Origin of the sequence: Faecalibacterium sp. i21-0019-B1, from assembly GCF_042852915.1 — a bacterium.
Classification (GTDB): domain Bacteria; phylum Bacillota; class Clostridia; order Oscillospirales; family Ruminococcaceae; genus Faecalibacterium; species Faecalibacterium taiwanense.
Genome location: NZ_AP031425.1, coordinates 2,214,366 through 2,328,728, shown reverse-complemented (window position 1 = coordinate 2,328,728; position 114,363 = coordinate 2,214,366). Strand labels below are relative to the sequence as shown.

108 protein-coding genes, 1 tRNA gene and 7 pseudogenes (2 of these 116 running past the window's edge) are annotated in these 114,363 nt (G+C 53.0%); 31 read left to right on the top strand and 85 right to left on the bottom strand.

What is annotated here, in order from left to right:
* The 23 genes and pseudogenes from ACGHP1_RS11590 to ACGHP1_RS11480 all read right to left on the bottom strand — a co-directional run.
* On the bottom strand, nt 1-3,736 hold the 5' portion of the coding sequence (locus tag ACGHP1_RS11590) for a DUF2185 domain-containing protein (RefSeq protein ID WP_390509485.1). It extends 2,954 nt beyond the left edge of the window; only the first 3,736 of its 6,690 coding nucleotides appear in the window; its start codon is at nt 3,734-3,736; its stop codon lies off the left edge, out of view.
* A gap of 42 nt (nt 3,737-3,778) precedes the next feature.
* A complete protein-coding gene (locus ACGHP1_RS11585; RefSeq protein WP_118553533.1) occupies nt 3,779-4,756 on the bottom strand; it encodes a hypothetical protein in 978 nt (325 codons plus the stop codon).
* Between the two features lie 11 nt (nt 4,757-4,767).
* Nucleotides 4,768-5,178 carry a DUF6966 domain-containing protein gene (locus tag ACGHP1_RS11580; protein ID WP_097775145.1) on the bottom strand — a complete coding sequence of 137 codons (411 nt, stop codon included), beginning with the start codon at nt 5,176-5,178 and terminating at the stop codon, nt 4,768-4,770.
* Nucleotides 5,175-6,125, bottom strand: coding sequence for a hypothetical protein (locus ACGHP1_RS11575; protein WP_006773008.1), 951 nt, complete (start codon nt 6,123-6,125; stop codon nt 5,175-5,177). The genes ACGHP1_RS11580 and ACGHP1_RS11575 overlap by 4 nt, the downstream gene beginning before the upstream one ends.
* Nucleotides 6,126-6,140: 15 nt before the next feature.
* The gene (locus ACGHP1_RS11570; protein ID WP_006773009.1) at nt 6,141-6,440 is read right to left on the bottom strand and encodes a DUF6881 domain-containing protein; all 300 of its coding nucleotides are present in this window, start codon (nt 6,438-6,440) and stop codon (nt 6,141-6,143) included.
* A gap of 10 nt (nt 6,441-6,450) precedes the next feature.
* Nucleotides 6,451-6,714, bottom strand: coding sequence for a hypothetical protein (locus tag ACGHP1_RS11565; protein ID WP_006773010.1), 264 nt, complete (start codon nt 6,712-6,714; stop codon nt 6,451-6,453).
* Entirely contained in the window at nt 6,711-7,151 is a 441-nt protein-coding gene (locus ACGHP1_RS11560) for an Imm51 family immunity protein (RefSeq protein WP_006773011.1), read from the bottom strand. The genes ACGHP1_RS11565 and ACGHP1_RS11560 overlap by 4 nt, the downstream gene beginning before the upstream one ends.
* 27 nt (nt 7,152-7,178) lie before the next feature.
* Nucleotides 7,179-8,125: pseudogene (locus tag ACGHP1_RS11555) on the bottom strand (DUF4241 domain-containing protein).
* 5 nt (nt 8,126-8,130) lie between these two features.
* Nucleotides 8,131-8,457, bottom strand: coding sequence for a DUF5713 family protein (locus ACGHP1_RS11550; RefSeq protein WP_002588986.1), 327 nt, complete (start codon nt 8,455-8,457; stop codon nt 8,131-8,133).
* A 36-nt stretch (nt 8,458-8,493) separates the two neighbouring features.
* Nucleotides 8,494-8,997, bottom strand: a complete 504-nt coding sequence (locus tag ACGHP1_RS11545) for a DUF2004 domain-containing protein (protein WP_097838499.1) — start codon at nt 8,995-8,997, stop codon at nt 8,494-8,496.
* Between the two features lie 13 nt (nt 8,998-9,010).
* Entirely contained in the window at nt 9,011-9,850 is an 840-nt protein-coding gene (locus ACGHP1_RS11540; protein WP_097838498.1) for a DUF2262 domain-containing protein, read from the bottom strand.
* A gap of 12 nt (nt 9,851-9,862) precedes the next feature.
* The gene (locus tag ACGHP1_RS11535) at nt 9,863-10,483 is read right to left on the bottom strand and encodes a hypothetical protein (protein ID WP_097838497.1); all 621 of its coding nucleotides are present in this window, start codon (nt 10,481-10,483) and stop codon (nt 9,863-9,865) included.
* Nucleotides 10,484-10,494: 11 nt separating this feature from the next.
* Complete coding sequence (locus tag ACGHP1_RS11530) at nt 10,495-11,574, bottom strand: ankyrin repeat domain-containing protein (protein WP_097791864.1); 1,080 nt, start codon at nt 11,572-11,574, stop codon at nt 10,495-10,497.
* Nucleotides 11,510-11,923 (bottom strand): hypothetical protein, encoded by a 414-nt coding sequence (locus ACGHP1_RS11525; protein ID WP_390509484.1) that lies wholly within the window; start codon nt 11,921-11,923, stop codon nt 11,510-11,512. Before ACGHP1_RS11525 ends, ACGHP1_RS11530 begins: the two co-directional genes overlap by 65 nt.
* 14 nt (nt 11,924-11,937) lie before the next feature.
* The gene (locus ACGHP1_RS11520) at nt 11,938-12,525 is read right to left on the bottom strand and encodes a hypothetical protein (RefSeq protein ID WP_002569149.1); all 588 of its coding nucleotides are present in this window, start codon (nt 12,523-12,525) and stop codon (nt 11,938-11,940) included.
* Nucleotides 12,501-12,911, bottom strand: coding sequence for a hypothetical protein (locus ACGHP1_RS11515; protein ID WP_024739412.1), 411 nt, complete (start codon nt 12,909-12,911; stop codon nt 12,501-12,503). Before ACGHP1_RS11515 ends, ACGHP1_RS11520 begins: the two co-directional genes overlap by 25 nt.
* On the bottom strand, nt 12,908-13,450 hold the full coding sequence (locus ACGHP1_RS11510) for a hypothetical protein (protein WP_120081519.1): 543 nt from the start codon (nt 13,448-13,450) through the stop codon (nt 12,908-12,910). Before ACGHP1_RS11510 ends, ACGHP1_RS11515 begins: the two co-directional genes overlap by 4 nt.
* Before the next feature lie 13 nt (nt 13,451-13,463).
* Complete coding sequence (locus ACGHP1_RS11505) at nt 13,464-13,697, bottom strand: immunity 17 family protein (protein ID WP_006773021.1); 234 nt, start codon at nt 13,695-13,697, stop codon at nt 13,464-13,466.
* Nucleotides 13,698-14,213 (bottom strand): hypothetical protein, encoded by a 516-nt coding sequence (locus tag ACGHP1_RS11500; protein ID WP_390509483.1) that lies wholly within the window; start codon nt 14,211-14,213, stop codon nt 13,698-13,700. It lies immediately after the preceding gene.
* 18 nt (nt 14,214-14,231) lie between these two features.
* Nucleotides 14,232-14,510, bottom strand: a complete 279-nt coding sequence (locus ACGHP1_RS11495; RefSeq protein ID WP_156072587.1) for a hypothetical protein — start codon at nt 14,508-14,510, stop codon at nt 14,232-14,234.
* Between the two features lie 61 nt (nt 14,511-14,571).
* Nucleotides 14,572-15,687, bottom strand: a complete 1,116-nt coding sequence (locus tag ACGHP1_RS11490; RefSeq protein WP_390509482.1) for a hypothetical protein — start codon at nt 15,685-15,687, stop codon at nt 14,572-14,574.
* A gap of 15 nt (nt 15,688-15,702) precedes the next feature.
* A complete protein-coding gene (locus ACGHP1_RS11485; protein ID WP_008723379.1) occupies nt 15,703-15,873 on the bottom strand; it encodes a hypothetical protein in 171 nt (56 codons plus the stop codon).
* Nucleotides 15,874-15,980: 107 nt separating this feature from the next.
* Nucleotides 15,981-16,291: pseudogene (locus ACGHP1_RS11480) on the bottom strand (SLOG family protein); the annotation flags it as partial.
* A 254-nt stretch (nt 16,292-16,545) separates the two neighbouring features.
* Here ACGHP1_RS11480 and ACGHP1_RS11475 point away from each other — a divergent pair.
* The 5 genes and pseudogenes from ACGHP1_RS11475 to ACGHP1_RS11455 all read left to right on the top strand — a co-directional run bounded on the left by ACGHP1_RS11475 (nt 16,546) and on the right by ACGHP1_RS11455 (nt 21,167).
* On the top strand, nt 16,546-17,691 hold the full coding sequence (locus ACGHP1_RS11475) for a DUF6017 domain-containing protein (RefSeq protein WP_390509481.1): 1,146 nt from the start codon (nt 16,546-16,548) through the stop codon (nt 17,689-17,691).
* Between the two features lie 101 nt (nt 17,692-17,792).
* A complete protein-coding gene (locus ACGHP1_RS11470) occupies nt 17,793-18,005 on the top strand; it encodes a DUF5348 domain-containing protein (RefSeq protein ID WP_003819042.1) in 213 nt (70 codons plus the stop codon).
* A gap of 42 nt (nt 18,006-18,047) precedes the next feature.
* Nucleotides 18,048-18,524 (top strand): PcfB family protein, encoded by a 477-nt coding sequence (locus ACGHP1_RS11465; RefSeq protein WP_055200123.1) that lies wholly within the window; start codon nt 18,048-18,050, stop codon nt 18,522-18,524.
* Nucleotides 18,521-20,068, top strand: a pseudogene (locus ACGHP1_RS11460) (VirD4-like conjugal transfer protein, CD1115 family); the annotation flags it as partial. The gene ACGHP1_RS11465 and the pseudogene ACGHP1_RS11460, both read left to right, overlap by 4 nt.
* A gap of 781 nt (nt 20,069-20,849) precedes the next feature.
* Nucleotides 20,850-21,167, top strand: coding sequence for a helix-turn-helix domain-containing protein (locus tag ACGHP1_RS11455; protein ID WP_021633225.1), 318 nt, complete (start codon nt 20,850-20,852; stop codon nt 21,165-21,167).
* A gap of 117 nt (nt 21,168-21,284) precedes the next feature.
* Here ACGHP1_RS11455 and ACGHP1_RS11450 read toward each other — a convergent pair whose 3' ends face one another.
* The 13 genes from ACGHP1_RS11450 to ACGHP1_RS11390 all read right to left on the bottom strand — a co-directional run bounded on the left by ACGHP1_RS11450 (nt 21,285) and on the right by ACGHP1_RS11390 (nt 34,046).
* Nucleotides 21,285-21,653 carry a metal-dependent transcriptional regulator gene (locus ACGHP1_RS11450; RefSeq protein WP_055270715.1) on the bottom strand — a complete coding sequence of 123 codons (369 nt, stop codon included), beginning with the start codon at nt 21,651-21,653 and terminating at the stop codon, nt 21,285-21,287.
* Nucleotides 21,654-21,664: 11 nt separating this feature from the next.
* Nucleotides 21,665-23,410 carry an ABC transporter ATP-binding protein gene (locus ACGHP1_RS11445; protein ID WP_390509479.1) on the bottom strand — a complete coding sequence of 582 codons (1,746 nt, stop codon included), beginning with the start codon at nt 23,408-23,410 and terminating at the stop codon, nt 21,665-21,667.
* Complete coding sequence (locus ACGHP1_RS11440; protein ID WP_390509477.1) at nt 23,411-25,195, bottom strand: ABC transporter ATP-binding protein; 1,785 nt, start codon at nt 25,193-25,195, stop codon at nt 23,411-23,413. It abuts the gene before it with no gap.
* Nucleotides 25,196-25,209: 14 nt separating this feature from the next.
* Entirely contained in the window at nt 25,210-26,673 is a 1,464-nt protein-coding gene (locus ACGHP1_RS11435) for an ABC transporter ATP-binding protein (RefSeq protein ID WP_390509476.1), read from the bottom strand.
* A 2-nt stretch (nt 26,674-26,675) separates the two neighbouring features.
* Complete coding sequence (locus tag ACGHP1_RS11430) at nt 26,676-27,446, bottom strand: energy-coupling factor transporter transmembrane component T family protein (RefSeq protein ID WP_390509474.1); 771 nt, start codon at nt 27,444-27,446, stop codon at nt 26,676-26,678.
* A 96-nt stretch (nt 27,447-27,542) separates the two neighbouring features.
* Nucleotides 27,543-28,148, bottom strand: coding sequence for an MptD family putative ECF transporter S component (locus ACGHP1_RS11425; protein ID WP_390509473.1), 606 nt, complete (start codon nt 28,146-28,148; stop codon nt 27,543-27,545).
* 146 nt (nt 28,149-28,294) lie between these two features.
* Entirely contained in the window at nt 28,295-29,260 is a 966-nt protein-coding gene (locus ACGHP1_RS11420) for a helix-turn-helix domain-containing protein (protein WP_390509472.1), read from the bottom strand.
* Between the two features lie 456 nt (nt 29,261-29,716).
* The gene (locus ACGHP1_RS11415) at nt 29,717-31,141 is read right to left on the bottom strand and encodes a relaxase/mobilization nuclease domain-containing protein (RefSeq protein ID WP_390509471.1); all 1,425 of its coding nucleotides are present in this window, start codon (nt 31,139-31,141) and stop codon (nt 29,717-29,719) included.
* Between the two features lie 117 nt (nt 31,142-31,258).
* Nucleotides 31,259-31,696 carry a zinc ribbon domain-containing protein gene (locus ACGHP1_RS11410; protein ID WP_390509470.1) on the bottom strand — a complete coding sequence of 146 codons (438 nt, stop codon included), beginning with the start codon at nt 31,694-31,696 and terminating at the stop codon, nt 31,259-31,261.
* A 225-nt stretch (nt 31,697-31,921) separates the two neighbouring features.
* On the bottom strand, nt 31,922-32,764 hold the full coding sequence (locus tag ACGHP1_RS11405) for a nucleotidyl transferase AbiEii/AbiGii toxin family protein (RefSeq protein ID WP_390509469.1): 843 nt from the start codon (nt 32,762-32,764) through the stop codon (nt 31,922-31,924).
* The gene (locus ACGHP1_RS11400) at nt 32,761-33,354 is read right to left on the bottom strand and encodes an abortive phage infection protein (protein ID WP_390509467.1); all 594 of its coding nucleotides are present in this window, start codon (nt 33,352-33,354) and stop codon (nt 32,761-32,763) included. Before ACGHP1_RS11400 ends, ACGHP1_RS11405 begins: the two co-directional genes overlap by 4 nt.
* Before the next feature lie 99 nt (nt 33,355-33,453).
* The gene (locus tag ACGHP1_RS11395; RefSeq protein ID WP_390509466.1) at nt 33,454-33,741 is read right to left on the bottom strand and encodes a CD1845 family protein; all 288 of its coding nucleotides are present in this window, start codon (nt 33,739-33,741) and stop codon (nt 33,454-33,456) included.
* Nucleotides 33,729-34,046 carry a hypothetical protein gene (locus tag ACGHP1_RS11390; RefSeq protein ID WP_390509465.1) on the bottom strand — a complete coding sequence of 106 codons (318 nt, stop codon included), beginning with the start codon at nt 34,044-34,046 and terminating at the stop codon, nt 33,729-33,731. The genes ACGHP1_RS11395 and ACGHP1_RS11390 overlap by 13 nt, the downstream gene beginning before the upstream one ends.
* Before the next feature lie 225 nt (nt 34,047-34,271).
* Between ACGHP1_RS11390 and ACGHP1_RS11385 the strand changes: the two genes are divergently transcribed.
* Entirely contained in the window at nt 34,272-34,511 is a 240-nt protein-coding gene (locus ACGHP1_RS11385) for a helix-turn-helix transcriptional regulator (RefSeq protein ID WP_316521948.1), read from the top strand.
* Nucleotides 34,512-34,589: 78 nt separating this feature from the next.
* Here the strand turns inward: ACGHP1_RS11385 and ACGHP1_RS11380 are convergent, their stop codons facing one another.
* The 17 genes from ACGHP1_RS11380 to lanM all read right to left on the bottom strand — a co-directional run bounded on the left by ACGHP1_RS11380 (nt 34,590) and on the right by lanM (nt 61,733).
* Nucleotides 34,590-34,928 (bottom strand): plasmid mobilization protein, encoded by a 339-nt coding sequence (locus ACGHP1_RS11380; RefSeq protein ID WP_316521944.1) that lies wholly within the window; start codon nt 34,926-34,928, stop codon nt 34,590-34,592.
* Between the two features lie 3 nt (nt 34,929-34,931).
* A complete protein-coding gene (locus ACGHP1_RS11375) occupies nt 34,932-35,432 on the bottom strand; it encodes a DUF3849 domain-containing protein (protein ID WP_390509464.1) in 501 nt (166 codons plus the stop codon).
* Nucleotides 35,429-42,922 (bottom strand): SNF2-related protein, encoded by a 7,494-nt coding sequence (locus ACGHP1_RS11370; protein WP_390556634.1) that lies wholly within the window; start codon nt 42,920-42,922, stop codon nt 35,429-35,431. The genes ACGHP1_RS11375 and ACGHP1_RS11370 overlap by 4 nt, the downstream gene beginning before the upstream one ends.
* 1,070 nt (nt 42,923-43,992) lie before the next feature.
* Entirely contained in the window at nt 43,993-44,343 is a 351-nt protein-coding gene (locus ACGHP1_RS11365) for a TnpV protein (protein WP_390509463.1), read from the bottom strand.
* 764 nt (nt 44,344-45,107) lie between these two features.
* Entirely contained in the window at nt 45,108-45,338 is a 231-nt protein-coding gene (locus ACGHP1_RS11360; RefSeq protein WP_055270739.1) for a transposon-transfer assisting family protein, read from the bottom strand.
* Nucleotide 45,339: 1 nt separating this feature from the next.
* On the bottom strand, nt 45,340-47,802 hold the full coding sequence (locus ACGHP1_RS11355; protein ID WP_390509462.1) for a YodL domain-containing protein: 2,463 nt from the start codon (nt 47,800-47,802) through the stop codon (nt 45,340-45,342).
* A gap of 165 nt (nt 47,803-47,967) precedes the next feature.
* Nucleotides 47,968-48,333, bottom strand: a complete 366-nt coding sequence (locus tag ACGHP1_RS11350; RefSeq protein WP_390509461.1) for a cysteine-rich VLP domain-containing protein — start codon at nt 48,331-48,333, stop codon at nt 47,968-47,970.
* Complete coding sequence (locus ACGHP1_RS11345) at nt 48,326-50,113, bottom strand: DNA topoisomerase (RefSeq protein ID WP_390509460.1); 1,788 nt, start codon at nt 50,111-50,113, stop codon at nt 48,326-48,328. The genes ACGHP1_RS11350 and ACGHP1_RS11345 overlap by 8 nt, the downstream gene beginning before the upstream one ends.
* Nucleotides 50,100-51,725: a recombinase family protein gene (locus ACGHP1_RS11340; RefSeq protein WP_390556581.1), complete on the bottom strand. Its 1,626-nt coding sequence runs from the start codon at nt 51,723-51,725 to the stop codon at nt 50,100-50,102. Before ACGHP1_RS11340 ends, ACGHP1_RS11345 begins: the two co-directional genes overlap by 14 nt.
* A 93-nt stretch (nt 51,726-51,818) precedes the next feature.
* Nucleotides 51,819-52,001 (bottom strand): hypothetical protein, encoded by a 183-nt coding sequence (locus tag ACGHP1_RS11335; RefSeq protein ID WP_005924684.1) that lies wholly within the window; start codon nt 51,999-52,001, stop codon nt 51,819-51,821.
* Nucleotides 52,002-52,224: 223 nt separating this feature from the next.
* Nucleotides 52,225-52,566, bottom strand: coding sequence for a replication initiator protein A (locus tag ACGHP1_RS11330; RefSeq protein ID WP_097786354.1), 342 nt, complete (start codon nt 52,564-52,566; stop codon nt 52,225-52,227).
* Nucleotides 52,567-53,243: 677 nt separating this feature from the next.
* Nucleotides 53,244-54,818, bottom strand: a complete 1,575-nt coding sequence (gene mobQ, locus ACGHP1_RS11325) for a MobQ family relaxase (protein ID WP_346344610.1) — start codon at nt 54,816-54,818, stop codon at nt 53,244-53,246.
* Between the two features lie 272 nt (nt 54,819-55,090).
* Nucleotides 55,091-55,405 carry a DUF3847 domain-containing protein gene (locus ACGHP1_RS11320; RefSeq protein ID WP_390509458.1) on the bottom strand — a complete coding sequence of 105 codons (315 nt, stop codon included), beginning with the start codon at nt 55,403-55,405 and terminating at the stop codon, nt 55,091-55,093.
* Between the two features lie 113 nt (nt 55,406-55,518).
* Nucleotides 55,519-55,722 (bottom strand): DUF3847 domain-containing protein, encoded by a 204-nt coding sequence (locus ACGHP1_RS11315; RefSeq protein WP_242983671.1) that lies wholly within the window; start codon nt 55,720-55,722, stop codon nt 55,519-55,521.
* Nucleotides 55,723-55,801: 79 nt separating this feature from the next.
* Entirely contained in the window at nt 55,802-56,518 is a 717-nt protein-coding gene (locus tag ACGHP1_RS11310; RefSeq protein ID WP_112122195.1) for a flavodoxin family protein, read from the bottom strand.
* Nucleotides 56,519-56,621: 103 nt separating this feature from the next.
* Nucleotides 56,622-58,760, bottom strand: a complete 2,139-nt coding sequence (locus tag ACGHP1_RS11305) for a peptidase domain-containing ABC transporter (protein WP_181573341.1) — start codon at nt 58,758-58,760, stop codon at nt 56,622-56,624.
* 177 nt (nt 58,761-58,937) lie between these two features.
* On the bottom strand, nt 58,938-61,733 hold the full coding sequence (lanM, locus tag ACGHP1_RS11300; protein WP_390509457.1) for a type 2 lanthipeptide synthetase LanM: 2,796 nt from the start codon (nt 61,731-61,733) through the stop codon (nt 58,938-58,940).
* 228 nt (nt 61,734-61,961) lie between these two features.
* On the opposite strand from lanM, the gene ACGHP1_RS11295 reads away from it, so the two are divergent.
* Entirely contained in the window at nt 61,962-62,171 is a 210-nt protein-coding gene (locus ACGHP1_RS11295; RefSeq protein ID WP_146746956.1) for a hypothetical protein, read from the top strand.
* A 138-nt stretch (nt 62,172-62,309) separates the two neighbouring features.
* On the opposite strand, the gene ACGHP1_RS11290 is transcribed toward ACGHP1_RS11295, so the two are convergent.
* Complete coding sequence (locus tag ACGHP1_RS11290; RefSeq protein ID WP_242983670.1) at nt 62,310-62,576, bottom strand: DUF6061 family protein; 267 nt, start codon at nt 62,574-62,576, stop codon at nt 62,310-62,312.
* Nucleotides 62,577-62,697: 121 nt separating this feature from the next.
* On the opposite strand from ACGHP1_RS11290, the gene ACGHP1_RS11285 reads away from it, so the two are divergent.
* The 8 genes from ACGHP1_RS11285 to ACGHP1_RS11250 all read left to right on the top strand — a co-directional run bounded on the left by ACGHP1_RS11285 (nt 62,698) and on the right by ACGHP1_RS11250 (nt 66,792).
* On the top strand, nt 62,698-63,231 hold the full coding sequence (locus tag ACGHP1_RS11285) for an RNA polymerase sigma factor (protein WP_390509456.1): 534 nt from the start codon (nt 62,698-62,700) through the stop codon (nt 63,229-63,231).
* On the top strand, nt 63,224-63,517 hold the full coding sequence (locus tag ACGHP1_RS11280) for a hypothetical protein (protein ID WP_390509455.1): 294 nt from the start codon (nt 63,224-63,226) through the stop codon (nt 63,515-63,517). The genes ACGHP1_RS11285 and ACGHP1_RS11280 overlap by 8 nt, the downstream gene beginning before the upstream one ends.
* A gap of 34 nt (nt 63,518-63,551) precedes the next feature.
* Nucleotides 63,552-63,917 carry a DUF4367 domain-containing protein gene (locus ACGHP1_RS11275; protein ID WP_390509454.1) on the top strand — a complete coding sequence of 122 codons (366 nt, stop codon included), beginning with the start codon at nt 63,552-63,554 and terminating at the stop codon, nt 63,915-63,917.
* Nucleotides 63,918-64,098: 181 nt separating this feature from the next.
* Nucleotides 64,099-64,485: a hypothetical protein gene (locus tag ACGHP1_RS11270; protein WP_146746954.1), complete on the top strand. Its 387-nt coding sequence runs from the start codon at nt 64,099-64,101 to the stop codon at nt 64,483-64,485.
* 112 nt (nt 64,486-64,597) lie between these two features.
* Nucleotides 64,598-65,170: a hypothetical protein gene (locus ACGHP1_RS11265; RefSeq protein WP_390509453.1), complete on the top strand. Its 573-nt coding sequence runs from the start codon at nt 64,598-64,600 to the stop codon at nt 65,168-65,170.
* Nucleotides 65,171-65,187: 17 nt separating this feature from the next.
* Nucleotides 65,188-65,394, top strand: coding sequence for a hypothetical protein (locus tag ACGHP1_RS11260; protein WP_390509452.1), 207 nt, complete (start codon nt 65,188-65,190; stop codon nt 65,392-65,394).
* A gap of 137 nt (nt 65,395-65,531) precedes the next feature.
* Nucleotides 65,532-66,197 carry a hypothetical protein gene (locus tag ACGHP1_RS11255; protein ID WP_390509451.1) on the top strand — a complete coding sequence of 222 codons (666 nt, stop codon included), beginning with the start codon at nt 65,532-65,534 and terminating at the stop codon, nt 66,195-66,197.
* Nucleotides 66,184-66,792 (top strand): hypothetical protein, encoded by a 609-nt coding sequence (locus tag ACGHP1_RS11250; RefSeq protein ID WP_390509450.1) that lies wholly within the window; start codon nt 66,184-66,186, stop codon nt 66,790-66,792. Before ACGHP1_RS11255 ends, ACGHP1_RS11250 begins: the two co-directional genes overlap by 14 nt.
* A gap of 246 nt (nt 66,793-67,038) precedes the next feature.
* Here ACGHP1_RS11250 and ACGHP1_RS11245 read toward each other — a convergent pair.
* From ACGHP1_RS11245 to ACGHP1_RS11150, 20 genes and pseudogenes are all read right to left on the bottom strand, one after another.
* Nucleotides 67,039-67,353, bottom strand: a pseudogene (locus ACGHP1_RS11245) (toprim domain-containing protein); the annotation flags it as partial.
* Nucleotides 67,341-67,529 (bottom strand): hypothetical protein, encoded by a 189-nt coding sequence (locus ACGHP1_RS11240; RefSeq protein ID WP_007883191.1) that lies wholly within the window; start codon nt 67,527-67,529, stop codon nt 67,341-67,343. The pseudogene ACGHP1_RS11245 and the gene ACGHP1_RS11240, both read right to left, overlap by 13 nt.
* Nucleotides 67,526-68,500: a CD1107 family mobile element protein gene (locus tag ACGHP1_RS11235; RefSeq protein ID WP_390509448.1), complete on the bottom strand. Its 975-nt coding sequence runs from the start codon at nt 68,498-68,500 to the stop codon at nt 67,526-67,528. Before ACGHP1_RS11235 ends, ACGHP1_RS11240 begins: the two co-directional genes overlap by 4 nt.
* A complete protein-coding gene (locus ACGHP1_RS11230; protein ID WP_390509447.1) occupies nt 68,493-68,732 on the bottom strand; it encodes a DUF4315 family protein in 240 nt (79 codons plus the stop codon). Before ACGHP1_RS11230 ends, ACGHP1_RS11235 begins: the two co-directional genes overlap by 8 nt.
* Nucleotides 68,733-68,747: 15 nt before the next feature.
* Nucleotides 68,748-70,457 (bottom strand): C40 family peptidase, encoded by a 1,710-nt coding sequence (locus ACGHP1_RS11225; protein WP_390509446.1) that lies wholly within the window; start codon nt 70,455-70,457, stop codon nt 68,748-68,750.
* A complete protein-coding gene (locus ACGHP1_RS11220) occupies nt 70,454-72,859 on the bottom strand; it encodes a VirB4-like conjugal transfer ATPase, CD1110 family (protein WP_390509445.1) in 2,406 nt (801 codons plus the stop codon). Before ACGHP1_RS11220 ends, ACGHP1_RS11225 begins: the two co-directional genes overlap by 4 nt.
* Nucleotides 72,780-73,211: a PrgI family protein gene (locus ACGHP1_RS11215; RefSeq protein ID WP_390509444.1), complete on the bottom strand. Its 432-nt coding sequence runs from the start codon at nt 73,209-73,211 to the stop codon at nt 72,780-72,782. Before ACGHP1_RS11215 ends, ACGHP1_RS11220 begins: the two co-directional genes overlap by 80 nt.
* Before the next feature lie 12 nt (nt 73,212-73,223).
* On the bottom strand, nt 73,224-73,664 hold the full coding sequence (locus ACGHP1_RS11210; protein ID WP_044927047.1) for an XF1762 family protein: 441 nt from the start codon (nt 73,662-73,664) through the stop codon (nt 73,224-73,226).
* A 13-nt stretch (nt 73,665-73,677) separates the two neighbouring features.
* Nucleotides 73,678-74,547 (bottom strand): VirB6/TrbL-like conjugal transfer protein, CD1112 family, encoded by an 870-nt coding sequence (locus tag ACGHP1_RS11205; RefSeq protein WP_138374226.1) that lies wholly within the window; start codon nt 74,545-74,547, stop codon nt 73,678-73,680.
* Between the two features lie 80 nt (nt 74,548-74,627).
* Nucleotides 74,628-74,726 (bottom strand): annotated as a pseudogene (locus ACGHP1_RS11200) (Maff2 family mobile element protein); the annotation flags it as partial.
* A gap of 784 nt (nt 74,727-75,510) precedes the next feature.
* Nucleotides 75,511-75,639 (bottom strand): annotated as a pseudogene (locus ACGHP1_RS11195) (Maff2 family mobile element protein); the annotation flags it as partial.
* A gap of 93 nt (nt 75,640-75,732) precedes the next feature.
* Nucleotides 75,733-77,520, bottom strand: coding sequence for a VirD4-like conjugal transfer protein, CD1115 family (locus ACGHP1_RS11190; RefSeq protein WP_390509443.1), 1,788 nt, complete (start codon nt 77,518-77,520; stop codon nt 75,733-75,735).
* Nucleotides 77,517-77,993, bottom strand: a complete 477-nt coding sequence (locus ACGHP1_RS11185; protein WP_120151306.1) for a PcfB family protein — start codon at nt 77,991-77,993, stop codon at nt 77,517-77,519. Before ACGHP1_RS11185 ends, ACGHP1_RS11190 begins: the two co-directional genes overlap by 4 nt.
* A gap of 82 nt (nt 77,994-78,075) precedes the next feature.
* Nucleotides 78,076-78,423 carry a hypothetical protein gene (locus ACGHP1_RS11180; protein ID WP_370864155.1) on the bottom strand — a complete coding sequence of 116 codons (348 nt, stop codon included), beginning with the start codon at nt 78,421-78,423 and terminating at the stop codon, nt 78,076-78,078.
* Nucleotides 78,424-78,471: 48 nt separating this feature from the next.
* A complete protein-coding gene (locus tag ACGHP1_RS11175) occupies nt 78,472-79,308 on the bottom strand; it encodes a DUF6017 domain-containing protein (protein WP_390509442.1) in 837 nt (278 codons plus the stop codon).
* 27 nt (nt 79,309-79,335) lie between these two features.
* Nucleotides 79,336-80,118, bottom strand: a complete 783-nt coding sequence (locus ACGHP1_RS11170) for a phosphoadenosine phosphosulfate reductase family protein (protein WP_390509441.1) — start codon at nt 80,116-80,118, stop codon at nt 79,336-79,338.
* A 34-nt stretch (nt 80,119-80,152) separates the two neighbouring features.
* Nucleotides 80,153-80,674: a hypothetical protein gene (locus ACGHP1_RS11165; RefSeq protein ID WP_390509440.1), complete on the bottom strand. Its 522-nt coding sequence runs from the start codon at nt 80,672-80,674 to the stop codon at nt 80,153-80,155.
* 1 nt (nt 80,675) lies between these two features.
* Nucleotides 80,676-80,939, bottom strand: a complete 264-nt coding sequence (locus tag ACGHP1_RS11160) for a DUF5720 family protein (RefSeq protein ID WP_021633188.1) — start codon at nt 80,937-80,939, stop codon at nt 80,676-80,678.
* Entirely contained in the window at nt 80,929-81,543 is a 615-nt protein-coding gene (locus ACGHP1_RS11155; protein WP_390509438.1) for a hypothetical protein, read from the bottom strand. Before ACGHP1_RS11155 ends, ACGHP1_RS11160 begins: the two co-directional genes overlap by 11 nt.
* Nucleotides 81,544-81,590: 47 nt before the next feature.
* Nucleotides 81,591-82,505 (bottom strand): ParB/RepB/Spo0J family partition protein, encoded by a 915-nt coding sequence (locus ACGHP1_RS11150; protein ID WP_215688594.1) that lies wholly within the window; start codon nt 82,503-82,505, stop codon nt 81,591-81,593.
* Nucleotides 82,506-82,764: 259 nt separating this feature from the next.
* Here ACGHP1_RS11150 and ACGHP1_RS11145 point away from each other — a divergent pair.
* Nucleotides 82,765-82,941: pseudogene (locus tag ACGHP1_RS11145) on the top strand (tyrosine-type recombinase/integrase); the annotation flags it as partial.
* 62 nt (nt 82,942-83,003) lie between these two features.
* Here the strand turns inward: ACGHP1_RS11145 and ACGHP1_RS11140 are convergent.
* A tRNA-Leu gene (locus tag ACGHP1_RS11140) sits at nt 83,004-83,082 on the bottom strand.
* Between the two features lie 537 nt (nt 83,083-83,619).
* Between ACGHP1_RS11140 and ACGHP1_RS11135 the strand changes: the two genes are divergently transcribed.
* From ACGHP1_RS11135 to rfbB, 7 genes are all read left to right on the top strand, one after another.
* Nucleotides 83,620-85,542, top strand: coding sequence for an HD domain-containing phosphohydrolase (locus tag ACGHP1_RS11135; RefSeq protein WP_223388964.1), 1,923 nt, complete (start codon nt 83,620-83,622; stop codon nt 85,540-85,542).
* A gap of 155 nt (nt 85,543-85,697) precedes the next feature.
* The gene (locus ACGHP1_RS11130) at nt 85,698-86,747 is read left to right on the top strand and encodes a SpoIID/LytB domain-containing protein (protein ID WP_390509435.1); all 1,050 of its coding nucleotides are present in this window, start codon (nt 85,698-85,700) and stop codon (nt 86,745-86,747) included.
* Between the two features lie 130 nt (nt 86,748-86,877).
* Nucleotides 86,878-89,301 (top strand): glycosyltransferase family 2 protein, encoded by a 2,424-nt coding sequence (locus tag ACGHP1_RS11125; protein ID WP_097775165.1) that lies wholly within the window; start codon nt 86,878-86,880, stop codon nt 89,299-89,301.
* Between the two features lie 5 nt (nt 89,302-89,306).
* Nucleotides 89,307-90,098: a glycosyltransferase gene (locus ACGHP1_RS11120; protein WP_390509433.1), complete on the top strand. Its 792-nt coding sequence runs from the start codon at nt 89,307-89,309 to the stop codon at nt 90,096-90,098.
* A 330-nt stretch (nt 90,099-90,428) separates the two neighbouring features.
* Complete coding sequence (rfbA, locus tag ACGHP1_RS11115; protein WP_005944568.1) at nt 90,429-91,316, top strand: glucose-1-phosphate thymidylyltransferase RfbA; 888 nt, start codon at nt 90,429-90,431, stop codon at nt 91,314-91,316.
* A 21-nt stretch (nt 91,317-91,337) separates the two neighbouring features.
* Nucleotides 91,338-92,255: a dTDP-4-dehydrorhamnose reductase gene (gene rfbD, locus ACGHP1_RS11110; protein ID WP_097775168.1), complete on the top strand. Its 918-nt coding sequence runs from the start codon at nt 91,338-91,340 to the stop codon at nt 92,253-92,255.
* Between the two features lie 18 nt (nt 92,256-92,273).
* Nucleotides 92,274-93,338: a dTDP-glucose 4,6-dehydratase gene (gene rfbB / locus ACGHP1_RS11105; RefSeq protein WP_097776439.1), complete on the top strand. Its 1,065-nt coding sequence runs from the start codon at nt 92,274-92,276 to the stop codon at nt 93,336-93,338.
* 127 nt (nt 93,339-93,465) lie between these two features.
* Here rfbB and ACGHP1_RS11100 read toward each other — a convergent pair whose 3' ends face one another.
* A complete protein-coding gene (locus tag ACGHP1_RS11100; RefSeq protein WP_390509430.1) occupies nt 93,466-94,065 on the bottom strand; it encodes a uridine kinase in 600 nt (199 codons plus the stop codon).
* 447 nt (nt 94,066-94,512) lie between these two features.
* Between ACGHP1_RS11100 and ACGHP1_RS11095 the strand changes: the two genes are divergently transcribed.
* The 8 genes from ACGHP1_RS11095 to ACGHP1_RS11060 all read left to right on the top strand — a co-directional run bounded on the left by ACGHP1_RS11095 (nt 94,513) and on the right by ACGHP1_RS11060 (nt 102,416).
* Nucleotides 94,513-95,097 carry a DUF3793 family protein gene (locus tag ACGHP1_RS11095; RefSeq protein ID WP_371290508.1) on the top strand — a complete coding sequence of 195 codons (585 nt, stop codon included), beginning with the start codon at nt 94,513-94,515 and terminating at the stop codon, nt 95,095-95,097.
* Between the two features lie 445 nt (nt 95,098-95,542).
* Nucleotides 95,543-95,758, top strand: coding sequence for a FeoA family protein (locus ACGHP1_RS11090; protein ID WP_005944556.1), 216 nt, complete (start codon nt 95,543-95,545; stop codon nt 95,756-95,758).
* 82 nt (nt 95,759-95,840) lie between these two features.
* Entirely contained in the window at nt 95,841-96,062 is a 222-nt protein-coding gene (locus ACGHP1_RS11085) for a FeoA family protein (protein WP_005944554.1), read from the top strand.
* 25 nt (nt 96,063-96,087) lie between these two features.
* Nucleotides 96,088-98,274, top strand: coding sequence for a ferrous iron transport protein B (gene feoB / locus ACGHP1_RS11080; protein WP_390509427.1), 2,187 nt, complete (start codon nt 96,088-96,090; stop codon nt 98,272-98,274).
* A gap of 36 nt (nt 98,275-98,310) precedes the next feature.
* Nucleotides 98,311-98,493 (top strand): FeoB-associated Cys-rich membrane protein, encoded by a 183-nt coding sequence (locus ACGHP1_RS11075; RefSeq protein ID WP_044954063.1) that lies wholly within the window; start codon nt 98,311-98,313, stop codon nt 98,491-98,493.
* A 118-nt stretch (nt 98,494-98,611) separates the two neighbouring features.
* On the top strand, nt 98,612-99,016 hold the full coding sequence (locus ACGHP1_RS11070) for a metal-dependent transcriptional regulator (RefSeq protein ID WP_005944549.1): 405 nt from the start codon (nt 98,612-98,614) through the stop codon (nt 99,014-99,016).
* Nucleotides 99,013-100,743, top strand: coding sequence for an ABC transporter ATP-binding protein/permease (locus tag ACGHP1_RS11065; protein WP_390509425.1), 1,731 nt, complete (start codon nt 99,013-99,015; stop codon nt 100,741-100,743). Before ACGHP1_RS11070 ends, ACGHP1_RS11065 begins: the two co-directional genes overlap by 4 nt.
* Before the next feature lie 2 nt (nt 100,744-100,745).
* Nucleotides 100,746-102,416 carry an amino acid ABC transporter ATP-binding/permease protein gene (locus tag ACGHP1_RS11060; RefSeq protein ID WP_390509423.1) on the top strand — a complete coding sequence of 557 codons (1,671 nt, stop codon included), beginning with the start codon at nt 100,746-100,748 and terminating at the stop codon, nt 102,414-102,416.
* A 62-nt stretch (nt 102,417-102,478) separates the two neighbouring features.
* On the opposite strand, the gene ACGHP1_RS11055 is transcribed toward ACGHP1_RS11060, so the two are convergent.
* The 9 genes from ACGHP1_RS11055 to tig form a co-directional block, all read right to left on the bottom strand.
* Nucleotides 102,479-103,516 carry a GDSL-type esterase/lipase family protein gene (locus ACGHP1_RS11055; protein ID WP_338428137.1) on the bottom strand — a complete coding sequence of 346 codons (1,038 nt, stop codon included), beginning with the start codon at nt 103,514-103,516 and terminating at the stop codon, nt 102,479-102,481.
* Nucleotides 103,517-103,721: 205 nt separating this feature from the next.
* Entirely contained in the window at nt 103,722-105,458 is a 1,737-nt protein-coding gene (locus tag ACGHP1_RS11050; RefSeq protein ID WP_120081238.1) for a class I adenylate-forming enzyme family protein, read from the bottom strand.
* 221 nt (nt 105,459-105,679) lie between these two features.
* Nucleotides 105,680-106,609: an ATP-binding cassette domain-containing protein gene (locus ACGHP1_RS11045; protein ID WP_390509421.1), complete on the bottom strand. Its 930-nt coding sequence runs from the start codon at nt 106,607-106,609 to the stop codon at nt 105,680-105,682.
* A 1-nt stretch (nt 106,610) separates the two neighbouring features.
* Nucleotides 106,611-107,663 carry an ABC transporter ATP-binding protein gene (locus tag ACGHP1_RS11040; RefSeq protein ID WP_390509420.1) on the bottom strand — a complete coding sequence of 351 codons (1,053 nt, stop codon included), beginning with the start codon at nt 107,661-107,663 and terminating at the stop codon, nt 106,611-106,613.
* 12 nt (nt 107,664-107,675) lie between these two features.
* On the bottom strand, nt 107,676-108,707 hold the full coding sequence (locus ACGHP1_RS11035; protein WP_154255614.1) for an ABC transporter permease: 1,032 nt from the start codon (nt 108,705-108,707) through the stop codon (nt 107,676-107,678).
* The gene (locus ACGHP1_RS11030) at nt 108,707-109,648 is read right to left on the bottom strand and encodes an ABC transporter permease (protein WP_005944540.1); all 942 of its coding nucleotides are present in this window, start codon (nt 109,646-109,648) and stop codon (nt 108,707-108,709) included. The genes ACGHP1_RS11035 and ACGHP1_RS11030 overlap by 1 nt, the downstream gene beginning before the upstream one ends.
* Before the next feature lie 256 nt (nt 109,649-109,904).
* Complete coding sequence (locus ACGHP1_RS11025) at nt 109,905-111,938, bottom strand: ABC transporter substrate-binding protein (protein ID WP_243138971.1); 2,034 nt, start codon at nt 111,936-111,938, stop codon at nt 109,905-109,907.
* A 154-nt stretch (nt 111,939-112,092) separates the two neighbouring features.
* Nucleotides 112,093-113,463 (bottom strand): 4Fe-4S dicluster domain-containing protein, encoded by a 1,371-nt coding sequence (locus ACGHP1_RS11020; protein ID WP_390509419.1) that lies wholly within the window; start codon nt 113,461-113,463, stop codon nt 112,093-112,095.
* A gap of 3 nt (nt 113,464-113,466) precedes the next feature.
* On the bottom strand, nt 113,467-114,363 hold the 3' portion of the coding sequence (gene tig, locus ACGHP1_RS11015) for a trigger factor (protein WP_298638631.1). The gene runs 78 nt beyond the window's last position; 897 of the gene's 975 nt are visible here — the last part of the coding sequence; its start codon lies beyond the right edge, outside the window — the gene reads right to left on this strand; it ends in the stop codon at nt 113,467-113,469.

Genomic DNA, 114,363 nt, shown 5'->3' with positions numbered 1-114,363 from the left:
TCATATCGTGTCCGGCGCTTGGACAGTCGCAGATGGCCACTCCGATGGCAGGATACTCCCACTCATCGATCATAAACTGGCTTCCCAGCTCTCCGCAGAGGGAGCAGCTCTTTTCCCGCCCGATGCCGAAAATGCCGGTGATGGCCACATGGTCTTCTGCCCAACAGGTCGGCTCATCGCAGGGATAGCAGGTATTCACCGGAATGCCGCCGTTGTGCTGCTTCATCAGCCAGATATAGGCGGCGGGCAGCTTATAGCCCAGTTCCTCCTCCACGCTGGCGATCAGCTCATCGGAAGGCGGATCGCTGACATACTCTTTCAGCGCATACATACTGTCGTCCCAGAAGTTGGTGAGGTCGAAGCCCTCGAAGGGGGTATCACCGGGCACGAATTTGGCCTTCTTCCGGCTGCGCTGGCGTTTCCGGATCTCCGCCTTACACTCCTGAATCACCGCCGAGGCATTTTCGTCCTCTGGGTCCAGTTCTGCCCACCGCTGGGCGTAGGGAATGGCCTTTTCCTCCTGACCATAGAGATACTGATAGCCGTAGGCCATCCGCATATTCCACTCCGCCTTGTCCTGGCCTTCCTCCCGGACGGACTCCAGCACCTCGATGGCGCGGCACAGGGCCTTGTCTCCCTTATAGCGAGGGGTGCCCTCGTCATGGTCCCCGATAATGGCGTAGTTTTCCAGCGCCCGTGCCAAGGCGTAGGCGGTGCGATAGTTCCTCCAGTCCTCTGGGATGGCATTCAGTGCCTGGATACAGCGGGTGTACTCATCCTCGTCGTTCCACTGCTCCAACTGAGCGAAGAATGCTTCGGCGTTCTGTTGGGTATAAGGAATATAGTCCATGCCCGTCAGCGCCTCGTCCACCTCGTCATCCTGATTCTCAGTTTCTGACCCAGCATCTTGTTGCTTTAGGGGCACAGAACCTGCTTCACGGCGGAAGGTGTGGAAGATGGCCCATGGGATGTCCGTGCCTTCAAAGAACTCTTTCGCCATGTTCAGTGCCTCTCGGATGTCCCAGGCGATGAAGTCCACATAGCCGCAGTAGAGGCCGGTGGCCCCGCCGGTGAGAGTGAGCACTTCCGAACCGTCCCCGATGGTGAATAATTCTTCCAGCTTGTCCCGGAAGTCGAAGATCTTCTGACTGCCTTCCTCCTCCCGCAGGGTATCCAGGGGATAGCAGAAGAAGCCCGCTACCGCGCCGTCGGCATGGAGATCGTCCATAAAATCATTGTCGGCATTCAGATAGCCGTTGATGAGCGGCACACAGCAGGTGGAACCGGCCATTACATCCAGCCGCCAATCGGCGTCCGGGTCCTGTTTGGGTTCCATTTTGTAACCAAGGTAGCTCTCCAGATAGGCTTCCGGGTCGGTGGAGAGCTCCAGGCCCTGCTCCCGCAGTTTGTCGGGCAGCTGGGACAGGAGGAAGGACGGCTCTGCCTTGGGTTCCTCCAGCACATCAAAGCTGTCTATGTATCTCATGTGGGGGATCTCGCCCAGCACTTGGTCGGTGAGGGTGGTGAGCATCCACCAGGCCCGGCCTTCCTCATCCCGGAGCATAGGCAGCAGCTTTTCACAGTAGGCGGAGATGGCGAAGCTGTTTTCACCCTGCTCCTCCAGCCAGATCTGCACATCCTCCCCGGAGATGTCCCAGCCATCCTCAGTACGCAGGCCGATGTTCTGGAGAGGCTGACGGCCCACAAGGATATTCCAGTGCTCCAGCACCTCCTTGGGGGCGTGCTTCTGGAAGTAGACCAGCTCAAACAGTTTGACCTTATCCCCCTCCGGGGTGAGGATCAGCTCATGCTTTTCGCCGTTGAAGCCCATCTCGAAAGAGATCTCGTCAAAAACCAGATTCAGGGTTTCCTCCATTTGGGCCACGAGTTCGGCACCGCGGGTGTGATCTTTGTCCTCGTCCATCATCTGGCGCAGCTCTGCTTCCATCTCGGCAAAGGTTTCCCACCAGTTCTCTGTCCGTTCCCGGAAGCACTCCCAGAACTGCGGCAGAGAAATACCCTTTTTGCACGAGTCAATTAGTACCTCCATGTCCTGTCGGGTGTTGAGCTTAGGATCATCACCGGGATGCAGTTCCAGAGCTTTTTCAAAATGCCGCAGAGCGCGGCCCTCCTGATCCAGATAATAATAGGCATACCCCATACGGAAATTCCAGGAATAAGTATCTCCCAGTTCCTCCTCATGGGACTGCATCAGTTCCAGTGCCTGGTGAAGCAGCTTCCTTCCCTCCGGCTCGCTGGAGTCCGCCAGATTGTTGTAGGCGCGGGCCAGCTCCATATCCATTTCCGGGGTACGCTCCTCGGCAGAGATTGCCTCCAGTGCGTCAACGATTTTCTGGTGTTTGTCCTCCTCATGCCACTTCTGGCACTGCTTCAAAATATCCATATCAGGGTCCTCCTCGTCCTCATCTGGTTTCCAGTCTTTGATCTGCTGGAACACGCCATTTTCATCCCGCTCAAAGGCGCAGGGAGCGGGGGTGTTCAGCAAAGGGATGATGTCGGGATCGTCATTGCAGATCGTGTTCAGCTTGTAGATCCCGGCGTTGTTAGGGTCGTCCATGTACTCGTCGCTCTCATCACCGGCGGTAAAGCGCCAGCCGCTGTCCCAGCCGCCGTCCGGCTCCTCCCTGTAGCAGTAGCCCACCTTGCGGCCCTCTACTGTGATGCGGTTGGTGGCGATGCAGCCATCGGCACCCTTCCAGTCAGGGAGCAGAGATTTCACATCCTCCGCTTTCACATGGTAGTCCCGGTTGCGGCCAGCGGCCTCGTACAGTTCCTTCCGCAGCGCCTCCACATCCCGAGCCATCTCCTGGATCTCCTCGTTGTCCATCATCTCACTGAGGTCATATTCCAGCGGATTCTGGGCAAAATCCGCCAGGGACTTGTTCATGGCGTCGTGTTCCTCTGGCGTGGCGGTGATGCGAATGCGGCGGGCAGGGGTGTTGTACTCGTCCAGATCCTGAAGGTTTACACTGCCGCTGACGCTGCACTCCAGCAGGATGGCGGCCAGATCAGTGACCACATCAATGGCGAAGTGGAAGTCCATCTCCACGCCATCGGAGTGTGTAAACTCCAGATACTCCACGGTCTGGCGGAAGTCCCAGTTTTGTTTGTCCAGCCCAATCTTGGCAAATATCTCGCTGAGGGGGATCTCCTCTTTCTTCTGGTCTTCCAAAAATGCCACAAGGTTCAGACTGTCATCGGAACCGCCAATAAAGTTGCCCCAGTATTTTTTGATATACATTTGTCGTGCCTCCTGTTCTGAATCCAGTCGATCAATGAGCTGATTCAAGTGTTCCAACCACGCAGGAGCGATCTCACCGCTGTCCTCGTTCTTCCAAAGATCCACAATCTCACGGATGCCGTCCTCGTCCGGCACCTCGTTTTTGATGTCGGTGAGCTGCCGCAGCAGGAAAGCAAGGGCTTCTTTGGATGCTGTGAAACCGGTGACTTTATCCCATATAGCTTCTTCATGATCGTAGTCCAGTTTGCTGTTATCCTTCCATTGGAAATACAGCTCCGCCAGAGCCATCGCAGTATTGTCAAAGAGGAAGTCGATTTGTGAGAAGTCAGATCCCAGCATGACTTCCTCTTTCATCAGTTCGATCATCTCGCCCAGATCCATTACCGGATGCTCCGGTACATATTCATTTTTGAGGATGTCCAGTACATCCAGCCCTTCGTCACGCTCTAATGCTTTTATGCCCCATGCTCCCATGTCGGCACCTCTCTTTCTTTATTTCGTATCAAGCTTCTATTGTCAATCATGGTTCTCCACCCGGATAATGGGCCGGTAGAAGTCATAATCTCCGTTTAGTTCCTTGTCCTCCTGCACTTCCGGCTTACAGTGGGGCGAACAGGGTAGGAAACCGAGAAATGGGCCCAGCCCGCCGCAGATATTGCACCCGCCGTCACCGCCGCAGGTGGTAAGTCTATCAGCCTGCACCACTTCCCGCATATAGGGATCGTAGGCGATGGACAGGCCGAAGAAGTTGGGTTCCTCCATATCATAGGGTCGGTTCTCATCCTCATCCATGTCCTCAAACCAGCGCAGACGCATGGAGTAGTCTAACCCATCTCCCCATGGGAACAGGGTCCGACATCCGCCGCCGCACAGGTAGGCCCACTCGTCCGCTGTGGGCAGCGAAAGTCCCTGCTTTTCCAGCCCGGCAAGAAGCGCATCGTAGTCTGTGCAGTGATAAATCCAGGTCTGAAATCCATCTTCTGTCCGTTCTATGCGGGCCGACTGATGCAAGGTAAGACTGCTGCTGTCACTCCAAGCAAAATCACGGAATTCCTTCAGCCAGTCAGGGTGGGCAGTCAGCCTGGGATCGTCCATCTTGACCGGCTCCCAGCACAGTTCCTCCAGCTCCCGGCCCACCAGCATGGGGCCAATGACCGCCTGCCGAACGGGAGCCATGCTTTCCCGGATCATCTCCTCCGGGTTCTGCGGTTCCATTTCCCATTCCCGGAACAGATACTCCAATTCCTCCCGGCTCTCCTGATTCAGTCCCACGGCAAACTGCTCCCAGCCCAGGGTGACGGTATCGCCGGGAACAAAGACAAACTTCCGGCCATCTTTTTCGAATATGCCGGTGGTGCTGCTCTGGCCCCAGCGGTCAAAAGTATGTAGATCAAGAAAGGTCATATTATAACGAGCAGCCAGGCTTTCCATCAGTGTCTGCTTCTCGGTGGTGTCCATTTGATTGAATTGGGGACGGGACAGTTTTTCGTTCATAGTAAGTTCTCCTACAGCCTATCCAGGTTTTCCTGTAAATCGCCCTGCATCAAGTGCTGGGCAATGGCTTGGTTCAGTGGCTTATGGGGGTGATAGGCTGCCTGCTCTACATCGTGCAGGCACTCCTCCATCAATGCCTCCGGAGAAATGCCTTCCCGTTTGCCATAAAGATGGCCGAAGGCATAGCACACGGACTTGAGAAAGTCGAAAATATAGTCGTGATTTCCACGCATACTGGGCAGGTCGTTGAACGAGCCCATACCTCCGTATGCCCGAAGATGGTGGGCAACCTCCCGCCGCTGGTTCCAGTCCTGAATGTCCCGCTCCAACCAGTCGATCCAGTTTTGGAACTCTGGATGGTCTGCCAGAAGGATGGAGCGCAGACAGGTCAGAGCCTCGGTATAAATATCAGACTGTTTCATTGGCCATCGCTCCCCCAAATACCTCCATAGAGCACACCATCTTTTCCAAGGAACAACATCCGGCTGCGAAGCAGGCTGCACTGCTCCACAGCGACCTTGTTTCCGTCACAGGTGGGAATAGCCTCCTGTTTTTTCCCAAGGTGATCACCATGAGCGGTAAGGAAGTAGAATTTATCCCGTTGCTGGTATCCGCCTTGAAACAGGAAGGTATTGCCGGACGGGGCAACAGAAAAAGCTCCGCTTCCTTCGATTGGCAGTTCAAATACAAAGTCCTCTTTGAAGTTCGTCCGCACCAGCCGGAATTCATCGTAATAATAAAACCACAGGTTTTCTTCTTCGTCCAGGCTGATGGCGTAGCAGTCATAGATGGAATAGTTCTCATTCTTCCAGAGAGGAGTTCCCTCCGATGTCCATGCAATCAGGCCGCAAGCACCCAGAGGTTCATCCCAACCGTAATTACCAAATACACCTTCGTCAAAGTAGCTGGTAATGATGGTGCCATCTTTTTTTACCACACAGTCTTGAATGCCATCCCCCAGGCAGAAACGGGACAGCACAGCTCCGTCCCGGCTGACGATCCAGGCGTTCTGGTCGGGGCCGTTTTCCCGATAGGCGCATCTTGCCCCCAGCAGGAGGAAGTGATCACCTGCGGGCCGCAAATAATGAAACTGGAACTTCAAGAGGCCAAGAGGAAACAGCGTCGTTTCCAGCACCCGCTGTTCCGCCCAATCCAGCTGGATTTCCACTGCGGTATAGGTGGAAGGAGTGCTGAGCCAGTCCTTACCCTGTGTTTCGGACGGCTGTTCCATGAGAAGATAGACTTTTCCATCCCTTGCCGTGAAAAAGTCTGTCACTTCTGTGCCCTCCAGATGTTTTTCCCGGCGCAGCTGGTCCAGGTCAATGATGGAGAACAACGGCAGATTTTTGGCTTTTATAGGTTTGTTCATAGTGTCTCCTCCTGGCTACTTTAACGCTCCATCATAGGTGTGGCTTTCCCAGGCGGCCTCAAATTCCGCCTGCTCTATGACGCAGGCGTGGAACTCCTCACCCCAGACATGGGCGTTCAATTCCTCCACGGTGGGGATCGGCGTGATCTCGATGGCGCCGTCGTAAAGGTCAGGGATATTGCGGGTGCGGCCATCTGCAAAGATGTCAATGGAGTGGAGGGCCAGCCGCTCATTTTCTGTATCCACTTCATAGAGGATCACCGACGGTTCTCCCTCCGGTGCGTCCTCCCAAAAAAGCTTGATGTACTCCATCATTCCATTTCCCTCATTTGAACCAATGCCACCCTGTCATGGTGCCGGTTACCTCATCTATCTGTATTGCAATATCATAATTGCCGCGACAGCCCAGCAAGGCCGCGAGATGATCGTTTTCCATAATCAAATCATAAAACTCAACCGCTATGTCTTGGAATTCCTTCGGAATTTCCAGTGCAGAGAAGAAATCCACTGATTGAGCATTTTGGAAAAATTCAATGGCCGTTTTACTGCATTTTACTATAATCCCTGTTTGAGTGGTCAAATCTTTCATGCTTTCGCAACCTCGCTCATGTTCAGATACATCCCCATCGTTTTTTCATTGTCACAGGCCGCCCGGATCATTTTGGACAGCAGCATCAAATCGTCGATGTATTGGGAGTACACGCAGAACACATCCTCGTCAGAGTCGAAGTGAAACAGATCCACGCCGCTGTTATTTTCCTCGAACTCCTGGATCACGCCCCGGACCAGCCGCTCCCAGTCTCCGCTGCTTCCAGTCAGTCCCAGCCGACGGAATACTTCCGTCCGGAATCCATTGTTGATTTTCAGCAGAAGGGAGAGCGCATAGGGGTGGTGGGGAATGAGAAAGAATGGCGCAATCTGCTCCGGCTTCACCCAGATTTTGAAGGGCGGACGCGGGTCAGGTATCCAGGGCAAGATTTCCCATTCGTCCTCCGGCCGGTTTCCGTATTGGCAAAGGTCTTTCATAGTGTTCTCCTTTGTTCTGTCACATTTTTAATCCTGCTCTCGATAACTGGCTTCAATGTCGATGAAGCGCACATACACGGCGCAGACTTTGCCCTTTGCGTCATACCCGAAGTAGACAGGATAGTAACCATCCCCCCAGCCGGAGGCAAAGATGGGCAGGTTGCAGTCCGTGCCCGGCACTGTCCAGTTGAGCCAGTCGCCGCAGTCCCCCTGATATTTGGGGTAGGCTTTGGCGTTTTCTTCCAGAAGATCGCAGAACAGGTCGTTGTAGGGGTCGATGTCCGGGTCTTCTTCTAAACGCTTGGCCCAGTATGCCTTGAAGGCCGCCTGGGTCTGGATGTCCGCGACACAACCCATCCCGGCGTCTACGCCAAAGCCAAAATACTCGTCCTCTCCCAGTTCCTCGTCCAGATCCTCATTGCCCACCATGCCCAGCTCATAGCGGACAAGCTTTTCCTGAGAAACCTCCACCTTGACGCAGGCATAGCGGTCGCCGTATTGTTCGCTGGGCACCACGCAGATTTTTACGGGATAAGTTCCGGCGGGGATCGTTTGAAGGAACGGCAGAGTGTCCTCCAGTTCCACCAGCGGATCACAGGCGAAAATCTGCCCGGTGGGGAAATGGACGGTGCCGATGTCCAGCACATCCACCGCCATGTTCCCAATCACTTTCTCTGTGAAATGGGCCTCCAAGTCATCTTTACAGGTCAATTTATCCTTGATTGCTTCGTATTTGTTCAGCCATTCAGTTGTAGGCATATCAGTTTCCTCCTGTTGATTCTGTTTCTTGATGTACACACTCTTTGAGCCGTCCCAATAGCAGTTCACACACCGGCCATCCTGAAAATGATGGTCACAATTCGGGTAGCCATAGAGAACATGGGCACATTCTGGCACAGCCCCATCATCTGTGAGGAGCCTTTGAAAAACAGGCTTCCGCACTCATCACAAAGGGCCAGTTCTTTTTCTGCCATAGGGTTCACCAGTCCCGTTCCCGGATGGCCTCCTCGGTGTCAATGGGGATGCCAAACCACTCCAGAATGTAGGCCACGGTTGCCGCAATACATTCCCGCGCCACCGTTTCGATCTCGCTGTCGTTCTCGTCAAACTCCTCCTGGAGATCATTGATGCCGCAGACCGCCTCGTCCAGCGTTTCCTGCACCACTTCGGTGTCGGTTTCGCCACTCTCCAGCAGGGCGATGACCTTCTGAAGCTCGTCCTTTACCTTGTCCACCAGAAAAGCAGGATAGTAATCGTCCTGATACATCTCGTCCAGCAGCTTGTAATTGGGGTCAAATGCTTTCATAGGGATTGCTCCTTTCCTCGTGTATGTCAGTCACGCTCAGCTCTCATGTGTGATACAGAAAATCTCCTTGTTCAAATCAAAGTAGATTACCATCAGTTCGTCGGTAATCTCCGGGTTAAAGGACAGATCCAGAATGAAAACTTGCTGGTTCATCTCGCTATCCACCAGACTGCCGAACCGCTTGAGCTTCAAAAAGTCAACCATCTCAGCAAAGGACAGTTTGGCTGGGTCGGTTCCCGGAAAAAGTTCCGCCACAATATCCGGGCCTACATCGTCCCGATGGAACTCCATGAAAAATGTCACAACGCTATGGTAGCGGCTGTCCTCGTCTGCCAGCGCCGCTTTGATGGCGGCTTTGGCCTTCTCCGCCAATTTCTCCGCCTCATCCAGCATTTCTCCCACCGCATCCATGACAGCAGGATCGCCGGTCAGTTCTTCCTCTACATCGAAGATAAAGGGTAGTCCCGATTCCTCGGGAAAGTTGAAGATTTCCTCACCGGGTGTATATGTAAAATCAATGCGTTTACAGCTCAGTTTCATAATGTTATCCTCCTTACCCCTCAATGTTGGCAGTTTTGAGGCCCTTTTTCAAGGAGCCGTAGACCGTCACCGCATGGTCGGTGAACATCTCGTCGCAGTCAAACCAGGCAGTGAAGCTGCCGCCGGAGGTGACGGATAGACTCGTCAGGCTGATTCGCCGGGCAAGTTCGTCCTCTGTGATGGGGTCGGTTTCCGGATTGCGGGGGTTTTCCTCATCTTGGGAGAGCCAGTTGTTGGCCAGCTCGGTCAGGTTCTTGGCTGCAAGCTCCCGCATGGCCTTATCCCAGGTGTCACAGTCGGCCAGCAGCTTTTTGGCGGCGCTACGGGCGCGGGTCCAGGAGGGCTTGCTTTCGGCATTGACCTCCAGAGAAAGGCTCACATCCTTTCCGCACCACTGGATTTCGCCCTCGAAGGTATCATAGTCCTTGTCCAGTGTCAGTTCTCCCAGCACCTGGTCCTGGATCACCACTGGCTTGTGGTACTCGTCCAGAACGGCCTGGAGTTCCGGGCAGTCCTCGTGGGCCTTGACCACCTGGGAGATACACCAGGGCTGCACCACCAGATCCTTTGCCCATTCTTCTTTCATCCGGCGAATCTTCAGGCGGCAGATCTGCTCGTTTTGAAAGCGTCCCCAGCCCTTGTCACTGTGACGCTCCTCGTCGGTGACCGGCCAATCCAGTCGCTCCTCTTTGGTGCTGACCTTGCCGGTGTCACAGGACACTATGCCCAGCGTCACAACGGTCATTTCCCAAAAGTTACCTTTCCAGTTAAATCCGCCCCCAATGCAGCGATTGATCAAAGCGACCACTTCCTGCTCCTCGGACTCGTACATCTCATAAAATTCTTCAAACATAGATCATTCTCCTCATCCCTCTATATGATTGCGGTATTCCTTTTCAAGCTGGGTGTACCACCGTTTCAGCATGGTTTCCAGACTGGTCTTTCCGTTGCGATCTGTAAAAACAAGAAACTTCTGCATCAGTCTGGGGAACAGATATTTGCCCGCTTTTGTCAGATCCTGATTGAGATAGACCATCCGCAGGATACGGCCCTGCCGGTCCAGAGGGTCCTTTTTCAGCAGTTCCTTTTCAAAGCAGAAGCGCAGGAATACCACATTCTCGTCGTAGAAGTCCTCCACCACAGCCGCGCCGATGCTGGTGTAGGTGATGTCGTACACCAAACGGCTCCAATCAAATTTCTCGGCATAGAGAAGTTTCAGCGCCTTCGCCCAATGTTCCTCCGGGATCACCAGCATCCTGTGCTGGGCGGTGCTGGAGTAGCCGTGGTAGACGGGTTCCGGCTGCCCCAGCAGTTCACTCACACTGTCGGCGTAGACGAAGCACAACTCCTCGTCGAACAGACCACCGATAAAGTTACCATTGCAGTACAGCATATAATTCTTGGACTTGGCCGGAGAATAAGAGAGGTTATATTCCTGGGAGTCCAGGCTTTTATGTACCTTGTTCAGAAAGTCTATGGATGTCATGGTCTTGCTCCTTATTCCTCAAACTCACCCTCGATCATCCCGTTCAGATATCGTCCGGGATCTGCGATGAAGTCATCCCATTTGGCCAGAGGGTGGAATTCCTCATGCTCGATGTCCAGATACCACAGTTTTTTGTCCCTGGGGCTCCACAGCAGCAGATAGTCGCTGTAGTTGTCCATCTGCACCATCAGGGAGAGCAGCTTCTTCCGTTTCCAGGTCATCTCCTGCACATCCATGAAGGAGTAGAGCTCCGCCCACTTCACCCATTCCTGATCCGGGAACTCCAGCCGCAGGGGGCCGGTCTTCAAGTATTCCACCAGCTTGGCAGGCAGCTTGTAGGGCATAAGCTGCCGGATCTTTTCCTGCTTGTTGTGCCATTCCTCCGGCTCCAGGGCTTTCAGGTAGTCGGCCATCTCCTGATTCTTGTTCTGCACCGCCACGGTGTAAGGCCGGTCGCCGTATTTGTCAGCAATGGTGATGTCGGCTCCTTGCTCAATGAGCCAGCGCACCATGGGGAGATTCTTATGCCGAGCCGCTTCGGTGACAGCGGTGGGGGCGTTCGGAAACACCATGTCCGGCTTGTGGTAATTGATGTCTGCCCCTTTTTCCAGAAGCAGCCGGGCAAGTTTGGTGTTGCCCTCGGACACAGCGGCCCGGAATGCCTCGCCGCCAAACTTGTCCACTGTGATCCCAGCTTGCTCCAGCACCTGGATATTCTCCGCTCGCTGTCCCCAGCGTACTTCCTGGAAGGCCCGCTCTTTCTGCTTCGAGCTGAGTTTTGCGGCCTGTCCAGCAAAGAGCGCCACCACCTCCGGCCCACAACAGCGGGCGGCGGTGAGCAGCAGGGGCTGTTCCTCTGCCAGACCGGGATCAGCTCCATGCTCCAGCAGGAAGTGGATCATGGGCACATCATTCCGAAAAACCGCGATCTCCAATGGCATCAGCTTGATGTATTCGCTGAGCTGGATGGGAACATCTAAATCCAGACCGCCTTGTAGCAACGCCTCCAACTTGGGAGTGTCATGGTCACAGATGGCAGCAGCCGTTTCCGGAAGGGTCTCCCAGCGGCCAATATATGCAATTTGGTACATAAGGCACCTGCTTTCGTTGTTGTTTCACTTTATAGGGAACGGTTCGGCCCAGCACCCGGCCCTTGCCAACGGCATTGGCTCCCTCATAGATCAAAAATTCCGCATTGTTTTCCAGCGGGGCATAGTCAATGGTATCTGGATATAGGGGTTGGGCATTTCCCAAAGCTGGTGTATCAAATGTACACTCGGTTCCGTCCAGAAAGCATACACCCAAATATTCTGTAGTTCCTGTGACCACAAAATGGGGACAATACTTTCCACTGACCAGGCTGGGTGGTATTTTTCGTTTGCCGCTCCAGAAGATGACCTCCACATGAAGCGCCGCCCGGTTTTCATCTGTTCCAATCATGCCGCATTCTCCTTTTATCCCACAATGGTGGTTTCCTGGATAGCCAGATTATCGTAATCCATGGCGATCAGCTTTTCAGCGGCCTGTGGGGTACACATGAACCAGGTGCTCACGCCCCAGGCATCCATCCTTGTGACGGTGAAGAAGTCGGTTTCGGCGGGAGAGGGATTTCTGGCGTCAAGATAGCGGTCAGAATAGAGGTAGACCAGATCCACCTCCCGGTCCGGTAGCCACTTGGCCCGGCGCGCACGGGGCTTTCCGTTTTTCAGAGTCTTTTCTCTGGGGTTCTCAAACCACGCCAGTTCCTTGAGCTTCAGACCGGTAAAGGTATCCATGAGCCGCTGGGCGATCTCCCGGTGGGTAAATACTCCGCAGTCCCAGGAGCCTATCAGCCATGTCTGTATAAAGTCGCCCACCTTGCTGCCAGGAGCAGGCGGCCCGTAGACGCTCTCATCCGCCCACATGACCTCTATCTTTTCACATTGATCTGGCCGAGGACAGGACTGCTTGTTGCCATAGCGGTACATGATATTTACATAGCCATAATCTTCGCCGGTTCGGTCATGGCCGACGACTTCTATTTTATAAGCAGTGATTGACATTGCAGTTCCACCTCCTTAGCCAGGACAAATCCGCACAGCCCAAGGGATGAGTCAATGACAAATACCCGGATGTGCTCCCGTTCCATGCGCTTCCGCAGTTCCTCGATGCTGCAGCAGGCGGGAAAGCCGTAAGAGATGGTCCTGCCCAGCAGGTCTTTGTACTGTTCAAAAAAACCGTCCACGGTGATCTCGTCCATGCCGAAGAGGATGTTGTCCTGGACCACATTTTCAAACCAGTGGGCCAGCAGGCCGGTGAAGCGAACGGATACTTTCTCTCCGGCCTCGGTCCGGGTATCCATGTGCAGGGTATGGGCTTCAAAATCAGCGCAGCAGCGCAGGACTCTGTTGTCGTGCAGATTGTCAAAAGATTGAATTACCATACTCATGCCAACTCTGCGTCCAGTATCTGGACTTGTTTTCCTTCCTCGTTCACATAGTAAAGGGCGATATAGTCGATGCCGTCCCGCTTGACCTGTTCCCAAGGCATACGCTCGCCGTTAATCAGTTCCACAGTATCCGCCTCATCCGGTTCGAAGTCTTCTTTTTCGTCCTCGTAGTCCACGCTGTACCCCAGCTCCAGCACCAACTTGGAGGCGGGGATCTCATACCGCTTGAGGGGGCGGTGCTCCAGCTCGGATGGATCATGTTCATCGCAGAACATATTGTCGTAGCCATGCCGTCCACCGTCAAAGATGACGAACTCCTCGCCGCTCTCCGGGTCACGGGCTGTCACCAGTCCGGGGGCCTCGTCGCTATCTATGATATAGGATTGGGGTTCTCCTTTCACCGTGAGCAGATCTCCGTAATACCAAACCTCCAGCAGTTCATTGCCGGTGGTGGAACAAAGTATCACGGTGGGCAAACGCTTCTCCGCCCATTCTTTCACATGGCCGATGAGCCAGGTGGGATATTTCTCAGTCATCATAGTCTTTCTCCTCCTATTTCAATTTCAGCACAAATCCCCAGATACTCACCACAATCAAGAGGACACCCAGCAGAAAGAAAACCACACGCCGGTATCCTCTGCTGTGTCGATGGGCATCCCGCGTACCAGTGGGGTCGCAGAGCCAGTTCCAGTTGCGGATCGCTCCAAACAAAATCACGGCCCCGATGAGCACCGAGGCAATGTACCAATGCTCTTGTAAAAATGCTGTGATCTGTTCGCTGTTCATTTACAGATACCCCCCCCCTTTTTTTACATCATCGGGAGTTTCCTTTCGGATGATTTCCTCCCGCTCTTTTAAATCTAGCTCCAGAGCTTTTTCCTCCTCCAGATATTCCTCGCAGTCCCGAACCAGTTTTTGGGCGGCTGGGTCATCCGGGACCAGGGCCAGCCAGTGCTTGGCGTATTCATAGGCGGAGGCGGCGGAACGGTATGCCATCAGGCAGGAATAGCCCATCCGGGCGTTCCAGTAGGGATCGTTCTCACCCTGGGCGCGGACGGACTCCAGCAGCTCAATGGCGTGTCGGATGAGATCCCCGTCCACTTCACCGTCGGTCCCATGCTCTCCATGATCTCCCAGCACCGCCAGATTGCTGTAAGCCCGACTCAGCTTGACGGTCAGCAGATAGCCCCGCTCCTGTTCCGGGATGGCTTCGATGGCCCGGATACACCGGGAATACTCGTCCTTCTTATTCCATTGCTCAAGCTGCTCCAGCAGCTCTGCTTTTTCTGCCTGATTCATCATTTCACCGCCTTTTCCGTGTCATCCTTTGCCTTTTTTGAAGTGTTCGCTGCCTCGCCAGGTGTTGACCACACAGGTGAAGATCTGGCCGCAGTGCTTGCACCTAATCATGTGAGCCATAATTTTGTCTGCCCAGCCATCCTCTGTCTTTACCTTCTCCAGTGGGCAGGTGGATTCCTCTTGCATCAGTTCAAATTCCCCCTCCGACACCAACTGCTGAATGTAAGCAATACAGGCCAGATAGTCCTTTGGGGCGTCAAATTTTCTCCATGTTTGAATGTTTCGGCAGTGCTCGCACATAGTGGACGCCTCCTTACGCAAATACCTGCTGGTATTTCTCTTTTCATACCGTGCGACTTTTTTAGGTCTGCTGGTGCTGCATGGACACGATATGGCAGTCCGGGCAGAATTCCACATAGAGCGTGCCCTCCGCACAGTCAAACACCGTATCCCACTGGATCTGGGCCAGATATTTCATAGGTTTCCCGCAGTGGGGGCAGGTCGTATATTCCGCGTCCTGTACCCAGTTGGCAAAGCCACCCACCGTGTTCACATCCTGGCAGGCCGCACCGTAAAACAGGGGCACGGGCGCTTCGCCCAGCACAAAGGGATTTTCCGTGAGGGCCTTGTAGTCCTCGGGACTGACATAGCAATCCGTTTTCTCCGCCCCGTCAAAGAGCTCGGAGGGAAAGACTTCCACGCCGCCATCCAGGGTAAAACTGTTAAAGGCTGGACCTTTCAAGAATCCCACACAGTTGGGGCAGCAGGTGGCAGTCAGAATACCATCCAACCCCAGAAATTTCAGCCGCTCATCCCGGCCATCCAGCACCAGCATGTCCACCATGCGTCCGCCACAGTGGGGGCATGTGTCCTCCCGTGCCCGGCCAATGCGGACGGGAGATTTCTCGCTGGTGGTTCCTTTGACCATAGGATAGCAGGTATCGAAGTTGAGCTGGATTTTCTGGCCCTCCTTGTCGAAGGTCCAGCCTCCGATCTGCGCATAGCTGGATGGGTCTACATAGAGGCCCTTGCGCCGGGGCCGGGGATTTCGCTCCAGCTCCAGCAGAGTCTCCATTGCCTTGTCATCTCCTTGCATAGCAAGGCAACTCATCAGGTTGGAGGCCGCGCTGGAATATTCTGCGGACAACAGCGCATGGATCAGACCATCCCGCACATCGGCGGGAGCATGATAATAGATCTCACAGGGCCAGAACACCTCTGCGGCCAGTGCCACTCGCTGAATCTCCGGGGTGATGGCATCATGGTAGCCAAGCAGCTGCCAAAAGTCGGCGAACTCTGGGTCCTCCATATCAGCCAGCCTCTGGATGTTCTGTATCAAGTTTCTTTGTTTTTCGACAATTTGTTCCGGCATCCAGGCCAGAGCAGCTTGCCGTTCTTGCTCGCACTTACATTTCCAACACAATCCCTCATAACCCAATGGGGTTCCACAGCTGGGGCAGGTATATTTCAGACTCATGTTCTCATACTCCTTTCAGGCAATAAAAAAGCCCCACGCCGCACTGTCATAAAGACAGGCTGACGCAGGACATGAAGAAGCCGCGTTGAAGGAGCCGCATCCACCAGCAGATGTAGTTTCTTCAACAACCAAAATATTTTTTTCGTATCTTAAAGCAGCAAATTGCTGTCCAATATATTTGTTCATAGCGGCACCATTTATTCTGAGCGTAGTTTTATATCTTATTATATCACAGCACCCCTTCAATGAAAATATTTTGTTGGAAATGCTAATGAAAAATTTTTGTGAATTTGTTAAGGCGCAGGGGCTGTTATCTCCATAGTGTCTGGATGGATCAGAGTGATTACTTTTCCCTGATGCAAGGCATAGTTGACTGTCTGTGCTGTGCCTGAACGCAGCTTTTTCTGATTATCAAACACACCGATGAGGTACTCTGCATGATCGACCATATAGTAATTCCTTTTTTTATAACTGGAAACATCCGCAGAATGTGAAATAACAATAGAATCGTTTGCGTTTTGGATCAGCTTTTTCAATCTATGTTTACTCTGATCCGGCCATTTAGAGTCATAGCCGAGAAGGGAACTACAACGATAATTTTAATATAACAACTCTGATTATCTCCAAAAAGCCCGGAAACACGGGCATTTCACGGGATATAAGAACTGAATTTACTACCGATTTACTACTTTCGGATTGAGCTTTGACACGCTTCTTCCTCCCGTGAAGCCCACCGCCCAAATAGTGACACATCGAAAATTGAATACGACACCGCAGACAGCGGCGTTCTCTTTTCCCCTTTGGGGAGATCAGGACGCCGCTTTTTTGCGCCCAAAACCAGAAAGGAGGCGACCGCCTATGTACTTTACTTCCGGCAGCGACCGGGCCTTTGAACAGCTCATGCAGACGAGGCCGGGCGCAGATCATTTTGACAGTGGCGAGGCCGGAGCGCCGGAGGGCTGCGGCACCTGCCGTTTCTACCGCCCGCACTGGAAGTACCAGTTTTGTGTGTATGAGGAATGTCCCTACCAGCCGGGCAAGCTCACCGCCCTTGACGGCGCGGTGAAATTTCAAGTGAAAGGAGTGGACGACGAGATGGCAGTTTTTCGAGTGGAGAAAAACCGGGGCTACACGGTGATGTCCAACCACCACCTGCGGAACAAGGACTTGTCCCTGAAAGCCAAGGGCCTGCTGTCGCAAATGCTGTCCTTGCCGGAGGATTGGGATTTTACGCTGAAAGGCTTGTCCCTTATCAACCGGGAGCAGATCGACGCGATCCGGGCGGCTGTCCGGGAGCTGGAACAGGCGGGCTATATCGTGCGTTCCCGTGAGCGTGACAGCCAAGGCCGCCTGCGCGGGGCGGATTACATCATTTACGAACAGCCCCAGCCTGTGCCGGATTCACCTACATTGGAAAATCCAACATTGGATAATCCAACGCAGGAAAAGCCTACGCAGGAAAAACCAACGCAATTAAATAAAGATAGATCAAGTAAAGAGAAATCAATTACAGATGGATCAAATACCGATTCCATTCCTATCCTTTCCCCTCCCTCTCCTTTGGGGGAAGAAGCGGCTGCGCCGCCGGAACGGAAAGTAACGGGAGCGAAATCACAGAGCGCCGTAGAGATTTATCGGGAGATCATCAAGGACAACATCGAGTATGAACACCTTTGCCAGTACGCCAAGGGGATTGACCGGGATATGCTGGACGAGATTGTGGACTTGCTGGTGGAAACCGTATGCAGCGCCCGAAAGACTATCCGCATTGCCGGGGACGATTACCCCGCCGAGCTGGTGAAATCCAAGCTGATGAAGCTGAACAGCTCTCACATTGAGTTTGTCTTTGACTGTATCAGCAAAAACACCACGGAAATACGGAACATCAAAAAATACCTGCTGGCGGTTCTGTTCAACGCCCCAAGCACCATCAACGGCTATTACACGGCGCTGGTGGCCCATGACATGAACACAGGCAGTTGGGGAACCCCGCAAAATCGGTGATTTTGTGGGGAGAGGAGGAACAGCGAAATGAGCGAGCTTTTCACGCTTGCGTGGAAACAAGCGATATGGAGCTTGTGACGACGAGAAAGGAGGACGGCCCTATGAAACAGGGTGCTTTGATTTTTGACGAGCAGACAGACCGCTACGACATCCGCTTTGACCTTGCGGACTATTACGGCGGCCTGCACTGCGGAGAAACTTTTGATGTGATGGTGGGCGGCAGATGGAGGCCGACCCGCATTGAGATGGCCGAGAACTGGTATCTGGTAGGAATCCATGCCGACGACCTCTCCGGCCTGCGGGTGCGGATTTAAGCCATCCGCCTGCCTGCTGACTTTCCAAAGGAGGGATAGCAGTTGCAGGAAGAAGTAGACCAGAAAACCATAGCGTTAGCGGTTAAGACGGGCAAGCTCACCGCCCAAGTGCTGCAAGCGGCCATCCGAAAATATCTGTCCGCCCGGCAGAAAGGGACGGGTAAGGCCCATCACGGCCAGCAGAGCTTACGGCAGCTCAAAAAGGACGGTTCCGCCCTGTCCAACATTGAGATCACCGACGCCAACATTGGCCTGTTTAAGCCCTGCGCCAAGAAATACGACATTGATTTTACCCTGCGGAAAGACCGCACTACCCATCCGCCCCGGTATATCGTGATCTTCAAATCCAAGCAGGCGGACAATCTGGAACAGGCGTTTAAGGAGTTTACAGCCAAGAAGCTCCAACAGCAGGAACGCCCCTCCATCCGAAAAACCCTTGCCGTCCTGAAAGAAAAGGCAGCGGCCAGAAGCAGCCAGCAGGCCAAGGAGAAAATCAAGGAAAGGGGGCTGTCACGATGAAGCCGGAAATGAAAAAGCTGATAATCGCCAACCTGCCCTACCTGCTGTTTGTGTACCTGTTCGGCAAGCTGGGACAGACCTACCGGCTGGCGGCTGGGGCGGACTTGTCGGAAAAGCTGCTGCACCTTGCGGACGGCTTTTCCCTTGCCTTTGAAAGCGCCGCCCCCAGCTTCCACCTGTTCGATCTGGCGGTGGGCGTGGCCGGTGCGGTGGCATTGCGGCTGATAGTGTACTGCAAGAGCAAGAACGCCAAGAAATACCGCCGGGGCGTCGAGTACGGCAGCGCCCGTTGGGGAGGCCCCAAAGATATAGCCCCGTACATCGACCCGGTGTTTGACAACAACATCCTCCTGACCCAGACGGAACGCCTCACCATGAACAACCGGCCCAAAGACCCCAAGACCGCCCGGAACAAAAATGTGCTGGTGATCGGCGGTTCCGGCAGCGGCAAGACCCGGTTCTTTGTGAAGCCCAACCTCATGCAGTGCGTGTCCAAGGACTACCCGACCTCATTCGTGATTACTGACCCGAAAGGAAGTCTGATCGGCGAGGTGGGCCAGCTCCTTGTGCGGTGCGGCTACCGGGTAAAAGTGCTGAATACCATTAACTTTTCCAAGAGTATGCGCTACAACCCGTTTCGCTACATCCATTCGGAAAAGGACATTTTGAAGCTGGTAAACACGCTGATCTGCAACACCAAGGGCGAGGGCGAAAAGAGCGCCGAGGATTTTTGGATCAAATCGGAACGCCTGCTGTATTCGGCCCTCATTGGCTATATCTGGTACGAAGCGCCAGACGATGAAATGAATTTCACTACGCTGCTTGAAATGATAAATGCCAGCGAAGCCCGCGAGGACGACCCGGAATTTCAATCCCCGGTAGACCAGATGTTTGAACGGCTGGAAGAAAAAGACCCGGAACATTTTGCGGTGCGCCAGTACCGTAAATTCCTGCTGTCGGCGGGCAAGACCCGCAGCTCCATTTTGATAAGCTGCGGAGCCAGATTAGCGCCCTTTGACATCCGGGAGGTGCGGGAGCTGATGGAGGACGACGAACTGGAACTTGACACCATCGGGGATAAAAAAACAGCCCTGTTCCTGATTATGTCGGACACGGACACGACCTTTAATTTCATTCTGGCAATGGTGCAAAGCCAGCTCATAAACCTTTTGTGTGACCGGGCCGATGACAAATACGGCGGGCGGCTGCCTGTCCATGTCCGTCTGATCCTGGACGAGTTTGCCAACATCGGCCAGATACCGAACTTTGACAAGCTGATCGCCACCATCCGAAGCCGTGAGATATCGGCTTCTATTATTTTGCAGAGCCAGTCGCAGCTAAAGGCCATTTACAAGGACGCGGCGGAAATCATTTCCGACAACTGCGACTGTACGCTGTTCCTTAGTGGCCGTGGCAAGAACGCCAAGGAGATCGCGGAGGTGCTGGGCAAGGAAACCATTGACAGCTACAACCAGAGCGAGAACCGGGGCGCGCAGACCTCCCACGGACTGAACTACCAAAAACTCGGAAAGGAGTGTCCGTCAGGTGCTTCCTGATTTGCGTAACCTTTTGGGTGCTACGGCGGATTTCCGCCATCCGGTCATGCGCCTGCTCCATGCAGACATCCGCAGCGGGAATAGATGCTGCTTCCTCGGAAAGCTCGTCCAGTGCAAGGGTATGATTAGCGTAGACATGATCCTCTTTCTCGGAAGCATGATAGTCTGCATCCGACAGGGACTTCCATTTCAGAAATTCTTCCTCGCTGGCAAAGTCCTCGCGGGTTAGGCGGATGATGGCTTCGTTGGCATCCATGTAAACGATAGCGTTGGGGTCTTTCTTGTTCAGCGCATAGCTGCTCTTTCTGTTAAACATAATATGTCCTCCGTTTCGGTGTTGGGTGGGTGGTGAACCAGACCAACACCGGCGGAGAACGACAGCCGACAGGAAAACGTAAAAAGGCGCTCGAACAGGCATGATGACCTGAACGAGCGCCTTGCGTGCGAGTGAAAACATGAGTAACGAATACTGTACCGGGAGGGGCTAAATCACGGATGAACCAAACCGCATAAAAAGAGAGCTGCAACTCGCTTTCGTGAGTGCAGCTCGTCTGGGGGATAGCCGCGTGCTTTTTGAAGTGGACGGCTAATCGGTGCTTATGCTTTTTTACATGACCGCGAGCGGCCTTAGCAGTATCTCCTGTTCATCCGTGACATCATAAAAATACCTCCAACTCGCTGAATATGATTTGCGGCTCATTTAATGTGAGCTTCATGTGTATTTAAGTGAATTGAGGCTCACTCTACAATGTAGTAGAGGTGATTTACAATGAACTTTCTTGACCTGTTCGCCCAAAAGCTTCGTGAAAAGCGGGAGCAGAAAAAGATCACGCAGCGCGAATTAGCGGAACGGCTTAATATGTGTACCCGAACTGTCATTGAGATTGAAAAGTGCAAGAGCAATCCGAAATTTGAAACGGTTGCGCTGATCTCAGAAGAAATGGACATCAGTCTGGATGGAATCGTGTTCCACGATAGAGCGCCGCAGACCGTTGCCAAGTGCGTTCTTGATTACTTTGCAGGAAAGGGTGAAGAAGAGTCGCAACGGTACATAGACCTGTGCATGAGCGCAGATAAGCTGAAGTGATGTACAGGGGAAAACAAAAGGGCCGATGATTGTCTTTCATGTAGAGCAGCCAGTGGGCTTATATTTTCCCCACTGGCTGCTCTTGTCCGCACAGTTGGAACGACGGGCATTAGTATCCTATTTTTCCTGTTTGTGTGCATCCCGGATCTTTTCAAAGGTGTCCTGACTGATGGCGTGTTCAATCCGGCAAGCATCTCGCTCTGCAATTTCAGGGTCAACGCCAGCTGCGATAAATTGCTCTGTAAAGAACTGATGCCGCTCATAAATTTTTTCGGCAACATTCCGGCCTGTTTCGGTCAAATGCAAAACGTAATCACTATCTACCGTTAAAAAGCCCCCTTCACGCAAAGCCGACACCGCATAGCTTACACTGGCTTTTGAAACTCCAACACGCCGTGCAACATCAATAGAGCGGACAGCACCGTGATTCTTTTGAAGAACCAGCACAGCCTCCAGATAATCCTCTCCGGACGCATGAATCTTCACTATTGTCTCCTTTATGCAAGGCTCCAGCCGGAGGACTTTTTACGGATATTTACAAAATCCTGATAAATCCCGGCTTTTGCTATAAGCTCGTCATGGGTTCCTTGTTCACTGATCCGTCCATCGGCAATCACCAAAATCTGATCAGCCTGACAGATGGTATTCAGGCGGTGTGCAATCACAAGCAATGTTTTACCCTTTACCAGCTCATTGATTGCCTCCTGGATATAACTTTCATTATCGGTATCAACACTTGCAGTCGCTTCATCCAGAATGACAATCGGCGCGTCTTTCAAAATGCAGCGGGCAATAGAAATTCTTTGCTTTTCGCCGCCGGACAGGGTTGCGCCACCTTCACCGATGACTGTCTGGAATCCATCCGGCAGCGCCATGATAAAATCATAGCAGCGGGCTTTTTTTGCAGCCTCATAGACTTCTTCCTCAGTAGCGTCCGGTTTACCCATGCTGATATTGTTGTAAATGGTATCCTGGAACAAGTACACCCTCTGGAAAACCATGCTGATCTGTTCCATCAGTTCAGCGAGAGGTACATCCCGAATATCTGTACCACGGATTGTCACTTTGCCGGATTTCACATCCCACAGACGCGCCAGTAAGTTTACAATCGTGGATTTGCCGCCGCCAGACGGTCCCACAAGTGCGGTCATGGTATTCTTCTGCATAGAGAAGCTGATATTGTGCAGGACTTCCTTGTCCTGATAGGCAAAAGTCACATTATCAAAACAGATTTCCGGTGGGCCGGAGCTTTCATTCGGAATATGTGCCGTCCCTTTGTCCGGCAACTCTGTTTCATTCAGAACCGCTTCAATACGGTCTAAAGCAGCGTTCATAACCGTGAGGCGCGAGGCTTCTCCATACAGTGCCTTTAACGGGCTGAACAGATCAAAGACAAAGAGCAGAACGCCAAGCAGATAAGGCAGCGAAAGGGAACCGCTTTGCTGAAGCCAAACGGAAAGCGCAAAAATAGCGGCGATTCCGACTGCGTACAAAATATTCAGACCTCTTGTCCACGGCGTCATTTTACGTTCAAAGGCAGTGGATGTATCTCTGGAACGTCTGAAATTCCCGGTTAATTCCTCCGACTTTTCGCCAATCAGGTTATAGCTCTTAATTACGCTAATCCCCTCTGCAAAGGAAAGAACTGCGTCCGTCAAATGTTCGCTTTGATCCTGTCTGCAAGCTGCTTCTTTTAAGGAAACCTTGTTCATCCCTTTTGCGGTAAAACATGCTAGCAGCGTTACAGCAGCCGCAGCCAGACCAAGCCGCCAGTCCAGAAAGAACATAAATACCAGCAAGATAAGTGCAGAGAGCATGTAGCTCATCATATTGCCAAGTGTACTCATGGCAATTTCTTCAATGAATACCATATCCGTACTAAGTACCGAACTGATCTTGCCAATGTTGCCCGAAGTAAAATAACCCATCGGCAGCTTGCGGAGATGACCGCCGAGCTCCATCCGCTTATCCGTAAAAATCATATATCCGGCAGCGCTTTGCAGTCTGTCACAGAGATAATGGACAATCACCTGCGCAGCCACAACGCCAACAAGTCCGATACCGATATACAGACATTTTGTGCCTGTCAATGTTTTCTGATAGAATCCAGAGAGCACAAGAAAGGCTAAAAAGATAGGCATTTTTGAAAGTATGGATTCGAGAAAAGCACATACGAAAGCCCCCTGAATCCGGCACTTATACTTGCCGGAGAGTTTTAGGATTCTTGAAAATAGTGCCAGCATTTATTTTCCCTCCTTTACAGCGTTGACTTTCCATTCTGCGCTGTCCTGCGAGGCTTTCCACAGTTTTTTGTATTCCTCACAGGTTGCCAGCAGTTCAGCATGAGTGCCGGTTGCCGCCAGTTTGCCATGTTCGATCACACAAATCTGATCGGCGTTCATAATTGCAGGAAGTTTGTGGGCGATCACAAATAAGGTCTTGCCTTTTACCAATTCCGCAATCGCAGCCTCCATCTTTTCCTCATTCTCCGGGTCTGCATATGCAGTCGCTTCATCCAACACGATGATAGGAGCGTTTTTCAAAATGGCTCGTGCCAAAGAAATACGCTGTCGTTGACCGCCAGAAAGCATTTTCCCGGCATCTCCCGCCATCGAATGAATCCCCTGCGGCAGCTTTTCAAGAAATTCCATGCACTGTGCTTTTTTCGCCGCTTCAAGGACTTCTTCATCTGTAGCGTCTGGCCGCCCCATACGGATATTTTCAAGAATGGAAGTATTGAATAAATACTGATCCTGCGCCACGTAGGAAACCTGACTGTTCAATGCCTCTAAGCTCATTTCCGTTATTTTTTGCCCACCAATGGAAATGCTGCCCTGCTGCGGGTCGTAGTAGTGAATCAGCAGTTTCGCCAACGTACTTTTTCCGGAGCCGGATTCACCAACTAAGGCCGTTTTCTGTCCTTCCTTTGCAGTAAAACTAATATCATGGATAACTTCATCCATTGTTACCATCGGCTGTCCATCAGGTCCCGGCTGACTTTTCTCATACCCGAATGTAATGTGATCGAAACAAATGTCGTAATTCTTCCCATGAAAAACGGCGTCCGTCTGCTGTAACGGCGCTGTTTCCAACACTTGCTCCAAAGCGGCAATCTTATAATTGAGCTGCGGCATAGTCGGTAAAAAGCTCAAAGATTTCAGCAGCGGAATACCAATACTAAGCGACAGGCAAAGCACCAAAATCAAATCCGGCAGAGTGGAGAATCCACAAAGTACAAACCATGCCCCCAAAGGCAGAGTAAGGATAATCGTACAGGGTAAAAGGCTGCTGTAAATTGCCATCCACGGCCATGCTGCCTTATACCATTCCAGCGTATAGTCCCGATAATCGGAAATGTCTTTGCGGAAACGCTCATAGGATTCTGCGTCCTTGTTGAACACTTTCACAACTTCCATACCGTTGATATACTCAATAATGGTATTGTTCATTTTCTGCCCAGCCATGTAATACGGCCCCATTTTCTTCATACCAACGGAATACATAATCATCATAGCCGCAAAGCTGATCGGAATAGACGCAAGAGATAGCAGGGCCAGTTTCCAGTCGATGAAAAACATAGCAACATAAATTGCAATCGGAATCATCAGGTTTGCAATCCCCTCCGGCAAAGAGTGGGCAAGCAATACTTCCAGACTGTCCACATCATCCACAAACAGCTTTTTAATTGTGCCGGTTCCCTTATCCTGGATAAATCCAAGTGGAACTGCTTCAAATCTCTTTTGCAGGGAAGTGCGAAGCCGGAGCAGCGTGCTATAAGCGGCCTTATGGGATACATCCAGTCCCCAGCCATAAAGAATGGCCTGTAAAATAAGGCAGATCAAAACGCCGATTACCCGTATGCACACATATTTGGTATCAACGGCATTGCCCATGACAAGAGGCGAGATCACCTGATAGGCCAGCACAAAGGGAAGTACCCCCATCAGGACGCTAAGCAGGACGATGAAAGTTGCTATATATAAGTCCTTTTTGTGCGGCCCGGCATACTCAAATACTTTCTTGAACATAACAAAGCCTCCAATCAATTAAAGTATTGTTTTGAAAGTGACAGCAAGATTTCCGGGGTTAAGACCTGATTCTTGATCGAATCCTGACCATCAAGCTGTAACACTTCTGAACAGGTGCGGGTAATAAATTCAAAATCATGCGACACAACGAAAATAATCACACCGGCTGCTGCAAGCTGCTCGATCAAATGGCTTACCCTCACCATAGAATCGTAGTCAAGGCCGCTGGTGGGTTCATCAAAATAGATGACCGGACTGTCCTTGACAATGGCAGCGCCTATCGTCACCCGCTGTTTCTGTCCTCCTGATAAGGACGCAGGATGACACTCCCGGTATGCGCCAAGTTCCAGAGCCTCTAAAGTTTCCGTGACTTTCCCGGAGCAGTCATTTTCAATTCCTAATGATAATTCCTCTTCCACGCTGCTGCCAAAAAGCTGATAATCGGTATCCTGCATGACAAGATAGGACAGGTTCCTTCTCTGGCGCGGGGACAGCTTTTTGCCGTTATAACGGATACTCCCGGTTTTCTCTTTTAGAAGGCCTGTCATAATCGAGAGCAAGGTGGTTTTTCCGGCTCCGTTATGCCCCAAAATACCAATCACATCACCTTTATGGGCTTCAAAATTGATATTCCGTAAAACATCCGGCCCCTTTTTATATGCAAAGGAGAGGTTGCTTACACTCAATCCATCATTGGATTTATGTGCCGGTTTTAGCTGATACTTCGCTGCCTCCCGTTCTGGATAGACTGTACGCAATCCGTATTGGATACGGGTTTCATCGGACAATGAGCAAAACTGTTCTCTTGTGAAGCTCTGTATAAGCCTGCCATCCTGAATCAGATATGCCCGGTCAAGCAACTCCCTCAAATAGTAGAAACGATGCTCAACAACAATAATGGTATATCCATCAGCTTTCAGGCGCTTCATGGTTTCTGCCAGACGTTTTGTGGCAGCATAGTCTAAATTCGCTGACGGTTCATCAAAGATATACACTTTAGGCAAAAGGGCATAGACTGAACCAATCGCGATCTGCTGCTTTTCGCCGCTGGATAAATCAAAAATACTGCGGTTCAGATAATCGCTTAGTTCCAAATCCAGCACCGCTTTTGTAATGCGGTCAACGGTTTCCTCACGGGAATACCCCATATTTTCGCACCCGAAAGCAAGCTCCCGTGTGGTATCTGTCATAAAAAACTGTGAACGTGGATCTTGGAATACGGTCCCCACCTTACCCGCTAAATCAGACGGCTTCAATTCCAGCAAAGAGTGTCCGTCCAACAGAATATCCCCCTTTGACTCTCCGGGGTAGAAATGTGGAATCAACCCATTCAGGCAGCGAATCAGGGTAGTTTTCCCGCACCCGCTCCGACCTGTCAATAAAACAAATTCGCCTGTCTGTATTGTCAGGTTCAGATCTTTCAATGTAAATTTATCCCTTTCCTCATAGCGGAAAGAGAAATTATCAAAGGTAATCATCGCTATACCCTCCATATAATGATTTCCCCAATAGAGGTATGGTCGAGGAACAGAAGTAGCGCTAAAAAGACAATTCCCAGCGCAGTCACTGCATACTCTTTCCACGAAAAACGGACAGGGTTCAGCGCATATCTCTTTCCTTCCAGTTCCAATCCCCGCGTTGTGCCGGATGCTGCTAATTCATCGGTTACTTTCAGGCAACGCATCAGCAAAGGGATCAGAATATATTCAATCGTAGCAAGCGGATGGATAAGTTGTTTCCATACCGTATCACCGATGCCGCGAATGTCCATTGTATTACGAATCATGCGGTATTCAATCCGTAAAGTAGGTATGTAGCGGAACATGACCACTAACGGAATTGTAACAGCCTGCGGCAATCGCATGCGTTGCAGCGATACCATGAGATCATCCATTTGTGTTGTGTGCAAAATCCATATTCCCATCATTGCAATAGGAACCAGTTTCAAAATGGTCACACCAAACACACTCATGATCACGCTGAGTACCGGAATAGAAACATACCGCAGTAAGGCATTGAGATAGGCAATGACAATATAAAAAATCAGCATCTTGGCGGCCCATTTTCCGCCATTGCCGACAGCAATGAATAGCGCAAAAGATGCAACAAGTACCAAACTGCAAATTTCGCCATTCAGAAAATAACTGACACATCCGATCATAATCAGCAGCGCAACTTTGCACCGTGGGTCTAAAGCTGCCGTTCTTTGAAATTGTCTTTGTGTAATGAGTTTCTTTATGTTTTCTTCCATACTGTTCTCCAAAAACAAGCGGGGCTGACATTGCAGCCCCGCTTTTGATTCAGGCACTCTACTGACAAATCTGGCGTCTGTCAGTTTTCGGAGCTGTTACTTCACCGATACAAGTCCGGCCTTAATAAAGTGCTTCTTCAATGCTTTCTGGCCGATGTAACCGCCAATCAAGCCACCGAGCAAGGCAGCCACTATAATGACAACAGGCATAAATCCAGATGTAATGCTAATCATGCCATCTATGTATTCCTGCGCAATGTTGTTCTTTTCCATCGCCCCTACAAAAGCGTCCTGCAGGAAGCTCATCGGCCCTACAATTGCACCAAAAGCAAAGATACCGCTGAAAATCGTGTAGGTAATCATCATGGACTTCATTGTGATTTCTTTTCTTCCCATAATCAAAAAATCACAAATGGCACCGCCTACAATCAATGCAACCGGGATAAGCCAAAATCCGCCGACCAGCAGGAACAGGATTCCCTGGATTGTGCCGCAGATGGTGAACACGCCTTTCTTCGGGACTTTTGCCAGCAACAGCATCATCACGATTCCGTTGGGGATTGCTACGACAGCAGGATAAAATACGTTGGTAACGGGTCCGGCAATGCTCATTACGGTGCTGATAATCATGCAAATGATCCACATGAGCGCAGTCAGAACGCCGATCAGGATAAAATCCTTTGCATTCAACTTCTTATTCATGGTTGTTCCTCCTAAAATTAAAATGCGTTGTGTGGTTAGAGTGTTCTAACCACACAACGCATTTTAGCAATTTCATGCCCAATATCCAACCCAAAAGCAATTTCATTCTACCCAAAATCGGTATTTATTTTGGGTATGCAAAGCACCTATTTGATTCGGCTAGCCTCTCGATAATCTTTTGGCATAACTCCATACTTTTTCTTAAATGCAGCAGAAAAGTTGCTGGGCTTTGTATAACCCACAAGAACCGCTATCTGCCCAATGTTCATATTGCTCTCCAATAACAATCCTGCGGCTCGCTCTAACCGCTGCTCAATAACATACGCATGAACCGAAATGCCATACATCATGGAGAATCCCCTTGATAATTTAGAGACGCTGATTTGAACCTGCCTTGCCAGTCCTTCACAGCTTGGCGCAAAGGCAAGCTCGCTGTCAATGATTCTCTTTGCCTCGATGATGCAATCACGTTCACTTTTTGATATGCAGCAGTATTCCGGCGAGAGGATTCGCAGCTCCAACACTTCGCTCAAATATACTGATAGCAATTCGTGGATTTTGCTTTCCAGAAACAGATACCCAAGCCCACCCCGATAATGTGTAAAGTCTTGTAACTCTGCGAAAATATGCTCCATATAGGGCGTTATGCTCACCTTTGAAATTCCGGTCAGCAGTTTCTTTTCATAGACGGTAATCTCGCCATCCTCGAAGTAGTCCTGTAATAAACGTTTGAAATATGGAACGGGAATTTTGATGTTCTTAAAATAGAAGTCGCTGTTTTGCGCATAACAGAGAGACTCCATTTTCCCGTGTCCACGGTAAATGCAGGATTCTCCCTTTGCAAGACAAGCGCCCTCTCTGCTGCCTGCAATATTCCACGACACGCCGTCGTTCAGGCAGAACAGCATTTGAATATAGTCCTCGCTGTTAATCCCGCGCACATTCATGTCAGAAAAATAATTCATCTTCCAGTCTGAAACAACGGCACCCTGTTTTGTCACCACCTGCGCAATTTGTCCGGTTCCCATATCAGAAGGAATCGGGATCGTTACGGTCTGCGGTGAATTGGAGAGCAGATCCCGATAGAGGTTGTTCATGTATTCGCTTATCATTGGATGCCCTCCTTTTTTCGGTTAGCAGTGACTAATGTACTAATATAGTTTACACGATTTACGCCTGAAAGTCAATTTTCAGCACGAATGCAAGCTGCTACAGAAAAAATCAGGGACGTTCCCGCAGGGGCAGAGTGCCATGTCGCGCAGTTCGGGTACGACGAGGCGCAGACGCAGACACGGTCAACCGGCCGCGTGCGAGGCGAAGCGTTACGCTATATGCGGCATCGAAAACCACGGCTTCAGAGGGGTTACGAACGGGAACAAGAAACTGGCAAGCAATGCAAAGCGGTACCCACTTTGCAAAAACAGGCGGATTCCGTTTACACGGAGCCCGCCTGTTTCATGCTTGTTGGGGCACTGCCCCAATCCCCGCAGAACACAGAGTTTGCGTTCTGAAACGATGGATAAATCCATCGGCTGCGCGATTTTGCAAATCGCTTGTGGGCGGGCAGCTCAACGCTGCTCCGCCTCTTTTTCCCGTCGTTCATTTGCTTCCTCCTGCTCCTTGTCCAGCTCCAGAATACGGTCGATATTGGCCTTGGCCGTCAGCAGCTCTTTCATTTCCTCACGGGCCTTGCGGTAGTCGGCGTAGACGGATTTCTTCTCCGCCAGCAGCTCGGCGTACTCGGTATTCAGCGCCTTGATGGTGGGCAGCTTCTTGAGGCCCAGTCCATCAAAATAGTTCTTTGCGGCCTTATGGATCGTGATCTCACTTTCATGCTCTGCAAGAAATTTCTTGGAGTACCCGGCCTTGCGATAGGCAACGTAGGTGTCGCGGGTCTTGGTATAACCCACGATATGCTCCCGCAGCACGGCAATCTCGGCCATGCGTGTTTCCGCAGATTTGATCCTTGCGGAAAGCTCGTTGAAGTGAGCAGACGCTGCCGCCGCTTTCTCTGAGAGAACGGCGTAATCTAAAAGCTCATGGTCTTGCAGATAGGCCACCGTCTGTGCCATCTGCTTCAAATTGAACAACGTCGCCCAACGCGCATAACCGGCACCCTTGCCAGCGCGTAATTTTGCCTGAATGTCCACCAGCAGATTCCCGCTGCGCTTTTCCGGTTTGACCGGCGCGGCGGCGTTCTTTCGCGGCGTATGCGCCTTTTCACCTGCAATCACCGCGCGGAGATCTGCGGGAGTATAACCGTCACCGAGGGTATCCATGCGAATGGACTTTTTCTGTTTGCCGCCCAACAGGGACGGGACTTTCTTGCCCTTGACCTCATACCCAGCCTGCCGCAGCAGCTCCAGCAGCGCTTCAAAGCTGTCGGGCTTTTGTGCCAGTGCATCGTCAATGGCTGTGCATATCCGCTCCCGGTGGGAGGGCTTCTTTTTGTCGCCCAGCCACTTGTTGTAGCTCTTGCCGTGGCGCTTCGGATTCTCCACGATGGAGTAGCCGTTCTCGATGCAGATGGTATCATTAAGCCGCCGCACGGCGCGGCTGCTGCCCCAAAAGTTTCGGAATTTCCGGGTCTGGCTGAGTGCGGTGGAGTTCCATATCACATGATTGTGAATATGGGCTTTGTCGATATGGGTGCAGACGATATAGGCGTGATTGCCCTTGGTGAAGCGCTTGGCCAGCTCACAGCCCAAACGGTTCGCGTCCTCCGGTGTGATCTCTCCGGGAACAAAGGATTGCCGCAGATGGTAGGCAATCACATTATCCTCGCCGCGCACTCTACCGGTCTTTTGAATGTACTGATTCTTGGTGAAAAGAAACTCGGCGTCGGCGATCCTACTGTCGCATTGCCAGCTCGTAATCAGCCTGCCGCCGTCTGTCTTTTGCGGATTTTCGGTGTAGTCGATGATAGCGCTGATGGCCTGTCCCACCGCGCGGCCTTTGCCGGTGTGCAGAGGCATCAGGCGCGTGGTTGCCATGTTGGGACACCTCCTTGAAAAGTCAAACGGCCTGCCGAAGCAGACCGTTTGAAATGTGTTAATTTGCAAGAGGTAAAAGCAAACTGATAGTTCAACAAACAGGAATTTCTCGTTTTTTTACTTCCAATGCTTTAGCGTAGGAACTAAAGACTCCATATGTGCCCTGACTTTCTCGGCAGGCCAATTCTCATTTGCCATATGTTCTACACAAAAATCAATAAGCTGTTCTTTGCTCTCATATGTGAATTTACCATCACTGTAACACCATTTACAGTAATCTTCATTAAATTCGCCATCTGGTTCTTTGCTAAGTGTTTCATCGTCAAGAGGCATTCCGCAACATTGGCAAATAAGCTGTCTCGGAGTTCCTAACAATGTATTGATAGATACGTCGAACAATTTTGAAAGCTGTTTTAAGGTTTCTGTATTTGGGATTGTTTCACCCGTTTCCCAACGAGAAACTGCCTGACGAGTTACAAATACCTTTTCAGCTAGTTCTTCCTGAGAAAGATTGCCTTTGTTTCTCAGACCGAGTATCACATCTTTTGTTTCCATTTATATCACCACCTTGATTTAATTATAATGATTCGCACCGGCAAACACAAGCAACTGGCTGTTGCCCTAAATCTACAAAAATTTTATTTTGGTTTCAAAACTATAGTACAATCTTTTTCATCGATGGCTTCATCAAACCCCTCGCTTTGGATTTCAAAGCCTTATGAAATGATTCGCTTCCTCCATACATATGGACACTATCATAACTTCCGATTTGCAGCTCTATTACTCCCACACCAGCTCATATAGGCTGCGGATGGATTCCATGACCGTATGCCACGACAGGTCGGCAGCATAGGAGAACTTCTTCTGATAAGCTCGCCACAGCTTTTCCATGTTCGGGTCGGCCTCGACTTCATCAAAGGCCGCAGGCGCATCGGCAAGGTACTTCTCAGTACCGCGTTTCCTGGCCGTTGCAATGAGCGCCGCACGGAGATCGGCGGGGACGATGCTCTGGCCGTGGAGCTGGCTCAGAATGTGCAGATCATAGAAATCTCTCATGCGGGTGTTGGCGGTGGCACGGGACACGACGGTTTCCAGCTTCTCGGCCAGAACAGTTTCCAGATTGTACGCCCAAATCTCGATGGAGCGATCCTCCAGCATCAGCTTGAAGCTGTAACGCACCTCGCAGGGCGTGATGGCGTCGCCGGTGGAAATGTCGATCTTGAGCGGCGTTATTACGCCGTCAAACTCCGTTTCCATGCTGACGCGGATGCCCGGATACTCAGCCTCGTCCATGATCTCGGAAATGCGCTTCACCCGGAACTCCACGCCATCGTCCACCGGCACGGAGATGATGGAGGCGATCATATTCTCTACTTCCTCGATGCCGACCGTTGCGCCTTTTACGGTTGCGTCAATGTCCATTGTGGAGCGGGCGTCAAGGCCGACCATAGCAGCCACCAGCATTCCGCCTTTGAGAATGAATTTGTCCCGGTATTCCGAGAGAGAAATGCGCTCCAGAAAACGCTCCATCATGTAATTGCGCATCAGGATTTGCGCATCTGCGGATTTATCCTTAGAGAGATTGCGGATCAGGTCTTTGAGCTGCCGTGCAGTCTTTATCATAAAAGCACCTCCAAATACTGCCGAAGCAGTTTTTCAACACGGAACATCTGCGCATAGCGCATCAGCTTCCGTAAGTCCTTGTCTTTTCGTTTTGTGTATTGCTTGAGCGCATCCTGAAAGGTCTGCATCTCGATCCCGCTGCGGCTGCGGATCAGATCGCAGATGGTGCGCTCCATATCATAGACCGGAACGGGATTGCCGAACGGCGTGTTCATCGTGACGATCCCTACGTCATGCAATTCTTTCTTAATGGTATAAACCTTGATGCCGTCCGCTTGCAGGCTGGCAGGATTGTAGCCGGTCTTGACCGTAATGGAATACGGACTCGGCTCCCGGTCGGTCAGGTCATGGAAAAACAATGCGCTCTCATGGGAGAATACGGCCTGCGCGCAGCGAAGGTGCAGCAGGTACATGGCATCCGTCCATGCGTCAGGCGAAACATAAACGCCGTGCGCGGCCTGTTCCACGCCGCGCTGTTTTGCATAGGCATAAAACACAGACTTGGCAATGCCGTTTTCCAAAACCTGCGCAGTTTTGAGGATCCCATTGTTTTGCTGAAAAAGCAGGTCAAGCCGTTCATAGGCGGTCATGTTATCACTTCCTTCTTGCTAATATTATATTCGAGATTAGCAAGAAAGTAAACAACAATTTTAGGAAAGCAAGCCGAGGCGTTCGCCCCGGCTTGCGCTTTAACTATGAATGAAGTTTTTCATGGCGGTGTTCATGTCTTGCAGTTTGCCCAGCCCCCACACGGCCAGCATGGGAAGTCCCATCGGGCTGATCAGAAACGCCAGCATAAGGAGAATGATGCCGTTCTTTACGGAGTAGGTAATCAGCACGGCGAAAGCCAGCAGGGAGAGCAGTCCGCTTGCCAGCTTGAACACGAAGCCGGAACAAGACAGCAGCCCCGCGCACAACCAGACGAACAGGGACAGGATAAGCGACAGCGACGCAAAGAGAATTTTCAGGATGAACATTTTGCGGCCTCCTTTTCACAGAGCGCGGTCAATGCGTAGCGTTCTTCCGCAAGCAGCGCTTCTTCCGTAGCAGTCAAATCACGATCACCGCCCGTGATCTCCAGCTCGCGGAAGCTCTCATAAGCGTTCAACAGAGAGTCCCGCAGCGCTTCGGGCGTAGGGCAATAGTCTACGGTGTTCCAGTCCTGACGGTGGTTGTCAAAACCCATGACCGTGTAGCCTCTGCTGGTTAGGACAACTTCAAAATCCGTATCGCGGTTGAGGTAGTCGGAAAATACCTTCAGCACAATTTCGTTTGTCAGCATACGTTCCGCAGCTCCTTTCCAAGCGGTCAAATCTTTTTCTGATATTAGAATACTTTGCTCATTGGTGTTTTGCAAGGATGCGGCAAAGTCATACGAATAGTTTTCGCCTTTTGCCCGACATCTAACCATATCACAGAATCTCGCTTTAGTACAGCTACCTGAACTAATTTTCTCCAGATGGGAAATATAATGTTGGTACAGTTACAGGGACGGGAGGTGTGGTACTTGCAGTTGAATGAAGCCGTCAGCAGGCGTTTGGTTGAGCTGATGCAGGAGCGGGGCATGACGCAGTATCAGCTTTATATGAAAAGCGGCGTACCGAAGTCCACCATCGGTAATCTTGTGAACTGCGCATACCCGTCTATGAAGCTGCGGATCATCCACGAGCTTTGTCAGGGATTGGAGATCGACCTGAGCAGCTTTTTTGCCTCGCCGTTATTCAATGAAAATAATCTGGAACCGTAGAAGCTCCGATGCTGTTTTGCGTCGGGGCTTTTGCTTTTGTACGGGCAGGGGCGGCGGTTATTCCGCCGCCCCTGCGACTTATTTCAGCGCCGCCAGCGAGGAAACGATTTTCTCCGCCGCCGTCCATATCCGCTCCTGATTTTGCTGAATGTCCTTCAGATCGGCCTCATAGATACGTCCCGTCTCGTGGGCGCGGCGGGTGAGCTGATTGAGGTTGTTGCTGGAATACCGAAGCAGGGACACCAGCTCCCGCAGCTCCGGGAGATCGAGCTTTACCACGTATCCGTCAATCGCCATCTTGCGGAGATACGCCGCCATGTTGGTGGTGCCGAACTGCGCCATCTTCGTTTCGATCATTTCCCGTTCCTGCGGTGTGACGCGGAATTTAAGCTGAATATCTCGTTTACGCTTTGCCATCGCTCAACGCTCCGGGGCTTTGGACTTCGCCGAAATTTTCGGCGAAGTTGTTTCAGGCGGCTTTTTCAGCTTGTCCCGGACAGAGGTTTTCTGCTGCTCCTGCGCATAGGCTTTGCGGGTCTGGCTGAGAAACAGATCGACCAGACCGGGATGGCTGTTGACGGCCAGATAGCAGTTGCGGTCAGTACCCCATGCGTCGGAATTGGCGGGGATGGACATAGCGTTTGCCCATGCTCTGTTGTCGGGAGAATACCGCCTGTCCCAATCTGCTTGACAGACGGTGATGGCGAGGATATGAAACGCGCGGTCATAGCCAAACTGCTGCACCACCTGATCGACTGCCGCTGTATCCAGCCGGTTATCCCGGTAGTGGTCGCGGATGGCGGCTTCGATCGCTTCCTTGCAGGCCGTGTTCGCCTGATTGGAAGCGCGGTAGGCCGCAAGCTCGGTATGCTCTCTGGCGTAGGCCGCCGTGTGCTTGTAAACAGGAATATTTTTCATCATCGTGCCTCCATTTCTTTCTTGTGGGGCTTTTCCGGTGCGCCATGAACAGGCGGCGCTTTCAGCCTGTCCAGAACGGAAGGCCGCGCCGATTTTGCAATCGCCTGCTCAGGCTGTGGCTGTCCCTTGCCGTCCAGATTCAGCTCCATATCCAACTCAATGAGCCGCGCCGTTTTCGCGGCCAGCTCCTGCTCCTGCGGGAATGGCTTACCGACCTCAGCCTTTGCCGCTGCCTGCTGGTTATAGAGGTTTTCAAGCTGCTCCTGAACGCTGCGCAAACGCTCCGGCATTTTATCCAGCGCGTTCTCAATGCGGACAAGGTTGCCTCTGGCATCCGAACCGAGTTCAACGCGATGGGTCATCTGGCCTTTCAGCGTCAGCGTGTACGTTTTCCACATGGAATCAAAAGCAACGGACATGGTAAAGCCGCGATAGCTGCCGATCTGTACCGGGTCTTTGCCCTTGACCTCCTTGCAGGTATCCAGCAACGCGGCACCGGCGTTTTCCTTATCAGTGAGCCGGTCGCCGCGAATCTCCATGCCGACAAAGCCTTCTGCCGGGAGCGGATGCGCCGCGAGGGTCTGCATATCCGCCTCCAGCCCACGAACAAAGCCTTTGTGTTCTTCTATCTTTTCTGGGAAGTATTTCAGCAGACTGTCCTCCAAGCGGAATTGCTTGCTGTTGTGGTCTGCTTTCATAATTTTTAGCTTGGACACCTCAATGTCCAAATCCATGCGCTCCTTGATACGGGGATCACCGGCACACAGCGCCTTGATCTCCGCAAAGGACAGCGCCGTAGCGTCCACGTCCTCACAGGAGCGAACCGGGGATTTTGAGGTCATGATCTGAGAGATGAATTTCTGTTTGTTCTCAACGGTCTGCCAGAGGTAGGCGTCAAAAGTCCCTTCGGTCACATAGCGGCAGACATGAACGAGCTTGTTCTGATTGCCCTGACGCTCAATGCGGCCTTTTCGCTGCGTGAGATCACGGGGACGCCACGGGCAATCCAAATCGTGAAGTGCGACCAAACGATCCTGCACGTTGGTGCCCGCGCCCATCTTGGCCGTGCTGCCCATCAGGACGCGCACCTGACCGCTGCGTACCTTTGCGAACAGTTCCCGCTTTTTGACCTCCGTATTGGCGTCGTGGATGAACGCGATCTGCTCCGGGGGCATACCGGCGTCAATGAGCTTTTGACGCACATCCTCATAGACCGTAAACGGCGTGTCAGAGCTTTCTTCCAACGGAATTGCACTCTCCAGCGCACGGATTTCCGGGCTGTCCAACGTACCGGGAGAAGCCTTTGCTGCCCGCTGCGAGGGTGCGGTCTTTGGCGTAGAAATGTCGCAGAACACAAGCTGTGTCAGCTTATCCGCCTCGCCGTCGCGCCAGTATTGGAGAATGTTCGCCACACATTGATTGACCTTGGTAGATTCCTCGTCGGGGAGCATGGGATTGATGATGCGCTGGTCAAGTCCCAGCTTGCGTCCGTCCGAGGTGATTTTGAGCATATTGTCCACATCCGGGCTGACCGCACCGCTGTGTACCTTGGACGCTCGTTCCGAGAGTGCTTTCACCATGTCCTGCTGGATCTGTGTGGGTTTGGTGGCGATGGTGTGATACGCAACCTCCGGCGTGGGTAAGTGGAGCTGATCCGCCGTTTTGATGTCGGCGACCTCTTTGAACAGATTCATCAATTCGGGCAAGTTGAAAAACTTTGCAAAGCGCGTCCTTGCCCGGTAGCCGATGCCCTCCGGCGCAAGCTCCAGTGCGGTGGTGGTTTCTCCAAAACGGCTTGCCCAGCAGTCAAAATGCCCCATACCCATCTCCTGCAAGCGGTCATGTTGCAAATAGCGCTGGATGGTGTAAAGCTCTGTCATGGAGTTGGAAACCGGGGTGCCGGTGGCAAACACCACGCCGCGCCCACCGGTCAGCTCATCCATGTAGCGGCACTTTGAGAACATATCCGAAGATTTCTGCGCATCGGTGGTAGAAAGCCCTGCCACGTTGCGCATCTTCGTATAGAGGAAAAGATTTTTATAATTGTCCGACTCGTCCACAAACATCCTGTCTACGCCGAGCTGTTCAAAGTAAATCACATCATCCTTGCGGTCGCTGGCTTGCAGCTTTTTCAGCCGCGCCTCCAGCCCCTTTTTCGTGCGCTCCAAGCTCTTGATGGTGAAGCTGTTGCCGCCTGCGAGCTTGGTATCCTGAATGCCATCGGTGATTTCCTCAATCTGCTGATGAAGGAGCCGTTCCTGCCGCTCCGGGCTGATGGGGATACGCTCAAACTGGCTGTGGCCGATGATAACGGCGTCATAGTCGCCGGTGGCGATACGGGCGCAGAATTTCTTGCGGTTGTGGGTTTCAAAGTCCTTCTTGGTAGTGACAAGGATGTTGGCCGAAGGATAGAGCCGCAGAAACTCGGACGCCCACTGTTCCGTCAGATGGTTTGGCACGACAAAAATGGACTTCTGGCACAGACCCAATCTCTTAGATTCCATCGCAGAGGCTACCATTTCAAAGGTTTTTCCCGCGCCGACCTCGTGTGCCAGCAGCGTATTCCCACCGTACAGCACATGGGCGATGGCGTTTTTCTGATGCTCTCGGAGGGTGATTTCCGGGTTCATACCGGAGAAAACGATGTGGCTGCCGTCATACTCGCGGGGACGAGTGCTGTTCATTTCCTCGTTGTACTGCCGTACCAGCGTTTCGCGGCGCTCCGGGTCTTTCCAAATCCAGTCCTTGAACGCATCCCGGATAAGCTGCTGCTTCTGCGTGGCAAGGGTGGTTTCCTTGGCGTTGAGGACACGGCGCTCCCGTCCGTCTGCGTCCTCAATGGTATCGTAGATGCGAATGTCGCGGAGGTTCAGCGCATCCTCCAGCAGCCGGTAGGCGCTGGCGCGATCTGTGCCATAGGTGGTGAATGCCGCCACGTCGTTGTAGCGCACCATGCTCTTGCGGGAAACCTGCCATTCTGCGGTGTACGGGACATAGCTGATCTCGATCTGTCCGCGCAGATAGCGAGGCGTTTCAAAGGTTTCATACATGAATTGCTCGATGTACTTCTTATCAAGCCATGTCGCACCCAGCCGCACCTCAATCTCGCTGGCTTCAAGGTCTTTCGGCTGGACAGCAATCAGGGCGTCCACATTCCCGGCAAAGAATGGGTCGCGCGCTGCTACACGCTGCGCGGTGCGGAGCTTCTGCCGGACGTTGCCGGAGAGATATTCGTCCGCCGTCTGCCAGCCCTTTGCCCAATGCTCGCCGCCGTCCTGCAAGTCAAATGGGCCACTGTTGGGTTCCTTGTAAATGACGCCCTTCAAATCCTCAACGATCTGTGGAATCTTTTCGCTGCTGCCCATGAGGGAGGCCATAAAGTCGAGATCGACGCAGGCTTTTTCTCCGATGCAGACAGCAAGGGCTTCGCTGGCGGTATCCACAGAATCTACGCTGCGCTGCTGCTTGATGGTGCGCTTGTGGAACATATCCGCCTTGCGCTCCAGCTTTCCGTCGTCGTCCAGCACTTCCAGTGAACACAGGAGGTAGTAAGAGGAATCGTCAGAGAACGCAAGACGGTTCGCACGGTCATTGATTAGGCCATGTTTTGCGGAGAACGCATCATAGAGGCGGTTTAGCTCGGTCTGCGCTTCCTGAATCCGGCTTTCTGCACTGTACTCGTCCATTTGCAGGGCAATCAGCTCATTCACGCAATCCCGCAGCACGACCATGCCCTTGACACGCTCGGCGGCGGTGGCGTTCAGCTCCGGTTTGACCATGCGGCTATTATCCCGGTAGTACACCTCGCCGCCCACCACGGTGTAGGAGTAGTTTTTCACATTGGGGTCTGCGGGGATAGACGTGTCGATCTGTTCGCCCTCGCCCAGCTCTGGCAGTTCCGCCTCCTGATAGGTGCCGCGAATGTTTTTCACGGCATCATGGAGCTGATCTGCAAGTTTCAGCCCCTCAATGGGGACAACGGTAAAATCCTGCTTGCCATATTGGGTGCTTTCGGAGGTCTGCCTGCCTAAAATCATCTCCGGGTGGTCAACAAAATAGCGGTTGATGGCAAAGCCATCCTCGTTCTGACCGAGGTGTACCCAATCCGGTTCGATCTCAATGGGACGGTCACGCTTTTGGAGAAAGAGAATGTCCGAAACCACATCCGTACCGGCATTGGCGCGGAACGCATTGTTGGGCAGACGAATGGCACCCAGCAGCTCCGCCCGCTGCGCGATGTACCTGCGGACTTCGGGCGATTGCTTGTCCATCGTGTAGCGGGAGGTCACAAACGCGATCACGCCGCCCGGACGCACTTGGTCGAGGGTTTTGGCAAAGAAGTAGTCGTGAATGGAAAAACCGAGCTTGTTATAAGCCCGGTCATCTACCTGATATTGTCCGAACGGGACGTTGCCCACGGCAAGGTCGTAAAAGTCTTTCCTGTCCGTTGTTTCAAAGCCCGCGATGGTAATGTCCGCCTTGGGATAAAGCTGCTTGGCAATACGTCCGGTGATGCTGTCCAGCTCCACGCCGTAGAGCTTGCTGCCCTGCATCTGCTCCGGCAGCAGGCCAAAAAAGTTGCCAACGCCCATAGACGGCTCCAGAATGTTACCGCTCTGGAAGCCCATATTGCCGACCGCTTCATAGATCGCTTTGATAACGGTGGGGCTGGTGTAGTGTGCGTTCAGCGTGGAGGCACGGGCGGCAGCGTATTCCTCCGGGGAGAGTGTGGCGTACAGCTCTGCAAACTCGTCCGACCAGTTTGGCTTATTCTCGTCGAAGGCATCCGCAAGACCGCCCCAGCCCACATAGCGGGAGAGAATTTCCTGCTGTTCAGGACTGGCCTGCAAGCCCTCAAACTCCAGCTCTTGCAGGAGATGGATCGCCGCCATATTTGCCCGAAACTTTGCTTTTGCGCCGCCGACGCCGAGGGCATCATCGGTGATGTGGAAATTCTGCGCGTCGCGGTGGCTTGCCGCCTTGAAGTCGGCATAAGCGGCCTGCTCCGCAGCGGCGACGCTGGGAAAGCCCTGCCACTCGCCGTCAATGGGGACGGATACCGCAGGACGGTGTGCGGGAAGCTCGTCGATCTCGGCCTGAGAGATGGCATCATCAAAATCAGGCACGAACTCGCCCATTTCCGAAAGTGCCGCGCGCCCTTCCTGCTCCAGAATCAGAGCTTCTTCCTCGTTCATGGCAGGCGGTTCAGGCTTGGCGGGTTCCGCAGAGGGCGGGTCATGCTCCGGTTCCGGGATGTGCAGCGTTTGGATTTCTATGTCGTAGGGCAAGTGCGTTTTCTCGGCAGGATAGAACGCGACGGGTTTGGTGACAGGCTGCGGCTGCTCCCGTTCCTGCTCTTCAACAAACGAGCGTATAAACGCAATGTGTTCAGCGCGGAAGATGGGAAATCCCTGCCTGTTTTGAAAAGTCACATCGCGCAGAGATACTTCATCCGTGCCGAAATTTACGCTGTCAATGACAAACTTCCGTCCGTCAATCTCCAGTTCCATGCCAATGGGGATATACTCCTTGGCATCGGCCTCGTTGATAACATCATAGCCGTCGGTTTCATTTGGCTGCGCAAACACGAAGCTGTGTCCATGCTCCAGCAGCCGCTTTGCGGCGCTTGCCCATTGTCCAAAATCATAGCCGGTCACAGCGGTTTCGCCCATACCGGGAATATCGCGTTGCAGCAGGCGGCGATTCAAAGCGCTGGCGGCTCGTTCTGCATCCGCGCCATAAAAAAGCAGCCGTTCTCCGACACGGACACCGATGAGCTTTTCGGGATGCTCTGCACGAAGTGCCTGATATGCCGAAATATTCGGCGCAAGCTCACGACCCTGATCTGCAATTCGTGTGAGGACAGCAGAAACCGGTTCGGTTCTGTGTTCCGGCTCGTGATTGCTCTCGCTGGAGGATGAAACGACGCTGAGATGCGCGACAGTTTCATCTGCGGAATCAACATTATAGAGCTTACCATCAATTTCCACGCGCTGCCCCATAAGGGTTTGAACCGCTTGCGGCGTCTCCGGGGTTGGCTGTTCTGTGTGCTGCGCCGCAATGACGCGCTGCGGCTCCGGTTCAGAAACCTCGAAATATCTGGTGTCGAGGTAGCGTTCAAAGGTATTGCGGTCGATGCTGACCGGCTCCTGTCCGGGTGCGTTCGGTAACGTGTGCCAGACGTGATCTTCATCTACACGCGCGATAGCGCCGACTGCTGCTATGTGGTCTAACTCTATGGATGAAATACGATCTCCAATATGATAAGTATAGCCAAGCGGTGTTGTAAACGCCGGAGGGGATAGCTCAATTCCCATATCCCGTTTGATGCCATCCAAGTAAGCAATGGCGTTATTCTGTTCTGCAAAGCGGAGCGTTTGTTCCCCGTCTCCGCAGAACCGTTCCAACACCTCATCCCAAATGCCGGTAATTCCGCCCTCGCCGGGATGCAGACGAATGGAGTATCGGTCAGGTGAAAATAACCGCAGTCGCTCATTCTCATCATAAAATTTATTCTCGCGGATGAGCTGTGCCAACCGCCGCTGTACCTGCGCCCATGTGAGCGTCACCGGCTCGGCGTTTCCTACATGGATATACATGGGGGTTTTGCTATCTTCCCAGCCATATTTTGCAGCCAGCCATGCGGCGGTGCTGCGTTCTCGCCCATGCGCCTGCATATATAGTGCGACTTCCTGCTTGCCCTTTAGGTTGTCGTGCCAATCCAGAAGCGCGTTGTCAATGTCCTCCTGTGTGATCTGATAGGGAGATGGTGCGACCGTCGCTGCCAGCGTGGGATACAGTTCCTCCAAAAGCTCCTGATGCAGCCGGTTATGGAACGCGGGCATATCAAAGTACAGGCGGACAAGCTGGAGATCATCAGATGCCGTGACAATACGACGGATAGCGTCCGCACCCTCCAGATAAGCGTTCTGGCGGTCTGAATTGCGGCAGGCATTGACAAAAGCCGTATCTTTGGAAAGCGCGTTGCCAACGGTCAGCTTGTACCCGTCAAACAGCTCCCGTACCGTGGGCTGCGTCACATCGGCGGCAGGATCATGGAACACGTTTGAACCGTCAGCGCCAAACTCCGTTTCCTGTACGTCGATGGAGGCTTCTGCTTCATGGTCAATAGAGCGCAGCGTGTAAATGTGGCGCTCACCCCTAAAGTCTGGCGCTTCGGCAATCGTCACATCATACTTATCGCGCAATTTCTCTACATACATCTCTAAATTGTGCGACGGTACGCCGCACATCTCCACACGGCCAGCGCCGGGTATCTCTCTTGTGGTAAGGTTGAGGTCAAGCAGCTCCGCCGCCTGTTTTGCGTCCTCGCCGTAAATCTCAAAGAAATCGCCCACCTGAAACAGCACGATGTCATCCGGGTGGGCTTCCTTGATGGCGTTATAGCTGTCGTAGGCGGTGTTTCGCACCACATTCTGTGCCTGCGCCTTATCATAAAGCGCCTGTTCGTCTGGTGTAAAATAGCGGTTCATCCGAATCAGCTCAGAGATACGCGAAGCGACCTTGTTCCAATTCATCTGAACATCTGCACAGCCCGCTTTTTTCAGTGTGATGCCTTTGCTGCCGTGATCTTCATAGCTGCCGCTTTCTCTGGATACGGCATGGGTATGCCCGCCGATGCCGTACTCCTTTTTCAGAAAATCGGCATTCTCCTTGGGAGTGTGCGAAGTCTGGAAAAACGCATAGATGCGGGTCTTTCCACCCTCAAAGCTGCTCCCGTTTGCAAGAGAAGCCGCAATTTCATCTTCGGTGATAAACCTGCCGGTTTCTGGAATAGCCTCCATATCGGAGCGGAATTCCTTTCGCGGAAGGGACAGATCTTCCAAACGTGTGAGAAGTGCCTGCGACTTGTGGTAATGGAAGCGCAGCAGCGCACGGTTTTCGCGGTAGGCGTCCATGAATACCTTGTATTCTGACAGGAGCCTATCCCGGAACGCCGGATTCAGCAGATCGTCCGTCAGACGCTCCGTTTCCTCTGGAAAGCTGGTGCTATGGATATTACCCAAGCAGGACAGATGCCCCAGCGACTTTGCTTCATCCGAGAAATCGTGATAAAGGTTCCAGACATCCACAGCAATACCCAGCCGCTCATAGCGCGGGGCTTCCGTGACCTCAAGATTGGTGGCAAATGCGCCGCCGTCCAGAAGCTCCTCAATACGCTCCGCCGCATCTGCCCAGCCTATCACTTGGGCAGAACGAAGATAGCGAGAGGTATCTCCGGTTGCAATATGGATACCATCGTCCCCGTACCATGCGGAAAGCCTGCCGTTATCCGTAATCAGGCCGTTGCCGCCGTAGTAAAGAGCTTTCAGAAATGCCGCGCAATCCTCTAAAGGTTTTTGCTTGGAGACTTCCGCAGCAATTTTCATCCGCGCTGCATCCGCATTACCGCCCGCGCGCAGGATGTGGTCAATATCATCCTGAGAAATGAACATAGAAAAAGCGGAGGGTGTTACACTCTCCGCTTCTGCGATGGATTGAATTTGTTCTGCCTCTGAGGGGAAGAAGGACATCTGTGCCCCAGCAGGGGCAGCGAACATATTTAGCTGAACACCAGTTCCGTGAGGATCGTTTCCTCGGCCTGCGCTTTCAGCGTGTTCATCAGCCCTACCCACTTCATCGGGTCGCTGGCTTTCAGCGCTTCCGTCACGCCCGCTGACTTCATCAGCTCCGGCATCATCTGTTCCAGCCGGTTGTTCGCTGCCTCGTCGATCTCCCGCAGATGGGGGTACAGCTTCTCGGACAGCAGGCTGTTCCACAGCACCGGACGATGCTCCTTCAGGTAATTCTTCCGCATCCTGCCGTACTTGCCCAGCGGGGTTTGCGGCTGCTCGGTCAGGCTCAGGTCGGGAATCAGATAATCTCCGCTGCGGGTATAGGTCAGTTCGCTCATGGCTTTCGCTCCTTTCCGCGATTTTCTCGCGCTCATAATTCTTGATGGTGACTTCGATCTGCCGCAGCACCAGCTCGCTGGACTGGCTGATGGCCGTTCCAAGAGCGGCGACGGTCTGCGGGGTGTTGAAATCAAAGACGTTCAGAAAATCCTCATGCTCGAAGTATTCTCCCGGCTGCATCCCACAACGGGACAGCAGCGCATAGGTGGTGCTGACAACGGCGGCATTCCGAAAAGCGGCTCCGATGTTGAACTCATCATAGTCCTCCAAAAAGGAACCGTCAACGATGCCGACAATATCGCGCCGGTTGTCGTGCCAGTATTCATCTACAAGCTGCGCCGCCACACGCTCCAACTGATCGGCAAGCCCGTTTTCACCGGAAACGTCGAAGCGCTGCTCCAGCGCCGCAGATACCACCCCACGATGCTCCTGCCGGTATTCCCAAAGATACGGGCGGCGAGAGTTCTCGCCGCCGCTGGTGTCGGAAACATCAAATACATATCGGAGTTTGGGTTGGTCGCTGCTGGTATCCACAAGGGCGATGCCCTTGCTGCCTCGTCGCACATACCGGCGCATCTGCTTATTCCAGAGGTCGTATTCCGCGCAGGCCGTGGCCTCCGGGCGCTGGGCGAAGATCATGAGCTGCTCGTTGTAGGGGTACTTATACAGCCTTGCGGCGGTGGTCAGAAATGCCGTCCACTTCTGGTAGCTTCCCGTGATCTGCTCCGCCGTGCGGTCTGCCATCTGCGCATAGAGCTGTACTTTACTCGGCATCCATATCCTCCTTTTCAAAATCGGGGAACAGGTCAAGCGCGTCATATTCCGCGTCGCTCATCCTGCGCAGCTTTGCGATGGCGCTGTCCGTCAGCTCCCGCAGCTCCGTTTCATCCGCAGCGAGGTAGCCGCGCATTTCCTCCAGCGCCGCGATCAAGCCCGTGCGGGTGCCGGTGTTGTAGAGGCTCATAAGCTGCCGTTCTTCAAATGTGATGTTCATATCAAAGCTCCTTTTCCGCGCTCTTTTTCGGCGCTGTTTTGTGTGGACGTTCCTGAACAGGCTGGTTCTTGAGCTGCTCCAGCACGGAGGGCTTGCGTTCACCGGCATCCCGTTCCCGGTGGGCAGCCGCCGCCAAATCCATCAGGGAGATGGACATACCGGCCTTGACCTGTGCCTCAAGATTGGCAACGGTGGGCTGTTTGGAGCCGTTATTGATAATGCCGTCGATCATGCCGTAATCGTCCTCCATCGACATTTCGGCGGCTTTCAGGTAATTCTCCGGCTTCTGAAAAGCGGGCAGCTCCTGAAATCCCATGCTGTCACAGTAGTGATAGGATACCTTGCCGTTCTGTTTCAGCGCAACGATGTCGCTGACGGAGAGGCTGTGTCCCACAAAATCGCCGGGGCGCTCGTCGTTGAAAATGTAGTAGAAGTTTTCAAGGATTCTGCCGGTATCATCGTCCGGGTACACCTCACGGGTATAAATGGCTTCATAGTTGGCCGGGTCAGGCGGTGCGGCCAGACTGCCGAGGCTGGCAAAACGCAGCTCGACCGGCGCGTCCCGGCGCAGTTGATAGATCGCCATAGAATCGGTGGGGCTGTTCAAAAAGCGCTGTTCCACATCACGGGGCGGGATATGGCCTTTGACCGCATCCCAATCCGGTTGTGTGATCCCGAACATTCCGTCATGCTTGATGATGTCCTCGGCCTCAAAAACCATTTCTTCGGCGTTGTCGGGATGGAGCATATAAACCGTGATGTCATGCTCCAGCAGCTCCAGCGCCCGGTCTTTGGAAAGCGGGAGCATATCGCCGTCCAGATACCCATAGCTGCGCATATCGTCCACCGTCAGCGTGGGGTCGGGCATCGGGGTGGCCTGTTCCAGCTCTGGCGAAGTTGGAAGTGTGCCTGCGGCACGAGAACCGGCCTCCTCGTGAACAACCTGATTGTCGTCCGATGACAATTCGAGTGAGTACAAAATCCCTGCAAACTTGTTTGACAAAACTTCAAACGGCACGGTCTTATCATAGCCATGTGTTTCGCAGATACGAATCGCAGCCGCCAAAAGAAAGTTTACATCATCGTCATGTACTGTTCCGCTTTCCAGAAGGTGTAGAGTGTCCTTGTCGTAAAGTTCATAGGCATATTTTGCACCATCTTCTGTTATGCGAAGATGCTTGCTCCCACCATCAACCGCATACCAACGCTCATTAGCGTCGAGTTCCTTTAAGGAAGTGTGACTTTTCTGAAATGCCTCAACTTCCAACAGCAGCTCATTCGCTCTGTGCGCGTATTCATCGCTCTGCTCAAGTGTTTCGGACAGGAAGCCTTTTATCTCATCTGCTCCTGTCAACAGATCTTCGTAGAAATGCTGGAGGCAATCTTCCTGACTTGCAAATTCGCTGAGAAAGGCAAGGCCATTCGCATCGAGATACAGCTCTGAAATGCTTTTTGCCAAGTCAGCCGCAGACATATTGCTGTTCTCTTTTAATTGGCTTTCCGCTTGCTCGGATTTCTCCACAGAAATGCCGCGCTCCCTGCAAATCTCCGCAAAATGCCGGTCAATGTCCGTAATCAGCTCGGAAGCCGTCTTGTTGATGGTTTCCAGACTGGCGCGAAGCTCTTTCAGCTCCTTGCCCTTTGACCATGTGGCGATATAGCCGAAGCTGTTTTCTCCCGTTTCAATGCCGTAATACTGGCAGACCGCATAGGAGATACTTTCGGCCTCGACCTCCTCGGTGTTGCGACTCTTTTCTCCGGGGACAAGGATCGTCTCACCATCGTCCGCAAGCTCTGTCATGTGTTCATAGTCGTGGAGCTTGGCGTGAGCAATCTCATGGACGGCGGCGCATACCGTCTGCACCTCACTCATACCGGCGCGGATGGTGATGCTCTGCGCCTTAATGCTGAAAAAGCCATCTGTGTCATGCGCAACGGGCTTTATCTCTATCGGAACGGGAGAAGCGCGGCGCAGCGCCTCCATGAAAACCTCATACTGCTGCACATTGCCGCTCAGATCAGCGGCAAGCTGGGGCAAGGGCTTTCCCGCAGTCTGTGACACATCAAAGACGGATACCACCTTGAACATAGGGTTTCGGATTTCCTTTTCCTCAATGATGGCCTTGCCATCCGCATCCAGCACCGGCGCATTGGTTTCCGGGTCGGTCTTGATTTCCTCGACCTTTTTCTTATAGGGAGTAGGAGCGATGATGCGGATACCTTTTTCGCCTTTCAGGACGTTCCTGCCGAACTGATCGCGCCACTTGTTGAAGCCCGCCACATGGGTGGCGTCGGGGCGCTGCATATAGATGAGCATGGTGTTGTTGACCGAGTAGCGGTGAAAGCGGCTCATGGTGGCAAGGTACTTCCGGTACTTATCGCTCTCGAACAGCTCCTTGATGCCGTTTTCGATGCTGTCAACGATTTCCCGCATCCGGTCTTTGTTGCTTTGCTTTTCAGCCATGATGATCTCCTTTCAAAAAATAGCGCCCCTGCGCAGAAGAAAACACATCCTGCACAGGGGCAATTCTCCGCAGATAGATGTTGTTTTCGGGCTTGCGGATAGAATGTCTCAGCCCCTTGGGATTCCGCATGGAAAAAGCCTTGCAGCATGGGGCTTTTTCGGCCTCTATTTGCGGAGGTTCCAGTATTGTTCACGCTTCCGTTTGGCGTCCTGCTTTCGGCGCTCCTGCTCGGCGCAGACCGGGCAATACTTGGCGCGGTTGGAGGAAGAATAGACCGGCTTACCGCAGACGGCGCAGCGCTTTCCCGGCCTTTCCCGCATCACGTCGGCCAGCAGCTCATGGTCGGCGGGAAGCACCGCGTTTCGGAACCAGTTGCACAGCAGCGAGTAGGAAATACCCTGTACGCAGACGCAAGGCTCTCCATCATCCAGCGCGAGGCAGTTGCCGTGATCATAATTACAGCAGAGCTTCCGAATGAGCTTTTTGGAGCGGCGGAGCTGCTTGTGATCCATACGCGGCGCATCAGCCATTGTCGAACACCAGCTTATAGCCCGTGCGCTGCCCATCGTCCTCCAAAAGAACGACGGCATCATAGGTCTTTCCGGTCTTTTCAGAATAACAGCCTTTCAGCGGAGCGCGGCCATTCTTCAGAAGCGCGGCGGCAATGGATTTCGTCAGTGTCTTTTTCTTGGCGGCGAAGAATCGGCTATTTTTCCAGAGAACAAAGGAACAGGCACGGTTCTCGCAGAAAAAGCCTTTCTGTGATTCCGTCACCTCGGCTCCGCAGCGGGGACACTTGCCGACCGCCTCGCGCCCGGATGGGAACAGGACTTCCACACCGGGGATGGGCTTGTAGGTCTGCACCAGTTCATTCAGCATGGCGGCGATCCCCGCCATAAAGCTATCCGGCGCAAGCTCGCCGCGCTCAATTTCTTTCAGACGATGTTCCCATTCGGCGGTGAGTTGTGGGGATTGAAGCTGTTCGGGCAGGACGGTGATGAGCGCCGTGCCGGTGGAGGTGGGCAGCAGATTTGTGATCTTCTTGGACTTCCTGCGCTCCACAAAACCGGAGGACACCAGCTTTTCAATGATACCGGAACGGGTCGCCGGGGTGCCAATGCCCTTGCGCTCGGCATCATCTGGCATATCCTCCTTGCCCGCGTTCTCCATCGCAGCCAGCAGCGTATCCTCGGTGAAATGCTTGGGCGGCGTGGTTTTTCCGGTCTTGACCGATGCGGCAGATACGGAAAGCGTCTGTTGCTCCGTCACCACTGGCAGCGCGGGCGCTGCCTCTGCCTGCTCCTGCTCATAGCGCTTCCAGCCGGGAGCAAGGACGGTTTTGCCCTTGGCGGTGAAGCTCTGACCGGCACAGTCCACCGTAATGACCGTTTCTGCGTAGCGATGTGGTTCATCCACCGCACGAAGCAAGCCCCTTGCCGCCAGCTTCAGCACCTCGCGTTCGCCCAGCGGCAGAGAGGCTATATCTACCTTTTCCGCGCTGATGGTGGGAACAATGGCGTGGTGATCGGTGACTTTTTTACTGCTGCATACCTGCTTGGCGCAGATGGTCGGCGGCTTCTCCATGCCGCAGACAGCGGCAGCGGCGGCGACAAGGCCGGGGACGCTGCCCTCCATATCGTCGGTCAGATAGCGGCTGTCGGTGCGCGGGTAGGTACAGAGCTTCTTTTCATAGAGCGCTTGGAGATAGTCGAGGGTCTGCTGGGAGGTGTAGCCGAGAACGCGGTTGGCGTCGCGCTGGAGGGCGGTCAAATCGTAGAGCGCGGGCGCTTTCTCAGACTTTTCCTTGCGCTCCACGCTTTTGACGGTTACTGCCTTGCCCTTGCAGGCGTTGGCGATGGCGTCGGCGTCCTTCCTGTCCTTCATTCGGCCTGTCGTGGCGGGAAAGCCGCAATCGAGCTGAACGGTGTAGAACGGTTCTGCCGCAAATGCGGAGATCTCCGCCTCACGCTGTACCAACAGCGCCAGCGTGGGCGACATGACGCGCCCGATGTTCAATGTGCGGCCATACGTCAGGGAGAAATACCGCGTGGCGTTGATACCAACCAGCCAATCAGCCTTGGCGCGGCACAGGGCAGATTGATGCAGGCCGTCATAGTCGCGCCCAGACTTAAGCTGCTGAAAGCCGCTGCGGATGGCATCATCCTCCATTGAAGAAATCCAAAGCCGCAGAATCGGCTTGGAGCATCCCACAAGGCAGTAAACCGTGCGGAAGATCAGCTCACCCTCGCGCCCAGCGTCTGTAGGATAGTTCTCGGAGGTGACTTTTCTGACTTTGTTACTCGATGGCATCCAATGGGCCGATAAAGCGGTAGAAAATCTGGATTTTCTGGACGTATTCGCCATCGACCTTTTCCGCTTTGGATACCAGAATCTTGTCAATCAGCTGATGCAGAATCTTATAGTTCAGTTCGGTGATGCCAGCGTACTTGCTGACTTCATCAATAAAATCCTGAATCTTGTCCAGCTGATCGTGTTCAGCACGGCCTTCCCGCTCGTACTGCTCAATCTTCTCGGTCAGTTCAGCCTGTTCTTTGTCGTAGCGATCTGCAAGCATTTGAAAACGTTTCTCCGGGAGAAGTCCCTTTGATACGTCCTCATAAAGTTTTGCATACAGGTCTTCGATTTCTGCGATTCGTGCTTTACACTGCTTCAAATCCCGTTTGTGCTGCGCCCGGTCAGAGGACACCCGGAGGTGCATCTGATTTGCAATCTTCTTCACAAGGGCTTCCCGATTGCTCACAGCGGCCTTTGCGTGTGCCTGAATGTCCGCAAAGACAGCTTCATGCAGAACACGTGCTTCCAAATTATGAGAGTCACAGGCTTTCGCACCATATTTCCGATAAGTGCTGCAACAATAAAAGGTCTGATCCAGAACACTGTTACGTTTGCGCCTGTGCTCGACCTTGACTAACATCGTTCTGCCGCAGTCTGCACAGCGGACGATGCCCTTGAAGATATTGTCATAGTCGGTCTTATCACACATAAAACAACCGGAACGGCTGTAAAGGATTCGCTGCACGTTTTCCCAGCGGTCTTGTGGGATGATTGCTTCATGTGTATTCGGAACGATAGCGCGTTCTTCAAACGGAATATAACGCCGCTTTTTGGATTTCATGGACACGGTGGGCTTGGCTTCGTAGATGATGTGTCCGGCGTAGACTGGGCTGTGCAGAACCTGACTGATATAGGCACTGTCCCAATCATACATCTTTTCATCATCAATAAAGCGGCCAAACATCTCTTTCTTGTAGTAACACGGCTTCAAAACTTTTTCATCGTGGAGCCGCTTGGCGATGCGGTGAAGCCCCAGCCCTTCCTCTGCCATTGAATAGATATACTCAACAACGGGGGCGGTGTTCGGGTCGATCACAAGGTGATTGTGGTCGGCAGGGTCTTTCTGGTAGCCAAACGGTGCGCCGCTGGAGATATACTTTCCGCTTTTCTTGCGTGTCCGAAGGGCACTCTTGATTTTTCGGGAAGTGTCTTTGGCGTACATTTCATTGATGATGTTTCGGAACGGGGCAATATCCATCTGGGATTGCTCGTTGGAATCATAACCATCGTTGATTGCAATATAGCGGACACCGTGTTCAGGAAAGAATATCTCCATATACGTTCCGGTTTCGATGTGGTTGCGTCCAAGTCGGGACTGGTCTTTGGTAATGACAGTCGCTACCTTTCCATCCCGGATATCATCCAGAAGTTCCTGAAAGGCAGGGCGGTCAGAGTTCGTGCCGCTGTAACCATCATCGACATAGTACTGGCAATTCCCGAAACCGTTGCGTGTGGCATACTCCATAAGCATCGCCTTTTGAGTGCGGATGCTCAGGCTTTCGCTGTTTGAACCGTCATCTTTTGACAGCCGGCAGTATAAAGCAGTTACTTTTTTGTCCTTTTCCATGCGTACCTCCATAATGGAAAAGAGACCTCATCAATCACATTGTAGCGGATGCTGCGTGATGATGCAAGCCCTTTTCCGCAGTAAAACGTCCAATTAGCCAGCGGCGAGATACGATTCGGCAGTTTTACGAATTTCTTCTTCCGCAAGCCGCTGAAAAAGCGTATTCATCGGCACATTGCCGATATAATGGCGTTCCACGATCAGGCGCACGGACTTCGGACTTCTTGGCGCACGTTTGCGTGTGGTGGGCTTCTTCTCGGATTTTTCTTTGTTCAAGGGCAGACCTCCTCATTCATGTGGTGCAAATACGGAAAGGAATGGATGGATTCTATTCGTTTTTCTCTTTTTGTTTTATTACGTTGGTTAGGTGAAAGTTTTCTTCGATACAGTCTTAAAGGCTGCTATACTGCATAGGAAAAATCTCTTTTGCAGATGCCATTAAGAATCTGCATCACAGAATCGTGATTTTGGCGGTTCTTGAATCGTGAAAAACGCAGAACTATTCAACATTTGGAATTTTCACAAAGATGTGATTGGGCGAAGAAAACCGCGTTCGTCTGCGCTCAATCAATCCTGCAGCGTCCAATTCCTTAAGCGCACTGGAAACACTGACCGTGCTGCGCCCTAGCTGCTCAGCCAAAGAGCAAATCGTAAAAATGACAAACACGAAACCACGTTCATCTATCCAGAGATTTTTCTGCGAGAGCGTGGCACGGTCGAGCAGCAGCACATAAGTCATTTTTGCAGTCTGGCTCAGGTCAAGTTCCAAAAGGAAGCGTGGGTACGGGAGAAACGGCGGCAGCAGAGTTTGCGTGGTAAGATATTCTGAAATGTTGATCACCTCCAGCTGAAGCAGAAATCAGAAACAAAGAGTATGTAACGAGAATTGGTGGGTTCCAATTCTCCAGTCGCAGAAAAGCACGAAACAAGTGCTCAACTGCGTTAATAAGTTAAGGTCTCCCATATTGGTCCTCGACTTCCCTAGGAGTGGGGAATCGTCCGGCGGCGGGCTTGCACCGCACCATTGGCATTTCAGCCACCCCGTCTTCGTCATGACCGGGCTGCGAGTTACAGAAGTACCTTTTGTGAAGTACCGGACGATTGAACGATTCACTTGTCAAGGAACATATGGAAGATTTCTGGACTTTGACGGACGAAAAACATCCTTCTACTTGGTAGCCGACGAAAAAGGCCATTTCGTAGCATTGAAAGCAATTTTGTAAACAAAACGTCATAATAGTCCGAGAATGGTCTTGAAAAAGATGCCCTACACTTGGTAGGCATCGAGAACGCCTGTTTCGTAGCATTGGTGAGGAACTTGTAATCAAATTGTAATCTTTGAGACCAAATCTCCGCTTTTGAAAAAGTCCTCTCACTTGGTAGGCATCGAGAAAGACCTTTAGACACCCATAATTTTGAGAATTAACAAAAAAGTCACATTTGGATTGTTTTACAATGTAAAAAATCTATGTATTCCTGCCACAGACTGCAATGGCACATCAGTGGCAGAAATATAATTTAGAGCGATTCTTCGCGGTTCATGGGGGTAATCGCTTTGTGTTTTGATTTTTCTTGCTGAAGCTGCTCCAACTGTTTCAGCACAGATTCTTTCTCTGGGGTCTTACCGCCCGGTGCAGAAAGCTGCTGCTTATTCAGCACCATGTCGATATACTTGCGGATATTTTTTAGTGCGGAGATATCCGGCTGCAAGGTTTCCAGTTGGGTGCGCAGCTCTGCGCTGCCGGATTGCAGCGCAGAAAATTCGGCATCCAATGCCGAAAAATCCACCGCTGTGCTGCCGTTCAGCTTCATCATAGTTCGGACAGCTTTATTGAAAGCGTCCAGTTCTTCCTTGTGCTGGCTGGCATAGGCATCTTTCGTCAGCTTGAAGTTCTTTTTTAGAAAGGTATCGTGGATGGGTTTCAGCTTGGCATGGATGGCAGCAGCATCCTTGATCTGGGCGATTGCCCGTATTCGGTTCTCATTCTGCTTCAACTGCCTGCGGAGAGGGGCGGCGGTCTGGTTCAGGTTAGAAATTGCAGTGTCCAAATCCTCAACGGTGTTCAGTGAATGGGTTTTCAGATAGTCCACAGCCCGTTTAACTTCCTCAAAGTCCCGGACTGTGCATTTAAGTTTTGCCTTGCCAGACCAATCGCTGCGCTGCTCATTGCGGAGGTTGAAGTAGTCCACCAGCAGATCGGACAGCGTGGGTTCCTTTGCTTGTTCCAGTGCATCCAAAAGAATCTGTTTCTTTTCGGTCAGGTCTGCGATCCAGCGTTGCAGCCCACGAATTGCGCTGCGGATGGACTGCATCAGGTTGTTGGCCGCACGAATATCCCGGTTCAGATTGCCGAGAAAGGTTTCCACCCCACGCTTTTCCATTTGGTGTGCGGCGGGGCCGAGATGGACGGTCGGTATCTGCTGGATGCCCTGCCGCTCAAAGGAGCGCAGGTCAACACGTTCCGGTCTGCCAGCAGCTTCCAGATAGCGGTTGGTGATGGTCTCCCAGCCATGCCGCCAGACCTCGGCGTACTTCTGGTCGTTCCAGTCCACGGTGCTTTCCTTGTGGCATTTCCAGTTGCCGGAAGGGAGCCGGATGCGCTCGCCGTTCTCGTCAAGGTCGTATACCTTTCGGGCTTTCGGGAGCCACTTGCCGTGTTCGTCCATTGCTCGGAGCGTCAGCAGAACGTGGGCGTGTGGGTTGCCATCTCCCTTGTCGTGGATGGCAAAATCGGCTATCATGCCTTTGGAAACGAACTGCTCATTGCAAAATTCTTTGAGCATGGGAAGATACTGCTCTTTCGGAACTTCCACTGGGAGCGCCAGCACGATGCGGCGGGCAAGCTGCGAGTTCCATTGATTCTCCACGGCTTCCACGGCGTTCCAGAGGGTCGCCCGGTCTGCAAATCCGGGCGGCGCATGGGACGGCAGCATAATCTCGGCGTGGACAAGCTCTTTCTTTTTGTTGTAGAATTTTGTTTTCTGGTCGTACTCGCTGAACAGCCGTTCGCCGCTCTGGTAAGCGGCCCCGGCAACAGCGGACTGCCCTTGGCTGCGCTTGACGATGGTAATTTTGAAATGCGGACACGGAATAGGCATCACCTCCAAACAAAAAGACCGCCCAGCAAGATGGCTCTTGTTGAACGGTCAGGAATCGTATTCGGTTTTGCTCACTGCCTTGGTTCGGAGTGCTGCGCACTTTGGGGCAAGGCGGGAGCCGCAAAAGGATAGCTGCAAAGCAGCGCAAGGAAAATGCAGTTTTCCTTGGGATGGAATCGGGCTGGCGCACAAACGCCAGCTTCGATTTCATCGAGCCGTCTGCAAGACCGCAATTTCACCGGAACGGTGTATAATTGCGCCCTATTTCATAGGGGGTTTGGAACGTTCTGCTTTTCGTGAACGTCATGCACCATCTTTGCAAGCGCCAGCACGACTTCCGGTTGACGGAACGAGATTTTCAGAAGCTCCATCACCTGATCGTTGGTGAGTTCTTCCGGCGCGATCAGAAAACTTTCCAGCATCCCGGCACGGGTACACAGTCGATGCACACGGGCTTTGCGGGTCAGCTCCGGTATCTGATGCTCCAGAATTTTCTCGCGGTACTTGTAGTAGCGCAGCTGCTGCTCGGCTTTGGCTTTTTCGCTGCGGAGATAGGCAAGGGCGGTTTTGGGTTGGGTCATGGCATCACGCTCCTTTACAACATTAGTGACATTCGACATTTTTGTTGGTTCGTGGTACACTACATCCAATCGTTGCGAATCAGTTGGAGGTGGTTGTGTTGCTTTCTCTGTACTTAGCTGTTCTTGACGATCAAAGCAATGAAGAACAGTTTATAGATTCCGGCACGGGTGCAAAGACGATGCACACGCTCTCTCCGGTTCAACTCTGACATCCTGCGTTCAAGGATCTTCTCTCGGTTCTGGCAAGAGCGCAGCTTTTGCTCTGCTTTGGCTTTTTCGTTGCGGAGATAGGCTAGGTCGGTTTTCGGTTGGGTCAATGGCATCACGCTCCTTTTTGGGAAAAATAAAAAGCCAAACAATCAGACTTGATTCGCACTGATTGTTTGGCTAGAGGTACTACAGGTGCTTATTAAATTTAAGCCTTTTACTTAATATCATATCCAACAGTGAATTATATCTCATTAGATGCTTTTCCCAATAATTTTTCTCGTATGTTGGTAGTTGAAAGTCTTTATAGCTTTTTTTCATTGAGCGAAAGCATTGCTCTTGTCTTTCAGAAACATGGATAAGTTCATCGTCTGCTGTAAGCACTCGAATTAATTTGTTTACTGATTTTTTGCATATGCTGGCAAATTCATCCTTGATCAAATTTTCTTTTTCAACAACCACCGAATCAACAACATAAAGTCCAAGAAAGTCGGATATATATTTTAGATATTCCATTGCGCCGTTCATGTTTTTTCGATCAGACACGGTTACTAAAATTGCATATTTTCCAGCGAGTTTAAATAGGTGTGTCCAACAAGAAATTCTATCAAGGAAAACTTTCGTACTTCCACTTATTGAGTTGTTATAAACTGGTGATACCAATACAATAACATCAGATGCAAGCATATCGCTTCTAATCAAATTCATAGAATCTGAGCACAAATACATTCCCGTTTTAAAGCATTCCTGACAACCAGAACAAAATTGAATGTTCTCCATTCCATGCGAAAGGAATTCGATAGACTCAGGAGCTGACATTTTTAGCAACTGCATGAACTGATCAATCCACATACAACAAACAGAGTTGGCTCTATGCCGACTTCCGTTAAAAACAAAAACTTTCATCGCTTATTCTCTATCCACTTTGACTTATGCAAATAATCCATCAATGACCTCTCGCACCAAAAATCTATTATGTAGGAAAGCGCAAAGAGGAAAACATACTGACTTAGGTTTGGTGTACAAACAGATTATAATAGATTCCTTTTTTATTCATTAACATTTCATGAGTTCCAGATTCTACAATTTTTCCACCATCAATTACAAGTATTTTGTCGGCGTTTTTGATTGTTGATAATTTATGCGAAACAATTATTGTTGTGATATTTAATTGTGCTAATTTACGATACAGATCTTCTTCATTTATTGAATCCAACGATGATGTAGACTCATCGAAAACCAGCAATTCAGGATGTCGGATAATTGCACGCGCAATCGCCAATCTCTGCACCTGTCCACCCGAAAAGTTAGATGATGAAGCAGAAATAACTGTCCTTAAACCCAATGGCATAGATAAAACATCATTTTTTAAATTAACAATATCCAGAGCATTGAACACATCGCTTTCTGTGATGGATTTGTCTCCAAATGTAACATTATTTAGAATTGTGTCATTGAGGATAAATGCGTTTTGCGGAACAAATGCAATGTTTTTAGAGAAGTAACAATCATCAATGTAATCTAATTTATAACCATTCAATTTTATATCACCCTTTACAGGCTGATATAGACCTGACAATAATTTTAATATTGTGGTTTTTCCACTGCCAGAGGCTCCAACTATGGCAACCTTTTCATGCTGCTTTACAGAGAAAGAAACATTTTTTAAAATATAATTTGTTGATGCATTATAAGAGAATGAAACGTCCTCAAATGTAAGCAGTTTGAACTCTTTCGGATTGATGTGTTTGTCTTTTTTTTGACTTTCTTCATCAAGAAAATCGTTTAAATATTCAAGAGACGACTTATATGTAGATGTATTAAGAAAAAGAGTGAAAAAAGAGATTGCAGATGAATAGTAGGTTCCCATTAATGAATATACAGCAACAAGCTCGCCGACGCTTAAAGTATCTTCCGGTAATATAATCAACAGATATAGTATTCCAAAAACTGGAACGAACATTGTAAAATAGCTGACGATTTGGTTGAGATTCAATGAAACTGAATCTGTTTTCAAGGTAACCTTGCTAAACTTGTGGAGCGATTCATAAGATCTGTTCAAAAACATTTTTGAAAGATGCATTGATCGAATTTGAAACATATCTTGAACAGTTTCTGTGTTAAGAACACTTAACTGCTCGTTTTCGTGAATCTGTTCGTTTCTCATCTTTAGGAGTATTTTATTCGAAATTACCACATAAAGAATTGCTAATAATGAAGTAGCAACGAGAAGTGGCATAAGTATGGGATAATGGGCACTCAAATATACAAGGATAACAAATGTCGATGTTCCCAAAACAACAAATTGAGGAAACACAGAACTAATAATTGACTGAAATTGTGAAAGGACATTTATGCGAAACAGTATATTTCCCTGCGATCTATTATCATAATATGAATATGGAATTTCAAATAAATGTCGAATGGCGTTCTCGTACAGTGCATTATATACATCGACTTGGCATCGTGTTATTATATTATTTTTTAGGAAAGAAAACAGGGTAAAAAAAGCCACTAATCCTAAAGCTATTAAGGCAAACTGAACTATAGCCGGAGTTCTTGATTTCACCAGTGTATCTACGATGTTCTGTAATAAAATCGGAACCAAAAGAGAAATTGAATATGCCAAAAGTGAAAAAAACAGAATTTTTACGAGAGTACCTCTAAATTCAAATAAATATGGTTTTATATGTCGTAAGGTTCCAATGTCACCTTTTCGAACACAAAACTTTTTTGAAGGCGTTGGAATAATTAAGTAATGGGCAAATTGAGATGCATATGGAATGGAGTCTTTCTTGTTTAGAGAGTATGTGCTTTTGCCTGTTGCGGGATCAAAAACAATTAACTTCTTTCCTCTCTTTTGAGCCACGACAAAATGCTGAGTATTTAAATATAATATACACGGAGCTTCGTATTGATGATCCAGATATTCAATCAAATCATCAATTCTCAATACTTTAGTATCCATATTTATGCTCTTATATATCTCACAAATCCCATCAATAGAGATTCCATCTCGACCGATATTAAACTGCTTTCTATAAAAGGCTAATGGTTGATTGAATGAATAAGCACTTGCTAGCATAGAAATGCAGCAAAGCCCACAGTCTGATGTAGTTGTTTGATAAATCATTGGGATTTTTTTCATGTTTACAATCATTTCTTTCACCGTTTGATAAAACAAAACTGTAGCCGCATTATAACTCCAAACCCTATAAAATTATTCTTGGAAAAACAATTCGCTCTTGTATTGCAAGTCCTTTTTTATTTGATATGCTTTATACGGATGCTCCTTAGTACACGTAGAATGGCTTGTCAAGAAAAATTATAATTCTACTCCATATAGGCCTGCTGCAAGTGTATTGGGAATATTGTGATTTATCAATCTTAAATGCTCGTAGAGAACACCGGTAATGCCCGTCATAAATGATTCGTATGGATAGGAAATGCCGTTTACCCACTGAATGCTCATGGGATTCACATTTAAATATATATTAGGAAAAGATTTCTTCTGCTTTGAATTATCTTTAAGATAATTCAAAACAGAAGCTACTCCGTAAACACCATGGCAAAGACATAATTGTTTGCAAGACAGTAAAACATTTAGATATTTTTCTTCAAGATAGCTGTTCAGTGAACTTTCAAACACCTCTTTGGTAGATTTGTTTAAGGTGGCCGTATATCCAATTACTCTTGCCAGTATTTGTCCAGCAATGCCATTACACCAACTGGGCAAACATGAATGCTCAGAAGATTCTTTAAACATATGATCATCAGCCTTTATACATTGTTCAAGCTTATTATAATCAATTGGAATTAACTTTGATATCATTGCAACAGTTGCAATATTTCCGGAAATACCATGGGCAAAACCAATTTCGCTAAAAGTACCATTAAGGAAAGAGTAAAAAAACGCATCAATGTATTTGCGTGAAATGTAATCGAAATCATCAAAGAATGTAATGAATATTTTGTTATCGTTTCTCAAAATTTCTGCCAGAAGATATATTGTCCCACTAAATCCGTGCATAAAATCAAAATCGTTTTCTGCATTTTCAAATCGCTGTTGCAAAAGTTTGTCTATGATTGTTTTTATTAAATCGAAAACGCATGCGTAATCGGTCTTGTCATCAAACATTAGATACTCATTATATTTTATATATAATGAACTTCCCCAAAAACCATATAATGAAAAGGCATTTTTTTCAGCAATCTTTGACGGGTTCTTTAGAGCATCTTTTGCGTTTTCCAACAATCTGTCTGCATATAGCTTATCCTCTAGTTTGGAAAACACTTTTGCGTATGCCAAAATATAGAAAATTATACCTCCTTGAGCATAAAAATCCGGACATATCGTTGATAAGCATGCAGGAGTTTGTGTATCTTCAATAGCTGTTGGAATAATCATAGATGCGTGAGTGGAATCTACAGGGCACTCGCTGATTTTTAGATATTTTAGAAATTCTTCGCACCATTCTTTTGAGGCTTCAAGATACTCTGTAGTATAATTATCATAACCGTTAATATAAAAAATATTGTCAAAATTATGGATTGTATTTGAAGGATCCAAATTTGCAGAGTGCAAAAAAATCGACATTGCAATTAAACGCTCTTGATATTTAATGGTTGTTTCGTCAAGATGAAGTAGCTTTTCCAAAATAGTCTCTTTAGCAGAGAATTGGTAATATCCCGGACAAATAATTCTACCGTCTGCAAATAAATCATTCTTGCAGAATTCGCTATAGAAAATCGGTATGTTTCCTCTTTTCATTTCAGAAATTTCATATTCGAGTCGCGTCGTACCATATTTTGCATCACTTTTGAAATTTTCACGTAAAATATCAAATAGAGCTTCCCGATTTTCTTTTGTTCTTTCGCAACATGGTTTATGTGACTCATCAATAAACTTTGAATAAGTATAGGTTGGTCTTAATAATTGGCGAACTTTCATCTTCGAATATTGTGGGTCAGAAACAACTTGTAGCACAGAATTTTTTCTTTTTATTATTTCGGTGCATCCCGCGTTGAATCCAGCAAGAAGCATCCCTATAACATCTTTTTCTTGTGCACAGCCCAATTTTGAATGTAATGCTGAAAGTTTTGGCGTTTCGTTAACTAGAACATATTTATATTTAATGTCTAGTTCCACATCGTCAACAATCATCGGAACCTTGATTTTATTTGACTTCATCGTTTCTGCAAATAGTCCACTCACGTCGTAATCGAATACATCAGTGGGTAAATTAACGGGAAGCATCCGACTCTGCAAAACACTTGATTCCAGTGTCTTACCTATTTGATTTTGTTCAAAATTATGTTTTTGAGCAGAAACAACCGTTTCGCAATCAATAATTCTTGGCGAATCCATACAACAAACGACATTTTCTGAGTGCATGTCGGTCGATGAACACAAATACATAACAGCGAGATAAACCCCAGCTCGATAATAATAATTTTTAACAGCACTAATGTTATTAGCTATCTGGTATATTATTGGCCGATGCCATGAATGTGTTGTATCGCCCCAAAAGTCAGTTTGATTATTCTCTATGCTTTGTGGCGAAACAATGGTAAGTAGCTCCTCAAAGAAACGATCCGTTAAACATGCTCGTGGCTTATAAAACAGTGTGCCATTTTCAAATTCCACTTCACACACATTTTTACCATTATGTGTATCGCCCATTCCACTATGTATTGCAATCATCTTTCCGTATATAAAATTAAAATGATTTTCCAAATCGGCTTTATCTTTCTTATAGCTTTGTACGATTTCACCAATCATATCATAGTAATTATTTATATACTGGTCAACATCATTTTCTAATAATTCATACTTGTCAAAAATGTATTTCCTGTATTTTTTCGTTGTTGACAGCTTTCTAAAATGAGAAAATCGTGATTCTACAGTCGAATCATTGATGATATGATTATTGCGAGCTTCAGAATATTCTTTAATCCAAATGCTTGATAATAGATTAGCAATAGCATTTGTAAGTTGAGTTAGTACTTGCCCATATAGCGTTTCTCCGCATTCATCTCTCAGTAGCGAATTTTCAGAATTTTTTTCATTTACAATCGATGCTGCACACTCCATTATGATACTTAAAAATTCATCTTTCATTTTTATCGCCTCAGCTTTTGACAATTATAGAGCGTTCCTTCGTTGCAAATTAAAGCACCGCTGTATCGTCTTGTCAATTAAATTATCACCAAATAATCCCAATCAAGTACTTTGTCTTTTGTGCTGTTTTAACCTTGACAACTAGAAAAATGCACCTATAATATTGATTTGCATTCCGGATTTAATTGGCTGTTTTTTGTGTTAATCATATGAAAGGAACATGCTGCTATGAATTCTAATGAAAAACATGAAGAAATTGACTGCGCTGAACTTGAACGGCTGGCTGCTTTTGGTGGTTCTGATGATAGTCAAATTAACCCCTGCTCTGATGTTGCAACGACTACAGCTATTATTAGCGCAATTTCGTCCGTTGTTTCTGCAATTTCTAATATTTCAGCTGCGATGACCAAGGTGCCTGCTTGTAAACCTAAGGGTTGACTTTTTGATTCCGGAATGCAGATTGCCTTATTTTGGACAGCTTTTTGATAGAGTAATCTTTCACTAAAAAAGCGTAAGCACCTTAGATTCTCAAAAAAGTCTAAGGTGCTTATTTTATTTGCAATGTTTAACAAAAAGTCAGTCTTCCAATTTACTATTATCGTAGCTAAGCGAGGGATAATGTTCAACCTCACCACCCAGCACAAGCTGAGCATACTCCGACGGCTTATTGTATAACAGGCGGTAGAAAAACTGGATTTTCTGGACGTATTCGCCATCGACCTTTTCCGCTTTGGATACCAGAATCTTGTCCAGCTGATCGTGTTCAGCACGGCCTTCCCGTTCGTACTGCTCAATCTTTTCGGTCAGTCCAGCCTGTTCTGTGTCGTAGCAATCTGCAAGCATTTGAAAACGTTTCTCCGGGAGAAGTCCTTTTGATACGTCCTCATAAAGTTTTGCATATTCGACATTTTTGTTGGTTCGTGGTACACTACAATCAATCCATGCGAATCAGTTGGAGGTGGTTGTGTTGCTTTCTCTGTACTTAGCCGCTCTTGACAATCAAAGCAGTGAAGAACAATTTATAGATGTATATAATACCTACAAACGGCTGGTCTACCATACCGCTTACAAAATTATGGGCGATTCGTATCTGGCAGAAGATGTACTGCAAGAGGTGTTTTTGTACGTTGCCAAAAATTTTTCTAAAATTCATCGAGAAAACTGTCACGAACTCGCTGCTTATCTCGTTAGTTGTAGTAGAAGCCGTGCATACGATATGCTTCGCAAGCAGCGAGAAGAACCGCTGGAAGAAATCCCGGACGCACCAGATAGCACCCCGGTGCCGGATGATGCAGCAGTCAGCGCCGACAACATCGAACACCTGACAGAACTGATCGGACAGATGAAACCGATGTACCGTGACCCACTGCGCCTTTTGGCAATGGGCTACACCAACCGGGAGATTGCCGAATCGCTTGGACTGACGGATGAAGTGGTTCGGATGCGGCTTTTCCGTGGAAGAAAACTATTGTGGAAGGAGCTGAACAGCCATGAGTGAGCGGACAGAAGTTTCTTTTGATGCAGCGTTGATGATGGCACTCCGTGCAGATGCACAGAAAGAACTGGACGAGCTGCCAAGTCCGGCCCAGCTTAAGGAACGCTACCCAGACACATCCCGATGGGATGCCCGCCTGCAAGCGGCGTTGCATAAACGCCGCCCTGTGCTGAAACGAGTTCTTATTGCGGTCCTGACGCTGGTAATTTTAACTCTCGGCGCGCTTGCAGTAAGTGCAGAGTTCCGCAGGGCAGTCTATACGATGATTCAAAAAATTTCTGCCCATTGAGATGCAGCTGACGTATCAGGTGGATGGTGAGCCGTTGGAACAGCTTCCGAATGGATATAGCGACCATTATGTACCGGACGGCTTTGAACGGGATTATGAACAAGGGTATGATAACGAAATATCCTTTCTTCATGCCTATGTTGATGCCAATGATAAAAGCATCTTTTATTATGTGGACTGTTCCGTAATTCAAGACTATGGACAAATCGAAACTTTCGACAATGAGCATACGGTTTATGAGCGCATTAAAGTTGGAACAGCCGATGCCACACTCGGAACAAACAATAGCGGAGGACGTACAGGATATGTGCTAGTATGGGAGAAAGATGGCATTTCGCATACGATTATTGGAAAGATATCGCGTGAAGAGCTTCTAAGAATTGCGGAAAGCATTTCCTGATTTGTCAAGACCTTGCCGACACACTTGTGATTATTTACAAGTGTGTCGGCATTTTTTGTGCAAATATACAAAGCTAATAAAATTTCGAATTTTTTTCAAAAAAGCTGTCACAAACACAATGTGAACTACGTTGACTAAGTAAAAGCTCCTGTGGGAGTGTACAAAATGGAGGTTATGCCTTATGTCTAAAAAACGTCTGATTACTCTTATTCTGTCAATTGGTATTTTTCTGAGCCTTGCCGCAACGGTTTTTGCTGCTGGCCAACCTAGGCGGTATAAAGAAAACAGCACTGTCAAAGGGACGATTTCTCAAAGTTTTTATCAGGTTAATGCCAAAACTGATGTTACGGTAAAGCGCATCACCGTCACTGGAACGCTGTATGAAAAAGGAACATTTGGTACATGGCAGAAGGTAAGCAGCTGTTCTAACACAAGTGCATCTTCTTCCTGCTCAGCAAGCAGTAATTATAATACAAAACCCGGAAGATCGTATCGCCTTGAATGTTCAGCAACATTCACTTATTCAAATGGGCAGAGCGAAACTATCACATCAACTGCCAGCCATTAAATGATTTTATAAAAGAGTGATTTTGTTAAAAAGAGGTGATGCTAATACAGCATCTAAAGCGTTATTAAATGAAAGACTATTTTGATCGCCTATTTACCAGAAAGGAAAAACCATGAAAAAATTAATTGCTTTGTTGCTATCTGTACTCTTGGCCTTAACCAGTATGGCTCCTGCTTATGCAGCCAAACCATATTTGGAAAATCAAAATTTCTCTATTGAAGCATCAATTGATGAGTTGGCAGATGGAATTACATTTGCAATAATCCAAGAAGCAGATGGCTCACTTACCGTACAAAAGATAGAACAGAGTGATATAGCTTTACAGGCAAACCAACGAGTGGTCGGTACTTTTCACTGTGGACTGACCTACCACAAAAACGCTAGTACAGCACATATCCATTGGACCGCTACCAGTTCGCAAATAACAGGGGTAAGGGCACGTGTTTACTGCAAGCCTACATATGTTATCGGCGGAGATTATGGTAATTATTTCTTTTATGGAGACATTGACGAATATCGCGATTTGAATGGACGATATAATACAGCCAATGGCGCTACTGATGACTTTGACATTGATAGCGGACTGAAGAAAGTCAATATTGGCTGGACTCATGCTTCTGTCTCAACGGTAAGGGGTGGTACACTTGCGCTACCGGCATCGATTGACACGATTGAACTAAACTAAAGGATTCATTAATCAAAATGACGAAAGAAGAAGTCATTTCCATGCTATCAAAGGAATTGAACAGTGAATGGACGAATGGAGTCACATGTTTGATGGTGGAAAATTCCGATAGCTATATTCCAGTAATAGTTCATCACAATAAAAATGAACTTATTGTTGAAGTAGGAGAACAAGACAAGAAGATTTACCGCATCGGACGAAATGAGCTAAATAAAACATCTTAGTCATCACCAAAAAAATCATTGAAATCAGTCACAATTTGACGCATAGAATATGAATTCAAACTTGATATGAGGTGATTCCAGTGCAGAACTCAAACCAATACAGATGCAATGCTTTTATAAAAAGGAGTTGACATAAAATGACATTATCGAAAAGAATGACATCACTTTGCATAACTTTGGTTGTGGCGAGCCTGTTTTTATCCATTTATGCATCTGCCGCATCGGCTCCAATTCACAAAACCACTGTTTGGGTTGCACCAGAAACAGAAACTCTTATCAATGGAATCCCTGAATCACAAACTCCGATGGTAACAGATGTTATTATGGGACCGTATTTTTACAGATACGATTACAATCAAAAGACAACTGTTGACAAATATCGACATATTGCACACTTCTCACATGATAACAGATTGAACAAGCTGTCTGAGCAGATGGAAGCACAGATAACAAATTCTGCCTCTCAGGGAGCCGAGTGGAGCGGAAATGTTGAATTTACAGCTGAAATCAAAAAGAAAATCATTGAGTCGTTAAAAGGAACTTTAGGAATATCTTATAAAGAAACCCGCACAACCAATGAAGCTGTTGGATATAAAGTTGTCCATACAGTTCCAGCCGGAAAAGTGGGTCATATAAATTTGTATTATAAAGGCTATAAAATTGGTGGCAGACTAACTGTTTGGACGGCTAATACGAGCAACCCATCTCAAAGTAAGAGGTATGCTACTTATGATGTTAATTCTACTTTGTATCCCAGTGATACTTTGGACATTTTCTCTGAGTCGTACAATGCAAACACTTAAAAAACCGCCTCTGACAGTGCTGCTCTGTTTGATAGTTTGCTTTACATTAACATCTTGCTTTAATACAAAAAATAAAAGTGAATCGGTTCCGGATAACTATTCATTGTATTCGCAATATGTTGATAAAGTTGTAAAAAAATTCGAGCCAGAAGGATTTGAGATATTAAATAGTACAGCCGATATCTATAGCTCTGGATTTCCTGAAAACGAATACTTTGAGGAGCGAGATGATTTGTATGATGGTAATCCACTACAACCAAAAAACAGAAAAGCTATCTATTTAAACTCAACAAATGGTATCCTTGCGTGTATGACATTTTTATATTCTGAAGAAGAACTAGGAAAGCGAATGCTGACAATTGATTCCTTGCCAGCAGAGGCGGTTGCTACTTTTCAGAAGGAAGATGACATAAACATTCAAGAAACATACGAAATGGTTCTGGAAGATCAACACTGTATTGTGTTGCTTAAATTTATCTCAACTGAGTCATTGCAGAGCAATCAAGAGCAAGCAGTTACCCGCTACAGAGCATCAGTAATTGATTTTTTTGAAGAATATACACAATTTCTAAAAAGTCAAGAAAATATAGAATAGCCTAAGACCAATATACAAGGACACCATGAATCGGTGTCTGAAAAACGAATAGCTAATAATAAACAGCTCTCTATTTGCAAAGACTGCAGGTAGAGGGCTGTTTGTTCCACTTCAGATATTTTAAGTTTGCCATTGTCACGGTTGAAAGAAGTGGTTTTCCAGTTTCCCTTTCAGCATGAGTTGTTTGTAAGTTGCTTTTCGACATGATGAGGTCTCTTTTTTCTTTTAAGTCACCTAACCGCACTACCCTGCATCGCAGGCGTTGACCACCTCTGCCACATCCTCCCGGCGCATCAGCTCCCGCAGAATGTCAAACTGCTTCTGCTTTTCAGAGCGGACGATGAAGCGGAACGAGGTAGGAATGATGGGCAGCGCCGCCAACGTCCATTTGGCATCATCGGCATTGTAAACGGCGGCGTCGGCCAGCTCTGCCAGATGCCCAAAGCACCACGACACGATATACCCGCCGCCCTCCAGATACCCGTCATGCCGTGATTTAGCACCCAGCACGGCGGCGATGCTCTGCGCCACGGAGGGTTTTTCGGCGATCACAAGGCGCATGGTGCAGCCTCCATTCTCTTTACGTCACGGTAGCAGGGGCGAACGCAGCTCTGTCCGAAGCGCTTGCAGCCGTAGCAGAAGTGTTCCTTGGCAGCGTCGGGAGGGCTGTCCTCCCGCGCTGCTTTCGGCTTCTGCATCATCAGGCGTTCCAGCGGGTTATTGGTGAAATATCTCATGCGTCTGTATCCTCCGTAGTATCCTGTTCCGGTTCGCCCTCATACGGCTCAAACTCATATTCGTCCTCGTCCTCGCCGTAGTCATAATCGTCCAGATCGGCGCTACCCTTGGTCTGCGGCTTGGCCTTTTTCTGCTTGAAAATGTAGAACGCAGCACCGCCGCCCAGCGAGACGATCAGCAGAACGACAAGGATGCCGCCCACGCCGCTCTTTTTCTCCGGTTCCTCGGCGGCGGATTCTGTCGGCTCGGTGGGGACTTCGGGCTTTGCCTCCTTGCCCACGCACTCGGTCATGTTGACCGCGCAGACGGGGCAGGATGTATTGACCGTACCGGCCACGCATTTTTTGGTGCAGGAGCAAGTGGCGGCCGTTTCTTCCTCGCCGGTCAGCGCCATCAGGTCAGCCTCATCCACCTGATTCAAGAAGTGGACGGTTTCTTCGCCCTCATCGTCGCGGTCAATAATCAGGTAAAATGTATTGCCGTTCTTGCTTTCCAGCGTAATGAACTGTTTTCCTGCCTTGGTGCTGGAGCCAATATCGTCGATCAGTGTCAAATTGCCGTCCGGTGTCAGCGCATCGCTGCCGCCCATCATGCCGCCGATGCTCACGGTGCTGTCGGCGGCGTCGGTGACGGTCAGATAGCTGCCGTACACATAGCCCACACGGGCAGGTAGCAGGATTTTTACCCAATCGCCGTCCCTGCCAATCACATCGACCACCGTGCCGTTGGGGAGCTGCGTAAACGCGGTGTTGTCCAGTCCCGCGCCGGTGCGGACGTTCAGGTTGCCGCCGTTGGTCGTGACCGTGCCGATCTGTTTTGTTTCCTGTGCGTCTGCGGCGCTGCTTTCGGCGGTGGGCAGCGCATCATCAGGATAATCACCGTCGCTGGCAAAGGCGGAAACGGGGAGAATCCCGATGCACAGGAGCATCAGCAGCAGGCTGATAAAAATGCGCGGTGTGTTTTTAGTCATGGTTCAACGCCTCCTTTTCCGAAGTGGCCGGTGCAGGCGTGGCCTGCATACGGCGGAACAGCTCGGCAAACTGCTCCATCGTCATGCCGTTCTCACGCACCATGCCGATGATGTCGGTGTCCTCCAGCTCACGAATCTGCTTTTCCAGCTCGCGGTTGCGGCCTTGCAGATCAGAGATTTTGCCTTTGTTCTTCTCCAGCTCTCCACGGAGCTTCATAATTTTCGGGTTCATATCGTTCACTCTCCTTTACGGCAAGCGCCCATAGCGGTAGAAATGGGACTGCCAATAGTTTGAATTTAAGTTTGCATAAGAGATCGGATCTCCGCAGTGGATCATCATATTGTTGCCGACGTAGATACCCACATGGCTGACACCGGGGGTATCATACGTTCCGGTGAAAAACACCAGATCGCCCGGTTTGACGTTGGCAGAGGATACAGGCGTGCAGATGTTGCAAAGCCCCTGCGCTCCCAGCCTGCCCACATCCCAACCGGAATGATTGATGACCCAACTGACGAAGCCCGAACAGTCAAATGAGGTAGAGGGGCTGCTGCCGCCCCAAACGTAGGGGTAGCCGAGATACTTTTCCGCTTCCTTGATGATGGCGGCGAATACCTCATCGTCCAGCGCCTCCGGGGGAATGTCGTAGTCGGTATAGCTGCCCTCCACATACTTGCCGATGTAGCCTGAACCGGGGAACAGGTCGGGACGGTTGCCGAGGGTGGCCATATAGGTGGCGTACATTCCGAGCTGTTCTTCGCTCATAATGTAAACGGGAACATGGGAGAGATTGAAGTTTTCCAGCGTGACCGTGCAGATGTAGTAGTCATACGGCACCTGATAGGTGTCCGTATGGGTGTTGCCGTCCGCGTCCGTCCATGTGTCGGTTTCCGTGCGGTAGCGGGTTTCCACCACCACATCCTCGGTCAAGATGTACTGGCGGTCAAAGAGCATCTGGAGCGTACCCTGCACCTCATCCAGCGTCCATTCCCCTTGATGCAGCGCCGTAATCATGGAAATGAGTACATAGGGGTCATGCTCCATGGTGTCCAGATCAAAGTGGTACTCATCGTAGTCATGGGTGCTTTCGTAGGTGTCGAGGTAGCGCTGAAGCTCTGCTTCCATCGCGCAATACTGCGCCTCCGCACCCAGCATATCGGCGTCCTGCGATGGATAGGTGCTGGCCGCGATCCCGGAGCCGACGCCATCCATCATCACCGAGCAGGAGGACAGGCCGTTGAGCAGAAACGCCAGCATCAGCAGAATCGCGGCGGCAATGGCAAAGCCGCGCCGGTGCTCCCACACATATTTGCCCGCTTTCTCAGCCTTTTCAGCGGCCTTTTTCGCGGCCTTGGCGGTATTCTCTGCCGCCTTTGCCGTAGTCTGCGCCGTCTGATTGTGCTTGGCAGCGGCATACTGCTTCTTAATTGCCTGCTTCTGCTGCCATTTGGAAACGGGATTGCTGGTGGGGCTGTCGATCTCTGCTTTCTTCTGGAGCGCGTCAAGATTGGCTCGTTCCAGCTTTTTCTCTGCACGGATGGCAGCACGATAAGGCTTGAGCTGATGGGCGCGGTGGGCAGACTGCACCAGCCGCCCGCCGCTCTCCACGGCTTGCTCTACCTTGTGCGCGGCCTCTACGCCTACATTGTCATCCTCGCTCTGCCGCACCTCCCGGTGAACCTGAGAGAGAACAAAGTTGGCGGGGGCATCCTGCACGGCATGGGTCAACTTTGAGGGCGGCTTTTTCTTATCCACTTCCTCAAAACGGAGCTGCGTTTTGACCTTGCCGGTGGCAGGATCAAAGCCGCGTTCCTTTTTGATCACGGTTTTCTTGGGGATTTTCGCCTGCGCCTTATCCGCCTTGGCCTCCGCTTTTTTCACCCGCTTGATGGGCTTTTCCAGCTTCGGCTCGGCAAGATCGGCGTCGGAAAACTGCAAACGCGGTTCTCTTTTCATGCCGACGCCACCTCTTGCGGTTTGGTGGTCATGACGCGGTACAGCTCGGTGTCCTTCGGGAAGTGGTCAATGAAGGGCAGGATCGTGTTGCCGTAGAACAGCAGCCCCTCGCCCTCGCCGGAGTGGGTCACATAAGAAAGCTGATGCGGCGAAATGTTGAGCTGCTTTGCGAGAATCTGCCGGTCGCCAGCGGCCTGATTGAGCATATAGATGAAATCGCTGTTCTCAAAAATGTTCTCAACCTCGCGGCTGGATAACAGGTCTTTGACATTTTGAGTGATCCCGGTGGGGATGCCGCCCCATTTGCGATAGCGCTTCCAGATCTCGACACTGTACGAAGCCGTCTGTTCCTCCTTCAAAAGAAGATGGAACTCGTCAAGATAGTAGCGGGTCGTTTTATGGGCGGCGCGGTTGATTGTCACGCGGTTCCAGACCTGATCCTGCACCACCAGCATCCCGATTTTCTTGAGCTGCTTGCCCAGCTCTTTGATGTCGTAGCAGACGATGCGGCTATTCACATCCACGTTCGTGTGATGGTTGAACACATTCAGAGAACCGGTGACGTAGATTTCCAATGCAGTGGCAATGTACTGCGCTTCCTTTTCATCCTGCGCACGGAGGGCGTTATACAAGTCCTCCAGCAACGGCATATTCTCCGGCTTCGGGTCGTTGAGGTAATCCCGGTAGACGATGCGCACACAGCGGTCGATGATGGTCTTTTCTACAGGGGCAAGCCCATCCTTGCCGCCGACGATCAGCTCGCACAGCGACAAAATGAAGTCGGATTTCAGGCTCAGCGGGTTATCATCGTCGCTGTAATCCAGATTCAAGTCCATCGGATTGATATAGCAGGGCGAACCGTCGTAGCCCTTGCCGGTGGGCGACAGCTTAATGACCTGACCGTGCAGACGCTCCACCAGCGGTGTATATTCACCTTCCGGGTCACAGATGATGATGTCATCCTTGGGGCAGATGAGAAACGCATTGGTGATCTCACGTTTTGCCGAAAACGACTTGCCGCTGCCGGGAGTGCCTAAAATCAGACCGTTGGGATTTTTCAGCAGCTTCCGGTCTACCATGATGAGGTTGTTGGAAAGGGCGTTGATGCCGTAGTACAGCGCCTCCGAACCGTTCTGGAACAGCTCCTGCGTGGTGAAGGGGACGAAGATCGCTACGCTGGAGGTGGTCAAGCCCCGCTGAATCTCAATCTGATTCAGCCCCAGCGGGAGGCTGCTCATCAGTCCTTCCTCCTGCTGGAAGTCCAGCCGGGTCAGCGCACAGTTATATTTCTGCGCGATGCTGGAGGTCTGGAAGATGTTGTTGTCAAGCTGCCGGGGCGTGTCTGCCGTGTTGAGAATGAGGAAGGTTAGCAGAAACATTCGCTCGTTGCGGGACTGCAAATCCTGCAACAGCTTCTTGGCCTCTGCGCCGTAGGTAGCAAGGTCGCTTGGAATGATGTCCATGTCGTACCCGGCGCGGACGGCTTTCTTCTGTTCCTCAATTTTGGATTTGTCGAGATCGGTGATTTTGCGCTTGACGGTCTTGATGGCGTTGACCTGATCCACAGACTGCACATGGAGATTGACGAGGACGCTGCTTTCCATATCCAGAAAGTCCGCCAGCATCCGGTCATTCAGCTCCGGTGCCAGAATCTGCACGAAGCTGATCGCACCCAGCTTTTTGCCCATGCGGAACATCCTGCCGGTCTTGAACTCAAAGGAGCTGGGCGCGATAAAGTCCTTGGTGGACAGCCCGGATGGAGCCAGCCAGTCCCACGAAAAGCGGAACGGCTCCTGCTCGTCCATCCGCAGAATGTCGTGCATGACGTGCAGGCGCTCGAAGCCGTTCAGCGGCGCAGCCACAACGCCCAGCCGCTTGAAGTTGTTCAGGAGGTCGGTTTCGATGCGCTCCAAACGGGGCTTTGCCGCGCGGAGGTTGTCGGCCTCAACGCCGAACGTGAGATACTTGGTCTTAATGAGGCCGTTGTTGCCGCGGGCAAGCTGATTTTGCAGCATACCGGCGTACTCGGCGCGGATGCCGTCAAACTCGTCCCCGCAGGGCGGAATGGAAATGCTCCGTGCAAAGGTTTCCTGCGAAGCCGAGAGGTTCACAAAGGAAAGCTGGAATTGCACGGAGCTGTCAAAGTAGTTCAGGAAATCGCACCACGCCTCAAAGATGGCGGTCTTGTCCTCGTTCTGTGAGAGCTGGTAGTTGATGTCCTGATACTGGATCGTTTTGGTGTAGCGCGTATTGGTCACACGACAGATGCCGTCCGGCCACATACGCTGATACGGGATGCTGTCCTGCGCCGATGTTTCCTTCTTATCCGTTCGGTTCGCTCTTGCGATGGCGGCTTCGATCTGTTTTCGTTCGGCGCGGGTCAGTTTTTTCTTTTCGGACAATTTGATACACCTCCCGGTCTAACTGGTTTTGCCGCTCCAGAACGGCATAAAAATTGTTGGTCTTATACGGGCGCTGCTTTGGCCTCTGGAAGCACACGCGGTAGATGTTGCGGATGACGACCTCCAGCGGCTGACCATTCTTTTCATACATGGCGAACAGCATGGCCGGGATCATCACCACCATCATCACCATTGCGGCGGGGCTGGTGCCGATGCTGCCCTTGAGCAAGAAGAAAAGCGGTACGCCGATGAGCGCGCCGCTTCCGAAGCAAATGAGCTGTCGTTTCGTGAGGTTGAACAGCACCTTGGTTTTTACTTTGGTTAAGTCCTTTGGGACGTTGACATAGGCCATAGAAATCCCCCTTTATAAGAGCTTTTCATATCGAAGTTTCATCTGCGCCGGGTACAAAGCGGAGGCGGGCTTACGGCTGCCTGTCCAGCATTTGCCGCCTGCCATGCCTGCACAGCTCCAGCCAGCGGCGCGGAGGCTGCTGCCATTCTCGCTATCCAGCGTATAGGTGATGATCTTGCGGTATCCCATTGCCTTTGCCGCCCGCGCAGATGCGGCATAGAGAATACTGCAAGCGTTTCTCTCGCCGGTGGTACAAAGACGATTGACTTCCAATGTCCAGCCATCATCCAGATACCGGCTCACAGGACGGCCTACGATTGCAACACCGACAAGCTCTCCATCCTTGGCACAGCCGATGGAAAATTTATGCCCAGCAGTTGCCTTATGGTGCCGGTGATGCGCATTGACAAATGCGTTCGCTGTTGCAAGCGCGACGGGCGTGAGTGTCAGCATGGTATCACCCCCGTTAATGTGCATTGAACACGGACTTGGCAAGGCTGCTGGTTTTGAACAGGCAGAAGCACAGCAGCACCGTGTAGCCCATGCAAGTCCAGATGGCGTAGATGATGTCATCCACAAGCGCGATGTTCTGCACCAGAACGGCGTAGATGGCAACGCAGACGATGATGAGAAATGCTTGGAAGCCCAGCGCCAGCAAGGAACGGATGTAGTTCTGTCCCATGCCGCCCCATTCCTTGCCCATCATGGTCGCCATCGGAATGGGGGCAACAGAGGTGACGAGATATATTTCAATCATTCTTCCGAATGTGATAATGAAAATGCAGATGGTCAGCGCCCACATGGTAATGCCCACGAACAGCGATTGGAACCACAGGCCGAACAGCGGCCCCAGCTCCATTTCCATCAGCCGATCCTCAATGCCCACCATGACGCTTGAAATGTCGATGCTGGTATCGCCGATAATCAACCCGGAGGCGCTGGCAACGACGCTTTGGGCAGCGTCAAACACGCCCATCACAATCGTCCATGTGTTTGTTACAATCAGGACAGCGGCAGCGGACTTGAACGCCCACTTGAAGAATATCCATGTGTCCATGTCGTTGAGGTTATTTTTGTCGGTAATGAGCTGGATCAGTTCCAGCGTCATCACAAAGGCGAGAATTGCGCCTGCGATGGGGACGATCACGGTTTCTGACAGGTTTTGTATCATGCTGAAAATGCTGCCGTTCCATGCCTGCGGCGATAAGCCCACCTGACCGGAGATCTCGGCAACCTTTTGATTGGTTGCATCGAACATCCCGGACAGATTGCTCACGATACCGCCGATGAGCATTTCTTTCAGCCATTCCGTGATCTTATCCCATAAGAAATCCATAGGGTTGCCCTCCTTTCGGGAGGATGCCGCCAGAAAGCGGCACCCTCCGTGGATTTATGGGAAGCAAACGAGCTGCCTGATTAGCCGAATAGACCGGACAGCAGCGGCACGAGGGTAATGCCAATCAAAGCCACCCCGCCACCGGCCATCAGCTGCTTCATGCCCTGAGATTTAGCACCAGATAGCCATAGGTAAGCATTTGATATGATCTCCAGCTTTTCCCCGGCTCCACACCGTGCGTGCAGCTTTCACCGCACACGGCGTTCCATCGAATTTGGTCATACAGGGCTTGCGACACTTTGTGTGTGCTTCTTTTGCCAAATTCGACTTGTGGCCTTTCCTCCACCGTTTACTTTTTCACGGCTTCATAGGTACTACGCCACTACTTTCACTGAAACAAAGAATGGTTATTGCCTTCTCACGAAGGTATTCCCATCCACCATCTCGCAGCCTTGCAACAGGCTAAATGTTTTCAGCTTCCTGCGTTCCGATATTTCTATCATGGGCCGCATTTAGGTTCTTCCTCTAAGCCTGTATTCAATTCTTTACGAATCGTGCCGCCTGTAACGGCACATGGACTTTCATAACAACCATTTTTACTTGTCCACGAATACCTCCGTATAAGGAGTACCACCGTTTCGATGGTATCAACGTTTAGACTTGTACATTCAGAAGTTCGTCAGTATTTCCATACATACTAACCATGTGCGGTTGACACCCGGCATATAGGATGCGCTATCCACCTCTGGACAGCTTTCGATTTCAGCCTTGCAGCCAAAACTACGGCATCTCTCTGCCGACTTCACCGAGCTTCTGACAATCGGCGGTTGCGCACCTATGCCAGTCGGAGTATTAGTGTGGACGCTTCGGGGCGTTACCCCCTCATTTCATCCATCGAAATATCAGTTCTCCAAGGTTTTGGACTTCATTCGTCCTTCGACCTGTGCCTGACCTTTTCAGTCAGGAACGCATCGCACGGTTGTCGTTGCCGTAGCCCTCCAGCAGATTGATCGCACCCCAAATGCCGAGGCCAGCGCCCAGTGCCACAACGAGGGTCTGAAGAACACCAACAGCAGAATTAAAGAAAGCCATAAATAGTACCTCCGAAAAATATGTTTTAGATTTTGGAGGGTACATTTCTTCCACGAAGTTTCATCGAGTCGTTGTCAAAACAGGCTGCCGCCGTCAGGCGACAGGTTCACCGGAAAGGTCTGCCTGATACACCTCAACTGCATCATCCGGCTTGAGCTTGAGGCGATGGGACAGAAAACGCTCTATGTCAAAGGCGTATTTCTTGTCATAATCCGCTGTGTAGCGGTAGAGGGGATGCTTGGTGAGATCATATTTGTTGGACAGAAACGGGCGGACGCCGCGAAGCTGCAAGATGCACTTGCCGCCATCCAGCACGGCAAGCTCATCCACGCTCATCAGCTCCTTGCCCAATTTCTGATAGTTCAGCGAATGGGAAACCTCGCGGCCACGGCTCTCGCCGGTGTTATAGCTGTCGATGGTTTCCTTGCCCAGCGCCGCCGCCAGCTCTTTCAGCGTACCGGGTTCCTTTCCACCCAAAAAGATGGAACAGTCCATGTTGCCGATGATCGTATCCGCGCTGTCTTTATACAGGGCTTTGAGCTGGCTCTGTGCCTGCAAGACAAGGCAACAGGAGATTTCTCTGGAACGGATCGTCGCTACCAGCTTTTCAAGCCTCGGTATCTGCCCGATATTCGCGGCCTCGTCAATGAGGCAGCGGACATGAACCGGCAAGCGCCCGCCGTACACATCATCTGCCTTTTCGCACAGCAGATTGAAAAGCTGGGTATAGCACATGGAAATGAGAAAGTTAAAGGTATCATCCGTGTCGGACATGATGATGAACAGGGCGGTTTTTCGGTCGCCCAGCGTGTCCAGTTGCAGCTCGTCATAGGCCGTCAATTCCCGCAGCTCCTGAATGTCAAAGGGAGCAAGCCGTGCGCCGCAGGAAATCAAGATGCTCTTAGCGGTCTTGCCGGCACTTAGCTTGAATTTGGCATATTGGCGGACGGCGAAGTGGTCTGGCTTGCGCTTTTTCAGCTCGTCGAACATCAAGTCCACCGGATTTTTGAAGTCCTCATCGTCCTCACGCACCTCCATCGCATTGATAAACTCAATGAGCGTAGAGAAATTCTGCTCCTCCACCGGCGCTTCATAGTGGATGTACCCGATAAGGGCGGTGTAGAGCAGCGTTTCCGCTTTCACCCAGAAATCGTCACCGGCTTTGCCCTCGCCCTTGGTGTTGGCGATCAGCGTCGTGACCAGCTTCAAAATGTCCTTTTCCGAGTGGATGTAGGCGAACGGGTTGTAGTGCATGGACTTCTTGAAGTTCAGGGAATTGAGAATCTTGATCTGATACCCGTTCTTTTGCAGCGCATGGCCGCAGGAAACCACGATGTCCCCTTTGGGATCGGTGACGACGAAACTGGTGGGATAGGTTTTTGATGTGCATTGGAGCAGATTGGGCTTCAACCAAAAGCGGGTCTTGCCCGAACCGCTGCCGCCGACGATTAGGACATTTTTGTTCCGCGCCGTTTTTGGGTCTTTGGGGCGGCTGTTCATCGTCAGCCGCTCCGTCTGCGTGAGAATGATGTTGTTTTCAAACGCGGGATCGACGTAAGGCTTGATGTCCTCGGCGGTTCCCCAACGGGCGCTGCCGTACTCCAGATTTTTGCGGAATTTCTTTGCGTTTTTGCCCTTGATATAGACCGCCAGCCGAATGGCGATGGCGGCGACAACGCCCACGCACAGGTCAATGGGATGAAAGCTGGGGACAAGGGAGTGAAACGCTGTGTTCAGGCCGGTCATAATGTTCAGCAGCTTCGCCGAAGCGTCTGAACCGGGAGCCAGCCGCACCGCCTCGCTGACCTTGGTGGCCAGCAGTGCGATGAACACATACGGGATGTTGGGAAGGATGAGCTTTTTGACGTTGACTTGCTTCATCGTTCCAGCTCCTTCCTCTTTGTCCTGTCCACCACAGCCGCCTGAATGAGCGACTTGAAGTGTTGCAGCTTTTCCAGTACCGAGGGGCGTTCCGCCTTTCTGACCTGCTTGGTGGTATATTCCTTGAACGCGGCGGTCATGGCGTCGGCGTCCGGCGCTTTGAAGAACACCATGTACCGCTTTTCGCCCTTGACCTTGAATGGAGCGAAGTCAATGCCATACTTCCGGGCGATCCGGTTGAATGAGCCGATATTCTGATCGGTGACTTCAATGCTCTGCAATCCCTTATCCTTGGCGGCAAGCTGCTTGACGGTCATTTTTCCGTGGGGATTGGCCTTGCTGTACTGATGCTTCTGATGGCCGCTTTTTAGCTGCTCCAGCAGCTTGGCAACGGCCTTACGAAATTCCTGTTCACCCAGCTTCCCACAGGAGATCATCAGGGATACGATTCTCTGTTCAACTTCTTCCTGCATGACTTATCACGCTCCTTTCCTCCGATTTGCAGGGAGAATGCCGGGACACTAAGGCGGTACCACCAGCCGGTGCAGAAGATGCTCATTCATTTCTGCGCCCCTGTCCCTTGACGGTCAGGATGCCGTCCAGCGTGGTGGCGGTGATCCGCAGACGCTCGGCCACGGCGATGTCGTTTTTCACGCTTTCATCCACGGTGCTGCCGCAAACCACCAGCACACGAGCGCGGCGCAGATACTCCCGCGCCATGTCGATACAGTCCTTGTGCTCCTGCGGAATCTCATCGCGCAGGAACAGCGGCAAAAACAGCGCGGGGCAGACGGGCGAAAAGCCCGCGTCATAGACCGCCCTGCAATACTTGGCGGCATTTTCGGTGTTCTCAAACTCATTCTCGCTCCACGGAGCGGTGATGTAGGCAAGGGGGCGTTTCATCGGTATCAAATCCTTTCTCCCGGAATCGGGCATGAAAAATGACGGCCTTTAGGGGCCGCCGTGAAAATCGTGATTGACCAGCATGGCATAGTGGTTGTCGATGGTGGAAACAGAGTTGAACAGCGCCGCCATGAGATAGGCTTTCGTGTTCCAGACGCGGGTGGTGTTCTCGCGGATACCGTCCATGACCTTTTCGATGTGCATGGAGGTGATCTTTTCAAAGCGCTGTTGGACGAAGCCAGTGGGATACTCCGCATCCCGCCCGATCTTGACCGTGGGGCTGCGGTTCATAGCGACCTCCAGCATAATCTCCACCAGCTCATCAAGCTGCATCCGGTCATACTGCTGACAGAGAATGTCGTATTCGATTTGCTCTCTGATCTCCGCTTTTTTCTCAAATCCGTCCGTCATTCCGTCCGCCGCAGGCAGAAAGAATGAATGAGTGCTTGATAGATCAGTATTTGATTTTTGAGTATTAGATTTCTTAGTATTTAATTGCGCGGGATTATCCGTATCCGATGCCTCCGTATCCGGGTTATCCAGATACGGGTTTTCCGTATCTGGTAAAGTCGTATCCGGTGGAGAGGGCTTTCGGGGCTTCTCGAAGATGGTGTACTCCGTGTCGGAAATGCGCCCGTCCTTGCCGCGAAGCTGACGGCGGATGATGTAGCCCGCCAGCTCCAGCTCCTTGAGCGTTTTCCCGATGGCGTCCACGCCCTCCTTGCAGATCGCAGCCAGCCCCCGCGTGGTGTAATTCCACTCGTCGGGGAGGGAGAGCATCATGGAGAGCAGCCCCTTGGCTTTCAGGGAAAGATTGCTGTCTTTCAGGTGATGGTTGCACATCACCGTGTAATCCCGCGTCCGTTCAACGCGAAATACAGCCATATTGCTTCAATCCTTTCCGCAGGGCAGTCAACCTGTTTGGCCGTCCTCCTCGCCAAACCGCGTATCCAGCCGCTTTACGCTCCAGTTCTGCTTGAACTGTCCCAGCGGGCCGGTGCCGAACTGCGCCAGCGCACGGCGATCCAGCTCCAGCAGCTTTTTCCACAGCTCCGGGTGATGCTTTCGCAGCTTCCGCAGCTCGTCGATACGCTGGAACGGGCAGCACCAGCAGGACGCACGGTGGTAAATCTCATACAGCCTGCCGAAGTCAAAGCCACGGTCGTAACAGGCTTGGAGCGCCTGCGCCTCCGTGATGCCCCATTCCACGAGGGGATACCGCTCATCCTTGCAGCGCCACGCTTCATCGGCGGCGATACCGACATAGTGGATCGCGCCCAGCTCGCCTTTGAGCCGGTTGACCTCCTTGGTGATGAGGTGCGTTTTGAGCTGCCCGGTACACCAGCGGACGCGGATTCCCGGCCAGCCGTTGCCGTAGGGCGGGATGCCCAGCTTTGCACGGTTTTCCAGACTGCGGGGCTTCTGCTTGGGTTCGTCGAACATCAGGTATTCAAAGCCCTTGGGATGCCGCAGCGTAGTGATATGGATGCCGCGCTCCCGGAAAAGATGCTCGTCCAGTTTGGCAAGGTGTTCATACATTTCCGGGAACTCCATGCCGGTGTCCGCTGACAGCACCATGTCGATGGGCATATCCTGTTCGATCATCAAAAGCAGCATGGCGGTACTGTCCTTACCCCCGGACAGGCTGACGGCGTGAAACTGCTTGCCGTTTGCGTTCTGAATGGTTTCCCGCATGGGGAAGCCGCTCCGTTTTCACTCCTTTCCCACATTACAGCTCATAGATGGGCTGCTCGTGTTCGTAGTAGGGATCGCACAGGGCGGCAAGCTCGGCCACCAAGTCCTCCAAATCCAGAGAAATCTCGCTGTCTGCCCAATCGCTGCCCTTGTAGACGCGATACTCGGTGACGTATTCGCCTTCTCCGGCGTTCACGCTGAATTTGGCAACGACGGCGAAGCCCATATCCTCCAGCAGCCACAGCTCCATCGACCGGGCAGCAAACACCGCGCCGATATAGCTGTCGCCTACGTCCTCATAGAGAAGCGTCGCTCGCTGCTTGAACAGCTCCGAGCTGCGATAGTCCAAGCTCAGCGCATTTTTGCCGTCTGCGCGGTAGGCATAGACCGTTTCAGCCTTGTTCCAAACGGCTTGCAGCAGGGCGTGATAGTCGATGTTTTCCAGAAACTCGTCGATCTCCGTTTCCGTGTAGCCGACCTCCGTACCCTTGCGGAACAGCGTGGTCAGCGCTTTTTCCAGCTCTGTTACTCTGTTCGTGGTAATTCCTCCAATCATTTTAGTGACGCCGCTTTTTCCGGTCAGGAAGGATATGCCCCTCAATGACGGCGGCGTGTTTGCGGATTTTGATTTCTCCGCGCCTCTCGGATGCCTGCGCCTTGGCATATCCCACGTCGGAGAGGAACAGCCGCAGCCGTTCGCCCTTTTCACCCACAGGAGATTTCCATGACAGGACATCAAAAATAATCATGTGGCGGGTTTCGTCCATAAAGCGCTCCAGCGCAAGGATGCTGTGCCCGCCGACAAAATCATCAGCGTTCATATTCGGCACCTCGCGCTCTGATCTGAAAGGCGGCAAGCCCGTAGCGGGCGATCAGAGTGGCGTTGACGATCAGGCGCAGCGCCTCCGGGTCAATGACCTCCGGTTCCGCCAAGTCCGCCATCGTGACGGCCTCCGTCTTGTCGCAGAGGTCGCGCGCCGCCATGAACAGTGCGTAGTTGTGCGGCGAAGTGTTTTTCAACACCGCATAGCCGAACTCGATCCCGTCCTTGCAGAAGCAGTTTGCCGTGCGGCGGTAAATGTCGTCATTAGAGGTCAGCAGGTACATGGCCGCATAATAGGCGTTGGTATCCCTGCGGCGGCGGTAGCCCTGCACGGCGCACTGATACTGCATTCGGCGCTCATGCTGCTCGTTGCTCCAAAGGCTTCCGGGATAGTGCTTGATCAGCAGGTTCAGGCGCGGGGACAGACGGCGGTCGCGGGGGAATGTTTCCATGACGACCTCGCGGTAGCCGACCACACCGGCCTCGATGCGCTCGGCCAGCCACGGGCAGCGCAGGGCGGTACAGCCCAGCTTTTTCACATACTCGGTACAGAGCTGGCAGTTCACATCTTTGGGCGTGTATTTGAACGTGTTGATATACATGGCGTCCTCCTTTTGGCATGAAAATAGCGGACAAACTGCTTGTCCGCTCAACGGCTCTGGTCGCGCTGGCGCTTTTTCTGCCATGCGTCCAGTAATTTGAAAATGGTGTTCTCAATCTGGAACGGGGTATAGGAACGCGGGAAGTATTTGCGGAGCTTTTCACCGGAGAGGGTAATGTCGTTTTTCTCCGGTTTCTTCTGCTCCATCATAATGGAGAGCATGGTGTCCTCGTTCAGTTCGCCGCTCTGACTGAGCTTTTTCATCCGCTGTGCCTGCGAGAGCGAGGGGGTGGCCTGTTCGCTGTCGATGGTTTCCAAAAGCAAGCCCTGCTCTTTGGGAGTCAGCGCCGCGATCTGATAAGCGGGACTGAGGGCGATCTTCTTCTCGTCCACCATCTGCTGAAGCTCTGGGACTAACTGTGTCAGAGCGATGTAGTTGCGGATGGTGTCTCCGCTCACACCGGCATCCTGACCGACTTCATCATCGCTGCGGAACTTCGCCGAAATTTTCGGCGAAGTCAGATCCGTTCGTGCGCCCTGCCGCTTGATGGCCTCCATCTTCATCTTGTAGGCTTTGGCGCGTTCGGAGGGCAGGATATTCTCTCGCTGGAGGTTGCTGTCCACCATGATAATGGTGGCAGCGTCCCGGTCAATGTCGCGGACAATGACGGGCATGGTGGCCAGCCCCGCCAGCTCACAGGCGTGTTTGCGGCGGTGGCCTGCAATCAGCTCATAACCGCCGTCCTCCCGTGGCCGTGCCAGCGCGGGGACGAGGACGCCGTATTCCTTGACGCTTTCGGCGGTTTCCTGCATGGACGCATCCTCCCGCACCTGAAAGGGGTGATCCGGGAACGGATGCAGCTCAGAGAGCGAAATCTGAACAACTACTTCCTGCTGCGGTTTCGGCTTTTTGGATGGCGCGGGCTTTTTGCCCGGTTCCTTCTGCACGGTTTTTTCAGGCATTGTGTTCCTCCTGTCGGCATCTGATTTTGGGTACAAAAAAGACATTTCTTCTTTGCAGAGGAAATGACCTGATTTTTTGGACGGGCTGACAGCCCGCCCAAACGGTATTTTATTTTTGTCGTTACTATAACACCCCCTACGAAATAACTACCTCGCGGCTCGATTTTTCGGTTTGGAAAAGGATGAAAAACCTTGCCAGATAACCGAAAACCCTTGATATACGGGGCTTTTCCGGCTTGTCGTAATTATACCGTAAGGGCATAGCTGCGCCAGTCTGCTCTATGCCAATGGCGTGAGCCTGAAGGAGATTCAGGAGTGGCTGGGGCACAGCGACATCAGCACGACAAGCAACATTTATACACATCTGGATTTCTCCAGTAAGGTATCTTCGGCGAATGCAATCGTCAATATCTTCCCAGAAAACGCCAAAGTATAAAAAATGGGCAAAAAAGAAAAACAGCCTAAAATCTTTCGATCCTAAGCTGTTTTATGATGAAGTGCCGATGGTGGGACTCGAACCCACATGGTTTCCCGAACGATTTTGAGTCGTTTGCGTCTGCCATTCCGCCACATCGGCTGATATTCAATTTTGAGACATTCGTACCGGTTTCTGAAGATTGGAGGGATGTTCAGGAGGGATGTAAGAAATCCTGCTTCGACAAACCTTCAAAATTCAACGCACAATCGTGAATTTCTCGTACAGACAAGAAAAATCACGAAGCGGATTTTGAGTCCCCCTCGTCTGCCATTCCGACACACCGGCTGATATGCAATTCAAAAGAACATTACTATTATAGCGGATTCTGCGCACAAAATCAAGACTGAGTTTCCGGCGGAAACACGTGGACTGTTCCCGGGCAGAGCGGGCAGCAGACGGCCGGAAAACTGCACTCCCCAATTTGCGTCGCTTTGTGCGGCACAGTACGGTGTCTGATGAGGAAATTTGACAAAAATAAAGAGCTTACGTTGATTTTACAGGATCAAAACGACACATTCCGCACTGCGGGCTGCAAGGGGTGAAGATTGACGTATTCTGGTAAAAAATAGTATAATGTTATTCGTGAAGGAATGCCGTGCGGCCCAAAACGCGCGGTTTTGCAGCGGGGGATATGCGATGATGAGCAAAAAAAGCAGAACACGCCAGCAGATGGAAGAGGAAATGCGCCAGCTCCGCAAGGTGTTCATGACAGTGCGCCTGATGAAGGCGGACGAGGTGCAGGGCGGCAAAAAGGGCAGCGCGCCCTGCTATGCCCAGTGGCGGCGCAGCCGTCCGTGTGAAAACTGCGTGGCAAGGCAGGCGCTGGAAAAGAACACCCGGAAAACAAGGCTGGAATACTTTGGGCAGGAACTGTACGAGATCACGGCCAGCTGTGTGCAGGTGGATGGCCAACTCTGTGTGCTGGAGCTGACCCGCAAGATCGACCGCAGCGTTCTGCTGGACCCGGAAAACGGTGAGCGGCTGCTCAACAGCATTACCGACGAGCGGGAAAAGCGCTACCGCGACCCGCTGACCGGTGCCTACAACCGCACCTATTATGATGAGAACTACCGCTATCGCAGCATTACCGCCGGTGTGGCGATGCTGGATATGGACGATCTGAAGTTCTCCAACGATGTTTACGGCTCCGGTGCAGGCAACAGCGTGCTGGAAACGGCGGTAAGCACCATCCGGCGCGGCCTTTCGGAAAAAGACCGCCTGATCCGCTACGACGGCGGCAGGCTGCTTTTGCTGCTACCGGACATCCGGCAGGAACAGCTCAGCCCGCGTCTGGAACAGATCCGTCTGCAGCTGCAGGCGGCCAGCGTGCCGGGCTACTCCCGCATCCGCATGTCGGCCAGCATTGGCGGCGTGTGGATCGACGACGAAAATGTGGACGATGCGGTGCAGCACGCGGAACGACTGATGCACTATGCACGCATCCAGAAAAACACCGTGATCACCGAGCGTCAGCCGGAGCCGCACGCCCTGCAGCCCACCCACAGCCGCCAGAGTGTGCTCATCGTGGACGACTCGGCCATGAACCGGATGCTGCTCAGCCAGATGCTGAACAGCCAGTTCGACACTGCCGAAGCGGCTTCCGGCGAGGACTGCCTGCGCCTGCTGGAACAGAACCCCACCGGCATCTCCGTTGTGCTGCTGGATATCCACATGACCGGCATTGACGGCTTTACCGTGCTGGAAGCCATGAGCCAGCGCGGAATGCTGGAAGAGATCCCGGTCATCATGATCTCCAGCGAGGACAATGTGGACACGGTGCGCCGCGCCTTTGATCTGGGTGCGTCCGATTATATCAGCCGCCCCTTTGATGCAAGGGTGGTGTATCAGCGCATTACCAACACCATCCGCATGTATGCAAAGCAGCGCCGCCTGAGCGCCATGGTGGCGGATCAGGTGTCGCAAAAGGAAAAGCGCAGCCAAATGATGATCGGCATTCTGAGCCGGGTGGTGGAGCGCCGCAACGGCGAGAGCCGCACCCATGTGCAGCACATCAGCACCCTGACCGGAATGCTGCTGGACCATCTGGTGCAAAAGACCGAGACTTACCCCCTGACGCAGGAGATGCGTCGTACCATCAGCATGGCCTCGGTGCTGCACGACATTGGCAAAATGGAGATCGGGGAACAGGTCCTGAACAGCCCGGAGCCGCGCACGCCGGAGGATGAAGAAACCATGCGCCAGCATACCCTGCTGGGTGCACGGATGCTGGAAGAGCTGGATGCCTACCGCGACGAAGATTTTGTGCGGGTAGCCTATCAGATCTGCCGCTGGCACCACGAGCGGTACGACGGCAGCGGCTACCCGGACCAGCTGGTTGGCGAACAGATCCCCATTGCGGCACAGGTGGTCGGCCTTGCGGATGCCTACGAAACGCTGACCACTGGCAGCGGAAGCCAGCCGCCGGTACCCTGCGCGGCTGCAGTGCAGATGCTTTGCACCGGCGAGGCCGGGGCGTTCAATCCGGTGCTGCTGGACTGCCTGCGGGAGATCGAGAACGAGATCGACGATGCCATGCGTCGTCGGCCGGAGACCTTATAAATCAGACCGGAGAGCAGCCCGAACGGGAAAGGCCCTCCGGTTTCTTCTTTGTCCAGATGTGAAAACGAAAGTCCAGTCCTTGCCCGCAGGCGCAGGCTGTGTTACACTGTAAAAAACACGGTCAGAAATCTGCAAAAAACAGGAGGAGATCACTTTTGAAACATCTGCATCGGTTTGTGCGCCGCGCGGCGGCGTTTGTGCTGGCAGCAGCGCTGTGCGTTTGCGTGCTGGTCCCGGCGGCTTCGGCAGCCACCACTATGGGTGGCGCGGACACGACCTTGATCCCTGCCGAGGAGGAAAACTGCCTTGCATGGCTCTTTGGCACCAGTGATACCATCACCATGCCTTACCTCAACATCAAGGGAAAAGGCCTGCAGCGCAATGTCACGCTGAACCTTGTGGACTGCCTTGTGGGCATTACCTACACGGAGCTTGGCTCCATTGGCAGCTATGTCAGCGCCAGCGCCGCCCAGCAGGCGTGGAAGGCGCAGGCGGTGGCCATCCATTCCTATCTGGAATACCACAAGCAGTACGGCTCCTCTTCCAATGCGCTCATCTACACTCCGGTGGACCAGATCCCGTCCTCGGCACGGGAAGCCATCCGCAGTGCGGTGGAACCGGTGAAAAATGAGATCCTTACCTACAACGGCAGCGTCTGCGACGCCGTGTGGTCGGCCAGTGCGGGCTATAACACCCAGACCGGCGTGTACGGCACCTGCTCCAGCCGGGACGCATGGGGCACCGATGTGCCGTATCTGCAGAGCGTAGAAAGCCCCTACGAGGAGCAGTACCACAACAAGCTGCGCCGGGTCATCGGAAAAGACTATACCTATAAAGAGTATAACGACAGCCGCACCGGCGAGCCCTACGTCAGCGCCGACACCACCCACAAGGATCTGGGCGGCTTTGTGCAGTACAACACCTTTGTTTCCAATGGCCGCAGCTACCGCTATATCGGCCAGTTCGTTTCCTCCCGCTACTGCTTCGACTTTGGCGCGGACGAAAGCGGTACCCCCTGCATGACCTATTACGGCTTTGGCCATGGCGTGGGCATGAGCCAGTGCGGTGCTGTGGGTTACGCACAGGAGCAGGGCATGGGCTACCGGGAGATCCTGAGCCACTACTACACGGGTGTGAGCATTTCCACTTCCGGCAGCTCCGGCGGTGGGTTCTTTGGCTGGCTGCACAGCCTGTTCCACTGGTAAGCAGTGGAAAACTGCAAAGAAATGCGCGCAAAACCTTCTCAAATCATGCCGGATTTGGTATACTATAAATCGTGTGATTTTTTGAGAGATCATTTTAAGATAAAAAAGTTCCATAGGAGCGGAGATCGGAATGGATCAGGAAAAAGAAACCAAACGACAGGCCGAGCGCTGCCGTGCACTGGCGCAGCGCATCGTGCGGGAGCTGACCCCTGCCAGCATTCAGGTGCTGGGCGGCAGCGGCGCACTGGCCGAAGCACTGGAAAAGGCCGGCGCACAGCTGCTGCCGGAGAATGCAGAGCAGGGCACCGCTGCCCTGCTGGTGGTGGAGGACCCGGAATGGGTGGATCTGCCCGCACTGCAGTGTGCACAGGTGCTGCTGGTATGCACCGATGCATCGGCCATGGCTGACTGTGCAAAGCAGTTGGCCGCACAGGGCCTGTACCGGGATTTTGAGTGGAAGAACCGCGGCAAAGCCCAGCAGACCGCGCTGTTCTGCCGCAGCGCCGCTGTGCAGGATGCACAGCAGCTGCTGGCAGGCTACGAGATGACGCTGGACGATCTGCGAGAGCGGATGCAGCAGGCCGAGCGCACTGGCGAAGAGCAGACGGCTCAGCTGGAACGCCTGCGCAGCGATCTTTCGCTGAGCCGCAGCCATGAGCAGGATCTGGAAAAGACACTGAACAATGTGACCAGCTCTACTTTCTGGAAGATGAGCTGGCCGCTGCGCTACTTTGTCAGCAAGGGTCGTCAGCTGGCACACACCTTCCCGCCGTTCGTCTTTCTGGGCCAGCTGCGCCGGGTGGGCATTTCCGGCGTGCGTGCGCAGGCAAAGGCCAAAAAGGAATATGCGAAGCTGTTCCCGGGCAGGACCATGCGCGCCGACCGCTTTGCCAGCGCAGAGCTGCTGGTAAGGCAGGCGGCCGACCAGCCCGCCGCGCCGCGCATCAGCATCGTGGTGCCGCTGTACAATACGCCGCAGCAGTTTCTGGTGGAGCTGCTGGACTCGGTGCAGAACCAGACCTATCAGAACTGGGAGCTGTGCCTTGTGGATGCCGGACAGGACGAGACGGTGGGCCAGACCGTAGCAGCCCGTGCTGCGGAAGACCCCCGCATCCGCTACCAGAAGCTGGAAAAGAACGAGGGCATTGCGGGCAACACCAATCAGGGCTTTGCGCTGGCAACGGGCGAGTTCATCGCCCTGCTGGACCACGATGATATCCTGCACCCCTGTGCTCTGTGGTACGTGGCACAGGCCATTGCCGAACAGGGCGCAGACTTTGTGTATACGGATGAAGTGACCTTTGAGGGCGACATCGACCATCTGACCGTTTACCATTTCAAGCCGGATTATATGCTGGATAATCTGCGCTCCAACAACTATATCTGCCACCTGAGCGTGTTCAGCGCAAAGCTGCTGGCCGCTGTGGGCGGCGATGAGCGTGCAGCCTACAACGGCAGTCAGGACTATGACCTCTACCTGCGCCTGACCGAAAAGGCGCACAAGATCGTGCATATCCCGCACCTGCTGTACTACTGGCGCTCCAGCCCCACCAGCGTGGCAAGCAACATTTCGGCCAAGACCTACTGTCTGGAAGCTGCGGTCAAGGCCCTGTATGCCCACTACGAGCGTGTGGGTGTGCCGGTGGATGAAGTTTCCATGATCCCGGGTACGCCGGGCTTCTATAAGACGGACTATACCATCACAAAGCCGGGCCGGGTCAGCATCCTGATCCCCAGCTGCGACCATTCTTCCGACCTGCGCACCTGCGTGGAGTCCATCTACCGCAGGAGCACCTATGAGGATCTTGAGATCATCGTCATCGAGAACAACAGCAGGGAGCCTGCCACCTTCCGCTGCTATGAAAAGCTGCAGAAGGAGCACAAGAACCTGAAGGTGATCACATGGCAGGGCACCGGCTTCAACTACAGCGCCCTGAACAACTTTGGCGCAAAGGAAGCCACCGGCGAATATCTGCTGCTGCTCAACAACGATACCGAGGTCATTTCTCCGCGCTGGATCGAAGAAATGCTCATGTACGCCCAGCAGGACCGTGTGGGCTGCGTGGGCGCAAAGCTGCTTTATCCGGACAACACTATCCAGCACGCGGGCATCGGCTTCGGCTTTTTGACCCTTGCGGCCCACATGCACAAGAACTTCCCGGTGGGCCACCCCGGCTATATGGGACGTCTGGTCTATGCACAGGATGTGTATGCGGTCACTGCCGCCTGCCTGATGGTGCGCAGGAGCGTCTACGAGCAGGTGAACGGTCTGGACGAGAGCTTTGCTGTGGCCTTCAACGACGTGGACTTCTGCGTGCGCGTGCGTGAAGCGGGCTATACCAACGTGTTCACTCCGTTTGCACAGCTGTACCACTACGAGAGCAAGAGCCGCGGTCTGGACGAGAACCCGGTCAAGCGCAAGCGCTTCATCTCGGAGGTGGAGCGCTTCCAGAAGCGGTGGGCAAAGCAGCTGGCCGCAGGCGACCCCTGCATGAACCCGAACTTTGACCTGATGAAAGAGGACTTCAGCTTTGACATCAAACCGCTGGAGTGAACGACATGGAACTTTCTGCTTGTATTGTAGTTTATAACGGCGCGGATGAAGCGCTCAGGGCGGCACAGACCGTGCTGGACTGCACCCGCCGCCACCCGCTGACACTGTATCTGGTGGACAACGCCAGCCCGGACGGCAGCGGCCAGTGCCTTGCCAAGGCTGCGAAGGACGGCACCCTGCACATCCGCAAGGACCAGAAGGTGGAGGTGCTCTGCCGCACAGAGAACGGCGGCTTTGGCACCGGCCACAACACGGTGCTCAGCCTGCTGCAAAGCCGGGTGCACTTTATCCTGAACCCGGATATCCAGCTCACTGCGGATACGCTGAGTGACCTTGCGGACTGGATGGCACAGCACCCCGGCGTGGTGATGGCGCGGCCCGCGCTCACCTTCCCGGACGGGCGGCCCCAGCGTCTGCCGCTGCGCCGGTGCAGTGTGCGGGCCATGGTATACCGCCAGCTGCCCTGCCTGAAATTCTGGGCAAAGTACAACGAGCGCTATCTCATGGCGGACAAAGACCTGACAAAACCCACCGAGATCGAGTTCTGCACCGGCAGCTTCTCAGCGGTGGATACCGCAGCCTTCAAGGCCGTGGGCGGCTTTGATGAGGACTACTTCATGTATGTGGAGGACGCCGACCTCACCCAGAAGATGCGCACCCGGGGCAAAGCGTATCTGGTGCCCCAGTACACCGCCATCCATGCATGGCACCGCGCGGCGCACCGCAGCCTGAAGCCCTTTTTGTGGCAGCTGCGCAGCCTGCTGCGCTATTTCTCCAAGTGGGGCTTTGCGTGGTAACTCCCCCAGTCAATGCCTGCGGCATTGCCAGCCCCCTCGGAGAGGGGGCCTTTTGGGCGGAACAAATGCGAGATTGAAGGAGTTTCAGAACGGCTTTTCCGGAAAATTTTTCGGAAAAGCCGTTCTTTCTTGCTTTTTGTGTGATTTGATAGTAAAATAAAGTGAACTGCTATTCCCATTTTGCCATTTTGGGCAGGGGGGGAGCGGCTCCTGAATTTGTTTACAGCGGACGCAGCTCCGCTTTGAATCCATACGTCATCCGGGCGGTCTCCCATCTGGGCGGCGTACAGCTGCACAACTTTTCAATCTATTTTAAAGGAGTGCACAAATATGAAAGGTATCATTCTTGCCGGCGGTGCCGGCACCCGGCTTTACCCGCTGACTATGGTCACCAGCAAGCAGCTGCTGCCGGTCTACGACAAGCCGATGATCTATTACCCCCTGTCCACGCTGATGCTGGCAGGCATTCAGGACATCCTGATCATCTCCACCCCGACCGATACGCCTCGCTTTGAGGCGCTGCTGGGTGATGGCAGCCAGTACGGCATCCATCTGCAGTATAAAGTTCAGCCCTCTCCGGACGGTCTGGCACAGGCCTTCATTCTGGGCGAAGAGTTCATTGGCGACGACTGCTGCGCCATGATCCTGGGCGATAACATCTTCTACGGCAACGGCTTCTCCAAGATCCTCAAGACCGCCGCTGCCAATGCGGAAAACAAAGGCCGCTGCACCGTGTTTGGCTACTATGTGCAGGATCCGGAACGCTTTGGCATCGTGGAGTTCGACAAGGACGGCAAGGTGCTCAGCGTGGAGGAAAAGCCTCAGCATCCCAAGTCCAACTACGCCATCACCGGCCTGTACTTCTATAACAAAGAGGTCGTGAAGATGGCAAAGCAGGTCAAGCCCTCTGCCCGCGGCGAGCTGGAGATCACCACCCTGAACGACATGTATCTGAAGAAGGACGAGCTGGATGTTCAGCTGCTGGGCCGCGGTTTTGCATGGCTGGACACCGGCACCATGGACAGTCTGGTGGAAGCAGCCGATTTTGTGCGCATGATCGAGAAGCGCCAGGGCATCAAGATCAGTGCGCCGGAAGAGATCGCCTTCAAGTACGGCTGGATCGACCGCGACACCCTGCTGGAAAGCGCTGAGCGCTACGGCAAGAGTCCTTACGGCCAGCACCTGAAGAACGTTGCAGACGGCAAGCTGCGCTATTAAGCAAAAGAGAGGCATACCCATATGAAAATCATTGTTACCGGCTGCAAGGGTCAGCTGGGCACCGAGATCCTCAAGCAGCTGCGCGAAGGCCGCAGCGAGATCGGCCCCATCCCCGAAAAGCTGCTCAATGCCACGGTGATCGCCGTGGACCTGCCGGATCTGGATATCTCCAACTACAAAATGGTGGACGAGTTCATCCGCCGCAACCGCCCGGATGTCATCATCAACTGCGCTGCCTACACCAATGTGGACGGCTGCGAAGTGAACCATGATGCCGCCTTCAAGGCAAACGCCCTCGGCCCCCGCAATCTGGCACAGGCAGCGGAAAAGACCGGTGCACGACTGGTACACGTCTCCACCGATTATGTGTTCTCCGGCCGTGAGAACGGCGGCGTTGCACAGGACGAAGCCACCATTCCCGGCCCCATCAGCGCCTATGGCTCTACCAAGCTCATGGGCGAAAAGTATGTGGAGCAGTTCTGCCACCGTCACTTCATCGTGCGCACCGCGTGGCTCTACAGCTACTACGGCAAGAACTTCGTCAAGACCATCGTGAACGCAGGTAAGAAGTTTGGCAAGCTGGAAGTGGTCAATGACCAGTGCGGCAACCCCACCAACGCGGTGGATCTGGCCCACGAGATCCTACAGCTGTGCGTGACCCACGAGTACGGCCTGTATCACTGCACCGGCGAGGGCATCTGCTCGTGGTATGATTTTGCGTCCGAGATCATCCGCCTGTCCGGCGTGGATGCCGCTGTGGCACCCTGCACCAGCGAGGAATACAAGGCAAAGCACCCGGAAAGCGCCGACCGCCCCAAGTGGAGCGCACTGGACAACCGGATGCTGCGCTGCACCGTGGGCAACGATGTGCGCGACTGGAGAGACGCTCTGGCCTGCTTCTTCGCCCACTGGGACGGCGACAACGGGATGAAAGACTGAAAAGAGGAAATTGAACCTATGAAAACCTATCTGATCACCGGCTGCGCCGGTTTTATTGGCTCCAACTTTGTGCATTATATGCTCAAGAAATACCCGGAGATCCTGCTGGTCAATCTGGATAAGCTGACCTACGCCGGCAATCTGGAAAACCTGAAGGATGTGGAGGGCGACCCCCGCCATGTATTCGTGCAGGGCGATATCTGCGACAAGGAGCTGGTGGAAGGCCTGTTCCAGAAGTACGATTTCGATTACGTCATCAACTTTGCCGCCGAGAGCCACGTGGACCGCTCCATCAAGAACCCCGAAATTTTTGTGCAGAGCAACGTGATGGGCACCGTCAACCTGCTGCAGCGCGCCAAGGAAGCATGGTATGATGCCGATGCCAAGACTTGGAAAGAGGGCAAGAAGTACCTGCAGGTGTCCACCGATGAGGTGTACGGTGCACTGGGTGCGGACGGCTTCTTTATGGAGACCACCCCCCTGTGCCCCCACAGCCCCTATTCTTCCTCCAAGGCCAGCGCCGATATGTTCGTTATGGCATTCCACGATACCTACGGCATGCCGGTGAACATCACCCGCTGCTCCAACAACTACGGCCCCTACCAGTTCCCGGAGAAGCTGATCCCCCTGATGATCAACAACGTCAAGCACCACAAGCAGCTGCCCGTCTACGGCGACGGTATGCAGATCCGCGACTGGCTGTATGTGGAAGATCACTGCAAGGCCATCGATATGGTAGCCAACGGCGGCAAGATCGGTGAGGTGTACAACGTGGGTGGCCACAACGAGCGCCCCAACATCTTCATCGTCAAGACCATCATCAACCAGCTGCACGACCGTCTGCAGGACGAGGGCATCAGCGAGGATCTCATCAAGCATGTGGCCGACCGTCTGGGCCACGACCGCCGCTATGGCATCGACCCCACCAAGATCAAGAACGATCTGGGCTGGTACCCCGAGACCCCCTTTGAAAAGGGCATCGTGCTGACCATTGACTGGTACCTGAACCATCAGGAGTGGATGGACCATGTCACCAGCGGTGATTACCAGAACTACTATCAGGATATGTACAAGAATAAGTAACAGCCTGTAAACCAAGCAAAACCAAAAGCCGGACAGCCCGCAAGCTGTCCGGCTTTGTTTGGTTCAAGGGGTGTTCTTCCGCTTTGCTATATGGCACCTTGGTCTTGCCGGCGGCGCGGAAGCCATTTCAAATCGTCCCGCCTTGGGTGGTGTCTACCACAAAATCCGCCGTCTCCGCAATGTGGTACTGGGCAAAATAGCCCTCCTCCAGCGGCACCCACCGGGCGGCAAAATTGGCATATCGCTCCCCCTCCCGCGCCTGCAGGCGGTGGGTCTGCTCTTCTTTTGCGCAGGTCAGGAACACCCGCAGCGTTTCGCAGCCGGTCAGCAGCGGGTGGTGGCTGTAGCTGCCCTCCAAAATCACCAGCGGCTGCGCGGCCAGCTCCCGCGCGGGCAGGTACGCACCCTCGCGGCAGGAATAGGCACGGTACTGCACCGGCTGGCCCTCGTAGGCTGGGCGCAGGGCTTCGTCCCGCAGGCGGTCAAGGTCCATATTGGCGCAGGGCGTTTTCTCCCAGCCGCGGATGCGCTGTGCAGGCGGCAGGTAAAAATCATCGGTGTGCAGGGTGATGCTGGCCGGGAACTGCCGGGCCAGCGTATTCGCAAGGGTGGTCTTGCCGCTGCCGCAGCGGCCATCCAGCGCCAGCACCAGCGGCTTTGTGGGCTGCTGTGCCAGTGCGGCGGCAAGAAGGGAGATCAGGCCCGGCGGTGCAATGTTCTGTGGCATGGATGCGTGCTCCTTTTATAAGATAGAACCCTCTCAGTCATTGCTGCGCAATGCCAGCTCTCCCGAAGGAGAGAGCTTTTGAATGCGCTGACTCTATAAAGAGCTCCCCCTTCGGGGGAGCTGGCGCGTTAGCGCCTGAGAGAGTTTTCCTTATTATACCATACCGTATCTCAAAACGGTAGAATGCACAAAAAGCGAGGCGGAGAAAACTGCGGTTTGTCACGAATAACTTTTTTCAAGAAAAGTGTTGACAACGGCCCACCGCTGTGGTAAGATACAGTCACGTTAGAAGTAACTAACCGCAAGAAACAGATCGGCAGGCCGAAGCCTTGAATGCTCCGCGCAAAGCTGCTTCTTTTTTGGAATCGGGGTTAGAAATATCTAACTTATAACCACGGCGCATCCGGGGAACAATAGCCCGGAGAAACAAGGCGGGAGGGCGCAGACATGGAGCGTAATTTTGAAACGGTCATGATCGAACAGTGTGCCCCGGTGCTGGCAAGCCTGAAACCGGCAGGCCTGTTCCGCTATGAGACCCGCGACTGCGCCGACCTTGCGCGCCGGGTGAAAAACTGGAACACTCAGCTGAACCCCAAGGGCCTGCGTGTGCGGGTGCTCAAGGGCTGCGTGCTCAACCACCGGTATCTTGTGTATGTCTACCGCGAAAGCAAGCTGGCTGCCGTGCTGGCAGATAAAAAGGTGCAGAGCTTTCTGCGGCAGGAGGGCTACCGCCTGCCGGAAGCGGGCGAAGCACCGGATGTGGGCAATATGCTCACTCAGCTTTCCCGCAAGCTGTGCTGTTCGGCAGAATTTCCGCATGAGATCGGGGTGTTCCTTGGCTATCCGCTGGGCGATGTTGTGGGCTTTATCGAGAACCGCGGCAAGAACTTTACCTGCTGCGGCTGCTGGAAGTCCTACGGCGACCCGGATGCAGCGCAGAAGCATTTTGACCAGCTGAGCAAGTGTACAGCAGTCTATCTGCGGCTGTTCCACAGCGGAACACCCATTCTCCGCCTTGCCGTGGCGGCTTAAAATTTGTCATTCTCTTTTCAAATACTCTCTTTTTATCCTGGCACCTGCTGGTGTCCACGCACCGGCGGGAAAGAAATCCTCCTTTTGACACGCGGCCGCGCGGTGCAGACTGACCACTGTACCGCGCGGCTGTGTCATTTGCAGCAAAAGAGCACAGCAGGTCAGAGAAAAAGCTTTGTGATAGTTTACAAGATGCTGTCCAAAAAGAACAAGAAAATGTAAACAATGGCTAACTTTGATTCAATAATTTGAGTTAGTTGTTGTTGATTGTGGTGAAAAAACGGAAAAAATCGGGCAGAAAAATTGTTTGTTCATATGAACTAACTTTTAATTATGAAAAAACTATTGACATAAAAGGTTAGTGGGCGTAAACTATCCACGTTGGTAGTTGCGGCTGACTAACCGCAGCGATATCCCAGATTCAAACAGGAAGGGAAGCGGAAGTATGATGCCTTTGACAATGGCAAAAGCAGGGGAGACCGTCACCATCAAAAAGATCACCGGCAAGGACGAGATCCGGCTGCATCTGGCAGAGCTGGGTTTTGTGGTGGACAGTGAGGTAACGGTCGTCAACGAGATCGCAGGCAACCTGATCATTCAGGTCAAGGAGAGCCGCATCGCGCTGGACAAGACCATGGCAAACCGTATCATGATTGGCTGAACAGTGCCCCGGCGCTGTTTGGGAGCTGCTCCGAAACTGGAATAGTCTCTCTATAAAGACAAGCAGAGGAGGATGGTTAAGTATGAAAACTCTGAAAGACGTAAAGGTCGGCGAGACCGCTACTGTGGCAAAGCTGCACGGTGAAGGTCCGGTCAAGCGCCGCATCATGGACATGGGCATCACCAAGGGTGTTGAGATCTATGTCCGCAAGGTGGCACCTCTGGGCGACCCCATGGAGCTGACCGTGCGCAACTACGAGCTGAGCGTGCGCAAGGCCGATGCTGAAATGATCGAAGTAGTCTGATCCCAAAGGGAGGAAGGATTAAGCAATGAGCATTAAAATTGCACTTGCCGGCAACCCGAACTGCGGTAAAACGACCCTGTTCAACAATCTGACCGGCTCCAACCAGTATGTCGGCAACTGGCCCGGCGTTACGGTGGAAAAGAAGGAAGGCAAGCTGAAGGGCGATAAGGATGTTATCATTCAGGACTTGCCCGGTATCTACTCGCTGTCTCCGTACACGCTGGAAGAAGTGGTTTCCCGTACTTATCTGGTCAAGGAGAAGCCCGATGCCATCCTGAACATCATCGATGGTACCAACATTGAGCGTAACCTGTACCTGACCACCCAGCTGATCGAGCTGGGCATCCCAGTGGTCATGGCTGTGAACATGATCGATCTGGTGCGCAAGAACGGTGATAAGATCGACCTGAAGAAGCTGAGCGCAGAGCTGGGCTGTCAGGCGGTGGAGATCAGCGCACTGAAGGGCGAGGGCACCGAGGCTGCTGCAAAGGCTGCTGTGGCTGCTGCAAAGGCTACCAAGGCTGCTGAGCTGCCCCATGTGTTCACCGGCAGCGTGGAGCACGCCATTGCCCACATCGAAGAGTCCATTCAGGGCAAGGTGGATGACCGCTTCCTGCGCTGGTATGCCGTCAAGCTGTTCGAGCGCGACGAGAAGGTCATGGACGAGCTGAAGCTCGACAAGAGCCTGAGCGACCACATCGACCAGCACATCAAGGACTGCGAAGCTGAGATGGACGATGACGCTGAGAGCATCATCACCAACCAGCGCTATGCATATATCAACACCGTCGTGGGCAAAGCTGTTAAGAAAAAGGCCCGCGTGGAGCACCTGACCGTTTCCGATAAGATCGACCAGATCGTGACCAACCGTATTCTGGCTCTGCCCATCTTCGCACTGGTCATGTTCCTGATGTACTCCCTGTCCATGGGCACCTCCATTGCAGACGGCGGCTGGGCCATTGGTACCTTTGCCACCGACTGGACCAACGATGTCCTGTTCGGTGAGATCGTGCCGGGTGCTCTGGGCGGTTTTCTGGAGAGCATCGGCGTGGCAGGCTGGCTGTACGGCCTGATCATGGACGGCATCGTTGCCGGTGTCGGCGCGGTTCTGGGCTTCGTTCCCCAGATGCTGGTGTTGTTCTTCCTGCTGTCCATTCTGGAGGATGTGGGCTATATGTCCCGTGTCGCCTTCATCATGGACCGTATCTTCCGCAAGTTCGGCCTGTCTGGTAAAAGCTTCATCCCCGTGCTGGTCGGTACCGGCTGCGGCGTGCCCGGTGTTATGGCTTCCCGTACCATCGAGAACGAGCGCGACCGCCGCATGACCATCATGACCACCTGCTTCATCCCCTGCGGCGCAAAGATGCCCATCATCGGTCTCATCGCAGGTGCGATGTTCGGCGGTTCTTCTCTGGTGGCTGTCTCTGCTTACTTCATTGGCATGGCTGCCATCATCTGCTCCGGCGTGATCCTGAAGAAGACCAAGCTCTTCGCAGGTGATCCCGCTCCCTTCGTGATGGAGCTGCCCGCATACCATGTGCCTGCATGGGGCAACGTGTTCCGTGCAACCTGGGAGCGCGGCTGGTCCTTCATCAAGCGCGCAGGCTCCGTCATTCTGGCCGCTACCGTTGTGCTGTGGTTCCTGCAGGGCTTCGGCTTCGAGAACGGTGTCTTCGGCATGGTCGAGGATCAAGACAACTCCGTGCTGGCTGCGATCGCTACCAAGGTCGCATGGATCTTTGCACCTCTGGGCTTCGGCAACTGGCGTGCAACTGTCGCTTCCGTCTCCGGCCTGATCGCAAAGGAGAACGTGGTTGGTACCTTCGGTGTTCTGTATCACTTCGGCGGCGAGCTGTCTGAGAACGGCGATGAGATCTGGGCTGCTGTTGCGCAGGACTACACCGCTCTGTCGGCTTACGCCTTCATGATCTTCAACCTGCTGTGCGCTCCCTGCTTCGCTGCTATGGGCGCCATCAAGCGCGAGATGAACAACGGCAAGTGGACCGCCATCGCCATTGGTTATATGTGCGCTCTGGCTTACTGCGCCGCTCTGGTGGTGTACCAGCTGGGCGGCCTGATCACCGGTGAGATTGGCTTCAACTTCTTCACCATCGTGGCTGCTGTTGTTCTGGTTGGCTTCATCTACCTGCTGGTCCGTCCCAACAAGTATGTTGGCGACAACGAGGTCAAAATCGACGTGACCAAGATCTGATCGAACCGCATGACATTGTGAAAGGGTGTGTTTTGTATGATGGAATTCCTCGCTGCAAATTTTAATCTGCCCACGATCATTGTGGCAGTCATCGTGTTTGGCGGTGTGGGCTGGATCACATGGCACTCCCACAAGCATGGCGGCGGCTGCAGTGGGTGCAGCGGCTGCGGCGAAGGCGGCTGCAATGGCAGCTGCAGCGGTTGCAGCGGCTGTCACTGAGCATTGAAATGATCCGCAAAGGGCGCGGGCTGGAAGTTTCGGCTCGCGCCCTTTTTTCAAAAACAAAAAGTTAGCTTTGGATAACATTGGAAATTCAGAACGAAAGAGAGTGATCGGGATGGAACTTACGTCGGCGCATCTGCGCTATCTGCTGGCGATCTACGAAGTCTCACAGACCCATCTGGATATCAGCTCCCGCAGCATTGCCGAAAAGCTTGGCGTGACCAAGCCCTCGGTGGTGCGTATCATGAATCTGCTCATGGAGCGCGGCATGATCGTAAAGGAGCACTACGGCAAGATCTATATGACAGACCGGGGCATCTGGGTGGCAAAACAGGTGGATCGGGAGCTGAAAACGATCCTGACCCATTTCCCACCGGTCAGTGAGCCGCTGAGCGAAGAAGAGCGCTTTACCGCTGCCCTTGCCATGACCAGTGCACTGCCGGAGCGCATCTTTACCGGCGAATATGAGCGTCTGTTTGGCAGTGATGCAGAAAAAGCAGAAACGGAGAAAGCCCAGTGATCAACAAAAAATTGCTGTCCTTTGACCGCGGTGCGCTGCGGTATGTGGGAGCCAATGTGGCTTTCCAATGGCTGGGGATGCTGTGCAACGTGATCTTTGTGCGGGCCATTGCCCAGCTGGTGGGCGCAGCCTTTGCGGGCAGCCTGACCAGTGCACAGCTGTGGCAGAACCTTGTGCTCTGCCTTGCCACGGTGCCCATGCGCTTTGCCTTTACCATGCTGGCATCGGCCATGAGCGATCAGGCTTCCAAGGATGTCAAGCGCACCCTGCGCAGCAGCATCTACGCAAAGCTTGCCCGCCTTGGCCCCAACTACACCGAGACGGCGGCCACCAGCGAGGTGGTGATGCTGGCCAGCGAAGGTGTGGAGCAGATCGACACCTACTTTGCAAAATACCTGCCGCAGCTGTTTTACAGCCTGCTGGCACCCGTTACCCTGTTTGTGCTGCTGGTGGGTGTACACGCACGGTCAGCCATCATCCTGCTGTGCTGCGTGCCGCTGATCCCCATGTCCATTGTGGCAGTGCAGAAGTTTGCCAAAAAGCTGCTGGCAAACTACTGGGGCGAATACACCACCCTTGGCGACAGCTTCCTTGAGAACATTCAGGGCCTGACCACCCTGAAAATTTATCAGGCCGACGGCTGGAAGCATAAGCAGATGAATGCGCAGGCCGAGCGCTTCCGCAGGATCACCATGAAGGTGCTCACCATGCAGCTGAACTCGGTGACACTGATGGACCTGATGGCTTACGGCGGTGCGGGCCTTGGCATCATCAGCGCGGTGGCTGCGTTTGCGGCAGGCCGGCTGACCCTGACCGCCACATTGACCATCGTGCTGCTGGCGGCGGACTTTTTCCTGCCGCTGCGGCTGCTGGGCAGCTACTTCCACATTGCCATGAACGGTGCCGCTTCGGCAGAGAAGATCTTCAAGCTTCTGGCAGCGGAAGAGCCTGCCGATGGTGACCGCGTGCCCGGAGAGAATACGACTCTGAAGCTTGAGCATGTCACCTTTGGCTACGAGAAGGACCGCACCATCCTGAACGATGTCTCCTTTACCATTCCACAGGGCAGCTTTGTCTCGCTGGTGGGTGAGAGTGGCTGCGGCAAAAGCACCATTGCGGCGCTGCTGTCCGGCAGCCGCACCGGCTATACCGGCAGCGTGACGCTGGGCGGCGTGCCGGTGCAGGAGCTGCAGCAGGAACAGCGTCTGCGCACCCTGACGCTGGTGCCCCACAACGCCGCCATCTTCAAAGGTACGGTGGAGAGCAACCTGCGCATGGCAAAGCCGGACGCGGACGAGGCACAGCTCTGGGCGGCATTGGAACAGGTGAATCTGGCCGATTTCTGCCGCAGCCAGAACGGCCTGCAGACCGCTCTGCATGAGGGCGGCAGCAATCTTTCCGGCGGCCAGCGCCAGCGCCTTGCCATGGCGCGGGCTCTGCTGCATGATACGCCCATCTACCTCTTCGACGAGGCTACCTCCAACGTGGATGCCGAGAGCGAGAACGACATCATGCAGGCCATCCACAGTCTGGCCGGAAAAAAGACGATTATCCTGATCTCCCACCGTCTGGCAAACGTGGTGCACAGCGACTGCATCTATGCAATGAGCAATGGCCGTGTGATCGAGCAGGGCACCCACGCCGAATTGCTGGCCCGGCAGGGGGCTTACAGCCGCCTGTATCTGGCACAGCGGCAGCTGGAAACACTGGAAGAGGAGGATGCCTGAGCATGAACAAGAGCAATCATCGCAGCCCCTTTGCCATTGTGGGACGGCTGATCGTACTGGTAAAGCCCATGCTGCCCGTTATGCTGGCAGCGATCGTGATGGGGGTGGCAGGCCACTTCTGCGCCACCTTCATTACCATCCTCGGCGGTTTTGGCATCCTGCGTGCGCTGGGGCTTGCAAGCCCGGTGAGGACCGTGGGCACGGCCTTTGCCTGCATTCTGGTGTTTGCGCTGCTGCGCGGCGTTCTGCGTTACGCAGAGCAGGCATCCAACCACTATATCGCCTTCAAGCTGCTGGCCCTGATCCGCGATAAGGTGTTCGGTGCCTTGCGCCGTCTGACCCCTGCAAAGCTGGAAGGCCGTGACCGCGGTGACCTGATCTCGCTCATCACCGCCGACATCGAGGCGCTGGAGGTGTTCTATGCCCACACCATTTCGCCCATCTGCATCGCGTTCATCTGCGTCATCGGCATGACGGGCTTTGTGGGCAGCTGGCACATCCTGCCTGCGCTGGTGCTGCTGGCGGGCTATCTGCTGGTGGGCGTGGCCCTGCCGGTGTGGAGCGCAAAGCGCGGCGACCGTGCCGCCCGGGAGTACCGTCAGGCACTGGCCGATACCAACAGCTATGTGCTGGAAAGCCTGCGCGGCCTGAAGGATACCCTGCAGTATCAGGACACTGCAGCCCGCGCCGAGGGCATCACGGCCCACAGTGAGATGCTGGGCGAAAAGCAGAAGGCGATGAAATACCGCGAGGGCCTGACCGTGGCCATCACGAACACCTTGATCCTGCTCACGGTGCTGGCCGTGCTGGGTGTGAGCCTGAACCTTTACCAGAGCGGTAAAATGGGCGTGGAGGGCGTACTGGTGTGCACCCTTTCGGCCCTCAGCTCCTTTGGCCCGGTGGTGGCGCTGGCAAACCTTGGTGCCAGCCTGACGCAGGTGTTCGCCAGCGCAGACCGCGTGCTGGACCTGCTGGACGAACAGCCCGTCACCGCCGATGTGACCGACGGCACAGACACCGCATTTGCAGGTGCTGCGGCAGAGCATGTGAACTTTGCCTATGCCAATGAGGAGGTGCTGCATGACCTGAGCCTGACCATTCCGGAAAAGAAGATCGTGGGCATCACCGGCCGCTCCGGCAGCGGAAAGTCTACCTTCCTGCGGCTGCTGATGCGCTTCTGGGATGTATCCAGCGGCAGCATCCGCTTTGGCGTAGAGGATATCCGCCGCGTGAACACCGCCGCCCTGCGCGAACAGGAAAGCCTTGTGACGCAGGAGACCGAGCTGTTCGACGATACCATTGAGAACAACATCCGCATTGCAAAGCGGGATGCCACCCGGGAAGAGGTGGAAGCAGCCTGCAAAAAGGCTGCACTGGACGGCTTTATCCACAGCCTGCCCAAGGGCTATGATACCCCGGTGGGTGAGCTGGGCGGTGCACTTTCCGGCGGCGAGCGCCAGCGCATCGGTGTGGCGCGTGCCTTCCTGCATGATGCACCCTTCCTGCTGCTGGACGAGCCTACCTCCAATCTGGACAGCCTGAATGAGGGTGTGATCCTCAAGGCTGTGCGGGCAGAGTGCAAAGACAAAACGGTGCTGTTGGTCTCCCACCGCAAGTCTACCATGGCTGCGGCAGATATCAGCTTTTCGGTGGAAAGCGGCCGGCTGAGCTGAAAACAGAACAGCGCAAAAAAAGCCTGTCTCGTAAAATGAGACAGGCTTTTTTGATGGAAAGCTCACTTCAGAGCATTCAAAATCTGGTTTGCAATGTACTGGTGGCCCTTAACGGTGGGGTGGCCGTCGGCAGCGGTCTGCGCACGGGGAATGTCCACATAGATCAAGCCTTCCTGTGCGGCAAGGTCTTTGGCAAAGCGGTTCAATTTGCTGAAATAGCGGTTCCATGCGGGCAGCAGAGGCACCGGATTGGTGTAGCCCAGCAGCACGATTTTGGCATCCGGGTTCAGTGCGCGGATACTGGCCACGATCTGCGGCAGGCTGGCGGTCACATTGGTATAGGCCTGATCGCAGATCTCATCCATGCCGCGGAACAGCAGGCGGTTGGTGGCGCGGCTCTCGTCAAAGGTAAGGGTCATACGGTTCAGCGCTTCGAGGAAGAGCCCCAGCTTCTGGAAGTTGAAATCACGCAGGGCACCGCTGACCATCAGTGCGGCAAGCTGCTCGCTCTTCCAGTTGGTGGCCTCGCCCAGACCCACGATGCAGGGCACCAGCGCGTCGTTGGAGCCGATCTGGATGGAAATGATATCGGCCTTGCGCAGATACTCCTGATATTCCGGGTAGACGTAATATGCGCCGGAAGCCTGATTCATCTTGGGCATGGCGCTGTTCTGCACCATATCCAGCATGTCAGGGCTCATCAGGCCGGGCAGGCCCAGATTGATCGCGTGCTGGCGGTCCAGCCCAAGGCCCTTGCCCACAAGGGCGGTGTAGCATTGGGAAGGGTAGCCCTCAAAGTTCGGCTGCAGATCGTAGCCGATCTGGGCGATGTTGTATTTCATATCGGCAAGGCCGACACCGGAGGTGATGCTGTCGCCCAGCGCCACATAGGTGAGCTGCTGCTCCGGTTCGCCGGCTGTCTGGGCATCGGCGGGCAGGGCGGTCTCCTGCTCGGCAGGCGCTGCGGTCTGCTCCTGCTGCACCTCTGCTGCTTCGGCGGCAGGCAGCTCCGTCTGTTCGTCGGCAGCAAATGCAGGCATGGCCAGCAGCACAAGCGCTGCCGCTGCGGCCAGAAAGCTGGCAAACTTTTTGTTTTTCATTGTAATTCCTTCTTTCTGGAATGACTGCACCTGTGCGGCACAGCTGTTGTCTCTATGATAAAATGGAAAGTAAAAATTGTCAACTGACAAAATTCAAAAAATTGCGGCCATCGCTGCGTCCGTATTCTGCGGTTCCTTCCATACAAAAAAGCTCTCCCTTTCGGGAGAGCTCAGTGTCTGAAAAATTACAGGGTGAAGTTCAGGATCAGTAATCGCGGGGAGTGATCTCTTCTTCCAGCTTGCGGTAGTCCACCTTGCCAACAGGGGTAAAGGGCATTTCGGAGATGAACTTGTAGCCCACCGGCTGCACATACTCCGGCAGCTCTTCATTGCACAGCTGGCGCAGTTCCCGCACGATCTGGCGCTTTTTCTTGTCGCCTTCCGGGTCCAGCACCACGTAGACGAAGGGCAGGCGGCCCTGCACATGGTCCTTATCGGTGCAGCCCACCACCGAGCACTGATGCACGGCCGGGTGGCGGCTGATGACGTTCTCGATCATGGACGGGAACACCTTGAAGCCATCGTGACGGATGATCATGCGCTTGATGCGGGAATCCAGATACACAAAGCCGTCCTCGTCCATGTAGCCGACATCGCCGGTGTGTGCCCAGATCTGGCCGTCTGCATGGCGGCGCAGGATCATGTCGGTCTCCTCGGGCTTATTGTAGTAGCCCTTCATGACGGTGGGGGTGCAGATGCAGATCTCGCCGCGCTCACCGATGGGCAGTTCGGTCTCGGTGCCAGGCTCAAAAATGGACACCACCGTGTTCAGCATGGGAATGCCCACGCTGCCGGGCTTGGTCACGTTGCCGGCGGCAACGGTAGCGGCAGAGGCGACCTCGGTCATGCCATAGCCCTTGGCCAGCGGATATTCCACGTTGTGCGCCTTCAGGAACTCGTTCACAGTCAGCTCAGCGCCCAGCGGCAGCGAGTCGCCGCCGGCGGCATAGTTGCGGATGAAGGAGAGATCCTTCTTCTTCTTGAGCAGCGGAGAAGCTGCCATCTGCTGGTAGTGGGCCGGAACGCCGAACATGTGCTCGGGCTTGTGCTTCCAGATCAGTGCGCCCAGCTTGTCGGGGTCCAGATTGGGGATGATGACGACGTGCAGGCCCATGACCAGCGGCATGTGCACGCCGCAGGCATAGCCGTAGGCAATGAACGGAGGCATGACGTTCATCAGCTTCTGGCCGCGGCAGAACAGGTTGCTCTGGGCGATGAATTCGTGGGCCAGAGAGTTAAAGCAGTCGTCGGTCAGCATAACGCCCTTGGGCGAACCGGTGGTGCCGCCGGTGTGCACCACCACGCAGGCGTGCTGCGGGTCGTAGGGTTCGGCGTTCATGCTCTGATCCTTGCCCTGTGCAATAAAGTCCTTCCAGTGGATCACATTGGACTTGTAGCGGTTCTTATCGGGGTTGGTCAGCTTGTAGCCGACGGCCAGATGCAGCGGCAGAGAGTCTGCGGGGCTGATGACCAGAACGCGCTCCACATTGGTGCGCTTTTCTGCCTTGTGGCAGCGCTCATAGGTCACATTCAGGCAGATCAGCAGGCGGGAATCTACCTCTTCGATGTACTCGTGGATACCCTCAACGCTGTAGCGTGGGTCCACCAGATTCAGCGTTGCGCCGATCATATCGACAGCGTAGAAGGCATAGATCACCTCGGGGGTCATCACGCTGACAACGGTGATGATGTCGCCCTTTTTCACGCCGAGAGCACGGAAGGCGGCAGCGGTTTTCTTGACATTCACAAAGAGGTCTGCAAAGGTGAATTTGCGGCCATAATACTCCAGAGCGGTCTCGCTCAGATGGTTCTTGTTCTGATGGCAGAGATACTCAAAGGCGCTGCACTTGGGCAGGGGCATGTCGATGTATTTCTGGTCATAGTACTTCAGCCAGGGCTTCGCAGTGGACGCATAGAGCGGTTCACGCTGTTCAGTAGTCATAGAATAAAGTCCTCTTTTCTTTCTTCTTCTTTTTATTGCCAAAAGCCGACAGCTTCGCAAAGAAGATGAAAGCCGCCGGTCAGAACACGCTAATAACTCAAAAATCAGAATCAATGATGCAGATTCTATTGTAGTGGAGCTGCCGGAGAATGTCAAGAAATAAACTTTGAATGTTGCGTAAAAGTGCCGTAAAACAACGGTTCCTCCCGAAATGTCGGGGGTCAGCGCGGCAGCCACTGTTCGGCTTCGGCAGCGCTGCACAGTACAAAATGCTCAGGCCGCAGTTCGCGCCACTGGGGGGCCTCTCTGGAGTAGTCGTGCATGGCGGGGTCGTACACCAGCAGCTTTTTCTGCCGCTCCCGGCGGGGGTCCGGCATGGGAATGGCGGAAAGCAGGCTGCGGGTATAGGGGTGGATGGCGTGGGCTGTCAACTCTTCAGCTTCGGCCAGCTCCACGATGCGGCCCTTGTGGATGACGGCGATGCGGTCGGAGATGTAGCGCATCACGGAAAGATCGTGGGCGATGAACAGGTAGGTGATGCCGCGTTCCTTCTGCAGGCAGCGCAGCAGGTTCAGCACCTGTGCACGGATGGACATATCCAGTGCGCTGATGGGCTCATCGGCAACGATGAACTCCGGCTCCACGATCAGGGCCCGGGCAATGCCGATGCGCTGGCGCTGTCCGCCGGAAAATTCGTGCGGGAAGCGGGAGGCAAATTCCGGCAGCAGACCCACGTCCAGCAGAGCCTGACGCACCTTTTCCTCCTGCTGGGCGGTGGAAAGATCAGGCCGGACGTTCTGCAGGCCTTCGCCCACGATATAGCTCACCTTGGCGCGCTCGTTCAGCGAGGACTGCGGGTCCTGAAAGATCATCTGGATCTCTTTGATGATCTGCCTGTCCAGCTGGCGGGAAATTCTGCCGTTGATCTTCTGGCCCTTATAGAGGATCTCACCGCCGGAGGTGGGCAGAATGCGCAGGATGGCGCGGCCAATGGTAGTTTTGCCGCTGCCGCTTTCGCCTACAAGGCCGAAGGTCTCGCCCTTATAAATTTTAAAGTTGGCATCCTGCACAGCTTCATATGCTTTTTTGCCGGAGCCGTAGGTTACGTTCAGGTGGTTCACTTCCAAAAGAACTTCGCGTTCATTTTCCATCTTACAGCCCCTCCTCTCGCAGCATTTTTACCGCAGCAGGCGGCTCGATCTTGGGTGCCCGGGGGTCCAGCAGCCATGTTTTGGCCTTGTGGGTGGGCGTTACCTCAAAGTAAGGCGGGCGCTTGACAAAATCGATCTTCAGCGCCTGCGGGTTGCGGGGCGCAAAAGCATCGCCGCGAATTTCCGCAAACAGGTTTGGCGGTGTGCCCACGATGTTGAACAGGTCCTCGCCCTTCACGCCCATCTGGGGCATACTGGAAAGCAGCGCCCATGTGTAGGGGTGGCGGGGATCGTAATAAATTTCGTCAGCAGTGCCGATTTCCACAATGTCGCCTGCGTACATCACAGCCACGCGGTCTGCAATGTTTGCCACAACGCCCAGATCGTGGGTGATCATGACGATGGTCAGATCGTACTTGAACCGCATTTCCTTCAAAAGCTGCAAAATCTGGGCTTGAATGGTCACGTCCAGTGCGGTGGTAGGTTCGTCGCAGATCAGGATCTTGGGGCTGCAGGCCACCGCAATGGCAATGACCACACGCTGGCGCATGCCGCCGGAGAACTCGTGCGGGTACTGCTTAAAGCGCTTTTCGGGGTCGGTGATGCCCACATCCCGCAGGTATTCCAGTGTTTTTTCCTTGGCGGCAGCACCCTTTAAGCCCTGATGCAGGGCAACGGCTTCCATGATCTGTGCCCCGATGGTCTTCAGCGGGTTCAGGCTGGTCATGGGGTCCTGCATGACCATGGCAATCTCGCGGCCGCGTACCCGCAGCCAGTCCTTTTCGGTTCTGAGGTCAGAAAGGCGCAGCGGCTTGCCGTCCGCCATGCCGTAGTAATCAATGGTGCCGCTGGTAATGGAGCCGTTGGCATCCAGCAGGCCCATGAAGCTCTTGGTAAAAACGCTCTTGCCGGAGCCACTCTCGCCTACGATGGCAAGCACCTCTCCCTGATAGAGGTCAAGATCGATGCCACGGATGGCGTGCAGCACTTTTCCACGCAGGTTGAACTGGATGTTGACATCTTTTGCGGAGAGAATGAGCTGGTTGTGTTCCATGATACCCCCTCCTTACTGCAGATGGTTCTTCGGGTCGGCGGCGTCCGAGAAGGCGTTGCCGATCAGATAGAACGCAATGGTAACAAAGCTCAGGATGAGGGTGGGGTACAGCAGCTGGTAGCGCAGCCCGGCTTGCATCATCACCTTGCGGCCGTCGTTGACCAGGTTGCCCAGCGAGGGGGTCTCCACGGACAGGCCCAGACCGATGTAGGTGATGAACACCTCGTTGCCAATGGCTTCCGGGATGGTGAGGGCCATGCGAAGCATGATGACCGAGACGAGGTAGGGCAGCAGGTTGCGCAGCACGATGCGGGTGGTGGGCGTGCCGATGCAGCGGGAAGCCACATTATAATCCCGGTCGCGGATGATGAGGATCTGGTTGCGGATGAAGCGTGCCATTTCGATCCAGCCCTTGATGGCCATGCCAAGGACCATGGTCCAGATGCTGGGGGTGGCTACATAGGAAATGAGGATCAGCACGATGGCGGTGGGAATGTTATCGAAGATGTTGTACAGCTCGGTGAACACAAAGTCCAGCCCGCGCACATAGCCCCACAGCACACCGGCGGTAATGCCCACCACAGCTTCGATGAGGGCCACGAAGAAGGCGATAGTCAGACTGGTGCGTGCACCGGCCCAGATGCGTGCCCACAGGTCCTGACCAATGGAGTTGGAACCCCAGATAAAGCCGTCCTGCCCGGGGGCGATGTTGCGGTACTGGATGCCGGTCACAGGGTCCACGGCGCACAGGTTCGGGTCTGCCTGACCGGGCAGGTGGGGCTGGATGAAGGCAAAGGCAACCACGACCACCAGCGCGATCAGCAGGGCCACGGCGAACTTGTTCTTGAAAAAGGCACGGAAGGTGCTGCCCCAGTAGCTGTAGTTGGAGCTGGCGGTGGCTTCGGCCTGTTCCTCACTGAACCCGGCGGGGGTGAACAGCTCATCCTCCGGCAGATTTTCCCAGCCGGTGCGGCGCTGTGCCTGAGCAGCATTCAGCTGATCCTCCAGCTGCTTCGATTTTTCGCGTTTCAGAAAAGAGAGCATCAGCGTCCACCTTCTTTCTTGCCAAAGTTGATGCGGGGGTCAATGAGCACCATGAGCACATCGCCCAAAATCAAGCCGATGATGCCCACGCAGGCGTACAGCAGCACGATGCCCTGCACCATGGTATTGTCGTGGCGCTGCACACAGGTGACCAGCAGGCCGCCCATGCCCGGGATGCTGTACAGGCTTTCGATGTAGATGGAGCCGACGACGGTGTTCAGGAATGCGGAGGGAATGTACTGCACCAGCGGCACCATGGCGTTGCGGAATACGTGGTGCAGGGCGATATTGTTCTCGCTCACGCCCTTGGCGCGGGCCAGCTTGACGTAGTCCTTGTTGCTCTCGTCCACCATATAGCGGCGCAGCCACATGGCGTAGAACGCAAGGTTTGCAAGGCTCATGCTGCACACCGGCAGCACCCAATAGCGCCAGTTGGCGGCATCGAACAGCAGGCCCACGCCCATGGCGGTGGTGCCGTACATCTGGATATACAAAAAGTACACTGCCGCAGGCACCGCCTGAATGAGCACGATGAATGCCGTGCCCAGCTTATCCGGCCAGCGGCCCTTATAACGGCCCATGACAAGGCCCAGCGGGATGCCCAGCACAAGGCTCAGCAGCATGGCCAGCACACCCATTTCGATGGAAATGGGCAGCTTCTGGGCAAGGATCCTGGTCACGGGAGCGTTGAGCTTATAAATGTGGCTCACGCCCAGATCACCGTGCAGCGCATCCCGCCAGAAATGGCCGATCTGCACCGGCAGCGGGTCCAGCAGGCCCATGGACTGCAGCCCGGCCTGGATCTGTGCCTCGGTCATTTTTTCGTAGTTTGCAAAGTAGCCTTCCACCGGCATGAGCCGCAGCAGGCAGAACACCAGCGTCACAATGACGAACAGGGTCAGAATGGAGCGCCCGATGCGTTTTGCGAGATATTGCACCATAGCCGTGCACCTCTCTTTTCTTTATAAATACAGATAAGTATAGAATAACGCAAAATCTTACGTTTGGAAAGTGATTTGTGAGTTTTTGCGGGAAAAATGAGGAGCAAACAAAAACTCCCTCAGCCTTTGCTGCGCAAAGCCAGCTCCCTCGGGGAGGGAGCCCTTGGCATGACGGGAAAGTTTCCGGTTTCGCCAGAGGCCCCATCCCAGAGGGGGCTGTCTGCGCAGCAGACTGGGGGAGTTTCCGATTCAGTTTTTACCGCGCATCCCGGTTGGCGTTGTACTCCTCCATGGAAACGTAATGGTCGAGGATGTGCACGCCCTTCAGTCGGTTGGTGGAAAGCCCTGTGGGCGCGTACTGGCCCTCCCACAGGTTCAGGCGGGTGGCAATGTAGGGCGGCACCGGCATCCCCAGCGGGATGACCAGTGCGTTCTCAATGAGGAAGGCTTCGGCATCCGCAAAGGCTTCGTACCGGGCATCCAGATCCTCGGTGATGGTCTTGGCGTTCTCCACCATGGACATGTACTGCATCACGAGGTCGGCGGTCTCGCCGGTCACGATGCCGTCCTCCACGCCGGTGCGCAGGAAGCTGTAGCAGGTGCCGCGGTCGCCGGCTTCCTGATAGAAGGGGTACACCTCGGTCTCGGGGTCGGAGTAATCGGCACCCCAGTAGTAGGACATCAGCTGATAGGCACCCACCCGGCGCACCGCATTCAGGAAGTTGTCGGACGGACCCTGCGTGATGATGATGCTGATGAAGTCGAAGCCGTCGTTCAGCACGGCTTCCACCTGCTGCTTGAACACCTGACACTGCTTGTCCCAGTCCACCACAGCGGGGTTGTACGGATACTGGATCTTGATAGGGAAGGTGACACCGGCGGCGGTCAGCTCTTCCACAGCGGCATCACGGTACTCTTTGGCCTTGGCTTCGTCAAAGAAGTCAGAGAGGTTTGCAAGGCCGCCGCACTCAGTATAATCCACGCCTTTGCTGTTGGCACAGAAGGACGGCGGAGTGATGGTGTGCAGCTTGTAGTTATCGTAGCCTTCCGGCGCGGTGACGGCCAGCGTCACAGACGGATTGATGGCATACAGGAAAGCCCTGCGGAAGTTGGTGGAGTTGATGGCCTTGGCCCAATTGTCCGGCTCGTACTGGGCATCCACGCCGGTCACGGTCCAGTTTGAGAACTCGTGACGGTAGGGCAGGAAGTTGAAGATGTAGAAGTAGCTCTTGCCGGTTTCCGGGCGCTCCATGGAAACCATGTCCTTGGTGGTGTCGTCGGCCAGCCAGCTGTCCAGAATGTCGGAGCTGATGGTAGCCTGATCGATCTCGCCGCGCTTGACCATCTCCGGGCCGCTGATCAGCTCTTCCTGATTGTAGATGTAGCGCACCGTGTCGATGTAAACGCTGTCGGCATCGTAGTTTTCGGGGTTCTTCTTCATCACCCAGTTTTCCAGCGGGGTGTACTCGGCCAGATAGAACGCGCCGCAGCTGCAGGCGGTCTCGGCACTGGTGCAGAACTGGTCGGCAAACTCCTCCAGCAGCGGGCCGTAGGCAGGCTCGTAGGGAGCGTAGCTCAACAGGCTGAGGAAGCCGGGAAAGTCGAAGTTCAACGTGTAGGTCAGGGTGTGGTCGTCCACAGCCTTCACGCCCACGGTGGAAAAATCCACAGCCGGGTATTCGGTGGTGGTGCCATCGGCGGCAGCGGCGGTCACGGTGCCGTTGGCATCAATGGCGTAGGTGGTGCCGTCCTCGGCCACGGTGCCGTTATTGGCGTTGTTGCGGTAAACGCAGTAGTTATAGTAGTCGTCCGCACCGGCCACATAGGGGGTGACAAGGCTTGCAGTGGAGGAAGCGTAGTCCGGGTTCAGCACATAGGCCAGCGCATCCACAAAGTCCTGCGCGGTCACAGGGCCAAGCACCTCGCCGCTGCAGTCCACCCAGTTCTCATCCCGCAGGTGGAACGTCCATGTCAGGCTGTCGGCATCCCACTCCCAAGCAGTGGCAAGGCCCTCCCGGATCTTGCCGCGGTTGTCGTACTCCACCAGCGTGTCGATGCACTGAGTGCCGTGGTAAAGGTCCGGGTCAGCTGAGCAGACCAGATAGTTCAGGGTGGCGGGCTGACGGGAATACAGCACGGTGTAGGTGGAGCTGCTGCCGGCAGCGCCGGTGCTGCCGCCATTGGAAGCGGAAGAGCCGCCGCAGCTGCTCAGCAGACCAGCCGCTGCTACAGAAAGGGCGGCTGCGCCGCTGCCTTGCAGGAACTGGCGGCGGGAGATGGAATGAGCCATAGTAAAATCCTTCTTTCGTAAGATCTTGGCAAAAGCTTGCTTCGTGCTTTGGGATAAGAAAGGGGTAACGGAAATAGCTCCGTTACCCCTTTGTAACAGTCGGTGGCCACGGTGCGTGGTCTTATGGTCAGTATAGCATTGAATCTGTGCGCCGTCAATCGTTTTTCGGTGTGTCGGGCACATCCTTTTCTGCGGTGTTTTCCGGTGCGGCAGCAGGGGTTTCGTCCAGCGCGGCGGGGACTGCTTTTTCCGGGGTCAGTGCTGTGATCACGGAACCGGCCGCAGCAGGCACGGCAGCGGCCGCAGCGGTTTCTGCGGGGGCGGCAGCCATCTGTACAGCTGTCTCAGCAGCGTCGGCACCGGCTTCGGCTGCTGCCTTGGCGGCTTCCTCTGCAGCCTTTTTGGCTTCGCGCTCCTCACGCAGCTGCTTTGCCCGGGCGGCGGCTTCCTCCTGCCGCTTTTTGGTGCGGGCCTTGATGCGGCACACGGTGCACACACCATCCACACTGCCCGGCGCAATGGGCTTGCCGCATTCCTTGCACAGGGTCTTGGTGCATTTGTGTACACTTACCGGGCCAAGGGTGGTGAGCTGGCGCAGCTTCATGCCGTTGATGCCATGGTTGGAGCAGGAGGCCACGCACACCTCGCACTCGCTGCACTTCCACGGCGTGATGACGATGCGGGTCTGGCCGTCGGGCAGGTCCTCCAGCTTCAGCGCACCGGCGCGGCAGGCCTTTTCGCACTTGCCGCAACCAAAGCATTTATCGGTAAAGTTGGGCAGGTAGTAGCCGTACTTCAGCGGTGTTTCCATGGATGCCTTCAGCTGCCTTGTGCGCTGGTGCAGCAAAAGGCGGAAATCCACACCGCCGTCGTCCTCGCTGTGCAGGCCGGGCAGCATCTGCAGCAGCTTTTTGGTGCCACTTTTGGAGCCGTGGCTCACCTGCTCAAACATTTCGCGGCGGCTTAGCTCCTTTACGTGGTAGAGCGCTTCGTCCGGCTCGTAGGCCAGAGTGAACCGTGCCTCGAACATGGGCTGGCCAAAGAAATCCACAAGCCTTGTCAGCTCCTTGCGCAGCTGGGCGGCGCACAGGTCGTTCTCACATTCACCGCAGGGGGTCAGGTCCAGCACGATCTTTTTGTTCAGGGCAAGGTAGGCCAGTGTCTCCCATGTGAGGGCAGAGATGCAGGTGCGCACCATGGAATTTTTGCGGGTGGACTTTTCGCAGCCGATCCAGATGGTGTCATTGTCGGTATCGGCGGCAGAGGTGTCCCGTTGCACCTGTTCCGGCGAAGGGATGATGCAGCCGCTGCGGCAGGCAGAGACACACAGGCCGCACTCGGTACAGGGGTCCCAGTCCTTCACAAGGTTCGGGCGGGTAAAGATCTGTTCGCCATAGGGGCAGATATCCTTGCACTCGGTGCAGGGCTTGCGATGGGGATGCAGGTTCCAGCACTGGCGGCGGTTGATCTCGGGATGGGTAGTTTTCATCAGCATATCCATCGCGGTGCGTGTAAAAAAGCCCATAGTTTACTCCTTTTCCACAACCGAAGTGATGTTTGCGTGGTCGATCAGGAAACGCTGCACCTTCTGAGTGGTCACGGCAGAGGCCACAGCGTCCCGGCTGAGCACATTGCGGATCTCGGCTTCCGGGGTATCGTGCAGCTTGGAAAGGCGGACGTACTCGGCATCCACCTCTGCGTTGGACACGGTGATCTGTTCGGCCTTGGCTATGGCCTGCACCGCAAGGATGCTGCGCATCTTGCGCTCGGCATCCCGGCGGAAGGCGGCGCGCACCTCGTCCGGTGTGGTCTGGCCTGCCTTGCAGTACAGCTCCATGGTCATTTTGCTGCGGCGCAGCCGTTCGCGCAGGGCGTTCATGTCATGGTCGGCATTCTGGTCCAGAATGGCGTTATCCAGCTCCGCCGTCAGGTTGGCACCGGCCATGCCCAGCAGGGCGGCTCCGGCAATTCGGTCGGCGTTGGCCTCGTGGGAGCGGCGCTTTTTCTCGCGGATGCTCTCCTTCAGGGCATCCACCGTATCAAAGCCCAGTGTCTTGGCAAAGGCATCGTCCAGCGGTACAGGCTGCTTTTGCTCCACGGTGTGCAGGGTGATGGCGAATTGCGCCGTCTTGCCGGAAAGCTCCGGCACCCGGAACTCGGCGGGATAGGTAAAATCGAAGCGGAAGCTCTCGCCTGCTTTGTGGCCGTACACGGCATCCTCGGCGGCGGGCATCAGCTGACCGGTGCCCAGCACCACGGTCACATTTTCCATTTTGCTTTCCGGGATGGGCGCGCCGTCCATGAAGCCCTCAAAATCCAGCGTGACGCGCATCCCGCGCGCGGCGGACTTTTCCACCGGTGCAAAGGGGGCGCGGGTGCGGGTGAGGTTCGCCGCCTCCAGCTCCACGGCCTTTTCCGATACCGG

Excerpts from the sequence above, each read along its gene's own strand:
- ACGHP1_RS11230 (WP_390509447.1), bottom strand. The coding sequence starts at position 68,732 with ATGAACCCGAAAATTATGAAGCTCCGTGGAGAGCTGGAGAAGAACAAA.
- ACGHP1_RS11035 (WP_154255614.1), bottom strand. The coding sequence starts at position 108,707 with ATGCTCTCTTTTCTGAAACGCGAAAAATCGAAGCAGCTGGAGGATCAG.
- ACGHP1_RS11495 (WP_156072587.1), bottom strand. The coding sequence starts at position 14,510 with ATGTGCGAGCACTGCCGAAACATTCAAACATGGAGAAAATTTGACGCC.
- ACGHP1_RS11210 (WP_044927047.1), bottom strand. The coding sequence starts at position 73,664 with ATGCTGACACTCACGCCCGTCGCGCTTGCAACAGCGAACGCATTTGTC.
- ACGHP1_RS11425 (WP_390509473.1), bottom strand. The coding sequence starts at position 28,148 with ATGAATAAGAAGTTGAATGCAAAGGATTTTATCCTGATCGGCGTTCTG.
- rfbD (WP_097775168.1), top strand. The coding sequence starts at position 91,338 with ATGAAAATCATTGTTACCGGCTGCAAGGGTCAGCTGGGCACCGAGATC.
- ACGHP1_RS11100 (WP_390509430.1), bottom strand. The coding sequence starts at position 94,065 with ATGCCACAGAACATTGCACCGCCGGGCCTGATCTCCCTTCTTGCCGCC.
- ACGHP1_RS11235 (WP_390509448.1), bottom strand. The coding sequence starts at position 68,500 with ATGACTAAAAACACACCGCGCATTTTTATCAGCCTGCTGCTGATGCTC.
- ACGHP1_RS11240 (WP_007883191.1), bottom strand. The coding sequence starts at position 67,529 with ATGAGATATTTCACCAATAACCCGCTGGAACGCCTGATGATGCAGAAG.
- ACGHP1_RS11170 (WP_390509441.1), bottom strand. The coding sequence starts at position 80,118 with ATGCGGGAAACCATTCAGAACGCAAACGGCAAGCAGTTTCACGCCGTC.
- ACGHP1_RS11585 (WP_118553533.1), bottom strand. The coding sequence starts at position 4,756 with ATGAACGAAAAACTGTCCCGTCCCCAATTCAATCAAATGGACACCACC.
- ACGHP1_RS11290 (WP_242983670.1), bottom strand. The coding sequence starts at position 62,576 with ATGCTTGCAGATTGCTACGACACAGAACAGGCTGGACTGACCGAAAAG.
- ACGHP1_RS11085 (WP_005944554.1), top strand. The coding sequence starts at position 95,841 with ATGAAAACTCTGAAAGACGTAAAGGTCGGCGAGACCGCTACTGTGGCA.
- ACGHP1_RS11390 (WP_390509465.1), bottom strand. The coding sequence starts at position 34,046 with ATGCTGACAAACGAAATTGTGCTGAAGGTATTTTCCGACTACCTCAAC.
- ACGHP1_RS11355 (WP_390509462.1), bottom strand. The coding sequence starts at position 47,802 with ATGGCTGAAAAGCAAAGCAACAAAGACCGGATGCGGGAAATCGTTGAC.
- ACGHP1_RS11020 (WP_390509419.1), bottom strand. The coding sequence starts at position 113,463 with ATGGGCTTTTTTACACGCACCGCGATGGATATGCTGATGAAAACTACC.
- ACGHP1_RS11120 (WP_390509433.1), top strand. The coding sequence starts at position 89,307 with ATGGAACTTTCTGCTTGTATTGTAGTTTATAACGGCGCGGATGAAGCG.
- ACGHP1_RS11540 (WP_097838498.1), bottom strand. The coding sequence starts at position 9,850 with ATGTTTGAAGAATTTTATGAGATGTACGAGTCCGAGGAGCAGGAAGTG.
- ACGHP1_RS11215 (WP_390509444.1), bottom strand. The coding sequence starts at position 73,211 with ATGGCCTATGTCAACGTCCCAAAGGACTTAACCAAAGTAAAAACCAAG.
- ACGHP1_RS11305 (WP_181573341.1), bottom strand. The coding sequence starts at position 58,760 with ATGAAAAAAATCCCAATGATTTATCAAACAACTACATCAGACTGTGGG.
- ACGHP1_RS11340 (WP_390556581.1), bottom strand. The coding sequence starts at position 51,725 with ATGGAAAAGGACAAAAAAGTAACTGCTTTATACTGCCGGCTGTCAAAA.
- ACGHP1_RS11530 (WP_097791864.1), bottom strand. The coding sequence starts at position 11,574 with ATGTACCAAATTGCATATATTGGCCGCTGGGAGACCCTTCCGGAAACG.
- ACGHP1_RS11575 (WP_006773008.1), bottom strand. The coding sequence starts at position 6,125 with ATGAACAAACCTATAAAAGCCAAAAATCTGCCGTTGTTCTCCATCATT.
- lanM (WP_390509457.1), bottom strand. The coding sequence starts at position 61,733 with ATGAAAGATGAATTTTTAAGTATCATAATGGAGTGTGCAGCATCGATT.
- ACGHP1_RS11040 (WP_390509420.1), bottom strand. The coding sequence starts at position 107,663 with ATGGAACACAACCAGCTCATTCTCTCCGCAAAAGATGTCAACATCCAG.
- ACGHP1_RS11380 (WP_316521944.1), bottom strand. The coding sequence starts at position 34,928 with ATGGCAAAGCGTAAACGAGATATTCAGCTTAAATTCCGCGTCACACCG.
- ACGHP1_RS11150 (WP_215688594.1), bottom strand. The coding sequence starts at position 82,505 with ATGCCTGAAAAAACCGTGCAGAAGGAACCGGGCAAAAAGCCCGCGCCA.
- ACGHP1_RS11370 (WP_390556634.1), bottom strand. The coding sequence starts at position 42,922 with ATGAACCGCTATTTTACACCAGACGAACAGGCGCTTTATGATAAGGCG.
- ACGHP1_RS11135 (WP_223388964.1), top strand. The coding sequence starts at position 83,620 with ATGATGAGCAAAAAAAGCAGAACACGCCAGCAGATGGAAGAGGAAATG.
- ACGHP1_RS11025 (WP_243138971.1), bottom strand. The coding sequence starts at position 111,938 with ATGGCTCATTCCATCTCCCGCCGCCAGTTCCTGCAAGGCAGCGGCGCA.
- ACGHP1_RS11535 (WP_097838497.1), bottom strand. The coding sequence starts at position 10,483 with ATGACATCCATAGACTTTCTGAACAAGGTACATAAAAGCCTGGACTCC.
- ACGHP1_RS11580 (WP_097775145.1), bottom strand. The coding sequence starts at position 5,178 with ATGAAACAGTCTGATATTTATACCGAGGCTCTGACCTGTCTGCGCTCC.
- ACGHP1_RS11155 (WP_390509438.1), bottom strand. The coding sequence starts at position 81,543 with ATGTATATCAACACGTTCAAATACACGCCCAAAGATGTGAACTGCCAG.
- ACGHP1_RS11030 (WP_005944540.1), bottom strand. The coding sequence starts at position 109,648 with ATGGTGCAATATCTCGCAAAACGCATCGGGCGCTCCATTCTGACCCTG.
- ACGHP1_RS11435 (WP_390509476.1), bottom strand. The coding sequence starts at position 26,673 with ATGATTACCTTTGATAATTTCTCTTTCCGCTATGAGGAAAGGGATAAA.
- ACGHP1_RS11190 (WP_390509443.1), bottom strand. The coding sequence starts at position 77,520 with ATGAAGCAAGTCAACGTCAAAAAGCTCATCCTTCCCAACATCCCGTAT.
- ACGHP1_RS11205 (WP_138374226.1), bottom strand. The coding sequence starts at position 74,547 with ATGGATTTCTTATGGGATAAGATCACGGAATGGCTGAAAGAAATGCTC.
- ACGHP1_RS11060 (WP_390509423.1), top strand. The coding sequence starts at position 100,746 with ATGAACAAGAGCAATCATCGCAGCCCCTTTGCCATTGTGGGACGGCTG.
- ACGHP1_RS11570 (WP_006773009.1), bottom strand. The coding sequence starts at position 6,440 with ATGATGGAGTACATCAAGCTTTTTTGGGAGGACGCACCGGAGGGAGAA.
- ACGHP1_RS11360 (WP_055270739.1), bottom strand. The coding sequence starts at position 45,338 with ATGAACATCACATTTGAAGAACGGCAGCTTATGAGCCTCTACAACACC.
- feoB (WP_390509427.1), top strand. The coding sequence starts at position 96,088 with ATGAGCATTAAAATTGCACTTGCCGGCAACCCGAACTGCGGTAAAACG.
- ACGHP1_RS11525 (WP_390509484.1), bottom strand. The coding sequence starts at position 11,923 with ATGATTGGAACAGATGAAAACCGGGCGGCGCTTCATGTGGAGGTCATC.
- ACGHP1_RS11420 (WP_390509472.1), bottom strand. The coding sequence starts at position 29,260 with ATGATAAGCGAATACATGAACAACCTCTATCGGGATCTGCTCTCCAAT.
- ACGHP1_RS11075 (WP_044954063.1), top strand. The coding sequence starts at position 98,311 with ATGATGGAATTCCTCGCTGCAAATTTTAATCTGCCCACGATCATTGTG.
- ACGHP1_RS11310 (WP_112122195.1), bottom strand. The coding sequence starts at position 56,518 with ATGAAAGTTTTTGTTTTTAACGGAAGTCGGCATAGAGCCAACTCTGTT.
- ACGHP1_RS11545 (WP_097838499.1), bottom strand. The coding sequence starts at position 8,997 with ATGAAACTGAGCTGTAAACGCATTGATTTTACATATACACCCGGTGAG.
- ACGHP1_RS11510 (WP_120081519.1), bottom strand. The coding sequence starts at position 13,450 with ATGATGACTGAGAAATATCCCACCTGGCTCATCGGCCATGTGAAAGAA.
- ACGHP1_RS11365 (WP_390509463.1), bottom strand. The coding sequence starts at position 44,343 with ATGAGCGAACTGACCTATACCCGCAGCGGAGATTATCTGATTCCCGAC.
- ACGHP1_RS11180 (WP_370864155.1), bottom strand. The coding sequence starts at position 78,423 with ATGAAACGCCCCCTTGCCTACATCACCGCTCCGTGGAGCGAGAATGAG.
- ACGHP1_RS11455 (WP_021633225.1), top strand. The coding sequence starts at position 20,850 with ATGAACTTTCTTGACCTGTTCGCCCAAAAGCTTCGTGAAAAGCGGGAG.
- ACGHP1_RS11320 (WP_390509458.1), bottom strand. The coding sequence starts at position 55,405 with ATGACCCAACCCAAAACCGCCCTTGCCTATCTCCGCAGCGAAAAAGCC.
- ACGHP1_RS11560 (WP_006773011.1), bottom strand. The coding sequence starts at position 7,151 with ATGAAAGACCTTTGCCAATACGGAAACCGGCCGGAGGACGAATGGGAA.
- ACGHP1_RS11260 (WP_390509452.1), top strand. The coding sequence starts at position 65,188 with ATGACGAAAGAAGAAGTCATTTCCATGCTATCAAAGGAATTGAACAGT.
- ACGHP1_RS11165 (WP_390509440.1), bottom strand. The coding sequence starts at position 80,674 with ATGATTGGAGGAATTACCACGAACAGAGTAACAGAGCTGGAAAAAGCG.
- ACGHP1_RS11095 (WP_371290508.1), top strand. The coding sequence starts at position 94,513 with ATGGAGCGTAATTTTGAAACGGTCATGATCGAACAGTGTGCCCCGGTG.
- ACGHP1_RS11490 (WP_390509482.1), bottom strand. The coding sequence starts at position 15,687 with ATGAGTCTGAAATATACCTGCCCCAGCTGTGGAACCCCATTGGGTTAT.
- ACGHP1_RS11430 (WP_390509474.1), bottom strand. The coding sequence starts at position 27,446 with ATGGAAGAAAACATAAAGAAACTCATTACACAAAGACAATTTCAAAGA.
- ACGHP1_RS11160 (WP_021633188.1), bottom strand. The coding sequence starts at position 80,939 with ATGAACGCTGATGATTTTGTCGGCGGGCACAGCATCCTTGCGCTGGAG.
- ACGHP1_RS11470 (WP_003819042.1), top strand. The coding sequence starts at position 17,793 with ATGAAACAGGGTGCTTTGATTTTTGACGAGCAGACAGACCGCTACGAC.
- ACGHP1_RS11090 (WP_005944556.1), top strand. The coding sequence starts at position 95,543 with ATGATGCCTTTGACAATGGCAAAAGCAGGGGAGACCGTCACCATCAAA.
- ACGHP1_RS11445 (WP_390509479.1), bottom strand. The coding sequence starts at position 23,410 with ATGCTGGCACTATTTTCAAGAATCCTAAAACTCTCCGGCAAGTATAAG.
- ACGHP1_RS11485 (WP_008723379.1), bottom strand. The coding sequence starts at position 15,873 with ATGAACAAATATATTGGACAGCAATTTGCTGCTTTAAGATACGAAAAA.
- ACGHP1_RS11405 (WP_390509469.1), bottom strand. The coding sequence starts at position 32,764 with ATGATAAAGACTGCACGGCAGCTCAAAGACCTGATCCGCAATCTCTCT.
- ACGHP1_RS11505 (WP_006773021.1), bottom strand. The coding sequence starts at position 13,697 with ATGAACAGCGAACAGATCACAGCATTTTTACAAGAGCATTGGTACATT.
- ACGHP1_RS11070 (WP_005944549.1), top strand. The coding sequence starts at position 98,612 with ATGGAACTTACGTCGGCGCATCTGCGCTATCTGCTGGCGATCTACGAA.
- ACGHP1_RS11185 (WP_120151306.1), bottom strand. The coding sequence starts at position 77,993 with ATGCAGGAAGAAGTTGAACAGAGAATCGTATCCCTGATGATCTCCTGT.
- ACGHP1_RS11055 (WP_338428137.1), bottom strand. The coding sequence starts at position 103,516 with ATGAAAAACAAAAAGTTTGCCAGCTTTCTGGCCGCAGCGGCAGCGCTT.
- ACGHP1_RS11400 (WP_390509467.1), bottom strand. The coding sequence starts at position 33,354 with ATGACCGCCTATGAACGGCTTGACCTGCTTTTTCAGCAAAACAATGGG.
- ACGHP1_RS11520 (WP_002569149.1), bottom strand. The coding sequence starts at position 12,525 with ATGTCAATCACTGCTTATAAAATAGAAGTCGTCGGCCATGACCGAACC.
- ACGHP1_RS11410 (WP_390509470.1), bottom strand. The coding sequence starts at position 31,696 with ATGGAAACAAAAGATGTGATACTCGGTCTGAGAAACAAAGGCAATCTT.
- ACGHP1_RS11050 (WP_120081238.1), bottom strand. The coding sequence starts at position 105,458 with ATGACTACTGAACAGCGTGAACCGCTCTATGCGTCCACTGCGAAGCCC.
- ACGHP1_RS11440 (WP_390509477.1), bottom strand. The coding sequence starts at position 25,195 with ATGTTCAAGAAAGTATTTGAGTATGCCGGGCCGCACAAAAAGGACTTA.
- ACGHP1_RS11125 (WP_097775165.1), top strand. The coding sequence starts at position 86,878 with ATGGATCAGGAAAAAGAAACCAAACGACAGGCCGAGCGCTGCCGTGCA.
- ACGHP1_RS11045 (WP_390509421.1), bottom strand. The coding sequence starts at position 106,609 with ATGGAAAATGAACGCGAAGTTCTTTTGGAAGTGAACCACCTGAACGTA.
- ACGHP1_RS11175 (WP_390509442.1), bottom strand. The coding sequence starts at position 79,308 with ATGGCTGTATTTCGCGTTGAACGGACGCGGGATTACACGGTGATGTGC.
- ACGHP1_RS11280 (WP_390509455.1), top strand. The coding sequence starts at position 63,224 with ATGAGTGAGCGGACAGAAGTTTCTTTTGATGCAGCGTTGATGATGGCA.
- ACGHP1_RS11395 (WP_390509466.1), bottom strand. The coding sequence starts at position 33,741 with ATGTTCATCCTGAAAATTCTCTTTGCGTCGCTGTCGCTTATCCTGTCC.
- ACGHP1_RS11225 (WP_390509446.1), bottom strand. The coding sequence starts at position 70,457 with ATGAAAAGAGAACCGCGTTTGCAGTTTTCCGACGCCGATCTTGCCGAG.
- ACGHP1_RS11565 (WP_006773010.1), bottom strand. The coding sequence starts at position 6,714 with ATGAAAGATTTGACCACTCAAACAGGGATTATAGTAAAATGCAGTAAA.
- ACGHP1_RS11415 (WP_390509471.1), bottom strand. The coding sequence starts at position 31,141 with ATGGCAACCACGCGCCTGATGCCTCTGCACACCGGCAAAGGCCGCGCG.
- ACGHP1_RS11475 (WP_390509481.1), top strand. The coding sequence starts at position 16,546 with ATGTACTTTACTTCCGGCAGCGACCGGGCCTTTGAACAGCTCATGCAG.
- ACGHP1_RS11375 (WP_390509464.1), bottom strand. The coding sequence starts at position 35,432 with ATGATGAAAAATATTCCTGTTTACAAGCACACGGCGGCCTACGCCAGA.
- ACGHP1_RS11550 (WP_002588986.1), bottom strand. The coding sequence starts at position 8,457 with ATGAAAGCATTTGACCCCAATTACAAGCTGCTGGACGAGATGTATCAG.
- ACGHP1_RS11265 (WP_390509453.1), top strand. The coding sequence starts at position 64,598 with ATGAAAAAATTAATTGCTTTGTTGCTATCTGTACTCTTGGCCTTAACC.
- ACGHP1_RS11250 (WP_390509450.1), top strand. The coding sequence starts at position 66,184 with ATGCAAACACTTAAAAAACCGCCTCTGACAGTGCTGCTCTGTTTGATA.
- ACGHP1_RS11350 (WP_390509461.1), bottom strand. The coding sequence starts at position 48,333 with ATGGCTGATGCGCCGCGTATGGATCACAAGCAGCTCCGCCGCTCCAAA.
- ACGHP1_RS11270 (WP_146746954.1), top strand. The coding sequence starts at position 64,099 with ATGTCTAAAAAACGTCTGATTACTCTTATTCTGTCAATTGGTATTTTT.
- rfbA (WP_005944568.1), top strand. The coding sequence starts at position 90,429 with ATGAAAGGTATCATTCTTGCCGGCGGTGCCGGCACCCGGCTTTACCCG.
- ACGHP1_RS11515 (WP_024739412.1), bottom strand. The coding sequence starts at position 12,911 with ATGAGTATGGTAATTCAATCTTTTGACAATCTGCACGACAACAGAGTC.
- ACGHP1_RS11295 (WP_146746956.1), top strand. The coding sequence starts at position 61,962 with ATGAATTCTAATGAAAAACATGAAGAAATTGACTGCGCTGAACTTGAA.
- ACGHP1_RS11345 (WP_390509460.1), bottom strand. The coding sequence starts at position 50,113 with ATGCCATCGAGTAACAAAGTCAGAAAAGTCACCTCCGAGAACTATCCT.
- ACGHP1_RS11255 (WP_390509451.1), top strand. The coding sequence starts at position 65,532 with ATGACATTATCGAAAAGAATGACATCACTTTGCATAACTTTGGTTGTG.
- ACGHP1_RS11500 (WP_390509483.1), bottom strand. The coding sequence starts at position 14,213 with ATGATGAATCAGGCAGAAAAAGCAGAGCTGCTGGAGCAGCTTGAGCAA.
- rfbB (WP_097776439.1), top strand. The coding sequence starts at position 92,274 with ATGAAAACCTATCTGATCACCGGCTGCGCCGGTTTTATTGGCTCCAAC.